Source organism: Methylobacterium currus, from assembly GCF_003058325.1.
Taxonomy (GTDB): domain Bacteria; phylum Pseudomonadota; class Alphaproteobacteria; order Rhizobiales; family Beijerinckiaceae; genus Methylobacterium; species Methylobacterium currus.
In genome coordinates this window covers 4,816,941-4,928,311 of the sequence record NZ_CP028843.1, presented here as the reverse complement: position 1 = coordinate 4,928,311, position 111,371 = coordinate 4,816,941, and the positions used below count along the sequence as shown (strand labels likewise).

General features: G+C 70.1%; 106 protein-coding genes, 2 tRNA genes, 3 pseudogenes and 1 other annotated feature (2 of these 112 cut by a window edge). Of the genes and pseudogenes, 47 read left to right on the top strand and 64 right to left on the bottom strand.

All coding sequences use genetic code 11. The features are described from left to right. The 9 genes from DA075_RS22850 to coxB all read right to left on the bottom strand — a co-directional run. A protein-coding gene (locus DA075_RS22850; RefSeq protein ID WP_099955175.1) for a penicillin-binding protein 1A crosses the window boundary here: on the bottom strand, positions 1–2,662 show its 5' portion. The gene continues 332 nt to the left of window position 1, outside the view; 2,662 of the gene's 2,994 nt are visible here — the first part of the coding sequence; the start codon lies at positions 2,660–2,662; its stop codon lies off the left edge, out of view. 93 nt (positions 2,663–2,755) lie between these two features. Beyond that, the gene (locus DA075_RS22845; protein WP_099955174.1) at positions 2,756–3,559 is read right to left on the bottom strand and encodes an SURF1 family protein; all 804 of its coding nucleotides are present in this window, start codon (positions 3,557–3,559) and stop codon (positions 2,756–2,758) included. Continuing rightward, on the bottom strand, positions 3,556–3,924 hold the full coding sequence (locus DA075_RS22840) for a DUF983 domain-containing protein (RefSeq protein WP_099955173.1): 369 nt from the start codon (positions 3,922–3,924) through the stop codon (positions 3,556–3,558). The genes DA075_RS22845 and DA075_RS22840 overlap by 4 nt, the downstream gene beginning before the upstream one ends. Before the next feature lie 200 nt (positions 3,925–4,124). Next, positions 4,125–4,985, bottom strand: coding sequence for a cytochrome c oxidase subunit 3 (locus tag DA075_RS22835; RefSeq protein ID WP_099955172.1), 861 nt, complete (start codon positions 4,983–4,985; stop codon positions 4,125–4,127). A gap of 158 nt (positions 4,986–5,143) precedes the next feature. Then, complete coding sequence (locus tag DA075_RS22830) at positions 5,144–5,764, bottom strand: cytochrome c oxidase assembly protein (protein WP_099955171.1); 621 nt, start codon at positions 5,762–5,764, stop codon at positions 5,144–5,146. Positions 5,765–5,786: 22 nt separating this feature from the next. Further along, positions 5,787–5,942, bottom strand: coding sequence for a hypothetical protein (locus tag DA075_RS36735; protein ID WP_164712460.1), 156 nt, complete (start codon positions 5,940–5,942; stop codon positions 5,787–5,789). A gap of 28 nt (positions 5,943–5,970) precedes the next feature. Further along, on the bottom strand, positions 5,971–6,921 hold the full coding sequence (locus tag DA075_RS22825; RefSeq protein WP_099955170.1) for a heme o synthase: 951 nt from the start codon (positions 6,919–6,921) through the stop codon (positions 5,971–5,973). A 120-nt stretch (positions 6,922–7,041) separates the two neighbouring features. Beyond that, positions 7,042–8,670 carry a cytochrome c oxidase subunit I gene (gene ctaD, locus DA075_RS22820; RefSeq protein WP_099955169.1) on the bottom strand — a complete coding sequence of 543 codons (1,629 nt, stop codon included), beginning with the start codon at positions 8,668–8,670 and terminating at the stop codon, positions 7,042–7,044. 126 nt (positions 8,671–8,796) lie between these two features. Then, complete coding sequence (gene coxB, locus DA075_RS22815) at positions 8,797–9,669, bottom strand: cytochrome c oxidase subunit II (protein ID WP_174800175.1); 873 nt, start codon at positions 9,667–9,669, stop codon at positions 8,797–8,799. Between the two features lie 301 nt (positions 9,670–9,970). Here coxB and DA075_RS22810 point away from each other — a divergent pair, with 301 nt between their 5' ends. The 6 genes from DA075_RS22810 (at position 9,971) to DA075_RS22785 (ending at position 17,096) form a co-directional block, all read left to right on the top strand. Next, the gene (locus DA075_RS22810) at positions 9,971–10,879 is read left to right on the top strand and encodes a LysR family transcriptional regulator (protein WP_099955167.1); all 909 of its coding nucleotides are present in this window, start codon (positions 9,971–9,973) and stop codon (positions 10,877–10,879) included. 178 nt (positions 10,880–11,057) lie between these two features. Continuing rightward, positions 11,058–11,555 (top strand): formate dehydrogenase subunit gamma, encoded by a 498-nt coding sequence (locus DA075_RS22805; protein WP_099955166.1) that lies wholly within the window; start codon positions 11,058–11,060, stop codon positions 11,553–11,555. Further along, positions 11,552–13,114: a formate dehydrogenase beta subunit gene (locus DA075_RS22800; protein WP_099955165.1), complete on the top strand. Its 1,563-nt coding sequence runs from the start codon at positions 11,552–11,554 to the stop codon at positions 13,112–13,114. Before DA075_RS22805 ends, DA075_RS22800 begins: the two co-directional genes overlap by 4 nt. 11 nt (positions 13,115–13,125) lie before the next feature. Further along, positions 13,126–15,987 (top strand): formate dehydrogenase subunit alpha, encoded by a 2,862-nt coding sequence (gene fdhF, locus DA075_RS22795; RefSeq protein WP_099955164.1) that lies wholly within the window; start codon positions 13,126–13,128, stop codon positions 15,985–15,987. Continuing rightward, on the top strand, positions 15,974–16,795 hold the full coding sequence (fdhD, locus tag DA075_RS22790; protein WP_244936292.1) for a formate dehydrogenase accessory sulfurtransferase FdhD: 822 nt from the start codon (positions 15,974–15,976) through the stop codon (positions 16,793–16,795). Before fdhF ends, fdhD begins: the two co-directional genes overlap by 14 nt. A 10-nt stretch (positions 16,796–16,805) precedes the next feature. Continuing rightward, a complete protein-coding gene (locus tag DA075_RS22785; protein WP_099955162.1) occupies positions 16,806–17,096 on the top strand; it encodes a formate dehydrogenase subunit delta in 291 nt (96 codons plus the stop codon). 347 nt (positions 17,097–17,443) lie between these two features. On the opposite strand, the gene DA075_RS22780 is transcribed toward DA075_RS22785, so the two are convergent. Beyond that, the gene (locus DA075_RS22780) at positions 17,444–19,192 is read right to left on the bottom strand and encodes an ATP-binding response regulator (protein ID WP_099955161.1); all 1,749 of its coding nucleotides are present in this window, start codon (positions 19,190–19,192) and stop codon (positions 17,444–17,446) included. Between the two features lie 341 nt (positions 19,193–19,533). Here DA075_RS22780 and DA075_RS22775 point away from each other — a divergent pair, with 341 nt between their 5' ends. From DA075_RS22775 to DA075_RS22760, 4 genes are all read left to right on the top strand, one after another. Beyond that, positions 19,534–19,779, top strand: coding sequence for a hypothetical protein (locus DA075_RS22775; protein WP_232387404.1), 246 nt, complete (start codon positions 19,534–19,536; stop codon positions 19,777–19,779). Between the two features lie 262 nt (positions 19,780–20,041). Then, positions 20,042–20,743 carry a winged helix-turn-helix domain-containing protein gene (locus tag DA075_RS22770; RefSeq protein WP_232388540.1) on the top strand — a complete coding sequence of 234 codons (702 nt, stop codon included), beginning with the start codon at positions 20,042–20,044 and terminating at the stop codon, positions 20,741–20,743. Between the two features lie 93 nt (positions 20,744–20,836). Further along, a complete protein-coding gene (gene cysE, locus DA075_RS22765; RefSeq protein WP_099955159.1) occupies positions 20,837–21,730 on the top strand; it encodes a serine O-acetyltransferase in 894 nt (297 codons plus the stop codon). A gap of 269 nt (positions 21,731–21,999) precedes the next feature. Beyond that, complete coding sequence (locus DA075_RS22760; protein ID WP_210344710.1) at positions 22,000–22,197, top strand: DUF3126 family protein; 198 nt, start codon at positions 22,000–22,002, stop codon at positions 22,195–22,197. 144 nt (positions 22,198–22,341) lie between these two features. On the opposite strand, the gene DA075_RS22755 is transcribed toward DA075_RS22760, so the two are convergent. After that, positions 22,342–23,049, bottom strand: a complete 708-nt coding sequence (locus tag DA075_RS22755; protein ID WP_099955158.1) for a hypothetical protein — start codon at positions 23,047–23,049, stop codon at positions 22,342–22,344. Positions 23,050–23,301: 252 nt separating this feature from the next. On the opposite strand from DA075_RS22755, the gene DA075_RS22750 reads away from it, so the two are divergent. Beyond that, positions 23,302–23,631 carry a DUF6949 family protein gene (locus tag DA075_RS22750; RefSeq protein ID WP_099955157.1) on the top strand — a complete coding sequence of 110 codons (330 nt, stop codon included), beginning with the start codon at positions 23,302–23,304 and terminating at the stop codon, positions 23,629–23,631. Positions 23,632–24,159: 528 nt separating this feature from the next. Here DA075_RS22750 and DA075_RS22745 read toward each other — a convergent pair. The 4 genes from DA075_RS22745 to DA075_RS22730 all read right to left on the bottom strand — a co-directional run bounded on the left by DA075_RS22745 (position 24,160) and on the right by DA075_RS22730 (position 27,108). Then, the gene (locus DA075_RS22745; RefSeq protein WP_099955156.1) at positions 24,160–24,867 is read right to left on the bottom strand and encodes a transglutaminase-like cysteine peptidase; all 708 of its coding nucleotides are present in this window, start codon (positions 24,865–24,867) and stop codon (positions 24,160–24,162) included. A 145-nt stretch (positions 24,868–25,012) separates the two neighbouring features. Next, positions 25,013–25,666: a transglutaminase-like cysteine peptidase gene (locus tag DA075_RS22740; protein ID WP_099956740.1), complete on the bottom strand. Its 654-nt coding sequence runs from the start codon at positions 25,664–25,666 to the stop codon at positions 25,013–25,015. Between the two features lie 176 nt (positions 25,667–25,842). Next, positions 25,843–26,349, bottom strand: a complete 507-nt coding sequence (gene gpt, locus DA075_RS22735) for a xanthine phosphoribosyltransferase (protein ID WP_099955155.1) — start codon at positions 26,347–26,349, stop codon at positions 25,843–25,845. Positions 26,350–26,355: 6 nt separating this feature from the next. Beyond that, on the bottom strand, positions 26,356–27,108 hold the full coding sequence (locus DA075_RS22730) for a competence/damage-inducible protein A (RefSeq protein ID WP_099955154.1): 753 nt from the start codon (positions 27,106–27,108) through the stop codon (positions 26,356–26,358). Between the two features lie 170 nt (positions 27,109–27,278). Here DA075_RS22730 and sfsA point away from each other — a divergent pair, with 170 nt between their 5' ends. Continuing rightward, entirely contained in the window at positions 27,279–27,986 is a 708-nt protein-coding gene (gene sfsA / locus DA075_RS22725) for a DNA/RNA nuclease SfsA (RefSeq protein ID WP_099955153.1), read from the top strand. 4 nt (positions 27,987–27,990) lie between these two features. On the opposite strand, the gene DA075_RS22720 is transcribed toward sfsA, so the two are convergent. Further along, positions 27,991–28,458 (bottom strand): hypothetical protein, encoded by a 468-nt coding sequence (locus tag DA075_RS22720; protein ID WP_099955152.1) that lies wholly within the window; start codon positions 28,456–28,458, stop codon positions 27,991–27,993. 261 nt (positions 28,459–28,719) lie between these two features. Between DA075_RS22720 and DA075_RS22715 the strand changes: the two genes are divergently transcribed. After that, positions 28,720–30,804, top strand: a complete 2,085-nt coding sequence (locus DA075_RS22715; RefSeq protein ID WP_244936290.1) for a methyl-accepting chemotaxis protein — start codon at positions 28,720–28,722, stop codon at positions 30,802–30,804. Between the two features lie 45 nt (positions 30,805–30,849). Here DA075_RS22715 and murJ read toward each other — a convergent pair whose 3' ends face one another. Both murJ and DA075_RS22705 read right to left on the bottom strand, forming a co-directional pair. Next, a complete protein-coding gene (murJ, locus tag DA075_RS22710; RefSeq protein WP_099955151.1) occupies positions 30,850–32,373 on the bottom strand; it encodes a murein biosynthesis integral membrane protein MurJ in 1,524 nt (507 codons plus the stop codon). Between the two features lie 49 nt (positions 32,374–32,422). Beyond that, positions 32,423–33,448 (bottom strand): glycosyltransferase family 2 protein, encoded by a 1,026-nt coding sequence (locus tag DA075_RS22705; protein ID WP_099955150.1) that lies wholly within the window; start codon positions 33,446–33,448, stop codon positions 32,423–32,425. A gap of 102 nt (positions 33,449–33,550) precedes the next feature. Here DA075_RS22705 and DA075_RS22700 point away from each other — a divergent pair, with 102 nt between their 5' ends. Beyond that, positions 33,551–34,393 (top strand): ChbG/HpnK family deacetylase, encoded by an 843-nt coding sequence (locus tag DA075_RS22700; RefSeq protein ID WP_099955149.1) that lies wholly within the window; start codon positions 33,551–33,553, stop codon positions 34,391–34,393. A 58-nt stretch (positions 34,394–34,451) separates the two neighbouring features. Here DA075_RS22700 and DA075_RS22695 read toward each other — a convergent pair whose 3' ends face one another. Continuing rightward, complete coding sequence (locus tag DA075_RS22695; protein ID WP_048429540.1) at positions 34,452–35,051, bottom strand: superoxide dismutase; 600 nt, start codon at positions 35,049–35,051, stop codon at positions 34,452–34,454. 304 nt (positions 35,052–35,355) lie between these two features. On the opposite strand from DA075_RS22695, the gene DA075_RS22690 reads away from it, so the two are divergent. Continuing rightward, positions 35,356–36,288 (top strand): hypothetical protein, encoded by a 933-nt coding sequence (locus DA075_RS22690; protein ID WP_174800109.1) that lies wholly within the window; start codon positions 35,356–35,358, stop codon positions 36,286–36,288. Between the two features lie 17 nt (positions 36,289–36,305). On the opposite strand, the gene DA075_RS22685 is transcribed toward DA075_RS22690, so the two are convergent. From DA075_RS22685 to DA075_RS22665, 5 genes are all read right to left on the bottom strand, one after another. Next, on the bottom strand, positions 36,306–38,075 hold the full coding sequence (locus tag DA075_RS22685; RefSeq protein ID WP_099955148.1) for a sensor histidine kinase: 1,770 nt from the start codon (positions 38,073–38,075) through the stop codon (positions 36,306–36,308). 210 nt (positions 38,076–38,285) lie between these two features. After that, positions 38,286–38,606 carry a hypothetical protein gene (locus tag DA075_RS22680; RefSeq protein ID WP_123834401.1) on the bottom strand — a complete coding sequence of 107 codons (321 nt, stop codon included), beginning with the start codon at positions 38,604–38,606 and terminating at the stop codon, positions 38,286–38,288. Between the two features lie 154 nt (positions 38,607–38,760). Continuing rightward, entirely contained in the window at positions 38,761–39,462 is a 702-nt protein-coding gene (gene trmB, locus DA075_RS22675) for a tRNA (guanine(46)-N(7))-methyltransferase TrmB (protein WP_099955146.1), read from the bottom strand. A 58-nt stretch (positions 39,463–39,520) separates the two neighbouring features. Next, complete coding sequence (gene metK, locus DA075_RS22670) at positions 39,521–40,699, bottom strand: methionine adenosyltransferase (protein ID WP_099955145.1); 1,179 nt, start codon at positions 40,697–40,699, stop codon at positions 39,521–39,523. Between the two features lie 97 nt (positions 40,700–40,796). After that, positions 40,797–41,363 (bottom strand): helix-turn-helix domain-containing protein, encoded by a 567-nt coding sequence (locus DA075_RS22665; RefSeq protein WP_232387415.1) that lies wholly within the window; start codon positions 41,361–41,363, stop codon positions 40,797–40,799. Positions 41,364–41,902: 539 nt separating this feature from the next. Here DA075_RS22665 and DA075_RS22660 point away from each other — a divergent pair. Next, positions 41,903–42,382 (top strand): MgtC/SapB family protein, encoded by a 480-nt coding sequence (locus DA075_RS22660; RefSeq protein ID WP_099955143.1) that lies wholly within the window; start codon positions 41,903–41,905, stop codon positions 42,380–42,382. Between the two features lie 23 nt (positions 42,383–42,405). Here DA075_RS22660 and DA075_RS22655 read toward each other — a convergent pair whose 3' ends face one another. After that, the gene (locus tag DA075_RS22655) at positions 42,406–42,654 is read right to left on the bottom strand and encodes a DUF6894 family protein (protein WP_099955142.1); all 249 of its coding nucleotides are present in this window, start codon (positions 42,652–42,654) and stop codon (positions 42,406–42,408) included. A 216-nt stretch (positions 42,655–42,870) separates the two neighbouring features. Further along, positions 42,871–43,146, bottom strand: coding sequence for a hypothetical protein (locus tag DA075_RS22650; RefSeq protein WP_099955141.1), 276 nt, complete (start codon positions 43,144–43,146; stop codon positions 42,871–42,873). Between the two features lie 420 nt (positions 43,147–43,566). Between DA075_RS22650 and DA075_RS36730 the strand changes: the two genes are divergently transcribed. Further along, entirely contained in the window at positions 43,567–43,713 is a 147-nt protein-coding gene (locus DA075_RS36730) for a hypothetical protein (protein ID WP_164712456.1), read from the top strand. A 279-nt stretch (positions 43,714–43,992) separates the two neighbouring features. Beyond that, a complete protein-coding gene (locus DA075_RS22645) occupies positions 43,993–44,376 on the top strand; it encodes a hypothetical protein (RefSeq protein WP_244936288.1) in 384 nt (127 codons plus the stop codon). 769 nt (positions 44,377–45,145) lie between these two features. Here DA075_RS22645 and DA075_RS22640 read toward each other — a convergent pair. Further along, a complete protein-coding gene (locus DA075_RS22640; RefSeq protein WP_099955140.1) occupies positions 45,146–45,409 on the bottom strand; it encodes a hypothetical protein in 264 nt (87 codons plus the stop codon). Positions 45,410–46,521: 1,112 nt separating this feature from the next. Here DA075_RS22640 and DA075_RS22635 point away from each other — a divergent pair. The 5 genes from DA075_RS22635 to DA075_RS22615 all read left to right on the top strand — a co-directional run bounded on the left by DA075_RS22635 (position 46,522) and on the right by DA075_RS22615 (position 50,341). Beyond that, positions 46,522–47,319, top strand: a complete 798-nt coding sequence (locus tag DA075_RS22635; protein ID WP_099955139.1) for a thermonuclease family protein — start codon at positions 46,522–46,524, stop codon at positions 47,317–47,319. A gap of 5 nt (positions 47,320–47,324) precedes the next feature. Continuing rightward, complete coding sequence (locus tag DA075_RS22630) at positions 47,325–48,839, top strand: M48 family metalloprotease (RefSeq protein WP_099955138.1); 1,515 nt, start codon at positions 47,325–47,327, stop codon at positions 48,837–48,839. A 71-nt stretch (positions 48,840–48,910) separates the two neighbouring features. Further along, a tRNA-Gly gene (locus tag DA075_RS22625) sits at positions 48,911–48,984 on the top strand. 462 nt (positions 48,985–49,446) lie between these two features. Next, positions 49,447–49,914, top strand: coding sequence for a cupin domain-containing protein (locus DA075_RS22620; RefSeq protein ID WP_099955137.1), 468 nt, complete (start codon positions 49,447–49,449; stop codon positions 49,912–49,914). A gap of 40 nt (positions 49,915–49,954) precedes the next feature. Then, positions 49,955–50,341, top strand: a complete 387-nt coding sequence (locus DA075_RS22615) for a RidA family protein (protein ID WP_099955136.1) — start codon at positions 49,955–49,957, stop codon at positions 50,339–50,341. A 46-nt stretch (positions 50,342–50,387) separates the two neighbouring features. Here DA075_RS22615 and DA075_RS22610 read toward each other — a convergent pair whose 3' ends face one another. Both DA075_RS22610 and DA075_RS22605 read right to left on the bottom strand, forming a co-directional pair. Continuing rightward, positions 50,388–50,792, bottom strand: a complete 405-nt coding sequence (locus DA075_RS22610; RefSeq protein WP_099955135.1) for a DUF4345 domain-containing protein — start codon at positions 50,790–50,792, stop codon at positions 50,388–50,390. A gap of 65 nt (positions 50,793–50,857) precedes the next feature. Then, positions 50,858–51,316 carry a MaoC family dehydratase gene (locus DA075_RS22605; protein ID WP_099955134.1) on the bottom strand — a complete coding sequence of 153 codons (459 nt, stop codon included), beginning with the start codon at positions 51,314–51,316 and terminating at the stop codon, positions 50,858–50,860. 145 nt (positions 51,317–51,461) lie between these two features. Here DA075_RS22605 and DA075_RS22600 point away from each other — a divergent pair. From DA075_RS22600 to DA075_RS36720, 3 genes and pseudogenes are all read left to right on the top strand, one after another. After that, positions 51,462–52,459, top strand: a pseudogene (locus DA075_RS22600) (inositol-3-phosphate synthase). Positions 52,460–52,778: 319 nt separating this feature from the next. Beyond that, positions 52,779–52,925, top strand: a complete 147-nt coding sequence (locus tag DA075_RS36725) for a hypothetical protein (RefSeq protein WP_164712454.1) — start codon at positions 52,779–52,781, stop codon at positions 52,923–52,925. A gap of 148 nt (positions 52,926–53,073) precedes the next feature. After that, entirely contained in the window at positions 53,074–53,211 is a 138-nt protein-coding gene (locus tag DA075_RS36720) for a hypothetical protein (RefSeq protein WP_164712452.1), read from the top strand. A gap of 62 nt (positions 53,212–53,273) precedes the next feature. Here the strand turns inward: DA075_RS36720 and DA075_RS22595 are convergent, their stop codons facing one another. Together DA075_RS22595 and DA075_RS22590 are read right to left on the bottom strand one after the other, a co-directional pair. Further along, the gene (locus DA075_RS22595; RefSeq protein ID WP_174800108.1) at positions 53,274–53,699 is read right to left on the bottom strand and encodes a hypothetical protein; all 426 of its coding nucleotides are present in this window, start codon (positions 53,697–53,699) and stop codon (positions 53,274–53,276) included. 10 nt (positions 53,700–53,709) lie between these two features. Further along, on the bottom strand, positions 53,710–55,038 hold the full coding sequence (locus tag DA075_RS22590; RefSeq protein WP_123834397.1) for an FAD-dependent oxidoreductase: 1,329 nt from the start codon (positions 55,036–55,038) through the stop codon (positions 53,710–53,712). Between DA075_RS22590 and DA075_RS22585 the strand changes: the two genes are divergently transcribed. From DA075_RS22585 to DA075_RS22575, 3 genes are all read left to right on the top strand, one after another. Beyond that, entirely contained in the window at positions 55,011–55,823 is an 813-nt protein-coding gene (locus DA075_RS22585) for an AraC family transcriptional regulator (protein ID WP_099955132.1), read from the top strand. The two genes, DA075_RS22590 and DA075_RS22585, sit on opposite strands and share 28 nt — an antisense overlap. 171 nt (positions 55,824–55,994) lie before the next feature. Continuing rightward, on the top strand, positions 55,995–56,519 hold the full coding sequence (locus DA075_RS22580) for a GNAT family N-acetyltransferase (RefSeq protein ID WP_164712554.1): 525 nt from the start codon (positions 55,995–55,997) through the stop codon (positions 56,517–56,519). A 130-nt stretch (positions 56,520–56,649) separates the two neighbouring features. Then, entirely contained in the window at positions 56,650–57,402 is a 753-nt protein-coding gene (locus tag DA075_RS22575) for a class I SAM-dependent methyltransferase (RefSeq protein ID WP_244936286.1), read from the top strand. A gap of 40 nt (positions 57,403–57,442) precedes the next feature. Here DA075_RS22575 and DA075_RS22570 read toward each other — a convergent pair whose 3' ends face one another. The 6 genes from DA075_RS22570 to DA075_RS22545 all read right to left on the bottom strand — a co-directional run bounded on the left by DA075_RS22570 (position 57,443) and on the right by DA075_RS22545 (position 65,348). Continuing rightward, a complete protein-coding gene (locus DA075_RS22570; RefSeq protein ID WP_099955129.1) occupies positions 57,443–58,741 on the bottom strand; it encodes an MFS transporter in 1,299 nt (432 codons plus the stop codon). Positions 58,742–58,825: 84 nt separating this feature from the next. Then, positions 58,826–60,379, bottom strand: a complete 1,554-nt coding sequence (locus DA075_RS22565) for a UxaA family hydrolase (RefSeq protein ID WP_099955128.1) — start codon at positions 60,377–60,379, stop codon at positions 58,826–58,828. Positions 60,380–60,618: 239 nt separating this feature from the next. Next, the gene (locus DA075_RS22560) at positions 60,619–61,362 is read right to left on the bottom strand and encodes an ABC transporter ATP-binding protein (RefSeq protein ID WP_099955127.1); all 744 of its coding nucleotides are present in this window, start codon (positions 61,360–61,362) and stop codon (positions 60,619–60,621) included. A gap of 14 nt (positions 61,363–61,376) precedes the next feature. Next, positions 61,377–63,206, bottom strand: a complete 1,830-nt coding sequence (locus DA075_RS22555) for a branched-chain amino acid ABC transporter ATP-binding protein/permease (RefSeq protein ID WP_099955126.1) — start codon at positions 63,204–63,206, stop codon at positions 61,377–61,379. Continuing rightward, positions 63,203–64,078, bottom strand: coding sequence for a branched-chain amino acid ABC transporter permease (locus tag DA075_RS22550; protein WP_099955125.1), 876 nt, complete (start codon positions 64,076–64,078; stop codon positions 63,203–63,205). The genes DA075_RS22555 and DA075_RS22550 overlap by 4 nt, the downstream gene beginning before the upstream one ends. Before the next feature lie 106 nt (positions 64,079–64,184). Then, the gene (locus DA075_RS22545) at positions 64,185–65,348 is read right to left on the bottom strand and encodes an ABC transporter substrate-binding protein (protein ID WP_099956736.1); all 1,164 of its coding nucleotides are present in this window, start codon (positions 65,346–65,348) and stop codon (positions 64,185–64,187) included. 193 nt (positions 65,349–65,541) lie between these two features. Here DA075_RS22545 and DA075_RS22540 point away from each other — a divergent pair, with 193 nt between their 5' ends. Further along, positions 65,542–66,612, top strand: a complete 1,071-nt coding sequence (locus tag DA075_RS22540; RefSeq protein ID WP_099955124.1) for a malate/lactate/ureidoglycolate dehydrogenase — start codon at positions 65,542–65,544, stop codon at positions 66,610–66,612. Between the two features lie 24 nt (positions 66,613–66,636). On the opposite strand, the gene DA075_RS22535 is transcribed toward DA075_RS22540, so the two are convergent. After that, positions 66,637–67,047: a type II toxin-antitoxin system VapC family toxin gene (locus DA075_RS22535; RefSeq protein WP_099955123.1), complete on the bottom strand. Its 411-nt coding sequence runs from the start codon at positions 67,045–67,047 to the stop codon at positions 66,637–66,639. Further along, positions 67,044–67,271 carry an antitoxin gene (locus DA075_RS22530; protein WP_099955122.1) on the bottom strand — a complete coding sequence of 76 codons (228 nt, stop codon included), beginning with the start codon at positions 67,269–67,271 and terminating at the stop codon, positions 67,044–67,046. Before DA075_RS22530 ends, DA075_RS22535 begins: the two co-directional genes overlap by 4 nt. A 149-nt stretch (positions 67,272–67,420) precedes the next feature. Between DA075_RS22530 and DA075_RS22525 the strand changes: the two genes are divergently transcribed. After that, positions 67,421–68,440: an SMP-30/gluconolactonase/LRE family protein gene (locus DA075_RS22525; RefSeq protein ID WP_099955121.1), complete on the top strand. Its 1,020-nt coding sequence runs from the start codon at positions 67,421–67,423 to the stop codon at positions 68,438–68,440. A gap of 265 nt (positions 68,441–68,705) precedes the next feature. On the opposite strand, the gene kce is transcribed toward DA075_RS22525, so the two are convergent. The 5 genes from kce to DA075_RS22500 all read right to left on the bottom strand — a co-directional run bounded on the left by kce (position 68,706) and on the right by DA075_RS22500 (position 75,446). Then, positions 68,706–69,635 (bottom strand): 3,5-dioxohexanoate:acetyl-CoA acetone transferase, encoded by a 930-nt coding sequence (gene kce / locus DA075_RS22520; protein WP_099955120.1) that lies wholly within the window; start codon positions 69,633–69,635, stop codon positions 68,706–68,708. Between the two features lie 11 nt (positions 69,636–69,646). Continuing rightward, positions 69,647–70,573, bottom strand: a complete 927-nt coding sequence (locus tag DA075_RS22515) for a 3-hydroxyacyl-CoA dehydrogenase (RefSeq protein WP_099955119.1) — start codon at positions 70,571–70,573, stop codon at positions 69,647–69,649. A gap of 40 nt (positions 70,574–70,613) precedes the next feature. Further along, entirely contained in the window at positions 70,614–73,139 is a 2,526-nt protein-coding gene (locus DA075_RS22510) for a branched-chain amino acid ABC transporter ATP-binding protein/permease (protein ID WP_099956735.1), read from the bottom strand. Positions 73,140–73,144: 5 nt separating this feature from the next. Further along, entirely contained in the window at positions 73,145–74,026 is an 882-nt protein-coding gene (locus DA075_RS22505; protein ID WP_420813158.1) for a branched-chain amino acid ABC transporter permease, read from the bottom strand. A gap of 142 nt (positions 74,027–74,168) precedes the next feature. Further along, positions 74,169–75,446 (bottom strand): ABC transporter substrate-binding protein, encoded by a 1,278-nt coding sequence (locus DA075_RS22500; protein ID WP_099955117.1) that lies wholly within the window; start codon positions 75,444–75,446, stop codon positions 74,169–74,171. 146 nt (positions 75,447–75,592) lie between these two features. Here DA075_RS22500 and DA075_RS22495 point away from each other — a divergent pair, with 146 nt between their 5' ends. Together DA075_RS22495 and DA075_RS22490 are read left to right on the top strand one after the other, a co-directional pair. Further along, positions 75,593–76,321 carry a GntR family transcriptional regulator gene (locus DA075_RS22495; protein WP_232387432.1) on the top strand — a complete coding sequence of 243 codons (729 nt, stop codon included), beginning with the start codon at positions 75,593–75,595 and terminating at the stop codon, positions 76,319–76,321. Positions 76,322–76,501: 180 nt separating this feature from the next. Beyond that, entirely contained in the window at positions 76,502–77,269 is a 768-nt protein-coding gene (locus DA075_RS22490) for an SDR family oxidoreductase (protein ID WP_099955115.1), read from the top strand. 132 nt (positions 77,270–77,401) lie between these two features. On the opposite strand, the gene DA075_RS38195 is transcribed toward DA075_RS22490, so the two are convergent. The 4 genes from DA075_RS38195 to purD all read right to left on the bottom strand — a co-directional run bounded on the left by DA075_RS38195 (position 77,402) and on the right by purD (position 80,906). Further along, on the bottom strand, positions 77,402–77,524 hold the full coding sequence (locus DA075_RS38195) for a hypothetical protein (RefSeq protein WP_269153926.1): 123 nt from the start codon (positions 77,522–77,524) through the stop codon (positions 77,402–77,404). A gap of 86 nt (positions 77,525–77,610) precedes the next feature. Next, positions 77,611–78,486: an EamA family transporter RarD gene (gene rarD, locus DA075_RS22485; RefSeq protein WP_099955114.1), complete on the bottom strand. Its 876-nt coding sequence runs from the start codon at positions 78,484–78,486 to the stop codon at positions 77,611–77,613. Between the two features lie 152 nt (positions 78,487–78,638). Continuing rightward, the gene (locus tag DA075_RS22480; protein ID WP_099955113.1) at positions 78,639–79,547 is read right to left on the bottom strand and encodes an alpha/beta fold hydrolase; all 909 of its coding nucleotides are present in this window, start codon (positions 79,545–79,547) and stop codon (positions 78,639–78,641) included. A 69-nt stretch (positions 79,548–79,616) separates the two neighbouring features. Continuing rightward, positions 79,617–80,906 carry a phosphoribosylamine--glycine ligase gene (purD, locus tag DA075_RS22475; RefSeq protein ID WP_099955112.1) on the bottom strand — a complete coding sequence of 430 codons (1,290 nt, stop codon included), beginning with the start codon at positions 80,904–80,906 and terminating at the stop codon, positions 79,617–79,619. Positions 80,907–81,073: 167 nt separating this feature from the next. Between purD and xseA the strand changes: the two genes are divergently transcribed. Next, positions 81,074–82,627 carry an exodeoxyribonuclease VII large subunit gene (xseA, locus tag DA075_RS22470; RefSeq protein WP_099955111.1) on the top strand — a complete coding sequence of 518 codons (1,554 nt, stop codon included), beginning with the start codon at positions 81,074–81,076 and terminating at the stop codon, positions 82,625–82,627. 91 nt (positions 82,628–82,718) lie between these two features. Here the strand turns inward: xseA and DA075_RS22465 are convergent, their stop codons facing one another. The 7 genes from DA075_RS22465 to DA075_RS22435 form a co-directional block, all read right to left on the bottom strand. Then, positions 82,719–83,438, bottom strand: coding sequence for a DUF1013 domain-containing protein (locus tag DA075_RS22465; protein ID WP_099955110.1), 720 nt, complete (start codon positions 83,436–83,438; stop codon positions 82,719–82,721). A gap of 364 nt (positions 83,439–83,802) precedes the next feature. After that, positions 83,803–84,747 carry a ribose-phosphate pyrophosphokinase gene (locus DA075_RS22460; protein ID WP_048463697.1) on the bottom strand — a complete coding sequence of 315 codons (945 nt, stop codon included), beginning with the start codon at positions 84,745–84,747 and terminating at the stop codon, positions 83,803–83,805. A 285-nt stretch (positions 84,748–85,032) separates the two neighbouring features. After that, positions 85,033–85,284 (bottom strand): DUF4170 domain-containing protein, encoded by a 252-nt coding sequence (locus DA075_RS22455; RefSeq protein ID WP_099955109.1) that lies wholly within the window; start codon positions 85,282–85,284, stop codon positions 85,033–85,035. Between the two features lie 155 nt (positions 85,285–85,439). Then, entirely contained in the window at positions 85,440–86,522 is a 1,083-nt protein-coding gene (locus DA075_RS22450; protein WP_099955108.1) for an alkene reductase, read from the bottom strand. Positions 86,523–86,676: 154 nt separating this feature from the next. Further along, positions 86,677–87,093, bottom strand: a complete 417-nt coding sequence (locus DA075_RS22445) for a hypothetical protein (protein WP_099955107.1) — start codon at positions 87,091–87,093, stop codon at positions 86,677–86,679. Between the two features lie 193 nt (positions 87,094–87,286). Beyond that, a complete protein-coding gene (locus tag DA075_RS22440; protein WP_099956734.1) occupies positions 87,287–89,572 on the bottom strand; it encodes a xanthine dehydrogenase family protein molybdopterin-binding subunit in 2,286 nt (761 codons plus the stop codon). A gap of 53 nt (positions 89,573–89,625) precedes the next feature. Next, a complete protein-coding gene (locus DA075_RS22435; RefSeq protein ID WP_099955106.1) occupies positions 89,626–90,105 on the bottom strand; it encodes a (2Fe-2S)-binding protein in 480 nt (159 codons plus the stop codon). 596 nt (positions 90,106–90,701) lie between these two features. Here DA075_RS22435 and rpsA point away from each other — a divergent pair. From rpsA to DA075_RS22390, 9 genes are all read left to right on the top strand, one after another. Beyond that, on the top strand, positions 90,702–92,414 hold the full coding sequence (gene rpsA / locus DA075_RS22430) for a 30S ribosomal protein S1 (RefSeq protein WP_099955105.1): 1,713 nt from the start codon (positions 90,702–90,704) through the stop codon (positions 92,412–92,414). Between the two features lie 251 nt (positions 92,415–92,665). Then, positions 92,666–93,622, top strand: coding sequence for a signal peptide peptidase SppA (gene sppA / locus DA075_RS22425; RefSeq protein ID WP_099955104.1), 957 nt, complete (start codon positions 92,666–92,668; stop codon positions 93,620–93,622). 67 nt (positions 93,623–93,689) lie between these two features. Continuing rightward, positions 93,690–94,016, top strand: coding sequence for an integration host factor subunit beta (gene ihfB, locus DA075_RS22420; RefSeq protein ID WP_048433052.1), 327 nt, complete (start codon positions 93,690–93,692; stop codon positions 94,014–94,016). Positions 94,017–94,139: 123 nt separating this feature from the next. Continuing rightward, positions 94,140–94,490, top strand: coding sequence for a lipopolysaccharide assembly protein LapA domain-containing protein (locus DA075_RS22415; RefSeq protein WP_099955103.1), 351 nt, complete (start codon positions 94,140–94,142; stop codon positions 94,488–94,490). 1 nt (position 94,491) lies between these two features. After that, a complete protein-coding gene (gene lhpI, locus DA075_RS22410; protein ID WP_099955102.1) occupies positions 94,492–95,430 on the top strand; it encodes a bifunctional Delta(1)-pyrroline-2-carboxylate/Delta(1)-piperideine-2-carboxylate reductase in 939 nt (312 codons plus the stop codon). Positions 95,431–95,478: 48 nt separating this feature from the next. Beyond that, on the top strand, positions 95,479–96,219 hold the full coding sequence (locus tag DA075_RS22405) for a phosphoribosylanthranilate isomerase (protein ID WP_099955101.1): 741 nt from the start codon (positions 95,479–95,481) through the stop codon (positions 96,217–96,219). A gap of 57 nt (positions 96,220–96,276) precedes the next feature. Then, positions 96,277–97,497 (top strand): tryptophan synthase subunit beta, encoded by a 1,221-nt coding sequence (trpB, locus tag DA075_RS22400; RefSeq protein ID WP_099955100.1) that lies wholly within the window; start codon positions 96,277–96,279, stop codon positions 97,495–97,497. Positions 97,498–97,621: 124 nt separating this feature from the next. After that, a tRNA-Met gene (locus tag DA075_RS22395) sits at positions 97,622–97,698 on the top strand. Positions 97,699–98,169: 471 nt separating this feature from the next. Next, positions 98,170–99,131, top strand: a protein-coding gene (locus DA075_RS22390) for an IS630 family transposase (RefSeq protein WP_099955099.1) whose coding sequence is annotated in 2 segments (ribosomal slippage) — positions 98,170–98,515 and positions 98,515–99,131 — 963 coding nt in all. Because the reading frame shifts where the segments join, the coding sequence is not laid out codon by codon here. A 25-nt stretch (positions 99,132–99,156) separates the two neighbouring features. Here the strand turns inward: DA075_RS22390 and DA075_RS22385 are convergent. The 4 genes and pseudogenes from DA075_RS22385 to DA075_RS22370 all read right to left on the bottom strand — a co-directional run. Continuing rightward, positions 99,157–99,408: pseudogene (locus DA075_RS22385) on the bottom strand (IS630 family transposase); the annotation flags it as partial. Positions 99,409–99,486: 78 nt separating this feature from the next. Next, positions 99,487–100,353 carry an IS21-like element ISMex13 family helper ATPase IstB gene (istB, locus tag DA075_RS22380; protein WP_099952836.1) on the bottom strand — a complete coding sequence of 289 codons (867 nt, stop codon included), beginning with the start codon at positions 100,351–100,353 and terminating at the stop codon, positions 99,487–99,489. Further along, the gene (istA, locus tag DA075_RS22375; protein ID WP_200602002.1) at positions 100,350–101,615 is read right to left on the bottom strand and encodes an IS21-like element ISMex13 family transposase; all 1,266 of its coding nucleotides are present in this window, start codon (positions 101,613–101,615) and stop codon (positions 100,350–100,352) included. Before istA ends, istB begins: the two co-directional genes overlap by 4 nt. Before the next feature lie 154 nt (positions 101,616–101,769). Continuing rightward, a pseudogene (locus tag DA075_RS22370) lies at positions 101,770–102,627 on the bottom strand (IS630 family transposase); the annotation flags it as partial. A gap of 171 nt (positions 102,628–102,798) precedes the next feature. On the opposite strand from DA075_RS22370, the gene DA075_RS22365 reads away from it, so the two are divergent. Beyond that, positions 102,799–102,978, top strand: a complete 180-nt coding sequence (locus DA075_RS22365) for a hypothetical protein (RefSeq protein ID WP_099955086.1) — start codon at positions 102,799–102,801, stop codon at positions 102,976–102,978. A 56-nt stretch (positions 102,979–103,034) separates the two neighbouring features. On the opposite strand, the gene DA075_RS22360 is transcribed toward DA075_RS22365, so the two are convergent. Next, positions 103,035–103,996 (bottom strand): IS630 family transposase gene (locus DA075_RS22360; protein WP_099955087.1). Its coding sequence is split into 2 segments (ribosomal slippage): positions 103,035–103,651 and positions 103,651–103,996, totalling 963 coding nucleotides; the frame shifts between segments, so codons are not numbered across the junction. A 328-nt stretch (positions 103,997–104,324) separates the two neighbouring features. Next, positions 104,325–104,813: a lipocalin-like domain-containing protein gene (locus DA075_RS22350; RefSeq protein WP_099955097.1), complete on the bottom strand. Its 489-nt coding sequence runs from the start codon at positions 104,811–104,813 to the stop codon at positions 104,325–104,327. A gap of 258 nt (positions 104,814–105,071) precedes the next feature. Here DA075_RS22350 and DA075_RS22345 point away from each other — a divergent pair. Further along, positions 105,072–106,300, top strand: a protein-coding gene (locus tag DA075_RS22345) for an IS3 family transposase (protein ID WP_099955096.1) whose coding sequence is annotated in 2 segments (ribosomal slippage) — positions 105,072–105,366 and positions 105,366–106,300 — 1,230 coding nt in all. Because the reading frame shifts where the segments join, the coding sequence is not laid out codon by codon here. Further along, positions 105,353–105,469 (top strand) — a sequence feature (AL1L pseudoknot). It overlaps the preceding gene by 117 nt. 677 nt (positions 106,301–106,977) lie before the next feature. Here DA075_RS22345 and DA075_RS22340 read toward each other — a convergent pair. Then, the gene (locus DA075_RS22340) at positions 106,978–107,247 is read right to left on the bottom strand and encodes a hypothetical protein (RefSeq protein WP_099955095.1); all 270 of its coding nucleotides are present in this window, start codon (positions 107,245–107,247) and stop codon (positions 106,978–106,980) included. Between the two features lie 488 nt (positions 107,248–107,735). Between DA075_RS22340 and DA075_RS22335 the strand changes: the two genes are divergently transcribed. Further along, positions 107,736–108,170, top strand: coding sequence for a GlcG/HbpS family heme-binding protein (locus DA075_RS22335; protein WP_099955094.1), 435 nt, complete (start codon positions 107,736–107,738; stop codon positions 108,168–108,170). A gap of 282 nt (positions 108,171–108,452) precedes the next feature. Here the strand turns inward: DA075_RS22335 and DA075_RS22330 are convergent, their stop codons facing one another. Next, on the bottom strand, positions 108,453–109,484 hold the full coding sequence (locus tag DA075_RS22330; protein WP_099955093.1) for an alpha/beta hydrolase: 1,032 nt from the start codon (positions 109,482–109,484) through the stop codon (positions 108,453–108,455). A gap of 149 nt (positions 109,485–109,633) precedes the next feature. Then, positions 109,634–110,581: a DMT family transporter gene (locus DA075_RS22325; protein WP_244936284.1), complete on the bottom strand. Its 948-nt coding sequence runs from the start codon at positions 110,579–110,581 to the stop codon at positions 109,634–109,636. 330 nt (positions 110,582–110,911) lie between these two features. On the opposite strand from DA075_RS22325, the gene DA075_RS22320 reads away from it, so the two are divergent. Beyond that, positions 110,912–111,371, top strand: the start of a protein-coding gene (locus DA075_RS22320) for an MFS transporter (RefSeq protein ID WP_164712450.1). Its footprint extends 989 nt past the window's final position; the window shows 460 of its 1,449 coding nt (coding positions 1–460); the start codon lies at positions 110,912–110,914; its stop codon lies off the right edge, out of view.

Here is a 111,371-nt window from a genome sequence, read left to right as displayed (position 1 = left end):
TCTCGGCGAGGCGCCCGTCCACCGAGAGGCGGAAATGCTCCATGAAGCCGCCGCCGGCGACCCGGCTGCCAGAGCGCAGGTCGATCGGCTCGTCGGCGATCAGGCGCTTCGCCTCGGGGCTCGGGCCGGCAAGCGGAGACTTTGCCACCCCGTTGGCCCAGGCGGCCTGAAGCACCTGGGAGAAGATCGGCACCGAGAGATGGCCGCCGGTCTGGCCGCGGCCGAGCGTGCGGCGCTTGCCGTCGGCATTGTCGTAGCCGACCCAGGCCACGATGGTGATCTCGTTGGTGAAGCCGGCGAACCAGGCGTCGTTCTCGTCCTCGGAGGTGCCGGTCTTGCCGGCGACGTAGGGCGAGAACCGGGCGAGCGCGGCGGCGGTGCCGCGCTGGGTCACGCCCTGGAGCAGGCTCTTCAGCTGGTAGAACGCCACCCGGTCGGCCGAGCCGATGCGGGCCATCGGCCGGTCGGCGTGCTGGTAGAGCACCTTGTCGCCCTGCACCACGCTCTCCAGGCCGTAGGGCGAGGGCCGCTCGCCCTCGTTGGCGACGGCGGCGTAGAAGGTCGCGAGGTCGATCATCCGCACCGGCTGGGCGCCGAGCACGAAGGGATAGTAGCGCTCGCACTCGGCGTAGAGCTGGGCTTCGAGGGCGATGTCGCAGACCTTCTGGAGGCTCGCCGGCGCCTTCTCGGCGATGCCGCCGCGCAGGAGCTGGGCGGTGACCAGGTTCTTCGAGTGCTCCAGGCCGCGGCGCAGGGTGGTGGGACCGGAGCCGCCGCCCTCGTAGTTCTTCGGCGACCAGGAATCGCCCACCCCGCCGATCGGCGGCAGGGTGACCCGGGCATCCATCACCAGGGTGTTGGGTTGCAGGCCGGCATTGAGCGCGGCGAGGTAGGTGAGGGGTTTCAGGGTCGAGCCGGGCTGGCGCACGCTCTGCGTCACCCGGTTGAGCTGGCTCAAGGGATAGGAGAAACCGCCCGTCATGGCGAGGATGCGCCCGGTGCGGTTTTCCATCACCAGCACCGCGCCCTGGACCTGCGGACGGATGCGCAGGTCCGCCCGGGGCGCGCCCTTGCCCTCCCACAGCTTCACCCGCACCACGTCGAACGGAGCGAGCCGCCCGCGGGCGGAGCCCGGGTTGAGGCTCGCGACCCGCCCGTCGGCGAGGCCGACCCGCGCGCCGCCCTGGCCGCCGGTGGAGAGCACCACGGCCGCCGGCCAGTGCACGTCGTAGAGCGGGAGGCGCGCGGTCTCCAGGGCCCGCTGCCAGGCCGGCTTCGGGCCGGCGGGCTTCGCCGCCTTGGGCGGCTTCTGCCCCTTCTTCCCCCTGGGCGCTGGCTCGGGCGACGGAGCGGGGACCGGCTCGGGCGCGGGCGCGGCGGCCTCGATCCTGCGCACGGCGTCGGCGAGGTTCGCTTCGGGCCCCTCGAAACGGGCGCGGCCGGTCGAGGCCTCGTAGCGCGACAGGCTTTCCTGAAGGATGCCCTCGGTCGCCGCCTGGAGGCCCGCATTGAGGGTCGAGCGCACCGTATAGGCGCCGGCGGTCAGTGATTCGAGGCCCGCCAGCGTGCGCGCCTCGCGGGTGAGATGGTCGACGAAGTGGAAGCCGGCATCCTGGCGCAGGCGCTCCAGCGGCGCGAGGCCGAGCGGCGCGGCAAGCGCGGCATTCATCTCGGCCTCGGTGATCGTGCCCTCCTCCTTCATGCGGGTGAGGACATAGGCGCGGCGCTCCCGCGCCCGGTCGGGGTAGCGGTCGGGATTGTAGAAGTTCGGGCCCTTCGGCATGCCGCCGAGCAGCGCGGCCTCGGCAACAGTCAGATCACGGACGGACTTCCCGAAATAGCTGCGCGCCGCCATCTCGACGCCGTAGGCGCCGCGGCCGAGATAGATCCCGTTGAGGTAGAGGCCGAGGATCTCGGGCTTCGTCATCACCCGCTCGGCTCGGGCCGCGACGATCATCTCGCGGATCTTGCGCTCGTAGGTGACGTCGTCGCCGACCGAGAGGTTCTTCACCACCTGCTGGGTGATGGTCGAGCCGCCCTGCGGCCGGCCCGGCGAGGCGAGATTGCCGATGAAGGCGCGGATCACCCCGCGCTCGTCGATGCCGTGATGGGCGAGGAAGCGCTTGTCCTCCGCGGCGATGAAGGCCTTCTGGACGAGGGGCGGGATCTCGCCGATCGGCACCGCGACGCGGCGCCCGTTCGGCTCGAAGGTCTCGGAGAACCGGCCGCCGCGCCCGTCGAGGATCGTGGTCGCGCCGGGCAGCCGCAGGGTCTTGAGGGCGTTGGCATCCGGCAGGTCGGTGACCGCCTTGTTGTAGAACTCGATCACGGCGCGCGCCTCGAAGGGCGAGTTCGCCGGGTTCTCGCCCTTGCAGAACTGCTTGTAGCTCGTATTGAGCTCACCGATGTCGAGGCCGTGCAGGAGCTTCGACTCGCCGGCGACGGCTTTCGGATCCTCCATCGCAGTCGAGATCAGGTCATCGAGGTTGATGTCCTCGATGTCGAAGGCCTTGCGCATATGGGCGCAGCCGTCGCGCAGGAGCTGAACCACCGCCGGCCCGTCCCTGTCCGGATCGAACTGCGTCCGGATCGCGTCGGGACGGGTGGTGACCTGGCTCAGCGTCAGGGCCGTGGCAAACAGCTTGATGAGGATCGCGTTCATCGATGACCAAGGGCCGGGACGAAGCCTGCGGCAGGAGGCGCCCGGCGGCCTGAACCGGACATGGACGGACCCGACATCGACAACGCGGCTGTTTTAAGGACGCGGCGGGGAGGCCGGTGACGGTGCGGCACTCTCCACCGCCTCACCCCGCAGGCGGCGCAGCGCGAAGGCCGTGAACACCCCGACGAGGCAGAGCGCGAGGCCGAACCACGTGAAGGCGTATTGCAGGTGGTTGTTCGGCAGGTCGACCCGGAGCTGCCCGCCCTTCGGCCAGCCGCCGGGATTGGGCGTCGCGTCGGCCTCGATCAGGTAGGGGGCGACATTCGTCAGGCCTTTCGCCGCCGCGATGCCCGGAACGTCGCGGTTGAACCACTCGCCGGTCTGCGGGTTCGGTGCCGGTACGAACAGGCCCCGCGCCTCGCTCTGGCGCAGCATGCCGGTCACGGTGGTCTCGCCCTCGACCTGGGCCGCGGCGCGGCGGGCCGGATCCTTGAGTTCCGTCGGCACGAAGCCGCGATTGACGAGCAAGATCCGGCCGTCGTCGAGGCGCAACGGCGTCACGACGTAGTAGCCCTGGAGCGCCCGGCCCGGCGTATCGCCCGGCGCGAGGCCGTGGACCAGCGTCTCCTTGTCGTTGAGCAGGCGGCCGGTGGCGCGCACCCGCTCGAACTCGTCTCTCGCCGGATCGAAGCCGTCGAAGGCGGGCAGCGGCGCCGGCGGCTCGATGCGCGAGCGGGCGACGATCCGGTCGATCAGCGCCTCCTTCCAGGCCTTGCGCTCGAGCTGCCAGACCCCGAGTCCGATCAGGATGCCTAAGCAGACCAGGCTCGCGAGGGCAGGGGCGACGAGGTCCCGCAGGGCCGCGCGCCGCTCCGCTGCCCGGGCCGGTGCCGTCACCGGAAACGCCCCTGCGCGGCCTTGTTGGAATATTGCAGGGCCGCCATCATGCCCTTGAGCGGGCGGACCAGGATCAGGCTCAAGCCGATCGAGAGCGGCACCCAGAGCGCGGCGTGGACCCACATCGGCGGCTCGTAGGTGAACTCGACCCACATCGCCAGCGCCACCACCACGATGCCGACGATCGACATCACGAAGAAGGCCGGGCCGTCGGCCGAATCGATGAAGCGGAAATCGAGCCCGCAGACCTCGCAGGACGGGCGGAAGCTGAGGAAGCCCTTGAACAGGTGCCCCTCGCCGCAGCGCGGGCAGCGGCCGCGCAGGCCCACGGTCGCCGGTGAGTCGACGGTGCGGTTGGTATCCACGGGCCTGCTCCTGAACGGGATGCGTGACGGCGATCTGGGGCTTCGTCGCCCCAAGAAAAAGGGCGGCTCTCGCCGCCCTCTCATGACCCTGGCGCGTGCGGCGCGGGCCCTGAACAGAGTGGCATGGCGCAACTCTGCCCAGGGTCTTGGTCTCGCATCGTTTTTGCCGCCGAACCGGTGACCGCTCCGGCGAACGATGCTTAGTGCGCGGCGGCGTGGCCGACGCCCGAGCCCCAGACGTAGATGGCGGCGAACAGGAACAGCCACACCACGTCGACGAAGTGCCAGTACCAGGCGGCGAACTCGAAGCCGAGGTGCTGCTTGGGGGTGAACTGGCCGAGATAGATCCGGTACAGGCAGACCGCGAGGAAGATCGTGCCGATCAGCACGTGGGCGCCGTGGAAGCCGGTCGCCATGAAGAAGGTGGCCGAGTAGATGCTGCCCGAGAACCCGAAATGGGCGTGGCCGTACTCGTAGGCCTGGACGCAGGAGAACAGCGCGCCGAGCGCGATGGTCAGCCACAGGCCGTACTTCACGCCCTTGCGGTCGTTGTGCAGCAGGGCGTGGTGGGCCCAGGTGATCGTGGTGCCCGAGGTGAGCAGGATCAGGGTGTTGAGCAGCGGCAGGTGCCAGGGGTCGAACGCCTCGACGCCCTTCGGCGGCCACAGGCCGCCGGTGAACTCGACCCGCGAGGCCTGGATCGGGTCGCCCGAATAGAGCGCCGCCTCGAAATAGGCCCAGAACCACGCGACGAAGAACATCACCTCGGAGGCGATGAACATCATCATGCCGTAGCGGTGCGACAGCTGCACCACCCGGGTGTGGTCGCCGGTATTGGCCTCGTGGACGACGTCCCGCCACCAGCTCAGCATGGTGTAGAGCACGCCGATGACGCCGGCGAAGAACACGTAGGGACCGACCGCGAGATTGGCGATGGTCAGGCTCTTCATCCACAGGACGGCGCCCGTCGTCATGGTGAAGCCGCTCATCGAGCCGACGAGCGGCCACGGGCTCGGATTGACGAGGTGGTAGTCGTGGTGCTTCCCGTGCGCCTCGGCCATCGTGTCGGGTCTCCTGCCTGGTCTTACGACCGGTCGCGCCCCGCGCCGGCCGTGGATCTCGTTTGACGCGGGGCGGCTCGCTCCCGGCGCCCCGGCCTTTTCGCCGCCGGCGCCTCACGGTCACGCTTTAATGCCGCCCCGGCGCGGTTGTCACCTCGTCAATTGGCCTTGGTCCCCACCGGCGTCGCGAGGGCCGCCTGCGGCTGCCCGTTCTTCGACGCGAAGTAGGTGTAGGACAAGGTCATCTCGGTGAGGTCGCGGGTGTTCGCATCGGCCTTGATGCCCGGCTCGAGGTAGAACACCACCGGGAAGTCCATGGTCTCGCCGGGCTGCAACGTCTGCTCGTTGAAGCAGAAGCACTGCACCTTGACGAAGTAGCCGCCGGTCAGCCCGGGCTGGACGTTGAAGGTGGCGATGCCGGTGCTCGGCACGGTCCCGGTATTGGTGACGCGGAAGAACACCGTCTTGGTGGCCCCCAGCTGCGCCTCGATCTGCGGCGTCTCCGCGACGAAGCGCCAGGGCAGCCCGGGCGCGACGTTGGTGTCGAAATGCACCACCATGCTACCTTGCGGGTCACCTTGGCTCGCCGGGCCGGCGGCGGCCGCGCCCCGCAGCGGCGTGCCGTCATAGCCGGTCGCCTTGCAGAACAGGTCGTAGAGCGGCACGAAGGCGAAGGCGAGCGCCGTCATCCCGACCACGATGCCGAGGCAGGCCAGCGCCGTGGAGCGGGCCCGCTTCTGCGCCTCTCTCGTCTGCGTCTCTCGGCGCGGATCTGTCATGACGGCATCGCCTCGCGGATCGTCACAGCGGCCGGTTGAGGACCTGGGGGCCGAGCTTGGCGATCGTCAGCACGTAGAAGATCAGGACCAGGGCGGCGAGCACCATCGCGATCGCGATGGAGCGCTTGCGCCGGCGCTGGATCTCTTCGGGGGTCAGTTGCTGGGGCACCGCACTCATCGCTGGATCAACCGGAGGGGAGGGGCGTTCAGCCGAAGACCGGCCGGAACAGCCCGAGGCCCTGTTCCGCCAGGAGGGCGGAGAAGAGCAGGAACAGGTAGAGGATCGAGAAGCCGAACAGGCTCATGGCCGCCTTGTTGGCCGCCTCGCCCTCGCGCCGGCGCAGCACCTGGACGCTCAGGCCCACCATGGCGAGGCCGCCGACGAGGCCGACGAGGCCGTAGATCAGGCCGCCGAAGCCGAGGAAGACCGGGGCGAGGCCGAGCGGCGCCAGCAGCACCGAATAGGCGAGGATCTGGCGGCGGGTCGAATCGGGCCCGGCGACGTTCGGCATCATCGGGATGCCGGCGCGGGCGTATTCGCCGGCCTTGACCAGGGCGAGCGCCCAGAAATGCGGCGGGGTCCAGACGAAGATGATGAGGAACAGGACCGTACCTTCGATCCCGATCGAGCCGGTGACCACCGCCTGGCCGATCATCGGCGGCAGGGCGCCGGCGGCGCCGCCGATCACGATGTTCTGCGCCGTCGAGCGCTTCAGCCACATCGAGTAGATCACGGCGTAGAACACGATGGTGAAGGCGAGCAGCCCCGCCGACAGCCAGTTCGCCGCGAGCCCGAGCACCAGCACCGAACCGACCGAGAGCGTGAGCCCGAAGGACAGGGCCTCGCCGGGCTGGATCCGCCCGGCCGGGATCGGCCGGGTCCGGGTGCGGGTCATCACCGCGTCGACGTCGGCGTCCCACCACATGTTGAGGCAGCCCGAGGCGCCGGCCCCGACCGCAATCATCAGGAGCGAGATCGCCCCGATGACCGGATTCACATGCGACGGCGTAACCGTCATCCCGACGAGGGCGGTGAAGATCACCAGCGCCATCACCCGGGGCTTCAGGAGCGCGAAGTAATCCGCGACCTCGCCGCCGGAGCTGCTCGCCTCGGCGAAGGGACGGTCGGAGATCGCGCTGTTCGACAGGGTGGTCATGCTGGATGTCGCGGCCATCGTGTGAAGGGAGTGAAGGTGTCGCGCTCCTCGCCGGAACGCCTGCTTGACGGCGCTCGGGGGAAGAGCGGGGGCCGCGTTCGGCGGCCCCCTCTCGATCGTTCAGTGGGCGTGGGACGGCTCGTCCACGATCACCGGCAGGGTCTCGTACTGGTGGAAGGGCGGGGGCGAGGACAGGGTCCACTCGAGGGTGGTGGCACCCTCGCCCCACGGGTTGTCCGCAGCCCGCTCCTTGGAGCGGAAGGCGAGCACCACGCCGATCACGAACACGACCATGCCGAGGGCGAAGATGTGGCCGCCCATGGTGGCGACGTAATGCCAGCCCGCGAAGGCCTCCGGATAGTCGGCATAGCGACGCGGCATGCCGGCCAGGCCCAGGAAGTGCATCGGGAAGAACAGCACGTTGGCGCCGATGAAGGCGAGCCAGAAGTGCAGCTTGCCGGCCCATTCGGGGATGATGCGGCCGGTCATCTTCGGGAACCAATAGTAGACACCGGCGAAGATGATGAACACCGCGCCGAGCGACAGCACGTAGTGGAAGTGCGCCACGACGTAGTAGGTGTCGTGCAGGTAGCGGTCGACGGCGGCGTTGGCCAGGATCACGCCCGTGACGCCGCCGACGGTGAACAGGAACACGAAGCCGACGGCCCAGTGCATGGCGGCGGTGAAGCGGATCGATCCGCCCCACATCGTGGCGATCCAGGAGAAGATCTTCACGCCGGTGGGGACCGCAATCACCATGGTGGCGAACACGAAGTAGGACTGGGTCTGGAGCGTGAGACCCACGGTGTACATGTGGTGGGCCCACACCACGAAGCCGACGACGCCGATCGCCACCATCGCGTAGGCCATCGCCAGGTAGCCGAAGACCGGCTTGCGGGAGAAGGTCGAGATGATGTGCGAGACGATCCCGAAGGCAGGCAGGATCATGATGTAGACTTCGGGATGGCCGAAGAACCAGAACAGGTGCTGGTACAGGATCGGGTCACCGCCGCCGGCCGGATCGAAGAAGGTCGTGCCGAAGTTGCGGTCGGTGAGCAGCATCGTGATCGCGCCGGCGAGAACCGGGAGCGACAGCAGCAGCAGGAACGCGGTCACCAGCATCGACCAGGCGAACAGCGGCATCTTGTGCAGGGTCATGCCCGGCGCGCGCATGTTCAGGATGGTGGTGATGAAGTTGATGGCGCCGAGGATCGAGCCCGCGCCCGACAGGTGCAGCGCGAAGATCGCGAAGTCGACGGCCGGGCCCGGATGGCCGGCGGTGGAGAGCGGCGGGTAGACGGTCCAGCCGGTGCCGGCGCCGACCGCGCCCGGGGCGCCCTCGACGAACAGCGAGCAGACGAGGCTCATGAAGCCCGCGACCGTCAGCCAGAACGAGATGTTGTTCATGCGCGGGAACGCCATGTCGGGCGCCCCGATCATCAGCGGCACGAACCAGTTGCCGAAGCCGCCGATGAGGGCCGGCATCACCATGAAGAACACCATGATGAGGCCGTGGCCGGTCACGAACACGTTGTAGGTCTGTGGATTGGAGAAGTACTGCAGGCCGGGGGCCTCCATCTCCATCCGGATGCCGAAGGACAGGAAGGCGCCGACGATGCCCGCCGAGAAGGCGAACAGCAGGTAGAGGGTGCCGATGTCCTTGTGGTTGGTCGAGTTGAACCAGCGCTGGAAGAACGGTGGAGTGTGGTCGTGGGCGTGGTCGTGCCCTGCCGTGACGGCTTGAGCCATGGGGTCAGCCTCTTCGAGGAATGTCTCGGTCGGTCTGTCGAAAGGGGCGGGGGGCGCTTGCCGCGCCGCCCCGCGTCATGAAATCAGTCGGCGTCCGCGGCCGGCCTTATTGCGCTTCCGCGAACCTTATTGCGCTTCCGCGAACTTGGCGCCGCCGTCGGTGCGGGCGAACTTGGTCTTGGCCTCCGCGGTCCAGGCCTGGAAGGCCTGCTCGCTCACCACCTTCACGGTGATCGGCATGTAGGCGTGGCGCTGGCCGCACAGCTCCGAGCACTGGCCGTGATAGGTGCCCTCGCGCTCGGCCTTGAACCAGAACTGGTTGAGGCGGCCGGGGATCGCGTCGATCTTGAAGCCGAAGGACGGCATCGCCCAGGAATGCATCACGTCGGCGGCGGTGACCTGGACCTTCACGATCTTGTTCACCGGCACCACCATCTCGTTGTCGGTGGCGAGCAGCTTGGGCTGGCCGGACTTCACCTGGTCGTCGCCCTCGAGCAGGTTGGCGTCGAACTTGAAGCCGCCGACATCCTGCGGGTACTCGTAGGACCAGTACCAGGCATGGCCGATGACCTTGACCATCAGGTCGGCCTTCGGATCCGACAGCTGCGTGCGCAGCACCCGGAACGACGGGATCGCGATCGCCACCAGGATCAGCACCGGAACGATCGTCCAGGCGACCTCCAGCATCGTGTTGTGGGTGGTGCGCGACGGGGTCGGGTTCTTCGTCTCGTTGAACTTGACGATCACCGCGATCAGCAGGGCGAGCACGAACAGGACGATGACGAGCATGATCCAGTTCAGGAGGTGGTGGAAATTGTAGATCTCCGTCGCCACCTCGGTCACGGGCCGCTGCAAGTCCATCTGCCACGGCACCGGCTGGCCCACGCCCGCCGCCGACACGGCCGTCGCGGTGCCGAGGATCCCGGTCGCTGCCAGCGCCGCGGCGCGTCCCCAGAACCCACGGCCCTTCAGCCGTCCTTGCGCCCTCGCCATCCCCATGGTGCCCTCGATGCTCCCCAACAGGCTGTCTGCCGGCAACGGCTGCCCGCGCGGCGGGAGCGCCGTCCTGTTTCGGCCGCACGGCGCCGGCCCGCCGCCCTGCGGCCGGAAGCCGGCCGAGACCCGGTCGGCGTCTCTCACCACAATGCCGCCGCAAGCGCAACGGCGTTGGCGTCGCATCGGCGTCCGGAATTCGCTTGTGGGCACTGGACATTCGTCGTGAGGCTCGAATGATTCCGCAAAAGCGCGCAGGGTCCCCCGGCGCCTCGTCGAGCGTGCCGGACGTGACCCTCACCCTTCGATGATCGACCGTCTCGAGTTCATCCTGGCGCTCGCCCGCGAGCAGCATTTCGGCCGCGCCGCCCAGGCCTGCGGGGTGTCGCAGCAGACCCTCTCGGCCGGCGTCAAGCAGCTCGAGGAGCGCCTGGGTGTGCTCCTGGTGCAACGCGGCTCGCGCTTCCAGGGCTTCACCCCGGAGGGCGAGCGGGTGCTCGACTGGGCGCGGCGCATCGTCGGCGACGCCCGCGCCATGCGCCAGGAGGTGGCGGCCCTGCGCCGCGGCCTCTCCGGCACGCTCCGGATGGCGGCGGTGCCGACCGCGACCCCGATGGTGGCGGCGCTCACCACGCCGTTCCGCGCCCGCCATCCGGCGGTGCGCTTCTCGGTGCAATCCTCGACCTCGCACGAGATCACCCGCCAGATCGCCAATCTCGAGCTCGATGCCGGGCTGACCTATATCGAGGACGAGCCGCTCGGCCGCGTCACCGCGCTGCCGCTCTACCGCGAGCATTACCGGCTGCTCACCGCCGCCGACGGCATCTACGGCGCGCGTGCGAGCGTGACCTGGGCCGAGGTCGGGCGCATCCCGCTCTGCCTGCTAACGCCGGCGATGCAGAACCGCCGCATCATCGACCGCCACCTGCGCGCCGCCGGGGCGGAGCCGGCGCCGTTGCTCGAATCGAACTCGATGATCGTGCTCGTCACCCATGTGCGGACCGCCAAGTGGGCGAGCATCATGCCGGCGGCGCTCGCCGAGACCTTCCGCCTCACCGAGCGGGTGCGGGCGGTGCCGATCACCGATCCGGACGTCAGCCACATGATCGGCCTCGTCGTGCCCGAGCGCGACCCGATGACCCCGCTCGTCGCCGCCTTCCTGGCCGAGGCGCGGGCGATCGCCCCCGGGCTGGCGGCGGAGGTGGCGGCGCTCTGAAACGCCCGCCCCCGCCTCGAACTTTCGTCGCGGGCGCACCGCTTGTTCGGCCTTTCTCCCTCGTACCAGCCCGGTTTAACAAAAAATCCTTGTCGCGCCACCGAACCCGGCGATTGATCCGACGGCCTAGACCGCCCAGGCTGCAGCCTAGAACGACAACGATCTGGGTTGGAAACCGATGCCGGGCCGAGACCTTGGCCAAGCGAGCGCATGTGAGCCCTGGGACGCCGAGCGGGCGGCCGGGATCATCGCCGGCCACGCCCGCCGCGAGGGCGCGACGCTGCCGATCCTGCATGCGCTGCAGGAGACGTTCGGATATGTCGATGCGGAGGCGGTGCCTCTGATCGCCGAGGCGCTGAACCTGTCGCGCGCCGAAATCCATGGCTGCCTCACCTTCTACCACGACTTCCGAAGCGAGCCGGCGGGCCGCCACATCGTGAAGCTGTGCCGGGCCGAGGCCTGCCAGGCGGTCGGGGCCGACGCGCTGCACGCCGAGGTGCTGGCGCGCTACGACGTCGCCTGGCACGGCACGAGCCGGGACGGGCAGGTGACGGTAGAGCCGGTCTTCTGCCTCGGGCTCTGCGCCTGCGGCCCCGCCGCCCTGGTCGACGGCGAGCCGGTCGGCCGCCTCGATCTCGACACCCTGGCGGATGCGCTGACGGAGCGGGCCGCGTGAGCATCACCCTCTATCTGCCGAAGGACGCCGCCAGCCTCGCCCTCGGCGCCGACCGGGTCGCCAAGGCGCTGGGCCGGGCCGCTGCCGCCCGCGGCCTCGACGTCACCCTGGTGCGCACCGGCTCGCGCGGCCTGCTGTGGCTGGAGCCGCTCCTCGAGGTCGCGACGCCCGCCGGGCGCATTGCTTACGGGCCGGTGCGCCCGGGCGACATCGAGTCCCTGCTCGATGCCGGGCTGGCCGAGGGCGGCGCCCATCGCCTGCGGATCGGCCGACCGGAGGAGCACCCGTATCTCGCCCGCCAGCAGCGCCTGACCTTCGGCCGCTGCGGGATCGTCGATCCGGCCTCGGTCGAGGATTACCGGGCCCATGGCGGCTACCGCGGCTTGGAGGCCGCGCTCGCGGCCGGTCCCGCCGGCATAGTCGAGGCGGTGAAGTCCTCCGGCTTGCGCGGCCGCGGCGGTGCCGGCTTCCCGACCGGCATCAAGTGGAACACGGTGATGCTGGCCGCGGCGGATCAGAAATACGTGGTCTGCAACGCGGACGAGGGCGATTCCGGCACCTTCGCCGACCGGATGCTGATGGAGGGCGATCCCCTCACGCTGATCGAGGGCATGACGATCGCCGCCGTCGCGGTCGGGGCGACGCGGGGCTACATCTATTGCCGCTCCGAGTATCCGCACGCCTTCGCGGCGCTCAACACCGCCATCGCGGCGGCGGAGAGGGCGGGCACTCTCGGCGCCGACGTGATGGGCTCAGGCCGCGCCTTCCACCTCGAGGCACGCCTCGGGGCCGGCGCCTATATCTGCGGCGAGGAAACCTCGCTCCTGGAGAGCCTGGAGGGCAAGCGCGGGATCGTGCGGGCCAAGCCCCCGATCCCGGCGCTGAAAGGCCTGTTCGGCCAGCCGACGCTCGTCAACAACGTGCTGTCCTTCGCGGCGGTGCCGTGGATCCTGGAGCATGGCGGTCCCGCCTATGCCGCCTACGGCATGGGGCGCTCGCTGGGCACCCTGCCGATCCAGCTCGCCGGCAACGTGAGGCGCGGCGGCCTGATCGAGACGGCCTTCGGGCTCACGCTCCGCGAGGTGATCGAGGAGATCGGCGGCGGCACCGCCTCCGGCCGTCCCGTGCGGGCGGTCCAGGTCGGCGGGCCGCTCGGCGCCTACTTCCCCGAGAGCCTGTTCGACACCCCCCTCGACTACGAGGCCTTCGCGGCGAAGAAGGGCCTGCTCGGCCATGGCGGCATCGTGGTGTTCGACGACACCGTCGATCTCGCGCGCCAGGCCCGCTTCGCCTTCGAGTTCTGCGCCGCGGAATCGTGCGGCAAGTGCACGCCGTGCCGGATCGGCGCCGTGCGCGGGCTGGAGACGATCGACAAGGTGATCGCCGGCGAGTCGCCGCGCGAAAACCTCGCCCTCGTCACCGACCTCTGCGAGGTGATGACCGACGGCTCGCTCTGCGCCATGGGCGGGCTGACGCCCGTGCCGGTGATGAGCGCGCTCACCCATTTCCCGGAAGATTTTTCCGGCCGCGGCGCCCGGTTGCCGCTGGCCGCCGAGTGAGGACGCGTCCGATGGCCCTCATCAAGGAAGTCGACTACGGCACCCCGATCCGCGTCTCGGACCAGACCGTGACGCTGACGATCGACGGCCAGAGCGTCACAGTTCCGGCCGGCACCTCGGTGATGGCGGCGGCGATGCAGGCCGGCACGCAGATCCCGAAGCTCTGCGCCACCGATTCGCTCGAACCCTTCGGCTCCTGCCGCCTCTGCCTCGTCGAGATCGACGGGCGGCGCGGCACGCCGGCCTCCTGCACCACGCCGGCCGAAGCGGGCATGGTGGTGCACACGCAGTCGGACAAGCTCGCGCGCCTGCGAAAAGGTGTGATGGAGCTCTACATCTCCGACCACCCCCTCGACTGCCTCACCTGCTCGGCCAACGGCGATTGCGAATTGCAGACGCAGGCCGGGACGGTCGGCCTGCGCGAGGTGCGCTACGGCTATGACGGCGCCAACCACGTCTCGAAGAATTCCGAGCTCTACCTGCCGAAGGACGAGTCGAACCCGTACTTCGCCTACGACCCGTCGAAGTGCATCGTCTGCAACCGCTGCGTCCGGGCCTGCGAGGAGGTGCAGGGCACCTTCGCGCTGACCATTGCCGGCCGCGGCTTCGATTCGCGGGTGGCGGCCGGGCCGACCGACTTCTTCAACTCCGAATGCGTCTCCTGCGGCGCCTGCGTGCAGGCCTGCCCGACGGCGACGTTGCAGGAGAAATCCGTCATCGCCATGGGGCAGCCCGAGCATTCCAAGGTGACGACCTGCGCCTATTGCGGCGTCGGCTGCTCGTTCAAGGCCGAGATGCAGGGAGACCGGATCGTCCGGATGGTGCCCTACAAGGAGGGCAAGGCCAACGAGGGCCATTCCTGCGTCAAGGGCCGCTTCGCCTACGGCTACGCCACCCACCAGGACCGCATCACCACGCCGATGGTGCGGGACAAGATCACCGATCCCTGGCGCGAGGTGTCCTGGGAGGAGGCGATCCAGCACGCGGCATCCGCCTTCAAGCGCATCCAGGCGCAGTACGGGCGCGATTCGATCGGCGGCATCACCTCGTCGCGCTGCACCAACGAGGAGGCCTACCTCGTCCAGAAGCTGGTGCGCGCCGGTTTCGGCAACAACAACGTCGATACCTGCGCCCGGGTCTGCCACTCGCCGACCGGCTACGGGCTGATGTCGACGCTCGGCACCTCCGCCGGCACCCAGGACTTCAAGTCGGTCGAGCAATCCGACGTGATCCTGGTGATCGGCGCCAACCCGACCGACGGTCACCCGGTCTTCGGCTCGCGGATGAAGAAGCGCCTGCGCCAGGGCGCCAAGCTGATCGTCATCGATCCGCGCCGGATCGACCTCGTCAAGTCGCCCCATATCCGGGCGACGCATCACCTTCCGGTCAAGCCGGGCGCCAACGTGGCGATGGTCAACGCGCTCGCCCATGTCGTGGTCACCGAGGGGCTGGTCGACGAGGCCTATGTCCGCGCCCGCTGCGACCTCAAGGATTTCGAGATCTGGGCCCGCTTCATTGCCGACGAGCGCCACGCGCCGGAGGCGGTGCAGGCGCTGACCGGCTGCGACCCGGCCGAGGTGCGGGCCGCCGCCCGGCTCTACGCCAAGGGCGGCGCGGCGGCGATCTATTACGGGCTCGGCGTCACCGAGCACAGCCAGGGCTCGACCATGGTGATGGGCATGGCGAACCTCGCCATGGCCACCGGCAATATCGGCAAGCCGGGCGCCGGCGTGAACCCGCTGCGGGGTCAGAACAACGTCCAGGGCTCCTGCGACATGGGCTCGTTCCCGCACGAGCTGACAGGCTACCGCCACGTCTCGGACGACGCGACCCGGGAGACCTTCGAGGCCCTGTGGGGCGCGCAGCTCTCGCCCGATCCGGGCCTGCGCATCACCAACATGCTCGACGAGGCCGTCGCCGGCACGTTCAAGGGGCTGTATATCCAGGGTGAGGACATCGCCCAGTCCGACCCCGACACGCACCACGTGACGGCCGGCCTGAAGGCGATGGAATGCATCGTCATCCAGGACCTGTTCCTGAACGAGACCGCGAAATACGCCCACGTCTTCCTGCCGGGCGCCTCGTTCCTGGAGAAGGACGGCACCTTCACCAATGCCGAGCGGCGGATCAGCCGGGTGCGCCAGGTGATGGCGCCGATGGGCGGATACGGCGACTGGGAGGGCACGATGCTGCTCTCCAATGCGCTGGGCTACCCGATGAACTACAGCCACCCGTCCGAGATCATGGACGAGATCGCCAGCCTGACCCCGAGCTTCGCCGGCGTCTCCTACGCCAAGCTGGAGGAACTCGGCTCGATCCAGTGGCCCTGCAACGACAAGGCGCCGCAGGGTACGCCGATGATGCATGTCGACCGCTTCGTGCGCGGCCTCGGCCGGTTCATGCTGACCGAGTTCGTGCCCTCCGACGAGCGCACGACGCGCAAGTTCCCGCTGATCCTGACCACGGGGCGGATCCTGTCGCAGTACAATGTCGGGGCGCAGACGCGGCGCACCGCCAATTCGCTGTGGCACCCGGAGGACGTGCTGGAGATCCATCCCTTCGACGCCGAGAGCCGCGGCATCGTCGACGGCGACCTCGTCAGCCTGGAGAGCCGGTCGGGCGACATCGCCCTCAAGGCCCGGGTCACCGAGCGGATGCAGCCCGGCGTCGTCTACACCACCTTCCACCACGCCAAGACCGGTGCCAACGTCATCACCACCGACTATTCGGACTGGGCCACCAACTGCCCCGAGTACAAGGTGACGGCGGTGCAGGTTCGGCGTACCAACCGGCCGTCCGATTGGCAGGCCCGGTTCTATGAGGAAGACATCTCCCTCACCCGCATCGCCCACAACCTCGATGCCGCCGAGTAGCGGCGTCGCGACGAGCGTCCCCGTCCCGACCCGGGTCGTCGCCTATGGGCGCGGCGAGGCGCGGGAGCGGACGCGCCCGCTCGCGGTCGAGATGCCGGTGAACGTGATCTACGGCGACGTGCCTTACGCCGTCATGATGACGACGCCCGCCGACCTCGAGGATTTCGCCTACGGCTTCAGCCTGACCGAAGGGATCGTGGCCGGCGCCGACGAGATCCGCGGCGCCGCGGTCGAGGCCGGGGAGGGGGGCTTGCGCCTCGTCGTCGACCTCGCGCCGGGGCGCCTGCGCGAGCATCTCGCCCGCAAGCGGGCGCTGTCGGGCCGCACCGGCTGCGGCGTCTGCGGCATCGACGACCTGAAGGACATTCCCCGGTCGGAGCGGCGCGCGGCGGACGGCGTCGCGATCTCCCTCTCGGCGGTCGAGCGGGCGCTGAAGGCCCTCGACGACCTCCAGGTGCTCGGCCGCGAGACCCGGGCGGTCCACGCCGCCGCCTGGGCCGACCGAGACGGCAACGTCGTGACGGTGCGCGAGGATGTCGGCCGGCACAACGCCCTCGACAAGCTGATCGGGGCGCTGCTGCGGGCGAGCATCCGGGCCGAGGACGGCTTCCTCGTCATCACCAGCCGCTGCTCGTTCGAGATGGTCGAGAAGGCCGCGAGCTTCGGCGCTGCCGTGCTGGTGGCGATCTCGGCTCCGACCTCGCTCGCGGTCGAGCGGGCCACCCTGCACGGCCTGACGCTGGCGGCGATCGCCCGCCACGATACCGTCACCCTGTTCACCGCCCCCGAGCGCCTGACCCTTCCGTGAGTGTTTCGCAATGAGCGCCGTCGATCCCCACGAGAAGCTCGTCCGCATGGCGAACCAGATCGCCGCCTTCTTCCGCTCCTACCCGCAGGACGAGGCGGTGGCGGGCATCCACAAGCACATCACGGCGTTCTGGACCCCGCGCATGCGCGACCAGCTCGTCACGTATTGCGAGGAGGCCGATCACGGCCTCGACCCGCTCGCCCTGACCGCCCTGAAGATCACTCCGAAGGCGAAGAGCCCGATCCCGGACGCGGTGGCGGACCCGCAGGAGCAGGGGCTCGGGGCGAGCGATGCGGGGTGAGGCAGGTCGCCAAGCCATCTTGCGACCAAAACTGACCTGTCGTCATCTGACGAGGTGATCGAGCGGAAACCGCCAAGGCACCACAGCCTCACACCCGGCAAGCGGCCGTGTGTCTTGGACGAGAGCATCGCCGGTCACGAACCCGGGAGGCGACGATGGTGTGGTTCCTGCCACGCTTTCGCGTTTCGATGGTCTATTAAGCGAGTGCGGAGGACCAGTGTAGTCCTGATGCTCCGCGTACAGCTCGGCTAAGCAAGCCCCATCGAAAGGAGCGAGGAGCGGAAGCTCCTCGCCCCGCTCCAGGGCCGAACTGTATGGCCCGCCGACCAACAGTCAACACGCCGCGCTCATACCACCTCCCCAACCCCGTTCGGCAGCCGGATCGCGAAGGTCGAGCCCGGCTCGTGCGCGTGAGTCTCGGCCGTCGCCCGGCCGCCATGCAGCTCGGCGATGCGCTTGACGATCGACAGCCCGAGCCCCGTCGAGCCCTCGCCGGCGGTCGGCTTGGCCGAGAGGCGCTGGAAGCGGCCGAACAGGCGGCCGGTATCCTCCGGCGACAGGCCGGGCCCGTGGTCGCGCACGGCGTAGACCGTCTCCGCCTCCTCCTGCGCCACCGTGACGACGATCTCGGCCCCGGCCGGCGAATACTTGATGGCGTTCGAGATCAGGTTGTCCATCGCCTCGCGCAGGCGCTCGGCGTCGCCGTGGAGCGTGAGGCTGTGGGGAATCGCCGAGCGCAGGGTCTGGCCCTTGGTCTCGGCGAGCGGCGCGTTGGCCTGCGACACTTCCCGGGCGAGCCCGGCGAAATCCACCGGCTCGCGCCGGAGCACGATGTCGAGGGCGTCGTTCATCGCGTCGGCGATCAGGGTCTCGATCATCCCGGTGAGGCGGCGCGCCGTCTCGCGGATATGGCCGATCTGGGCGTGCATCGCCTCGGTCGGCGGCGGGTTGGCGTCGATCATGTCGCCCAGCATCTCGGTCCGGCCGAGGATGACGGAGAGCGGGTTCTTCAGGTCGTGGGCGACCGTGCCCAGGATCTCGGTCTTGAGCTGGTTGGCGCGCCGCAGGTCCGAGCGCTGCATGGCCAGCCGGCGGTTCGCCCGCATCAGCTCGCCGGTGCGCTCCACCACCCGCTGCTCCAGGCCGATATTGGCCCGCTGCAATTGCTCGTAGAGGATCACGTTGTCGAAGGCGACCGACAGGCGCGAGGTGAACAGGCCGATCAGGGCGCGGTCGGTCTCCGAGAGCGAGCGGTCGGCCTTCAGGAGGGCGACGATCTCGCTGCCGCTCGCGGTGTGGACGTAGAGGGTCGACCAGCGGTCGCCGAAGGTGTGGCGCCGCTCGGAGAAGGCGCGGGCGACGATCGCCCGCACGTCGTCGTCGAGGGGCTGCTGCCGGTCCCCGCCGGCGAGGTGCTGGTAGCAGCCCGAGCCCGCGAGCACGCTCACCGCATCCTGCGGCCCGGATTGCTCGCGCAGGACCAGGATGCCCTCGCAGGCGACGTTGAGCAGCGACGACACCTGGGTCAGCACGCCCTCGGCCAGCCGCTGCATCGACTTGTAGTCGAGCAGCATCGGCGCGGCGTCGATGATGATCTCGAGCCCGCGCCGCGTCTCCTCCAGGCGCTTGAGCTGCTGGTAGGCGCGCAACGCCGCGGTCAGGCTGGTGAACAGCTTGTCGGCGGTGAGCTCCGTCTTCGCCTTGTAGTCGTTGATGTCGTAATCGACGATGACGCGCCGCTCCGGCGCCTGGCCGGGCTGGCCGGTGCGCAGGATGATGCGCACGGTCTCGTCCTTCAGCTCGCGCCGGACGAAGTCGACGAGCCTCAAGCCCGCGTCGTCGGTCTCCATCACCACGTCGAGCAGGATCACCGCCATGCCGCGCCGGCCCGACAGCATAGCCCTGGCCTCGGATGCCGAATAGGCCGAGATGAGCTCGAGACCCGCCCCGTCGAGGCGGTAGCCCGAGAGGGCGAAGCGCGTGCCCTCGTGCACCGCGGGATCGTCGTCCACCACCATCACCGGCCAGGCGGCGGCTTGCAGGTCCTCGCCGGGCTCGTCGTCCGGCAGCAGGAAGAGGATGTCGTCGTCGCTCATCGACCGTCCAAGTCTCGCTCCAAGCATCGATCATTTCGGCGTGCAGGCCCGGCCGCGCCGGCGGCCCGCAAGGCTTGGCGCCGGCATCCTGGCCGGGAGGACGCGGAACGACAAGGTCGCCGCAGACGAAGTGTCCCCCTCCTATTTGATTTGTCCTGCCTCGACCGATCGGTGGAGCGACGGCATCGCGGCGGATGACCGGATCATCGGGCCTCGCGCGGGACACGACACGGCCCGTCAGGTGCGCGAGAGCACATCCCGGACGGCGACATTCGCGACGTAATGATCGCGCAACAGAGCCCGCCTACAAGCGCCCCGCTTGCAGAACAGGGAGGCACGCCATGCTTCACGTGGTCCCGGGACATGTCGGCGCGACCGCCGCTCCGCTGCCGGGTGACGCGCCCTGGGGGCAGGAACAGCCCTGGCGGAACGATCTGGAAGCCCTGAACGCGCTGCTACAGGATTCCCGCCCGCGGCGCCTGAGCCGGGCGCAGATCGCCGCCCTGATCGAGGCCGAGGCGCCCGGCGCCCTCTCGGACGCCGCCCGTGCCCGGATCGCCGAGCGGCTCGCCCGCATTCTCGCCTGAGACGGCGGACCGGCCGCGGCGATCGGATGAGCTGAGGACAAATTTGGCGCCGCAGCCCGGCTACCGGCGCGGCACGTGGACGGAATGCGCCCAGCACGGCATTGTCGTCACTGGCGCTCCGGCCTCTCGGGGCCGCTGCGGCACGGGGGCGCAGGATGATGGCGAGGCGGGGACACGGGCCGGCGGCCCACCCGGGGGCGGCGTGAAGGCCGGTGCGGCGCCGCACGTCGTGGTGGTGGACGACGAGCCCGACGCCCGCGCCATGGTGGGCGACTACCTGCGGATGCACGGTTTCGAGGTCAGCCTGTGCGACGGCGGCCGCGCCCTGCGCCGGCGCCTCGTCGAGGTCGCACCCGACCTGATCGTCCTCGACCTCAACATGCCGGAGGAAGACGGGCTGTCGATCGTGCGCGACCTCAAGGGCCGCTCGACCATCCCGATCATCATGCTCACCGCCACCGCGAGCCCGATCGACCGGGTCGTCGGCCTCGAGCTCGGGGCGGACGATTACCTGCCCAAGCCCTGCGAGCTGCGCGAGCTCGTCGCCCGCATCCGCTCGGTGCTGCGCCGGGCCGCGCAGGCGCGCGGCACGTCCCCCGACCCGGCCCGACCGGGGACCCAGCAAGGGGTCCAGCCTTCGGCGAAGCCGGAGAGCGGCGTCCGCTTCGGCCGGATGATCGTCGACACCGAGACCCTGCGCCTGCGCGACGAGGCCGGCACCGAGCAGATCCTGACCCGCTCCGAATACGCGCTGCTCAAGGCCTTCCTCGACAATCCCAAGCGGGTGCTGACCCGGGAGCGCCTGCTCGATCTCGCCGATGCCCGCGATCCCGAGGCGTTCGATCGGGCGATCGACGTGCGGATCAACCGCATCCGCAAGAAGGTCGAGCCCGATCCGGCCAATCCCCGCTTCATCAAGACCGTCAGGGGCATGGGCTACGTGTTCCGGCCGGAGGGCGATTGAGGACCGGGCTGCGTTGCCGCAGACGGGCGTGATGGGGGGCTTGATGAACGGCGGGTGCGTCTCCACGCTATCCTGGGAGAATGCCGTCGCGCTATGAGCGGCGGGTGGCGATTCGTCCGCCCGCCGCCGCTGCCGAGGAGAAGGCCGTTGTCGCCCAGCCGCGCTCCCACCATCCCCGATGCCGATCCGGTCGCCGGCACCGTCGACCCGGTCTGGCGGCGGCTGCGCCAGGAGGCCGAGGCCGTGATGCGCGACGAGCCGCGCCTGGCCTCGTTCCTGTTCGCCAGCGTGCTCAACCACGCCACCCTCGAATCGGCGGTGGCGCACCGCGTCGCCTCGCGGCTCGGCCATCCGGCGCTGACCGCCGACCTGATCGCCCAGAGCTTCGGCGAGGCGGTGGCGGACGATCCCGGCATCGGCCAGGCCTTCCGGGCCGATATCGGCGCGGTGATCGACCGCGACCCGGCCGCCGGCCGGGCGATCGAGCCGGTCCTGTACTTCAAGGGCTTCCACGCCATCCAGGCCCACCGCCTGAGCCACTGGCTCTGGACCCGCGGCCGGCGCGACTTGGCGCTCTACCTCCAGAGCCGCTCCTCCGAGGTCTTCCAGACCGACATCCACCCGGCGGCCCGGATCGGCCGCGGCATCTTCCTCGACCACGCCACCGGCCTCGTCGTCGGCTCAACGGCGGTGATCGAGGACGAGGTGTCGATGCTGCACGACGTCACCCTCGGCGGCACCGGCAAGCATGGCGGCGACCGCCACCCGAAGATCCGTCAGGGCGTGATGATCGGCGCCGGCGCCAAGATCCTCGGCAATATCGAGGTCGGCGCCCGCGCCCGGGTCGCCGCCGGCTCGGTGGTGCTCCAGGCGGTGCCGCCCTGCACCACGGTGGTGGGCGTTCCGGCCCGGGTGGTCGGCTCGGCCGGCTGCTCCGACCCGGCGCGGGCGATGGACCAGTTCATCCACCTGATGGACGGCATCTGACGGAACGGGATCTGCCCTGAGAGGACGGGTGCTCCCGCCGAAGCCGCCTTGCCGACCCGGCCCTCCCGTGGCAAGGCGGAAGCCCTACCGACCCAAGCCCCCCGTGGGCCGCCCGCGCGGCGCGCCCGGAGGGGAGGGGGCGTTGTCGCATCCCGAGCCCGCCCGCGGCTCTCGGGGTCCTCAATGAAGGCGGTACGCGCCGCGCTCGCTCCGGGTGCGGTCGCTGCGACGCCCAAGCACGTGAAGAGGCCAGCGTGAACAAGACCGAGATGACGAAGGTGGAAGGCTACCTTCGCCGCACTTTCGCCAACCACAACATCCGGCTCGTCGCCCGTCCCAAGAAGACGGATTCGGCCGAGGTCTATATCGGCGAAGAGTTCGTCGGCGTGCTGTCGGTCGACGATGAGGACGGCGACCGTTCGTTCAATTTCTCGATGGCGATCCTCGACACCGACCTGGACGAGTAGTCTCAGGCATTACGGGCTGCTTGATCGGTTGCGCCGGTCGATTTGCTGCTCATGCCCACGTCCCTCTCCGTCATCCCGGGTTCCGCTGCGCGGCCCTCGGATGACGGAGAGGTTTGGAAGGGGTCGATCAGCTCAAACAGGCTGTCAGGGGCTTACGCCGAACAGCCGCTCCAGCCCGGCGAGGCCGGCGTTCCAGGAGGCGAGCCGGTCGGCCGAGAAGCGCAGGCGCAAGGCCAGGGTACCGACCCGGATCTCGCTGAGGCAGGCGGCGTCCGGCTCCGGCATCGGCCCGGTGGCGCAACGCGCCGCGAACCGGCTGCCCTCGCCTTCCGCCAGGTAGAGGTCCTCGCCCTCGAAGGGCGTGCCGGCCCGGAAGCGCCGGCGCATCAGGCCGTCAGTCAGCGGCTGCGCCTCGGCGGTCAGGAAGCGGGCGTAGCGCCGGGCCGGGCTCAAGGGGGCCTCCGTCTCGGGCGCGCGGGTCGCCGTCACCCGCATCAGGCCGGGCAGGGCGCTGCCCGTCAGGTCGCTCCACGGAATGGCCAGATCGATCCGCTCCGACACTGCCTCGGCGGCACCGGGCCGCACGATCCAGGCCGCGGGCAGCACGAGGGGACGGGGCGTCAGGGTGCTCACCACCACCGGCCCGGCGGGCGCCGGCGGGCGGGCGAGCCAGGCCGCGACGACGCCGGTGAGGGCGAGCGAGCCGGCGAGGCCGAGGGCCGCCGCCAGGATCAGGCGCCGGTCGGCCGGTTGACCGGCAACCGGCGGGACTGAGGACGGCCGGCCGATCCGGCTCGAGCGCACCACATCCCGTTCGAGACGCGCCGCGGCGGCGCTCAGTGCAGGCCCCATGGCGCCCGCCTCCGATTCGTTCGATCGATGCCCGGAAAGGGCATGTCCCTGAACGTTCGGCTCCGACCGTTAACGGCTCCTTACCAGAACCCGGTCAGGGGGCGAAAATCTGTGGCTCGGCTGCGTCATGCCGAGAGGATTCCCGCAATGGGACCCGCCTCAAAGATCTGTGGATAACGAAAAATTAACCATAACCCAAAATCGCGCCTGGCGCAGGGTGGGACGAACGCGCTTGCCGGAATTTAACCTCCCATGAACCTCTCGCCCTCCGCCCTCGAGAACATCCAGACCCTGGTGCTCGGCCTCGCCTTCGCGGGCCTGCTGGCAAGCGCCTTCGAATGGGCGACGGCGCGGCGGGCGAGTTTCGGTCTCCTGTCTGGGGGCGGCCTCGTGGCGCTCGCCTCCCTGCCGATCCTCGCCTTCGGGGCACCGTTCATCATCCTGCGCAACACCGTGCGCGGGCGGCGGATCGAGAGGCGCCCGATGCCCTTCGTGATGCTGGCGACGATGCTCGCCTGCGGCTGGAGCCTTGTCTCGGGCCGGGTCGTGCTCGATCTCGCTCATCTGGTCTCGGGCGCCTGAGGCACGCGGTCCGGGCCAAAGCCGTCGTCGTGTGCACGGCCTTGACCTTGCGGGAGCAACGCAGGTTCTCGCACGCATCCCTCCCGTCCGGGATGCGTGCCGGCCTGCCGATCACCCGTCTCTCCTGTGCCTGACGGTCGGCCGTGCCGTCCGCGCCGCCAAGACCGGGCGATCCTCGACCTGGGACTGGACCGACATCATGCCGGCCTTCGGCGGCCTCGCCGACATCCCTCGACGGAGTGCGGACCGGACCTTCTCGGTTCACCAAGCGACGGACGGCGCAGCGCGCGATCGTCTGGAGCGTGAACTCCAAGAGAAACCGACAGGCTTCTGTGCGACCGGCTCCTCGACGCCGATACGGTCGCGAACCGGGCGCGGCTGGCGGAGGAATGCGCCGCCCTGGGCAAATGGCAGGAAGCCTCAGTCCTGGGACCGGCTGCGCCTATGCGCAAGCTCCAGGCAATGCGGGGCCGTATCGCGGAGGACGTCCTGCGCCGGACCTGGCCGGCCCTCCGGCGACCCCGCGGATCAGCGATTCGCCGTGGTGACCGGCGAAGTGACGCCGTTGAGCGCGACCCAGGCGAGACCGTCCTGGCCTTCGCGCTTCACGTAGGTGTAGCCGGTGCGCTGCCAGGGCAGGATCGCGTTGGTCTTGTTGTCGAGGATGTAGTCGCCGCGGTCGGTGCGGACCATCAGGACGGCGTGGCCCTCGCCGATCTCGTCGATCACCACCGTCATCCGCAGGGCGCGGCGGGCGAGGCCGCGCTCCACCAGCATCCGGCGCTTGAGGAGCTGGTAATCCTCGCAATCGCCCATGCCGTCATCGGGAAAATCCCAGCGGTCGACGACGCCCCAATGGTCCTGGTCGATCACCGGGCGGATGCGGCTGTTGACGCGCCGGTTCACTGCCGTGAGCGTGCGCCAGAGGGACGGCGTCATCGTCAGCGTGGCCGGCTCGCGGGTGTCGACGGCGCATTCCGCGGGGTAGCGGGCACAGAAATCGGTCCAGGCGCTCACGGGCTTGGCCGCGCCGCCGCGCTCGATCGCCGCGCTGGCATCGGGCAGAGCCGCCAGGGTCTGGGTCTGTCCCTGCGCCGTGGCGCCACCGATGAGCAGCAGCGTCCCGAGAAGTCCCAGCTGCGCCGCCCGGGCGCCGCGCTTCAGGAGGCCCTGGCGATCGACATGCCGCGCATCGACATGGCTCGCCCGGCCGAGGCCGTCCATCACTGCCCGCATTGCCCCATCGACTCTAGCTTGGTTCTTGCATCCAAGCTGCCACGGGGCCGAGCGGCGCTCAACCGAAAAATTTAAACCCTGGTAAACGCCCCTGCCGCACTTTGGTTCCAATTCGATACGCAGATTTTCCGGCTGATTCGGCGTGTCACCGATTGGCGGTAACGGTCGGGGCGGTGGCGCCGCCGAGCGACACCCAGGCGGTGGCGTCCTGCGACTCGCGCTTGATGAAGGTGTATCCGGTCTTGTGCCAGGGCAGCACGGCGCTGGTCTTGTTGTCGAGGACCAGATCGCCGCGGTCGGTGCGCAGCATCAGCACCGCGTGGCCCTCGCCCTTCTCGTCGATCACCACCGTCATCCGCATCGCCCGTCGCGGCAGGCCGGCCTGCGCCAGGAGCTTGCGCTTGAGGAGCTGGTAATCCTCGCAATCGCCCGAGCCGTCCTCGGCCAGGTCCCAGCGGTCCGGCACGCCCCAATGCTCCTGGTCGGTGACCGCGCGCAGGGACGCGTTGACCTGGCGGTTGATGCCGGTGACCGTCTGCCACAGCCGCGGGGTGAGCGTCACCTGCGCCGGCTCGCTGGCATCCACCGCGCATTCCGACGCGTAGCGGGCGCAGAACTCGACCCAGCCGACGATCGGCCTGGCGTGGCCGAGATCCGGGGCGCCGACGCTCGGCACCGGCAGGGCGGCGAGGGTCTGGGCCGCCGCCTCGTTGCACCGGGCCGACACCACAGCCGCCGTGAGCATCGCCGTGCCGCCGACCAGAACCCGCTTCACCTGCTGCCCGAAACCCGTGGTCATCTGCGCCATCCCCTTCGTTACGAAGGAGAATGGCTCCCGACCTGCTCGGCCGCACTGAAATGGATCCGCGCAATTTTATCGATCGGCCTGCTCGGCGGGCGGCGCCGCGGACAGGGCCAAGACCTCGCTCAACTGGTCCGGCACATTCGCCGGACCGCGTTAGGGGATCGATGACCTTAACCGGACGTTCCGGGCTGGATCGGCGCCTGGTAGGTCAGGCCCATGTCCCATGGGAAGTAGATCCAGGTGTCCTGGCTGACTTCCGTCACGAAGGTGTCGATCAGCGGACGGCCGGCGGGCTTGGCGTAGACCGTGGCGAAGTGGGCCTCCGGCAGCATCGCCCGCACCACCTGGGCGGTCTTGCCGGTGTCGGTCAGGTCGTCGAGGACCAGCACGCCGCGGCCCTGGCCGTCGCCGATGGCCCGGATGCTCGGGGCCACGTCCTTGAGCACCGTGAGGGCGCCCTGCTCCTGGTAATCGTGGTAGCTCGCCACGCACACCGTCTCGATCAGCCGGATGCCGAGCTCGCGCGCCACGATCGCGGCCGGCACCAGGCCGCCGCGGGTGATGCAGACGATGGCCTCGAACGGGCCGGCGCCGGCGAGCCGCCAGGCCAGCGCCCGGGCGTCGCGGTGGAACTGGTCCCAGGAGACCGGGAAAGCCTTGTCGCTCGGAGCAGCCATGGCGGTTCAGTTCCGTTCGGCCTGGAGGCGCGAGACCAGCGCCTCGATCTCGGCGCGCGCCGCGGCCAGGGCCTCCGGCTCGCGCCCGCGCACGACGATCTGGTTGCGAAAACCCGCCGCGGTCATCGACGGGTAGGAGCCGATCGAGACGCCAGGATGCGCCTTGGCGATGAGCGCCAGCCCTTCGGCGTAGCCGCCCTCCGGCAGGTTGCCGGCCTCGATCGTCTCGGCGCTCACCCGCGCGCCGGTCTTCAGCCGCGGGGCGACCGAGTCGAGCATCGCCTGCATGATCGACGGCACGCCCGCCATCACGATCACGTTCTCGATCATGAAGCCCGGCGCCTTCGAGATCGGGTTCTCGATCAGCTCGGCCCCGAACGGGATGCGGGCCATGCGCAGGCGGGCCTCGTTGAGATCCTCCGGCTTGATCCGCTCGAGCAGCATCGCCTTCGCCTGCGGGTCGACGTCGATCCCGACGCCGACGGCTTCAGCCACGCAATCGGCCGTGATGTCGTCGTGGGTCGGCCCGATCCCGCCGGTGGTGAACAGGTAGGTGTAGCGGCCGCGGAGCGCGTTGACCGCCGCCACGATCTCCTCGGCCACGTCCGGCACCACCCGCACCTCGCGCAGGTCGATGCCGGAATTGGTCAGGTACTCGGCGATGTAGCCGATATTCTTGTCCTTGGTGCGTCCGGACAGGATCTCGTCACCGATGACCAGGATGGCGGCCGTGACCGGGGCGGGGCTGGCGTCAGGCATCTGGAGGGTCTTCTTCTGTGCTGCCCGCCGCCGCGGCGGCAGCAGGGGTGGTGCCCGCCTTATCGCGGCGCCACCCGGGGCTCAAGCGTGACACCCCGGCGCTCTCCGGGTTAAGCGCCGGGAATGCCCATCGCGTCCGTCGTCCCATTCGGCTTCCCATTCGGTTTCCCATGCGCTTTCCCGGCCCGCTGACCGAAGGGCGGCTGGTCCGCCGCTACAAGCGCTTCCTCGCCGATGTCGAAATGGCGGATGGCCGCCTCGTCACCGCGCATTGCGCCAATCCGGGAGCGATGCTGGGCCTCGTCGAGCCCGGCCGGCCGGTGCTGCTCTCGGCCTCGACCAACCCGGCCCGCAAGCTCGCCTGGTCCTGGGAGCTGGTCGAGGCCGACCTGCCCGGCGGGCCGCAATGGGTCGGCATCAACACCGCCCGGCCGAACGCCCTGGTGGCCGAGGCGTTTCACGAGGGGCGCCTGTCCCCGCTTTCCGGCGCCACGTCCTGGCGTGCGGAGGTCGCCTATGGCCGTGCGAGCCGCGTCGATTTCCTGGCCGGCGATGCGGCCGGGCCCATCCATGTCGAGGTGAAGAACTGCCACCTGATGCGCCGGCCCGGCCTCGCCGAGTTCCCGGATTGCGTCGCCGCCCGCAGCGCCCGCCACATGGACGAACTCGCCGAGGTGGTGCGCCTGGGCGGGCGCGCCGTGGTGATCTGGGTGGTGCAGATGCGGGCGGAGCGGTTCGCCGTCGCGGGCGACCTCGATCCGGGCTTCGACGCCGCGTTCCGGCGCGCCCGGGCGGCCGGGGTGGCGGCGCACGCCTTCACCTGCCGGATCGACCGGAACGCGGTGACGATCGGGACGGAGATCCCGATCGTCGAATGACATCCTACCAGCGTCCGGGGCCGGGCTCGTCGTCCCAGTGCCGGTGGCGGTGCCAGGGCGGCGGACCGCCCCACCGGGGGCCGTCGCGGTAGCCGCCCTCCCGGTCGCCGGGACCTTCGTCGCAGACCCGCACCCGCCGCACCACCTCGTCCCCGTCCGGGTCGATGCGGCGCTTGACGAAGACCCGGCAGGATTCGGGGCCATGGACGAAGCGCGGCGGGGGAGGAGGAGGCGCGCGCCACTCGCCCCGGCCCTCGAAGCGGGGCGGCGGATCCTCGTCGAGATCGGCCGCGGCGGCCGGACCGGCAAGCGCGAGGAGGGCGAGGGCGCCGAGGACGAGGCGGGCGGTCGGGCGCGGGGGGCGCACGGTCATGGCGGGCGACTCTTCGGTGGCGATCTTGGCTGGCGAAGCCGCCTCGGCCGTCAGGACTGGCCTGGCGGGCGGGACGGGGGCGGTGATGACCGCCGGCATGGGGGCATCCTCGTGCGCCCGCGTTGAACCGCGGCTGAAGCGGCCGTTGCCCGGCAGACAGGTTTTCGGCGAGCGGCGGGGCGGAGGACCGGGCGCGCCGGTCACGGCGGGATCGCCAGTCAAGCACACCAGCGATATATGCCGCAAGGACATGCGGGATCTCGCTCCAGAATGACGCAGAACCGATCGGTAACTCCCCTGCGGTAAGCATCGGTTAGAGACGCAGATCTCCCCTCGCGCCGATCCCGGGATACGCCATTCGTGACCATCAAGAGGCTTCTTTTCTCATCCATCGTGGCGATCGGCGCGATCGCCTGCGCCCTGGCGGCCACATTGGCGTTCCTCCACCGGTCCCGGATCACGGAGATCGACGGTGGCCTGCGCCGCGTCGACATCGTGCGGGCGATCGCGGCGATCCCGCAGGCCGTCAACATCGAGCGCGGCCTGACGGGCCTGATGCTGCCGACGGCGTCGCTCGACGAGGCCACGCGCCATGCCGGGCTCGCCGATCTGCGCCGCCGCTCGGACGAGACCGTGGCCGTCTTCCGCCAGGCGGTCGAGGCCAGCGCCGCGACGCTGCCGGAGGCGGCCTCGCTCCGGGCGAAGGCCGCGGAGATCGAGGCCGCCTTCGGGGCGGCCCGCCGGTTGGCCCAGGCCCGGTTCGCCCTGCCGCCGGAGCAGCGCGGCGATGCCATCGACGCCTTCACCAAGGCGATGGGGTCGGTCGGCGGCATCGCCGTGACGACGGCGGCCGACGTGACGCGCGATCTCGCCGCGATCGATGGCCGGGCCCATCGCTGGATGCAGATCGCCGCGGCGGCCGGCGAGCTGCGCGACATCGGCGGACGGCTGGCCGGCCTGCTCCAGAACTTCGTCGTCCTTCGCAAGCCGGTGACGCCCGCGCAGCGGATCGAGTTCTGGACCTTCCAGGGCCGCGTCGACCAGCTCCTCGCCGGGCTCGGGAAGGCGGCCGCCGACCCCACCGCCGACACGGAGGTGGCGGTCGCCATGGAGGGGATGCGCAGCGGCTACGTCCGGGTCTTCTCGGACCTGGAAAAGGAGCTGCTCCCCCATTTCGACACGGGCGCCTTCCCGCTCGACGGCGTGGGCTACCGCGACCGGGCCGTCCCGATGTGGCCGCCGATCCTGCGCCTGCGCGACGCCATCTTCGACCGGGCGGCCGCCATCCTGGCCGAGCGTCGCGCCGAGGCCGAAGGCGGGCTCCGCCAGGCGCTGGCCGGCTTCGCGGCGACCGTCGCGGTCGGCATCGGCGTGCTGGTCCTGGCGATGGTGCGGGTGATCCGGCCCCTGACCGGCATGGCCCAGGCGATCGGCCGCGTCGCCCAGGGCGATCTCGCCGTCGCGATCCCGGGCGCCGGGCGCCGCGACGAGATCGGCGCGATCGCGGGCGCCGTCGCGGTGTTCAAAGACAGCCTGATCCGCAACCGGGCCCTCGAAGCGGAGGCGTCCACCACGCGGGCCGGCGAGGAGTCGCGGCGGCGCTCCGACCTGCACCGGATCGCCGATCGGCTCGAAGGGGCGGTGAGCGCGGTCGTCGGCGGCGTGGCGCAGGCGGCCACCGAGATGCAGGAGACCGCCCACGCCATGGCGGCCTCCGCCGCGCGGACCGTCGACCAGAGCCACGCGGTCGCGGCGACGGCCGGCCAGACGGCCGCCAACGTGCACACCGTCGCGGCGGCGGCCGAGGAACTCGGATCGTCCATCGCCGAGATCAGCCGGCAGGTCGACGGGTCGGCCGACCTCGTCCGGGTCGCCGCGGCGGAAGCCGCCCAGACGGTGTCGCTGGTGCAGGATCTCAGCGGCGCGGCGGCCCGGGTCGGCGACGTGGTGGCGCTGATCTCCTCGATCGCCAGCCAGACCAACCTGCTGGCGCTCAACGCCACGATCGAGGCGGCCCGCGCCGGCCCCGCCGGACGCGGCTTCGCGGTGGTCGCCGCCGAGGTCAAGGAACTGGCCGGGCAGACGGCGAAGGCGACCGAGGAGATCACGAGCCAGATCTCGGCGATCCAGACCTCGACCGGACGGGCGGTCGGCGCGATCGACGGGATCACGGCGCGGATCGGGGAGATCTCCGGCGTGGCGAGCGCGATCGCCGCCTCCGTGCAGCAGCAGGGCGCGGCGACCCAGGAAATCGTCCGCAACGTCGCCGAGGCCGCCTCCGGCACCGGCGAGGTCACCAGCACCATCGGCACGGTCGCCCAGACCTCGGAGGAGACCGGGTCCGCCGCCGCCCAGGTGCTGGCCTCGGCCTCCGCGATGGCGCGGCGCACCGAGCAGCTGACCGGGGAGGTCGCGCAGTTCCTGGCGACGATCCGGGCCGCCTGATCCCGATCTGTCAGGTGCGTCCGGCTGCGACGACCGACGGGGCCGTCACACCCGCCGCAGCCGCACCCCGAACAGCCGCAGGGCCACGAGCAGCGTCGCCGCATAGGCGACGAGCCCGGCCATTCCCAGGGCCGTGAGCACCGCGAGATCGCGGAAGCGCGGCAGGGACGGCATCAGCCGCTCGATCAGGGGCAGGCCGCCGAGCGTGCAGGCAGCCAGCACCGCGCAGGCGGCCAGCACCCCACAGGCGGTGGCGATGAGCGTGCGGCTCGGGGCCGTCCAGCCGCGGCCATAGGCGAGGCAGAACAGGATCAGGACGTTGACCCAGACGCCCGCGGCGGTGGCGAGCGCCAGGCCCATCACCCCGAGCGGCCCGGTGAGCACGACCTTGAGCCCGACATTGACCGCGACCGCGGTGAGCGAGGCGACGACCGGCGTGCGGCTGTCCTGGCGGGCGTAGAAGCTCGCCACGACGCTGCGGATCAGCACCGCCGCCGGAAGCGCCAGGCCGTAGGCCGCCAGCACCGCGCCGGAGCGGGACGCCGCCTCGGCGTCGAAGGCGCCGCGCTGGAACAGCGCCGTCATGATCAGGTCCGGCACCAGCAGGAACGCGACCGCGAAGGGCGCCGAGAGGGCGAGGGAGAAGCCGGTGGCGCGGTTCTGCGCCGCGTGGGCGCCATCCGCGTCGTTCGCGGCGATGCGCCGGCTCATCTCCGGCAGGAGCACCGTGCCGGCCGCGATGCCGATGACCCCGAAGGGCAGCTGGTAGAGCCGGTCGGCGTAGTAGAGCGCCGAGACCGCGCCGGTCGGCAGGAACGAGGCGATGATCGTGTCGGCGAACATCGCGATCTGCACCCCCGCCGAGCCGATCACCGCCGGCCCCAGCATGGCGAAGAACCGTCGCATGCCGGAATCGCGCAAGGTCGGGCGCACGAGGGACGGCGCGAGGCCGGCCCGCCGGGCATCGGCCCAGACGAGGAGGAATTGCAGCACGCCCGACACCGCGACGCCCCAGGCGGCGGCGTAACCGGCATTCGGGAACAGGAAGGCGAGGGCGAGGGCGGCCAGCAGCGAGACGTTGAGCAGCACCGGCGCGGCCGCCGCCGCCGCGAAGCGCTTGCGGGCGTTGAGGATCCCGGAAAGCAGCGTCACCAGGGTGATGAACAGGAGATACGGGAAGGTGATGCGGGTGAGCGTCACGGCGAGCGCGAATTTCTCCGGCTCGTCGGCGAAGCCGGGGGCGAGCGCCCGCACGATCGCCGGCATCAGCGGCAGGGCGAGCGCCAGCAGCACCGCCTGGACCAGCAGCATCAGGGTGAAGACCCGGTCGGCGAAGGCGCGGGCCGCCCCGTCCTCCGCATCGAGGGCCGCATAGGTCGGCACGAAGGCGACGTTGAAGGCGCCCTCGCCGAAGATGGCGCGAAAGTGGTTCGGCAGCCGGAAGGCTACCACGAAGGCGTCGGCGACCGGGCCGGCGCCCATCACGGCGGCCATGACCACGTCGCGCAGGAAGCCGGTAGCCCGGGAGACCAGCGTCCAGCCGCCGACCGAGAGGATGCTGCGAATCATGCGGCGGTCATTAGCACAGGGTGAGTGCCGGAGGCGGGACGCAGAAGCCTCACGCGGCGCCGGAATAGCGCGCGCCCCGGTCCGCCCGGCGGTCGTCCCGCACCAGCCGGTCGTGGCCCGCAGCCGCCGGGCCGATCCGCTCGGCGACGACGTAGAGCGGGCGCCGTTTCACCTCGGCGAAGATGCGGCCGATATACTCGCCGATGATGCCGAGCGACATCAGCTGCACGCCGGAGAAGAACATCACCGAGACGATCAGCGAGGCGTAGCCCGGCACGTCGGGGCCGCGCAGCAGCGTATCGGCGACGAAGTAGAGCGCGGTCAGGAACGCGATGCCCGCGATCGCGCCGCCGAGATAGGTCCAGACCCGCAACGGCACGGTGGAGAACGAGGTGATGCCGTCGAAGGCGAAGCGGAAGAGCTTGCGGAAACTCCATTTCGAGCTGCCGTGCTGGCGCTCCTCGACCTGGTAGGGCACGCCGACCGAGCGGAAGCCGATCCAGGAATACAGCCCCTTCGAGAACCGGGCGCGCTCGGGGAGAGAGCGCAGCACCTCGACGCCCTTGCGGTCGATCAGGCGGAAATCGCCGGCGCCCTCGGGCAGCGGCATCTCGCCGAAGCGGGCGAAGAGCCGGTAGAACAGCCGCGCGAAGCCGCGCCGCATCGCGCTCTCGTCGTCGCGGTCGGTACGCTGGGCGTAGACCATCACGTTGCCCTCCTGCCAGCGCTCCCAGAAGGTCGCGATCAGCTCGGGCGGGTGCTGGAGGTCGGCATCCATGATCACCACGGCGCGGCCCTCGGCGTGGTCGAGGCCGGCCGCGATGGCGATCTCCTTGCCGAAGTTGCGGCTGAACGAGACCGCGCCAATGCGCGGCTCGGCCTGGTGATGGGCGGCCACCACCGCGGCGGTGTCGTCGCGGCTGCCGTCGTCGACGAACACCACCTCGTAAGACTGCGTCAGCCGCTCCAGCACCGGCAGCAGGCGGGCCAGCAGCGGGGCGACGTTGGCGCTCTCGTTGAAGACCGGTATGACGACGCTGAGGTCGACCGGCTCGGCTTGTCTGAACAGCTCCACGGCGCTGTCCCTCGTTTCGGTGTCGCGCCCCCGGCGCGGGCCGGCGGCTTTCGGTCATCAGGCCGGTGCAGGCACCGGTGGTTCGAGCGCGAGATCTAAGCCATGCTTCCTGAACGGCGCCCGGTCGTGCTCTGCGCCGACGATTACGGCCTGAGCCCGGGCGTCAGCCGGGGCATCCTCGCGCTGGCGCGGAGGAAGCGCATATCAGCCACCGGGTCGATGACCAACATCCCGGCCTTCCGGGACGCGGCACCGGCCCTGAGGGAGCTGCCCGGCACGGTCGGCCTCGGCCTCCACCTCACCCTGACCGCCGGCGCGCCCCTCGGGCCCCTGCCGCGCCTCGCCCCGGACGGGCGCCTGCCACCCCTCGGGCGCCTGCTGCGGCTCGCCCTGTCGGGTCGGCTGAGGCCTGCCGAGATCCGCCCCGAGATCGAGCGCCAGCTCGACGCCTTCGTGGCCGCGATGGGCCGCCTGCCGGACTTCGTCGACGGGCACCAGCACGTCCATGTCCTGCCCGGGGTGCGGGGAGCGCTGCTCGCGGCGCTGGCAGAGCGGGAGTGGCGCGGCTGGCTGCGCGATCCGGGCGACCGCCCGGGCGCCATCCGGGCGCGGCCGCACGCCGGCAAGGCAATGGTGGTCGCGGGGCTCGGCCTCGGCTTCGGGCCCGCGGCCCGGCGGGCGGGGTTCTCCACCAATCGCGGCTTCTCCGGCTTCTCCGATTTCGCGGAGGGGGCAGGGTTCGCGGACGCCTTCGAGCGGAGCTTCCGGGCGCTCGGCCCGGCTCCGGTGGTGATGTGCCATCCGGGGGAGATCGACGACGGCTTGCGCGCCCTCGACCCGGTGGTGGCGAGCCGGCCGCTGGAGCTGGCCTATCTCGGCTCGGCGCGGTTCGGGGAGTTCCTGGAGCGGGAGGGATTGCGGCTGGTGCCCGGGCCCGCCGCATAGAAAAGCCCCCTCGCCCGGGCGGGGAGGGGGCTCTTGCTGGACGATGCCGCGTCGCCGATCAGGCGATCGCCTCGCCGTACATCTTCTCGACGTGCTCCCAGTTCACCAGGTTCTCGATGAACGCCTTGAGGTAGTCGGGACGGCGGTTGCGGTAATCGATGTAGTAGGAGTGCTCCCACACGTCGACGCCGAGGATCGGCTTGGCGCCGTGCACCAGGGGGTTCTCGCCGTTCGGGGTCTTCATGATCTCGAGCTTGCCGTTCTTCACGGCGAGCCAGGCCCAGCCGGAGCCGAACTGCGACACGCCGGCCTGGATGAAGTCGGCCTTGAACTTGTCGGTGCCGCCGAGGTCCTCGGCGATCTTCTTCTCCAGCGCGCCCGGGATCGCGCCGCCGCCGTTCGGCTTCATCCACTGCCAGAAGTGGATGTGGTTGTAGTGCTGGCCGGCGTTGTTGAAGAGGGGCTGGTTCTGGCCGTAGGAGGCCTTCACCACCTCCTCGACGCTCTTGCCGGCGAGCTCCGAGCCCTCGAGGAGCTTGTTGCCGGTGTCGACATACGCCTTGTGATGCTTGTCGTGGTGGAACTCCAGGGTCTCCTTCGACATGTAGGGCTGCAGCGCGTCGTAGGCGTAGGGGAGTTCGGGCAGCGTGAAGGCCATCGGCGTGTCTCCGGATCGCTTGGGCTCGAAGCGCTTGGGCTCGAAGCATTCGGGCTTGCCGCGGCGAGACCCGAGGGGCGCCGCCGCGGCACCCGCGTCTACCTAAGTCGGCCGCCCGCCGGCGGCAACGCCGTCAGCCCACCGCGGCGCCGGCATCCCGGGCTTTGGCACATCTTCAAGCGCGGCGATTTTGCAAAAGCGGGCGCTGCCCCTAAATCTGGGCCGTAGCGGGCGGGGCGGTGGCCCCGGACCGCCCGTTCGGCTGCCCCATCAGCCCGCTTCCTGTCGCCAGCCCGAGAGTCCGATGATCGTCGCGTTGACCGTGCTTGCCCTCCTGATGCTGATCGGCGGCGTCGCCGCGATGGTGCAGGGCATCCCCTTCGTGCGGCTCGAGGTCGGCTGGACCATGGTGATCGCCGGCACCGTCGGGGCGAGCGGCGGCGCGATGCTGCTCGGGATCACCGCCGCGGTCGCGCGGCTCGCGCGCATCGAGCGCGCCCTCACCGAGCGCGCCCCGGCGGCGCGCGGCGTCGCCGAGCAAACCTTCGTCGATCCCGCTCCGGCCGAGGTCGGCGCGGCACCGGTCCGGGCGAGCCGCAGCGAGCCGGTCATGCCGCCCATCCTGCCGCCGATCGCATTCCCGCCCGCACCCGAGCCCCGCCCGGCCGGGCCGACAGGCTTCGACGGCGGCGCGGCACTGGCGGCCGGCACGACCGTCGCGGCGGCCGGGCTGGCCGCGAGCGAGCTGCGCCTGACCCGCGCGGAGGACCGGGACCTGCCGGCGAAGGGGCCAGAAGCCAGCCGGCATGAGCCGATGCCGCAAGAGCCGATCTCGCAGGAGCCCCTCTCGCAGGAGCCTCTGCTGCACGAGCCCGCGCATCACGAGCCGCTGCCACTGCCCGCGGAGGACCCCCGGTCCGACGCCGGCGGGATGCACGACGCGGCGGCGCCGCCACCTCCTCCTGCCCCTCCGGCCCCTGAGCCGGCGCCCCCGATGCCCGAGCCCGTCGCCGAGGCACCTCGTCCGGAGGAACCTCCTCACGAGGAGCTTCCCCTCGAGGAGCCGCCCGGCAAGACGGTGATCGGCACCTACGATTCCGGCGGCAACACCTACACGATGTATGCCGACGGCACGATCGACGCCGAGACCCCGGCCGGGCGCTTCCATTTCGCATCGATCGAGGAGCTGAAGGCGTTTCGCGGCGCCGGCGGCGAGGGGGCCGCCCGCGGCGCCTGACCGGCCGGACGGGTCCTCTACAGGGCCGCCAGGGGGTTGAGCGCGGCGTTGCGCGCCGGCAGCGGCGCCAGCATAGTCAGGGCGAGGCCGCCGGGCGCGTAGTCGGTGGCGACCTCGGCCTGGACCTGGGTCGTCAGCACCCGCTGCAGCAGGCGCGAGCCGAAGCCCTGGCGGGTCGGCGGCGCCACCGCCGGACCCCCGGATTCCTGCCAGTGGAAACGCAGGCGCGGCCGGTCCGCGCCGGGCTCGACGCTCCAGCGGATCCGCACCCGGCCGGCGCGATTCGAGAGCGCGCCGTACTTGGCGGCATTGGTGGTCAGTTCGTGGATCGCCATGCCGATCGGCACGGCGATCTCGGAGGGCAGGTCGACGGCCGGCCCGTCGAGTTCCACCCGCCCGCCGGTGCCGGGCCGCATCTCGCCGTCGGCATAGGGGCGCAGCTCGTTCTCCAGGAGGCTGTGGAGGGAAGCGGTCTGCCACACGTCCTCGGTCAGCACCGAGTGGGTGTGGGCGAGCGACATGATGCGGCCGACGAAGGCCTCGTAGAAGCTGTCGATGCTCGACGCCGTGCGGGCGGTGGAGCCGACGATGGCCTGCACCGTCGCCAGGGTGTTCTTGACCCGGTGGTGCAGCTCGCGGATCAGCAGCGACTGCCGCTCCTCGGCCAGCCGCCGGTCGGTGATGTCGGCGACGACGCCGATCAGGCGCCGCGGCAGGCCGGCCGGCCCGTCGCGCTCGAATCGGCCCGCCATCTCGATCGTGCGCCAAGTCTCGCCGCCGTCCCCCTCCGGCCGGCGGATGCGCGTCGTCGCGTGGAGCACGCCGTCGCCGTGGAGCGCCTGGGCGACGGCGCGGCGGAAGGATACCTTGTCCTCCGGGTGGACCACCGTGCGGAAGAACTCGCGCATGCTGATGGTGCCATCCTGCGGCCTGCGGCCGAAGATCTCCCACATGCGCTCGTTCTCCCAGAGCGACTGGTCGTCGAGCACGTGCCACTCGAAGATCCCGAGGGCCGCCACCGTGGTCGCGACCCGCAGCCGCTGCTCGCGGTCATGCAGGGCGCGCCGCGCCTCCTCCCGGGCGGTCACGTCCTGCAGCACGCCGACCATGCCGGCGAGCATCCCGTCGGGTGACAGGGTCGCCTGGCCGCGGGCGGAGATCCAGGCCTCCTGCCCGTCGCCGGCGCGGCGAAAGCGCATCTCGACCGCGTAGGGGATCGCCTTGGCGACGGCGTCCTGCACCGTGGCTCGGACCCGGTCGAGGTCGTCGCGGCCGACCGCATCCTGCAGGTCTCTCCAGGTCGGCGTCGCCCTGGCCGGATAGCCCAGGATCGCGGCGGCGCGGTCCGACAGGGTGACGCGACCGTCCGCCGGATTCCAGCTCCACTCGCCGAGGCCGGCGGAGGCGAGCGCCAGATGGGTCTGCTCCGCCCGGGCCGCGGCGGTTCCGTCCGCCACGGCCTCGGCCGCGACGATCCGGTACCCGTCCCGCTCCGGTCCGGTCCGGAGCCGTACCCGCACGGCCGACCCGTCGGCCCGGCGCCACCACACCTCGCCGGCGAGGCCGTGGCCGGTTCCGGGCCCCTGCGGGTGGTCGAGTTCGGCGAGCCGGCGGCCGGCCAGGGCACCCGGATCCGTGCCCAGCAGCGCGGCGAGGGCCGGGTTGGCGGCGAGGATGCGCCCGTCCGGCCCGCTCAGGCAGGCGAGGCCGACCGGCGCGCCCTCGAAGGCGAAGCGGGGGAAGAGTTCATCCGGCAGGCCGGGGGCGGCGTCGGGCCTCTGGTCCAAGGCGGCGCAATCCTGGTGAACGGCGTGACGGAGGCGGGGCGCCCCCGCTTCCCCGCGCGGCGTCCCGGGCCGACATGCCCCGCCCGGCCCGGCTTGGCGGTTTCGCGGCGGAAACCATGCCCCTCCGCGCGTCCGGCGGCAAGGTCGGCCGTCCGCGCCCTCCGCGCGGTGCGCCGGAGCACGCTTCGGTGCCGGGACACCGTGCCCGCGTCAGCGGGCCGGCATGTAGCGGATCGCCGCGAGCAAGATACCGACAGGGGCCGCCAGCATGGCGCCGAGCTTGATCGTCATCCGCTGCTCGAGGAGCTTCATATCCGATCGGGCGGACGCGAATTCGGTCGTCATTTCCTGCCGGACAGAGGCGAACTCGGTCTTCGTCTCCGACCGGACCGCAGCGAACTCGTTCCGGGCTTCGACCTTGAAAGCCGTCGACTCTGCCCGGACGGCCGCGAACTCGGCCTTCACCGAGCCTTCGAGGCTTTGTAGGTCCGCCCGGGTCGGCAGGCCACCCTGGACCGACTCGGCGAACACCTCGGACAGCCCCTCCACTGCCCGGCGGAAAGGTGAGCCCGCTCCCGGATTGCGCGGGCGGATTTCCGGGTGTCGGAGGCGACGGCAGTCATCGGCCCGGAGCCTAGCACGGGCCGGGATGACGCAACAGGAGCCCCACTTGTCCTATGCGGCCTTACACCCGCTCGAAGGTCAGGTAGGTGGGCTTTCGCCCCTCCGCCGTGGTCTTGGCCTCGTAGCGGGTGCCCGGCCATTCCGGCCAAGGCGTGGTCCAGTCGGCGCTGTGGGTGGCGGTCCAGCGCAGGGCGGGGCAGCTTGCGGCGCGGACCAGGGTCCAGCCGACGTAATCGTCGATGTCGGAGGCGAAGCGGAACTCGCCGCCGGGCTTCAGGACCCGGGCGATCTCGCGCAACGACTCGTCCGAGACGAAGCGGCGCTTGCGCTGCCGGCGCTTCGGCCACGGATCGGGATAGAGCAGGAAGACGCGCCCGATGCTCGCATCGGGCAGACGCGGCAGCAATTCCATCGCATCCCGGTCCCAGAGACGGACGGTGTCGATCGCCTCGTCGTCGAGGGTGCGCAACAGCTTCACCACGCCGTTGACGAAAGGCTCGCAGCCGATGATGCCGGTGCCGGGATTGAGCCGGGCCTGCGCGGCGAGGTGCTCGCCGCCGCCGAAGCCGATCTCGAGCCAGGCCTCGGAGACCGGGCGCGGAAACACGGCTGCGGGGTCGAGGGGGCCGCTCTCGGGCAGGCGCAGGCGGGGCAGGAGGGCGGCCAGGCGCTCCGCCTGGCCGGGACGCAGGCGCTTGCCCTTGCGCCGGCCGTAGAAGGCGCGGCTGCGCTCGAGCCCGTCGTCGGTGTCGTGGTCGTCCATGGTGTCCCGGTGCCGAGGTAGGGGCGTGTCGACGCCCCGTTAGCACCGGGGCGCCGGATCAGGCCAGGGCGCTCTTGAGCTGGCCGATGAGGTCGGTCCGCTCCCACGAGAAGCCGCCATCCGCGTCCGGCTCGCGGCCGAAATGGCCGTAGGCCGAGGTGCGGGCGTAGATCGGCTTGTTGAGGCCGAGATGGGTGCGGATGCCGCGGGGCGACAGGTCGACGAGCTGGCCCAGGACCGACTCGAGCTTCGCCTCGTCGACCTCGCCGGTGCCGTGCAGATCGACGTAGATCGACAGCGGCTTGGCGACGCCGATGGCGTAGGCGAGCTGGATCGTGGCCTTGCGGGCGAGGCCGGCGGCGACGACGTTCTTGGCGAGGTAGCGCGCCGCGTAGGCCGCCGAGCGGTCGACCTTGGTCGGGTCCTTGCCCGAGAAGGCGCCGCCACCATGCGGCGCCGCGCCGCCATAGGTGTCGACGATGATCTTGCGGCCGGTGAGGCCGCAATCGCCGTCCGGGCCGCCGATCACGAACTTCCCAGTCGGGTTGACGTGCCACACGGTCTGGTCGGTGACCCAGGACTCGGGCAGTGCCGCGCGGATATAGGGCTCAACGATCTCGCGCACGGCGCCTGAGTCGAGCGACTCGTCGAGGTGCTGGGTCGAGAGCACGATCTGGGTCGCCTCGACCGGGCGGCCGTCGGCGTAGCGCACGGTGACCTGGCTTTTGGCGTCCGGGCCGAGCTTGGCCGCGGCGCCGTGCTTGCCCTTGCGGGCATCGGCCAGATCCTTGAGGATCTTGTGGGCGTAGTAGATCGGCGCCGGCATCAGGGCCGGGGTCTCGTCGGTCGCGTAACCGAACATGATCCCCTGGTCGCCCGCGCCCTCGTCCTTGTTGCCAGCGGCATCGACACCGACGGCGATGTCGGCGGACTGGGCGTGCAGGTGGATGGCGACGTCGTTGTTCTTCCAGTGGAAGCCGGCCTGCTCGTAGCCGATGTCCTTGACGGCCGCGCGGGTCAGCTCCTCGAGGTCCTTGAAGGTCACCGAGTCGGGGCCGCGCACCTCGCCCGCGATCACGATGCGGTTGGTGGTCGCCAGGGTCTCGACGCCGAGGCGGGCCTCCGGCATCACCGCCAGATAGGCATCGACCACGGTGTCGGAGATGCGGTCGCAGACCTTGTCCGGATGGCCCTCGGAGACCGACTCGCTGGTGAACAGGTAGTTGGAACGCGGCATAGTGTGCGAAGCCCCAGAGTTCTGGTCGAGCGCGGCGCACACGCCGATGAAGCCCGACACTTCGATCGCGGGGTTCTGACAGCCGGAATACCGAACGTCAATCCGGCGCGCCGGAGTCGTTCGCTTTATCGAACGTTTTCTGCCCGGAGAGCGCATGGTCGACGGCGCGCACGAGGCTGCCCAGGGCTTGGCGGCGATCCTCGTCGAGATGGGCGTCGGCAGCCCGCGCCACGGCCTCGGCGAAGCCGGTCCATCCCTCCAGGGCCTCCAGCCGCGCCTGCGGCCGGTCGCTGAGACCCGCCTGCGCCGTTTCGCGACCCGGCATGCTCTCGAAGAAATATCCGACCGGGACGCCGAGCACCCGCGCCAGGATGTCGAGATCGGTGGCGCTCAGGCGGTTGGCGCCCTTGAGATATTTGCCGAGCTGCGAGAGCGAGACCTCGAGCGGGGCGGCCAGCGCCTCCCGGCTCAGGCCGGCGCGCAGACGCCGCTCCTCGATCAGGCCGCCGATATGGACGTCGCGGTAATCCGCAGGTTTCCCGGCCATCTCCCGGCTCGCAGGTCTGCCCGCGCGTCGCGCCGCGGCATGGAAGGCGACGGGGTGATTGTTGATTCCTGATGATTGAAATCGCGTAAATGCCGGCGCTTTCGGCGAACGCTTCATTCGTCATAGCGGATGGCGGAGCGTGCGTCGGACCGTGCGGTGGGTGGGCAACGACCTCCCGTGCGGGCCCATGCCGGATCTCCGGCAGGCCGGGAAGGGCAGGAAGCACGCCTCCCGGAGCCGACCTGCCCGCCGATGCCGTGACTGCCGGACCCGCTCAGCCGCGGCCATGCCGTCGGCGATGCGGTGCTCTCAACGCGCTCGTACCCGTCGTCACGGTCCGGCTGCCCTCGCCGCGCGACCTGACGGCCCGGCTCGGCGGTAACGCCTTCGCGATCGTGCTCCGCCGTACGACGCTGTCCGAGGCGCCGTCCCTCGCCGAGCAGGTAGGAACTGCATCGCGCGAGGGCCGCCCGGACGGTGAGCCTCGGCGCGGCCGCGGGCCGGTCCGACGGTCGAACGCTCGCGGAAACGATGGCGCAGGCGGACGGCGCCCTCTACCGTGGCCAGGCGACGAGCCGGGACAGGGCCGCGTGAGGATCGTCATGGTGCATCCCGTTTTCCTTTCCGGCCCGGCCGCGGCGCGGCGGTTCTGAGCGATGCTCTCGACCACCGAGATCTGCCTGCGCCTCGGCGCCGCCGTGCTCGCCGGGGGGCTGGTCGGCATCAACCGCGAGATGCATTCGAAGCCCGTCGGCGTGCGGACCCTGGGCCTGGTGGCCCTCGGCGCGGCCCTGGTGACCCTGGCCGGATCCGGCGTCTCCGGCGACGGGAGCAATGCGGATGCGAATGCCAGCCGGGCGATCCAGGGCATCATTACGGGCATCGGCTTTCTCGGCGCCGGCGTGATCGTGAAGCGCGAGGGCGGCGGCCGGGTGCACGGCCTCACCACCGCGGCGGCGATCTGGGTGACCGCGGCGCTCGGCATCGTGTGCGGCGTCGGCGCCTATCGTCTGCTGGCGCTCGGCACCGGCTTCCTCCTGGCGACCCTCATGGTCGGCGGCATCGTCGACCGGCTCATCGAAGGGTGGCGGAGGCAGACGAAAAGCGGCAGAGGCGGGAATGACGGCCCCGCGTGAGGCCGGCGCGGCGCAGTGGCGATTCAGGGGCGCATCTGCCGTGGTTCCGGCGACATCGTCAGGATGAGGGAGGCCTCCAGCACGGGCCGGCCCGACGCGTCCCGCACGTCGGCACGGCAGCGCGCGGCCCCGCCGGTCCATCTCTCGGCATTCATCATCTCCGTGAGAACAGATCGGACATGATCGCGCGCCGCATCCAGATCCGGCAGCTCGATCCCTACGTCGTCGATGACGGCGATGCCATCGAACCTGTTGACGTAGTAGAGAGGCATTGGGTCAACCTTCCGCGGATGTTCGATAGGAGACACTACCGATCACCCTGGGAAAGGTTCCCGGCATCGCCGGGTGCGGTCCGGTTCGCCGGCCAAGAGGCTTCGCCGGACAGGAGGCTTCGCCGGACAGGAGGCCAGGATCGCGTGACGCCGCGCGCGGACGGTCCCCGGCGTCGCAGCGGCTCGGGCCCGACGCCCCGGGCTCCGGGCCGGCGATCACCCGCGCGGCTGCTGCAGGTTGCGGCTCAGGTCGATCAATTCCCGCTGGACCTGCCGGTCGACGTCGTTCGGGGCATCGCCGGTGATCGCCAGCACGATGCGCTCGCGGGCCGCGTCCAGGAAAGCCGTCGCCTCCTCGCGGTCGCCCCTGAGATACAGTGATCCGAGCGTCTTCTCCCGCCAGGCAACAGAGATGATGAACTCGCCCGGCGCGACTTCCTCCAGCGCGACCTGGAGCGGGGTTCCCTGTTGGGACGGGCCTTCGTGCGCCATGATACCGGGAGCGTTCAAGGTGAGAGCATCGACCGGGGCTGGTCGGACGTCGCAGCCCATAGCGTGAAATCGAAGGGCGGGGTACCGCGATATAACGGCCCGATCACCGGAAGTCCCGCGCGCACGACGCCGCGCGGCTCGGCCAGCCCCCCGCCCAAAAAGAAGCCGCCCTTACGAGCGGCTTCAGTCGGGAGGAAACGCCCTGTGAGGGCAGCAGCACCGCAGGAAAACCGCTGTGCTGCAATGCAACAAGTCGTGCTGCATCGCATCGTTCCGCGACGTGCGCTTCGGCCGGGAGGGAAACGGCGCGTTCCTGCCCCCTTGCGAACTCGAACCGGCACGGGGCGAGACCCCGTGCCATGAACGCGTGCCATGAACGCGTGGGGAGTATCGTGCGTTGAGCCGTGAGCGCCGCAGGAGATGCATCACGGTCCCACCCACTCCCAAGCCCGGGAGCGGCTCGCCACCGTGGCGGCTTCGGGCGATCTCGTCCTCGCGGTCGCCGTCGGCCTGATGGTATTCGGCCCCGTTCTGCTCGCGCAGGGCTTCGGGTCCCTGCGCAGTTGAAAGAGGCCGGCTCGGGCCGGGAGCAGCCCGGTCCGATCCCGCCGCGCCCGGCGCGCGCATTCCCGGGGAGGATCTGCGCCCGCGGCAGGAGCGCCTTCTGGACGAGGCGATCGAGAGGACCTTCCGGGCCAGGGATTCGTTTTCCCCGCACCGGCCCATCCGCGAGGATCCGACTGGTCCTCGTGCCGCAGGTTGCAGTCGGACCTGCCCCCGAACTTCGCTCCGCGACGAGCGTAGTACCGGAGACCTTCCCAATTCTCGCCCCTCTCGGAAGCCACGATGATGAGCTACGACACCGACGTTCCCCCGCACCTGTCGGCCCAGCGCGCCACGCCGCCGGCTCCGGTCGATGACCCGAAACCCAACACGGCGATGCTCAAGGGTGACATCGATTCCGGCCGCAGCGGCGACAAGGTCGAGGTGTTCGATCCCGGGATGGCAATGCTTGGGACTTGCGAGGAAGCGGGCGGCAATGCCCTCTCGCCGAAGGACATCGCCCGGGCCCGCTTCGCCGAGATCAAGGAACGGTGGCGCCTGTCCCCCCGCAAGCCGGGCTACGCGCACGATCACCTCGATCCGACGCTGGCCCTGTATGTCGGCTTCATCGGCGTCGCAGGTGTCGGTCTCTCGGCGGCGATCTGGCTCGTCCGGGCCGGTGTGTGACACGGCGCGGGGATGCGCCGGGCCTCACTCGACGGCGACCCGCCCCGAGGGGCGAGGCCGCCCGAGCGCGGGGTTAGACCGCGCCGCGAGGCTGGGCAGCGGAATCAGGCCCGCCGGAACGCCAGGGCCGCCCGTACCGGCGCGGCCACCAGATTGAACAGGGCACCGACCGTCAGGACGAGGACGACGGAGAGGAGAGCGCCGAAGATGCCGATGAAACGCATGGTGCCGCCTCGCTGAAGGATGTCTGGCCGCATCGTCGGCGGCCGGGTCAGCGGGCAGGAAGCGCCGCAAACAAGGCGGGAGTGAGGACTCGGGGTCACGCTCAAGCTTGAACCGCCCGATGCGCCGGGATCACCGGGCATGCGGATGCCCGTCTTCCGTGCCGGCGGAGTGGACGCTCGCCCGCGTGCAACGTCAGGCAATTGCGCCGCCTTCGCTTTGGGCAGGATCCGGAGAAGGCAGTTCCGAGGGGGGTGCCTTGACGCAGAACGCCCGCCGAAGGGTTAGGACCTTGGCGGGCGGGCTGTCTTGGGGATTGGGGAATCCGCTGCTGGCCTACGAACGTGCGGCCGGGACCGCGGGTTCCGGAGTGGTCCTGGAAAAGGCGCGACCAGCCTCGACCAACCCGACGCTCACGCCAGGGCGCGTGGGACCGCCCGCCCGGGCAGGACGCCGAGCGGCAGACCGTCGATCGATCGAGGGGAACCCCGGAGGCAGACGCGGCCCTGGCACGGGGGGAGGCCTGGAGGCCAGGGGCGGTGGCGGCCTACCTGCGCGGGGGCCGGATCTCGTCCCGCAGCCGCGTGAGTTCCTCGGCCACCTTCTCGCGCGTATCGCCTGGCTCCTCCCCGGTAACGGTCAGAATGATCCGGCGCCGAACGACTTCAAGACATTCATTCGCGTACTGCCGATCTCCTCTGAGATACAGGCTCGCGATTTTTCTATCCCTCAGTCTGACGACGACGAAGAATTCATCGAGCGCGATTTCCTCAAGATCAATGCGCAGCTGGTTTTCGCTATCCGGAGTCATTGCTGGTCGCTGCCTCGGCGTATGACTTCGGCCATACTCCAAATGCCCAGAGTCAGATACGGGCACTTGGGCGGGTCCACCGTTACGACTACCGAGGTGGAATCTGACGCCGTGCCGGCAGCGATGAGGCGGCAGCCCGGCACCCGGAGGGGGCGGAACGCGGGCGCTAGGCTGCCGCCAGCCGGGGCAGGCCGGAGCCTGCGGGCGTGCTTGCGGTCTAGCTCCGGGCGGCGCGTCCGGGATGTGCGGGGGCGCACGAAGGCCGGTGGCGGCGGCCCGACCTTGCGATGCTGCGGACGCGAACCACCCCAAGCGCGTTGTTCCGCGTCGCCCCTCGGAAATTCCGGATCGGCCGTTCGCGTCGATGTCCGCGACCAGGGGCAGGGCGGCGCCTCACCGCGAGGCCGGCCTCGCAAGGCCAACTTGGCGGGTGCCTCGCGGCTCGCCCGCTCGGTGTCCGACGAATCTGCCCCACAGCGGGGTGACGGAAGGCAGGCTTCGTCGGCTCCATAGATCAAGGTGCACCTTCCCGTTGGCCTTCCGGGTCTAGGAAGCATGAAGGAGCGTCGCTCGGGCGGGATGACGCAGCGGCATCAAGAGATCCATGCCCGTCCCGGCGACAGGACGCTCATCGGGACCACGGCCCGCCTGCACTGGCCGCTCGATGACCGGAAGGCCCTGATTCGAGCGGACCATCCGCCCCGGCAAGGGCTTAAGGATGCGTGGCGTCCCCGGCAGGGCTCGAACCTGCGACCCCAGGTTTCGTACCACTTCGGCTTTCGCCGCCGCCGCGAGGCGTTCGTGGTCTGGACTATCCCTTCACCGTAGCCTCGCAGGAAGCCTGCGAGAGCCCTTAGGTGCCGCCCGTCTAGTCTCTACACCTTCCCGGCTGGGAGCCGGGCTTGGCTCGGGATCGGCGTGAGGCCCTGAAGAGCTCGACGCTTTCCCCGACTTTGAGCGGATCCGCCGCGTGGTTTCCCGTCGCGACGCCCAATTCGGTTTAGGAAACCTGTGCTCTGTCCAGCTGAGCTACGGAGACCCACGGCGAGCCTCTTACCATCTCGGCCGCTTTCCGCCAACCTCGCCGATGGCGACTGGGCGAGGCTTCCACCATGAGAGGACGGATCGCGGCCTGCCTCGGCCTCGCGCTCCTCGCCGGGGCGGCGGAGGCGGCGAGCCCGCGCGGCCGCGAGCCGCCGGCCTGCCGGGGCCGAATCAGCGGGCAGGACCGGATCGAGGCAATCGCCGCGCGGGGCGACCTCGTCCTCGCCTCCGGGCGGCGGGCGCGCCTCGACGGCCTGCGCTGGCCCGACGAGCCGGCGGCGGCCGAGGCGGCGCGGGCCTGGCTCGCCGGGCTCGCCGGCCGGCCGCTCGCCACCCGCGAGGCGCCGGAGCCGGACCGCTGGGGCCGCATCACCCTGGACGCCGTCACCCTGGACGAGGAGCCGGTCGACCTCGCCGGCAGGCTGGTGGCGGCCGGGCTGGTCCAGGTCGATGCCGGGGAGGGCGACAGCCTGTGCCGGCCGGGCCTCCTGGCGCTGGAGGACGCGGCCCGGCGCGCCGGGCATGGGCTCTGGGCCGGGACGCCGCCAGTGCCGACGGAGGACGTGGCGCGCCTCAAGGAAAGAGTGGGCCGATTCGTGGTGGTGGAGGGACGGGTGCGCAACGTGGGCGAGCGCGAGCGCCGGACCTACCTCAACTTCGCCCCTTTCGGCACGGAAGGTGTTACGGTCACGGTGTCGAAACGCACTTGGCGGATCATGCTCGAACGTGGTTTCTCTTCCGTCGCGCTTCGGGGGCGGCGCGTGCGGGCTCGCGGCTTCGTCGAGCTGTGGCGCGGGCCGACCCTGGATATCGGCGCGGCCGAGATGATCGAGTTGCTGGACGAGGAGCAGGCGCCGCGGCGCTGATCGCCATGGGGTGGTCTTTCACGCGAACACAGCCGGCCGCGCGCGGGGCTTCCGTCCGGCCTGCGGCGGCCTTCCTGCCGGCGGCGGCTCTCGTGCCGGTCGCGGCTCTCGCCTTGCTCGTCGCCGCCTGCACGGCCGACCAGACCGGCGCGCTGGCGCCGGTGGCGGCCGTCGTGCCTCCGGAGGCGCCGCGCACCACCGGCCGCGACCGGCCGGCCAACGACGCCGACCACGCCAAGCTCGTCGCCTCGTTCGGCGGCGAGTACCGGGCCGCGTCGGCGCTCCGCCTCGTCAGCGACGTCACCGACCGCCTGGTGAAGGCGACCGAGCGCCCGGACGAGACCTACGCGGTGACGCTGCTCGATTCGCCCGTGGTGAACGCCTTCGCGCTGCCGACCGGCCGTCTCTACGTCACCCGCGGACTCCTGGCGCTCGCCGACGACACCTCGGAACTTGCCGCGGTGCTGGCGCACGAGATCGCCCACGTGACCTTGCGTCATGCCAGCGCCCGCACCGAGATGGCGCTCCGCTCCGAGCTCGTCAGCAAGGTCGTGGCCGACGTGCTGAACGACCCGGCGACCGGCGCCCTGCTCCAGGACCAGTCCCGCTTCGTGCTGGCCCGCTTCTCGCGCACGCAGGAATTCGAGGCCGATCAGACCGGAGTGCGCACGCTCGCCCGCGCCGGCTACGACCCGTTCGGCGCGGCGCGCTTCCTCACCGCGCTCAACCGCACCACGGCGCTGCGCGCCGGGGCCGGGCTCAATTCGGAGCCCGACATGCTGGCGACCCATCCGAGCACGCCCGAGCGCATCACCCAGGTGACGCAGGCGGCGCGCCGCATCGGCGCCCCCGGCCTCGGCGTCGACGACCGCAACCGCTACCTCGCGGCGATCGACGGCATCGCCTACGGCGACAATCCCGCTGACGGGCTGATCCGCGGCCGCCGCTTCATCCATCCCCGCCTCGGCGTCGCCTTCGAGGCGCCGGAGGGTTTTGGGCTCGACAACACCGCCCGTGCGGTGCTCGGCACCACCCCGGACGGCAACCGCCGCCTGCTGTTCGACGCCGTCGAGACCAATGCCGGCCAGGGCCTCGAGGAGGTGCTGAAGGCGACTTGGAACGACGCCATCGAGACCGGCAGCTTCGAGAATCGGATGCTGAACGGCTTTCCGGCGGTCACCGCGGTCTCGAAGGGCAAGGAGTGGTTCTTCCGCCTCGCTGCCGTGCGGGTCGGCACCAACACCTTCCGGATGATCATGGCGGCCAAGGGCACGACCGATCCGGAGCCCGCCTTCGGCCGCTGGCTCGCCAGCATCGCCCTGGTGACGCCCGAGGAGGCGCGCAGCCTCAAGCCGCTGCACATCCAGGTCGTGACCGCCGCCCCCGGCGACACCGCCGAGAGCCTGGCCCAGCGCATGACCGCGGTGGACCGGCCGCTCGAGCGCTTCCAGGTCCTCAACGGCCTCGACAGGGGCGTGGCCGTGCGGGCGGGCCAGCCCTACAAGCTGGTGGTGGAGTAGGCGGAGCCGGCCGATTCCCCCGGCCGCCCCGCTTCTCAACCCGGACCGACCGTGCTATCTGGGCAGCCGCCGCGGGTGTAGCTCAATGGTAGAGCAGCAGCCTTCCAAGCTGAATACGAGGGTTCGATTCCCTTCACCCGCTCCAATGCCTTTCCCTTGATCCTTCAGTCGGTTTTAGCCCCCTCTTCGCGCGGCGGATCGGGCGTGGAGAGGTCGGGATCAGCCACCGGCTCGCGCGTCTGGCAATCTTCTTCGTCCCGGCGAACGGCGGCCTCGTCTCGGCGCTATCGCCCGGAGCGATTCGCGCTGTCCGCCCTGTCGTCGACGCGGTGATCCATCGGCGCCCGCTGCGGCGTTCCTCCGAGGTGGGTGAGCACGCCACGGCGAAACGGGTCGGGATCCGTCGTGGTCCCGCCGCGACCGGCACAACGCCTGCCGCTGAGGCCGCGACGGGTTATCGTGCTCGGGGGCATGCCCGAGACCATGCGACAGCAGGCGATCACGCCCCGCCGGCCGAAAGCCGCCGAGGCACCCGGCGTGGTTGACGGTCTCGCGCCCTGACAGGACTGTGTTCCTGGCGATCCACCGCCCCGCATGGAGCCCCATCATGAACACGGCCCCCGAGCCCGGCACCGGCGTCACGATCGGCGGGATGCAGGTGCGCTACCTTGCCCGCAGCGACGCCACGGGCGACGCGATCGGCATCTACGCCATGACGCTGGCACCGCATTCGCCCGGCGCCGGGCTTCACCGCCATGCCCGGCTCACCGAGGCGTTCGAGGTGCACGAGGGGGCGCTCACCCTTCGGCTCGGCGACCGCGACGTGACGGCGGGGCCGGGCGATTTCGTCCTGGTACGCCCAGGCGAGCCGCACGCCTTCGCCAATCGCGGCGACGCGCCTTTGCGCTTCACCCTCACCTTCGCCCCGGCCTTGCACCGCGAGGGCTTCTTCGAGGGGCTGGCGGCGCTCGCCGCCGAGGACCGCCTGCGGGACGAGGGCGCCATGCGGGCCCTGATGGCGGCCTACGACCAGGAGCCGCTCGCCGGCTTCGCGGGCTGGAGCGAGGTCGGCTGACGCGTCATGCTCGCCCGGCGACGAATCGGGAGGGCAGGGGATGCGGCGGCGGATCGACGGCGGCTCGAGCTTCGAGCGTGACTACGGCTATTCCCGCGCGGTGGTGCAGAACGGCTTCGTGTTCGTGGCCGGCACCACCGGCTACGATTACGCGACGATGACGATGCCGGAGGAGGCCGGTGCCCAGGCCGAGGCGTGCTGGCGCACCATTGCGGGCGTGCTGGATCAGGCCGGCTCGTCGCTGGAGCACGTGGTGCGGACCACCTACTACGTGACCGACCGGGCGGATGCCGAGGCGGTGCTGACGGTCTGCGGCCGGGTGCTGCGGGAGATCCGCCCGGCCGCGACCCTGGTGGTGGTGGCAGGGTTGCTGCGGCCGGAGATGAAAGTGGAGATCGAGGTGACGGCGTTGCTGCCGAAGGGCTGAGGCCGAGACCGCGTCCGCTCGGCCGGTCCGTCGAAGGGGCGGGCGCCTACAGGACGGGCGCCCCCGCCCGGTTCGCCACCCGGATCTGCCACAGGCACAGGAGCGGTGTGACCACCAGTTCCATGCCGAGCGCCGCCAGCATCGTGAGCGACGGCACCCCGGTAAGCCATAGGCCCATGAGCCGGGCGAGGCCGCCGAGCACCACCACCATCGTCAGGAAGCGGAACAGCGACGTCTTGGTCTCGATCCCCGGGATCGTCGACCAGAAGAGCAGGCCGATCCCGAGCAGCAGGCCCGACAGGTAGCGGAAATGGCTGTCGGTCGAGACGTCGTAGGCGCCGCTGAGCCCGGCCTGGCCGAACAGCACGCCGTAGAGCCCGCCCAGCACCGGAACGAGCCCCGCCACCGCCACCACGCGCTGAAGGGCGCGCCGCTCCGTCTCGAAGGTCATTCCGGGCCCCTTGCCTCACGGCCTCGCTGCGTCTCTCACCGACAATCCGTCAGGACGCGCAGGGTTCACCAGTGGTGCAGCACCACCGCCTCGGCGAGGCAGGCCGGCTTCTCGGCGCCCTCGATCTCCACCGTCACGCCGTAGGTGGTGCGCAGGCCCCGGGGTGGCACGTCGAGGGCCGACGCCACCCGCACGCGGCCGCGCAGGCGGGAACCGACCACCACGGGTGCCGGGAAGCGCACCCGGTCGAGACCGTAATTCAAGCTCAGGCGCAGGCCCTCCAGGCGGCGCACCCCGGCGATGAAGCGCGGCACCAGCGACAGGGTCAGGTAGCCGTGCGCCACCGTGGCGCCGTAGGGCGATTCGCGTGCCGCCCGATCCGGGTCGACATGGATCCATTGATGGTCGTCCGTCGCCTCGGCGAAGCGGTCGATCATCGCCTGGTCGACGGTGACCCAGTCGCCGACCCCGATCTCCTGCCCGATCGCCGCCTTCAGGGCCTCCGGCCCGTCGAAGATCTCCATGCGGTCTCCTCCCGTGTCCGGTCCACCTTAAGGCTCCTTCGCCGGCACGGCCACGCTCGTTCGGGCATCGATACTCCGGCCGAGTGTTCTGCTTGGAAGATGAGCGTGTCGGTGGTGAGGAGTGCGGGCGGTGGGCCAGAAGAGCATGCGGGTCGCGATTTCAGGAAGCGGCAACTGCGCCTCCTCCTTCGTGCAGGGCCTGACCTATTACCGGGAGGCCGGCCCCGGAGTGGCGTGGGGGCCTGATGAGCCCCGATCTCGGCGGCCACCGGGTAGCGGGCGTGACCGTGGTGGCGGCCTTCGACGTCGCCGAGGTCAAGGTCGGCCGCGACCTCGCCGCGGCGATCGTCGCTCCGCCCACCACCACCCTTTTCGCGAAAGTTGCCCCGACCGGCGTCACGGTGGAGCGCGGCCCGGCCGGCGGACGTCGCGGCGGCCTTGCGGCGTGCGGGCGCCGAGGTGCTGGTCTCCTGCCGGTCGGCTCGCAAGCCGCCACGGACTTCTACGCGGAAGCCGCGCCGGCGGCGGGCTGTGCCTTCGTGAATTGCATCCCGGTCTTCATCGCCTCGCATCCGGTGTGGCGCCAGCGCTTCGCGAAAGCCGGGCTGCCGCTCATCGCCGACGACATCAAGAGCCAGGTCGGTGCCACCATCGTGCCCCGGGCGCTGGCCCATCTCTTCCGCGGGCGCGGCGTCAAGCTGGAGCGAACCTACCCGCCCAATTTCGGCGGCAACGCCGATTTTCGCGTCACGCTGGAGCGCGAGCGGCTCGAATCGACGAAGATCTCGAAGACGCAATCCGTGCAGAGCCAGCTCGAGACCGCCCTGCCGCCGGACGACATCCATGTCGGCCCGAGCGACTACGTGCCGTGGCTGAGCGACCGCAAATGGGCGCATATCCGGCTGGAGGGCACCGCCTTCGGCGGCGTGCCCCTGAACCTCGAAATGAAGCTCGAAGTATGGGACTCGCCGAACTCCGCCGGCATCGTCATCGATGCGCTGCGCCGCGCTGGCGCGGGACCGCGGCATCGGCTGGGCGCTGACCGGCCCCTCCGCCTGGCTGATGAAGTCGCCGCCGGAACAGTTCACCGACGAGGAGGCGCACCGGCGGATGCTGGTCTTCGTGGCGACGCAGGAGAGGTAGGATCTGGTTCGTTCGGCGTGACCGGACCGATCTGTGGCGTCAGGCACGGAATCATGATCCGCGATCCAGGCCTCCCGGCCTGCACCCCGCGTCCCGGAGGGCCCGGGAACCGGTCACGCAGGGGCGCGGTGAGCGCGGCTCGCGTGAGGTGATCGCACACCGCATGAGCAACGTCAGGCGACGACGCATCTTTGAGCGTCAGCCCATGAGCGGTTTCGCGCCTTTCTGCTGCGGCTGACAGCGTCGTGCTGTACCTTGAGGCAGGGACGCCGGCGCGAGACGGGCGCCGGAAGGATGCGGAGCCGGGAGAGAGACGATCATGCGCGACATCGCACGGGCGCAGGACGCGCCGCTGCCGCACGCCGAGAGCACCGCCTGGTGGGCCGCGATGCCCCTCGACCTCTGGGGCGTGGTGCTGGCGGTGATCGCCGCGGGCGGGCTGAAGCTCGCCGGGATTCTCCCTTAGGCGATCCTGCCTCGAGCCCTCCACGCCGTCGTCGCACTCTCGCCAAAGCCTCGGACCAGGTTTCCCTGCAAGAGTTTCGCAAGGAAGAGCCGGCACGATCCGTGCGTGGCTCGACCGCGAGGCGATTCGCACGCAGGAGGACGGTTCCATGCTGATGGCTTTCGTCGGACGCCTCACCCAGCGCTGGCGGGATCTCATCGCGGAGATCACGGATCCCTACCGCCCCGAATTGCACTACATGCGCGGCCCCGGCCCGCGCTGGCGCGAGCGGCACCCGGAGAGGTGAAGGCTCCGCTCTCTGGAGTGTGAATGGCTGCGACGGCCCTGGCGCTGTCGCCAAGACCGGGGTCATTCCGCGCCATCGAGAACCGTCGAACACTGACCGGACAGCAAACGATTCGCGAGGCTGCCTGCGTCTTCGTGGGTCGCGACGACGTCCATCCGCGTGCCGAAAGCCTTCGCGGTGAGGGCCGCCTGCGCCGCGAGGGCGACGCGCGCCACCGCATCGGGTTCGACCACGATCAGGGAGAGGCAGCTCCGGGCGAGCGCGTCCTTGTTGTGCTTGAGCCAGAGGCCGCGACGCTTGCGGTCCTCGTGCCTCTCCTCCGGCCGCCTTTCCGTGAACAGAAGGACGAAGTCCTGCCCCTGGGCAAGGAGGGCGTCCATCTCGGCGATCCAGGCGGCAGCGTAGCCCGGCCGCACCGCCTCCGGGCGCGCCCGCACGAGCGGGAAGCACGACATGTCGTGGATCGTGAAGGTGCGGTCGTCGAGCATGTCGATCTCCTCAGACAGTCGTGAGCAGGGTCGGGGCCGAGGTGAAGAGGGCGGCTGCCGCATCCGCCGAGGCCCGCACCGCCGCGGCCGCCCGCCGATGCAGGTCATCGGCATAGGTCGCGAGGGCCTCGGACAGCGCGGCCTCGCCCGAAGCGGCCTCACCCAACCTGGAGGCGAGATGCGCGGCATCCGCCAGCGCCGTGTTGGCGCCGAGGCCGCCCGCGGGACTCATGACGTGGATCGCATCGCCGAGGAACGTCACGTCCCTCGGCCAGGCGCCTGGGTCGATCGCCGCGGCGCTCCGGATCGGCAGGACCGCCAGCGACGCGGGCTCGGTCGGCCCGAGCAGGGACCGAAGATCGGGATGCCACGCCCGAACGAGGGCGTGCAGCCGTTCGGCGAGCAGCGCGCTGCCCGGGGGAGGCAGCACCTCCCCGAAGCCGATCGTCCCGCGCGGGCCGATGAACGCGGCGTAGAGGTAATCTCCGACCGGCGTGATCCCGGCTGCGGCCGTGCCGACCGGGGGCGGCCGAAATGTCATCGGATCGAGGATCGCCGCGAATCCGTCGGCGAAGATCACGGCAGGCCCGGCGAGGAGCGCGCGTGCGCGTGTGACGCCGGCATTCGCCGTTACGCGGCCGTAGAGGCAGACCGCGCCCGTATCGGCGGGCTCCGCGTCGGTCAGCGTCTGCCGACGCACCGCCGACCCGGCACCATCGGCCGCGACCAGCAAGTCGGTCCGAACGGCGCCCCCGTCCACGAACTGGACGCACAGGCCGCCGCCGGGGTCGGGCTCGCAACGCGCGAAGGCGTGACCGAAGCGGACGCGATCCTCCAGACCGGTGAGCAGGATCTCCCGCAGGGTGACGCGATGGACGCTGAGATCGCCCTCCGCCTCGAAGCGATCGGCCGCCGCGTCGTGCCATGTCGCGACGCTTCGCCCGCGAACGGGAGCAAGCTGCGGGTCGAGGAAGCGGCCGGGCGATCCGGCGGCCGCGCAGGTCTGATGGAAGAGCGCGGCGAGGTTCGACGGCAGGCAAGCGGCCAGCGCCTCGCGACCGACCCGGTCGATGCGGATGCGGTAGCCCTGAGGCCGGGCGGTGAGCGCAGGATCGCGCTCGTGGATGTCGAACGCGATGCCGCGCCGTCGCAACGCCTGACCGAGGCAGAGGCCGCCGAGTCCGGCCCCGATGATCGTGACGTGAAACGAACCCTGTCCCATTCCATTGCCCGCCCGCTCGTGGTCGACGGCGATCCTGGCAAGAACGGCGAACATGGCGGTAACCGCATCTGGTCGATAAATAGTGAGGGATGGCCAATCCCGACCCGCGCCGCGCATTGGATTGGAGCGAGTGCCCCGACGGGCCCGATCTCGTGGCGCTTTGGGCGAGCGATGATGCGGACAGCGAGTTCCGCCTCGGGACGCAGGAATTCGACTGGCACCGGCACGTGCGTGGCCAGATCCTGTGCGTCGAGAACGGGCTGGTCCACGTGCGCACGCAGGCCGGATCGTGGCTGCTGCCGCCGGGCCGGGCCGGGTGGCTGCCGCCGGGTGAGGCGCACTGGGTCAGCGTGAGCGGTGTCACCGCCGGCTGGAGCGTCCTGATCGCGCCCGGGGCCTGCGCCGCCTTGTCCGCCCGACCCCGCATCATGGCGGTCGACGGCGTGATGCGGGCGCTGGTGCAGCGCGCCGCCGCCTGGGTCGACCCGGCGCATCTCAGCGCCGAGCAGGTGCGGATCGCCGCCGTGCTCCTCGACGAGGTGCGCCGTGCGCCGGAGGAAGCGCTGCACCTGCCGATGCCGCGCGATCCGCGCCTGCTGCGGATCGTCGCCATCGTGCTCCGTGCGCCCGGCGCGCGCCACCCGCTGGCGACCATGGCGGGGGGCGCGGGGCTCTCGGAGCGCACGGCGCGGCGTCTCTTCCAGGCCGAAACCGGCATGAGCTTCGGTCGCTGGCGCCAGCAGGCCGGCCTCGTCCACGCCCTGGAGCGGCTCGCCCACGGCGTGTCGGTGACGGAGGTCTCCGACGCATTGGGCTATGCCCATCCGAGCAACTTCATCGCGAGTTTCAAGCGTGCCTTCGGCGAGCCGCCCGGCCGCTACTTCGCGAGCCGCAGGCCCTGACGCGACTTGCGCGTCGGGCCGCAGACCGCGAGCATGCCGCAGGTCCCTGGCCCGTATGGCGCGAGCGGCAACCGGAAAGGTATTCTCCCAATCGACTCAGCTCGGGCGTCGGCGGACCGCCGGCGGCCATGGAGCCGCTGGTCCCCGACCCCGACAATCTTGGTGTCGCTGATGCTCGGCCCGACCCTGGAGACACCCCGCCTCATCCTTCGTCCCCCGTCAGCCGACGACCTCGAACCGTGGCTCGCGATGATGGGCGACGCCGAGGCCAATTGCTTTCTCGGCGGACCGAAGCCGCGACCGGTCGCGTGGCGCAGCCTCGCGACCCATTGCGGCGCCTGGACCCTGCAAGGGTTCGGGAATTTCTCGATCATCGAAAAGGCATCGGGCCTTTGGGTCGGCCGTGCCGGGCCGTGGCAACCCGAGGGCTGGCCGGGGCGGGAGATAGGCTGGTCCCTGGCCCGCGCCTCGTGGGGCAAGGGCTACGCGACGGAAGCGGCACGGGCCTGCCTCGACTGGACGTTCGACCGTCTCGGATGGCGAAAGGTCGTCCGCATCATCGATCCGGCCAACACGGCATCGATCGCCGTAGCGACGCGATTGGGATCGACGCGGATCGGGCCGGGCTCCCTGCCTGCCCCGTTCGAGCCCGATGGGGTGGACGTCTACGGCCAGAGTCTCGCCCGACGGACATAGCGCGCCGTCCAGCCACCGCAGGCTCGCATCGACCGCGCTGCGCCCCCGCCGCGCGACGGGTCGCGCCGGCTTGCGCCCCGGCACCGATCGGGTCCAACTCGCCGCCCGTTCCGCGACCGGAGCCCAACTCGTGACTGCCCCGCAAGACGCCGCCCCGCAAGACCCTGCCCCGCAAGACCCCGCCCGGAAATTCGACGCCTCCCGCGCCGGGGAATACGAGCAGCAGAGCCGCATCGCGCTCGCCGGCTACGAGGCCTGCCACGAGCTCGCCGCCTGCATGCTGGCCGCGGCCCTCGGACCGGGCCGCGCGGCGCGGATCCTGGTGGCCGGCGCCGGCGGCGGCGCCCGGGAGATCGTCACCGCGGCGGCCCTGGAGCCGCGATGGCGCTTCACCGCGGTCGATCCGTCCGAGCCGATGCTGGCGCTCGCGGTCGCACGCCTGAAGGAGAAGGACCTCGACGAGCGGACGGAGGTTCTGCGCGGCACCGTCGCCGACCTGCCGGAGGACGAGGCCTTCGACGCCGCCACCCTGATCGGCGTCCTCCACCACTTGGCCGGCGACGAGGCCAAGCGGGCGATCCTGCGGGACATCGCCCGGCGCCTGGCGCCGGATGCGCCGCTGATCCTCGCCGGCAACCATCAGGCTTACGCGAACCAGCCGCTGCTCCTCGCCGCCTGGGGCGAGCGCTGGCGCCAGCAGGGCGCCGGGCCCGACGAGGTCGAGGCCAAGCGGGCCAAGATCCTGCAGGGGGCGGACCCGCCGCCTTCGGAGCAGGCGGTGGCCGACCTGCTGCGCGAGGGCGGCTTCGGACCGCCGCTGCGGTTCTTCTCCAGCCTGTTCTGGGGCGCCTGGATCGCTCGCCGGGCTCCGGACGCTCCTTGAGGGCCGGACCGCCCGGTGCCCGGGCGGTTCGCCGGTTCAGCTAAGAGGCCGGCACCGCCTCGGCCAGGGTCACCGGCCGGTCGGAGAGCCGGCTCGCGACCACGAGCCCGATCAGCGCCGAGGCCGCGATGATGAGGCCCGGCGCCGCCGCCCAGCCGGTGGCGCCGATCAGCGCATTGGCGGCGAGCGGCCCGAGGCCGCTGAGCAGCGTGAAGCCGATATTGAGCGAGAGCGCGACGCCGCTGAACCGCACCCGGGTCGGGAAGAGCCCGGCGAGCAGGAAGGCGAAGCTGCCATTGGCCCCGGCGACCGCCATGGTGAGGAGCGGCAGCACCACGAACAGGTTCGCGCCGCCCCGCGCCAGCACCTGGTAGACGGGGATCACCCCGATCAGGACGATGAGGGCCGAGGCCTGCATCAGGCGGCGCGGCGGCACCCGGTCGGCGAAGAAGGAGGCGAAGAGCAGCGAGGCCGACATGGCGAAGAGCGCCACGTTCATCGCCAGCGCCACCTCGCGGGGCGGATACTTCAGCACCTGGATCAGGTAGGCCGGCATGTGGGCGAACAGGATGCCGTTGAAGCCGGCGGTGAGCGCCACGACGCCGATGCCGAGCAGCACCGGGCCGCGATGATCGCGAAGAACCTCGCCGATCGGCCGGCGGGCGGCGCGGTGCTGGAGGCGCAGGAATTCGGGCGTCTCCTCCAGCGAGCGCCGCAGCACGAAGCTGACGAGCCCGACGACTCCGCCGAACAGGAAGGCGATGCGCCAGCCATACTCGGCCATGGCCGAGGGGGGCAGCCAGGATTGCAGGACGAGGTTGACGAGGGCCGCGAGCAGAACGCCGCCATTGACCAGGCAGAAGACGATGCCGCAGGCCAGCCCCGGCCGGCGCGAGGCAGTCTCGACCACGAATGTGATGGCGCCGGGCAATTCGCCGCCGATGCAGAGCCCCTGCACGAAGCGCAAGGTGACGAGGAGGAGCGTCGCCCAGACGCCCCACGTGGCGTAAGCCGGAACGAGGCCCATGCCGAGCGTGCAGGCCGACATGGTGAAGACAGTGACCACGAACACGGTCTTGCGGCCGTAGCGGTCGCCGAAATGGCTGAGCACCAGGCCGCCGAGGGGCCGGGCGAGGTAGCCGACCGCGAACACCGCCAGCGACAGGGTCAGGGCCGCGACGGGATCGCTCGCCGGGAAGAAGGCGGCGGCGATGTCCTTGGCGAAGATCCCGTAGACGATGAAGTCGTAATATTCGAGACCGCCGCCCAGGCTCGCGAGCAGCGTCATCTTCCACTGGCGGCGGGTGAGATCGCTCCCGCTGCTCACGTCAGGTGTCATCGTGGTGTCCTCCGGGGCCTTATCGTTCTTGTGCCCCGGAGCGCCCCATAAAGCGGTTCGGTCCGCTTCGCTACATCGTGGTGGCTACATCACCGCGCCGATCTGCCAGGGCACGAATTCCGCATCGCCGTAGCCGAAGCCCTCGGACTTGGTGCGCTCGCCGGAGGCGACACGCAGGATGGTCTCGAAGATCTGGCGGCCCTTCTCCTCGATCGAGACGCCGTCGAGCACGTCGCCGCAATCGATGTCCATGTCGTCCTGCATCCGCCGGTACATCTCGCTGTTGGTGGCGAGCTTGATCGACGGGGTCGGCTTGCAGCCGTAGGCCGAGCCGCGGCCGGTGGTGAAGCAGAGCACGTTGGCGCCGCCTGCGACCTGGCCGGTGGCCGCCACGGGATCGAAGCCGGGCGTGTCCATGTAGACGAAGCCCTTGGCCGTCACCGGCTCGGCGTAGCGGTAGACGCCTTGCAGCGTCGTGGTGCCGCCCTTGGCGGTGGCGCCGAGCGACTTCTCCAGGATGGTGGTGAGGCCGCCGGCCTTGTTGCCGGGGGAGGGGTTGTTGTTCATCTCGCCGCCGTTGCGGGCGGTATAGGCCTCCCACCAGTGGATCATCTCGACGAGCTTGTGGCCGATCTCCGGGGTCGCGGCCCGGGCGGTCAGCAGGTGCTCGGCGCCGTAGATCTCCGGCGTCTCGGACAGGATCGCGGTGCCGCCCTCAGAGACCAGCCGGTCGACCGCGGCGCCGAGCGCCGGGTTGGCGGTGATGCCCGAATACCCGTCCGAGCCGCCGCATTGCAGCGCCAGCATCAGCTCGGAGGCGGGCACGGTCTCGCGCTTCGCCTTGGCGACGGCCGGCAGCATCTCGCGGAGCGCCGCGACGCCGGCCTCGATCGTGCGCCGCGTGCCGCCGGTATCCTGGATGGTGAAGCTGCGGAAGGTCTCGCTCTCCTCGATGCCGTAGGCGCGCTTCCAGCGGTCGATCTGCAGGCCCTCGCAGCCGAGGCCCACCATGATGACGCCGCCCATGTTCGGGTTGGCGGCGTAGCCCCAGAGGGTGCGCTTGAGGATGTCGGCGCCCTCGCCCTGGATGTCGTAGCCGCAGCCGGTGCCGTGGGTGAGGGGGATGATGCCGTCGATGCCCGGGAACTCGTCGAGGAGGCCTGAGCGGCGCGCCTCCTCGGCGATGAAGCGGGCGACGGTGGCCGAGCAGTTCACCGAGGTGAGCACGCCGACATAGTTGCGGGTGCCGACCCGGCCGTCCGCCCGGCGATAGCCCTCGAAGGTGGCGCGCTGGGTCTCAGGCACCATCGCGACGGGCTTCGCCTCCTCGCAGAAGCGGTAGTCGCGGGCGAAGTCGCCCTTGTCCTCGCCGAGGCCGACATTGTGCTCGTGCACCCACTCGCCCGGGGCGATGGCGCGGCTGGCGAAGCCGATGATCTGGCCGAACTTCCGGATCGGCGCACCTTCGGGAATCGTCACCACCGCGAATTTGTGGCCCCGGGGCACGCGCGCCGAGGCCGTCACGCCCTCGACGGTGGCGCCGGGCACGATCGGGTCCACCGCCACCACGACGTTGTCCTCGGGGCTGAGGCGGACGGTGCGGGGGCTGGTGGGGTGGAGGGGCGTGGGGGTGGACATGGGTGGGACCTTACTGATTGAGGCCCATCATACGGCCGGCGGCGACCGTCGAGCCATCATGGATTTCGTCGGTCACGCCGGAGACTTGTGCGGGCCTCCCGAGTGATCGTCATCGCTTGGTTGGACTGGCGGGCGCGGCGGACGCGGATTCCGCACGAACATCCCAGGAACGGCACAGCGCGGGATCCCCTCTCCCGCACGGGAGAGGGGAGGCGCGCCATGTCCTTCACCGACCAGGATCAGTGCGCCAGTGCCTCCGCCTTGGCCCGCCCGCCGAGATACACCGCCCGGATGTCGTCATTGGCCCAGAGCGCCTGCGGCTCGCCGCTGAGCACGAGCTTCCCGGTCTCCAGCACGTAGCCGCGATCGGCGACCGAGAGGCCCATGCGGGCGTTCTGCTCGACGAGGAGCACGGTGGTGCCGCGGCGGCGCACCTCGGCGATGATCGCGAACACCGCCTGCACGATCACCGGGGCGAGGCCGAGCGACGGCTCGTCGAGCAGGAGGATGCGCGGCTTCGCCATCAGCCCGCGGGCGAGCGCCACCATCTGGAGCTGGCCGCCCGAGAGCGTCCAGCCGAGCGCGTCGCCGAAGCGCCGGATGTCGGGGAAGAGCTCGAACATGCTCTCCGCCTCGTCGCGGATCTGGCGCGACGAGAGTCCTTTCCGGTTCGAGGCGCCGAGCATGATGTTCTCGCGCACCGTGAGGCCCGGGAAGACCCGGCGCCCCTCCGGCACGTGCGCCACGCCGCGGCGCACGATCTCCTCGGGCTTGAGGCCGAGGAGGGACTGGCCCTCGAACAGCACCTCGCCGCCGGCCGGCTTCACCAGCCCCGAGATGGTCTTGAGCGTCGTCGACTTGCCGGCCCCGTTCGAGCCGAGCAGGGTCACGACCTCGCCGGCCTCGACCGAGAACGAGATGCCGCGCACGGCCTCGATCTCGCCGTAGCGCACGGTCAGGTCGCGGATTTCCAGGAGTGCCATCGTGTGTCTCCTGCTCAGGCCGGGGCGAGGTCGGTCTTGAGGCCGACGCCGGGCCCCTCCGTGGCTTCCTGGCCCAGATAGGCCTCGATCACGGCGGGCTCGCGCAACACCGTGGCGGTGACCCCGTCGGCGATGCGCCGGCCGAAATTCAGCACCGTGATGTGGCTCGCCACGTCGCTCACCAGCGTCATGTCGTGGTCGATGATGAGGATGGTCAGGCCCTTGGCGGCCATCCGGCGCAGCAGCACGGTGAGCGCGTTCTTCTCGGTCGAGTTGAGGCCCGCGGCCGGCTCGTCGAGGAGGAGCAGCACCGGGTTGCCGGCGAGCGCCCGCGCGATCTCGACCAGGCGCTGGTGGCCGTAGGAGAACGATGAGATTGGCTCGTCCGCCCGGGCCTCCAGCCCGACGAAGGCAAGCGCCGCCCGCGCCCGGGCTTCGAGGGAGGCGCGGTCATGGGCGACGATGCCGTTGCCCGGCCGCTCGGCGCCGATCACCACGTTCTCGAGCGCGCTCATCGAGCGGAACAGGCGGATGTTCTGGAACGTCCGCCCGAGCCCGGCCGCCGCGCGCTGGTGCGGCGCGAAGCGGGTGATGTCCTGGCCGTTGAGGCGCACCCTCCCGCCGGTCGGGGTGTAGAGGCCCGACAGCACGTTGAGGGTCGTGGTCTTGCCCGATCCGTTCGGGCCGATCAGGGCGTGGATGCCGCCGCGGGCGACCGTGAAGCTGACCTCGTCCACGGCCTTCAGGCCGCCGAAATGCTTCGACAGGCCCTCGACCTCGAGCACGGGGGCGGCGGAGGCCGCATCCTGCGTCAGCGTCAGCTCCTGGGCCCGGGGCGGGGTGCCTTTGCGCGGCCGCAGGCGCTTCACCTGGTCGCCGAGGAAGCCCCAGATGCCCTCCGGCATGAACACCACGATCAGGATGACGGCGAGGCCGTAGATCGCCAGGTACAGGCCCGGGATCTCCTTCAGGAACCGCAGCCATTCGGGAATCAGGATCAGGAGCCCGGTGCCGATCACCGCGCCGACCGGCGAGCCGACGCCGCCGAGGAGCGCCATGGTGAGGAACACCACCGACTCGGCGAAGGAGAACTGGTCCGGGCTGATATAGGTGAAGCTGCCGGCAAACAGCCCGCCGCCGAGGCCTGCGAGCAGGGCGCCGATGGCGAAGGCCGCCACCTTGGTGCGGTAGATGTCGATGCCGGTGACGCCCGCCGCCAGCTCGTTGTCGCGCACCGCCCGCATGGCGCGGCCGAGCCGGGTCTTGGGCATCCGCCAGATCGCGTAGGCGACCGCCCCCAGGACGAGGACGCAGAGCGCGAGGTAGCTCTGGCCATCGGTGAAGAGCCCGGGGCGCTTGATGTTCGGCACGCCGTCCGGCCCGTGGGTGACCGGAATCCAGTTGATCATGATCAGCGTCAGGATCTGCTGGAACGAGATCGTCACCATCGCGAGGTAGTGGCCGCCGAGACGCAGCGTCGAGGCGCCCAAGCCCGCACCGAGGATGAGGGCGAGCACGAGGCCGATCGGCAGGCAGAGCCAGAAGCTGAGCCCGAGATCGACGGTGCCGAGGCCGACCGCGTAGGCACCGATGCCGAAGAAGGCGGCCTGGGCGAGGTTGATCTGCCCGCACAGGCCGAGCACGACGGTGAGCCCGATGACCGCGATGGCGTAGGTCGCGGCCTGCATCAGGATGTTGAGCACGTAGCCGCTGAACGGGGTCGTGGCGGCGAGGAACACCGCGGCCGCGACCAAAGCCGCGTAGGCGAGGCTGCCGACGGGAAAGCGGCGGGCGGGAGCGACGGACGCCGGGGCCGCCGCGACGGGGCGAGGGGAGCCGGTCATGCTTTCTCCGCGATGCGTTCACCGAAGATGCCCTGCGGGCGGAAGGCCAGGAAGGCGACGAGGACGATGAAGGCGAAGGCGTCCTTGTAGGGCACCGAGATGTAGGCGGCGCCGAAGGTCTCGATGATGCCGAGCGCCAGCCCGCCGATGATCGCCCCCGTCACGTCGCCGAAGCCGCCGATGATGGTGGCCGCGAAGGCCTTGAGCGCGATGGTGGCTCCCATCTGGATCGACACGAACAGCACCGGCGCCACCAGGATGCCGGCGATGCCGCCCAGGACCGCGCTGTACACGAAGGTCAGCATGATCATCCCGGCGACCGGAATGCCCAGCAGCGCCGCCATCTCCTTGTCCTGCGAGGTCGCCTGCAGCTTCTTGCCGATCAGGGTGTGCTCGAAGAACCAGTACTGGAACGCCACCAGCACCGCGGTCACGGCGATGATGAGCAGGTACTGGGTGTCGAGGAAGACCGGGCCGACCAGGAAGCCTTGCGTCTCGAAGACCGGCGGCAGCACCTGCGGCTGCGGCCCGTAGAGGGCGAGGGTGGTGTTGGCGAGGAAGATCGAGGCGCCGATCGTCGAGATGATCACCGGCAGGTAGGTGCGGTGGCGCAGCGGATAGTAGACGCCGAGGTTGAACAGCGCGCCGAGCAGCGCCATGCCGCCGATGGCGAGCAGGAACGACAGCCAGTACGGCCATTCCAGGTCGACGGCGAAGACCACCATCAGAAAGGCGGCCACCATCGAGAACTCGCCTTGCGCGAAGTTCACCACGTTGGTGGCGCGGAAGATCAGCACGAAGCCGAGCGCGACGAGCGCGTAGACGGCGCCGATGCCGACTCCTGTGAAGAGGAGCTGGAGGATGAGGTCCATCAGGGCCCGTCCCGGATCGGATGAAAGGGGTCGTGCCGCCGGTCACGCGGCGGCCGAGACGGCGTCGGGACGGCTCGTCGCCGTCCCGCATGAAATGTCCGGAAGATCAGGCCTTGTAGAAGTCGATGCGCTTGTCGAAGACGATGTTGCCCTTGTCGTTGCGCACCACGTTGTAGCCGTGCAGGCCGTCGCCGTTCTGGTCGAAGTTGTAGGTGCCCTCGGCGCCCTCGTGGCCGCGGATGGCGAGCAAAGCCTCGCGGATCGCCTTCGGATCGGTCTTGCCGGCGGCGTTGATGGCCTTCGCCAGCACCGTCACGGCGTCGAAGGTCCAGGAGGACTGGTTGTCGGGGGCGAGCTTCATCACCGCCCGGTAGGCCTTGCCGAAATTGCGCGCCGCGTCGCTCGATTCCTCGGCGTAATCCGCCACCCCGTAGGTGTTGTAGAGCGACGGGCCGGCGAGCTTGAGCGCCGTGACGTTGACGATCGAGGCCGAGCCGACCCAGGGCGCCTGGACGCCGAGCTGGCGCAATTGCCGGGCGAAGATGCCGAGGTCGTTCTCGAAGGTGAAGTAGGAGCCGATCACGTCGGCGCCGGATTGGCGGATCGCCAGCACGACGGGCGTGAAGTCCTGGCTCTGGTTGGTGTAGCCCTGGTCGAGGGCGACCGTCGCCCCGGCCTTGCCCAGGGCTTCCGTCAGCGCCTTCGCGCCGCTGGTGCCGAAGGCATCGGTCGAGTGGATGATCGCCCACTTCTTCTTGTTGAGCGTGCTCACGCCGTACTCGGCGATCACCCGGGCCGAGAAGCTGTCGTTCGGGCGGAAGCGGAACAGCCACGGATTGCCGAGCTGGGTCAGCACCGGGTCGGTGCCGCCGAAGGCCACGGGCTTTCCGGTCTTCAGGATGTCCGGCGCCATGGCGTGGTTCTGGGTCGAGCGGATCGAGCCGAGGAACGCCACGAGATCGGGCTGGGATGCGAGCTTGGAGAAGGCCAGAACCGCGCCCGGATTGGTGGTCTGGTCGTCCTCGGTGACGAGCTCCATCGGCTTGCCGAGGACGCCGCCGGCCTTGTTGACCGCCTCCAGCGCGATCTTGGCGCCATTGAGGGCGAAGCGGCCGGCATCGGCGCCGGGTCCGGTGACCGGCAGCACCATGCCGATGCGGATCGTGCCGCCCTGCTGGGCGCTCGCGGGTCGAATGATCGACGGCGCAACGAGGCCCGTGGCCGCGACCGTGGCCGCACTCTTCAGGAAAACGCGGCGCGTCGTCCTCATCAGCATGTTCCTCCCATGGGGATAGCCGGTGCTGCGAGGCCCGGCCTTGGCCCGAATGAGACACCGGCAGCGCTGCCATGTCCACCCCCGGGATTAAAAATGCCTGGTCAGACCTGCGCCGGACGCCCTCGACCTGCGGCGCCGGCGCGGCCATTCTCTGGCCGCCAGAATCAAGAAACCGGGAGGATTTTTCATGCAGATCGCCGCGGCGGGCCTGACCGCCTACGTCCGGGACATCTTTTCGCGCGAAGGCTGCTCGGACGCGGAGGCCGAGCGGATCGGCCGCTACCTCGTCGCCGCCAACCTGACGGGGCACGACAGCCACGGGGTGATCCGGGTGCCGCGCTACGTCGCCTGGCTGCAGGAGGGCGAGGTCGAGGCCGACCGCACGCCGGAGGTGGTGAGCGACGGCCCGGCCTTCGCCCTCGTCGACGCCCATTTCGGCTTCGGCCAGACCGCCGGTCCCTTCGCGACCGAACTCGGCATCCGCAAGGCGCGCGAGACCGGCGTCGCCATCGTGGCCCTGCGCCATGCCGGTCATCTCGGCCGCATCGGCGAATGGGCCGAGCAGGCCGCCGCCGCCGGCCTCGTCTCGGTGCATTTCGTCAACGTGGCGGGCAGCCTCCTCGTCGCGCCCTTCGGCTCGGTCGACCGGCGCTTCTCGACCGCGCCCTTCGCGGCGGGCTTCCCGGTTCAGGGCGCCGAGCCGGTGATCCTCGACTTCGCCACCTCCGCGGTCGCCGAGGGTAAGGTGCTCGTCGCCTCGCAGGGCGGCAAGCCGCTCCCCGAGGGCGTGCTGATCGAGCCCGACGGGCGGCTCTCGGCCGATCCCGCGACCCTGTACGGCCCCCTCGACGGCCTGGAGCGCGACAACCGCAATGGCGCCGGCGCGATCCGGGCCTTCGGCGAGCACAAGGGCTCGGGGCTGGCGCTGATGTGCGAATTGCTCGCCGGTGCGCTCACCGGCTCGGGCACCGCCGGGCCGGGCGCGCGGCGCTTCTGCAACGGGATGCTGTCGCTGTATATGACGCCGGAGGCCTTCGGCTCCGAGGATGCGATGGTGCGCGAGACCCGCGCCTATCTCGATTTCTTCAAGAGCGCCCGCCCGGTGCCCGGCGGCGAGGTGCTGCTGCCGGGCGAGCCGGAGCGGCGGACCCGGGCCAAGCGCCTGGCCGAGGGCGTGCCGCTGCCCGATCCGGTCTGGGAGACGCTGCTGGCGGCGGGGCGGCCGCATGGGCTGGATGGGAACGCGTATCGGGGGTGAGCCGACCAATCCGGACGGCCCTCGTCAGGCCGTCCAATCCTCGATCGTGAGGCCGGGCACGTGGCTGAACTCGCCCACGTTCCCGGTCACGAGCGTCAGCCCGGCCGCGAGGGCGTGAGCGGCGATCCAGAGTTCGTTGCCGCCGATGATCTGACCTTGACGCCCGAGTTTGGCTCGGATGGCGCCATAGCGGCGGCCGGTCTCGTCGGGCTCGGCAATCGCGATTGGCACGACCGCAACCAGTCGGGCGAGAGCCGCGAAAGCGGCATCACGATCCACGCTCTTCTCCGCCCCGAAACACAGCTCTCCGTAGGTCACCGGCGACATGACCGCTTCGCCGATGCCGAGCGTCGTCAGTCGGGCGACGACCGAGCGTGGCCGCTTGCGTCGAAGCGCTATGATGATGTTCCTATCGAGCAGGTAGCGAGGCGTCACAGGCCCTCGCGTTCCTCCGGTAGGCCATCATGCAGATCGGTCAGCATGTCGGCGGGCATACTGTCGATGATGTCGAGGAGAACGGAGAGATGGGTTGGGCGCTCGCGCAGGACGACCTCGTCGCCGCGGCGAAAAATCTCGACCGCGCTGCCGTCGAAGCGAAATTCCCGCGGCAGTCTGACGGCTTGGCTCCCGCCGGACATGAAGAGCTTCGCGACGGCCATGAGGCCTCCGTATCTACACGCCATATCTACATCGACCGTCCGATCGCCACAACGGCAGTCGGCCCGTAGAAAACCACGAGACATGGCGCCCGGCTTCCGTACAATCCCCTTAGTCCGGCGCGGAGACACCGGACGGGAGGAGACGAGTGATGAACCGACGTGACGTCCTCGCGGGCGCCGCCGCCCTGACGGCGACAACGGTCGCGGCGCGGGCCGAGCGCCTGCCCCTCGGCGACCTGCCGGGCACCCGCTATCCCGACCCGCGGGTCGAGGTGCTGGACAAGCGCTTCCGCTACAAGGTCGGCAATGCCGCGATCGAGCGCATCGCCACCGGCTTCCGCTGGGCCGAAGGCCCGGTCTATTTCCGGGACGGCGGCTATCTCCTGTGGAGCGACATCCCCAACAACCGGATCATGCGCTGGCTCGAGAACGGCCATGTCAGCGTGTTCCGGACGAACGCGAACTACTCGAACGGCAACACCCGCGACCGGCAGGGCCGGCTGATCACCTGCGAGCACGACACCCGAAGGGTGACCCGCACCGAGCCGGACGGAAAGATCACCGTGCTGATCGACAAGTTCGACGGCAAGCCGCTCAACGCCCCCAACGACGTGGTGGTGGCTTCCGACAACGCGGTCTGGTTCACCGATCCGGGCTACGGCATCGACGGGTTCTACGAGGGCCACAAGGACAAGGCGGAGCTGCCGACCCGGGTCTACCGGCTCGATCCCTCGACCGGCCAGGCCAAGGTCGTGGCGGAAGGCATCGACCGGCCGAACGGGCTCGCCTTCTCGCCCGACGAGAAGATCCTCTACGTGGTCGATTCCGGCGCGACCCATGGCGGGCGCTCGAACATCCGCGCATTCAACGTCGAGGGCGACCGGCTCACCGGCGACCGGGTCTTCGCCGAAGGCTTCGCGCCGGGCTTCACCGATGGCTTGCGCACCGACGTCGAGGGCAACGTCTGGTGCTCGATGGGCTGGGCCGACCCGAAGGAGGACGGGGTGCGCTGCTACACGCCGTCCGGCGACCTCATCGGCAAGATCCATCTGCCGGAGACCTGCGCCAACCTCTGCTTCGGCGGTCCGAAGAAGAACCGGCTGTTCATGACCGCGAGCACGTCGGTCTACGCGGTGTACGTGGAAACGCAGGGCGCGATGGTGCCGTAGGCCGAGGTTGCGGCACGCGCAGGACGGCCGCCGCGCATGAACCCTCCCCCTTCGGTGGGGGAGGGTGGCGAGCGTGAGCGAGCCGGGAGAGGGGACGCCGCTTCCGGAGAGACCGCGACCCACCATGACGGGCGCCACGTCCGGAAGCGTCGCGTTCCCCTCTTGCGGGACTTCGTCCCGGCCCGCCCCGCTCCGTGGGGCACCCTCCCCCGCAGGGGGGGAGGGTTGGGCGTCGGCCTTCTCTCAGTATCGCTCGAACAGACCGCTAGAACTCCACCCGGTCCCCGCCCTTCAGCGCCAGGATCTCGCGCGCGTCGTCCGGGGTCGCCACGTCAAGCCCCAGCCCTTCGATGATCTGGCGCGCCTTCAAGACCTGCTGCGCATTGGACTCGGCCATCTGGCCGGGCCCGATCCACAGCGAATCCTCCAGCCCCACCCGGACGTTGCCGCCGAGGGCGATCGCCTGCGCGGCGATGGTCATCTGGTTGCGGCCCGCCCCCAGCACCGACCAGCGGTAATCGGCGCCGAACAGCCGGTCGGCGGTGCGCTTCATGTGCTGGACGTCTTCCGGATGCTGGCCGATGCCGCCGAGGATGCCGAACACGCTCTGGACGAAGAAGGGCGGCTTGATCACGCCGCGATCGGCGAAGTGGGCGAGCGTGTAGAGGTGGCCGATATCGTAGCACTCGACCTCGAACCGGGTGCCGTTCTCGGCGCAGGTCGTGAGGATGTGTTCGATGTCGGCGAAGGTGTTCTTGAAGATCCGGTCGCGCGAGCCCTCCAGGTAGGGCTGCTCCCAGTCGTGCTGGAAGGTCTTGAAGCGCTCCAGCATCGGGTAGAGGCCGAAATTCATCGACCCCATGTTGAGCGAGGCGACCTCCGGCTTGAAGTGGGCTGCCGGGCCGAGACGCTCGTCGATCCCCATGGTCGGGGCGCCGCCGGTGGTGAGGTTCACCACGCAGTTCGAGCGCTGCTTGATGACCTTCAGGAACGGCTCGAAGGCCTGGGGCGACTGGTCGGGCTTGCCGGTCTTCGGGTCGCGGGCATGCAGGTGGACGATGGCCGCGCCGGCCTCCGCCGCGCCGATCGCGGCCTCGGCGATCTGGTCGGGGGTCACCGGCAGGTGCGGGGACATCGAGGGGGTGTGAATCGCGCCGGTGACGGCGCAGGTGATGACGACTTTTCTCTTGGCCATGGGATTTCCTCCTAAGATTGGGCGCGCTTATGCGCCATGAGGGCGGCGAGGCGCGCGTCGCGCCGGCGGCTGCGCTCCGCCGGCGGGGCGGGATCGGGGCCGCATTCCCAGGCGGCGACGATGCGGGCGGTGCTCTCGGGGGACCACACCGAGGCGGGAGCCGGATCGGCGGCGAGCCGGCCGTAGAAGCCGCCGTAGCGGGCGGCGTAATCGGCCACGCCGCCCGGCGCGTTGAGATCGATGGTGGCGAAGGGACCGAGGAAGGACCAGCGCAGGCCCAGGCCCTCGGCCACCGTCTTGTCGAGGTCGGCCGGGCTCACCACGCCCTCGGCGACGAGGCGGAACGCCTCCGAGAGCAGCGCCCCTTGCAGGCGGTTGAGCACGAAGCCCTCGACCTCGCGGTTCACGGTCACCGGCGCCTGGCCGGCGGCCTCGTAGAGGGCGCGGGCACGGTCCACCACCGCCGGATCGGTCCAGGGCGCGCCGCAGAGTTCGACCACCGGCACCAGGTGGGGCGGGTTGACCGGGTGGCCGACGAGGCAGCGGGCGCGCCCCGCGAGGCCTTCGGTGAACAGCGAGGCGACGATGGCCGAGGTCGAGGAGGCGAGGATCGTCTCCGGACCGCAGAGGGAATCGAGCTCGGCGAAGAGTGCGCGCTTGGCCTCGACCGTCTCGGGGCCGTTCTCCTGCACGAGGTCGGCCCCGGCCACCGCCTCGGCGAGGGTTGGGCAGGTGCGGATCCGGGCGAGGATCGCCGGGATATCCGCCACGAGGCCGTGGGTCTCGAGCTGGCGCAGGGCCTCTTCGATATGCCCGGGCGCGGCGTCGAGCGCCGCTTCGTGGATGTCGGTCAGGCGGACGGCAAACCCGGACCGGGCGAAGACCACGGCCCAGGACCGGCCGATCAGCCCGGCCCCGACGACGGCAACGGTTGGCATCGGCGACGAATCTCCCTCGGAGCGGATCATAATCAGGAACTCACAGCCACAGCACCTGCCGGCGAAGCACGAGGTCGTCGCGCAGGGCCTGCGAGGGGCCGACATGCATCACCCGGCCGCGCTCCAGCGCCACGGTGCGGTCGGAGAGGGCGAGGGCGAGGTCGAGGTTATGGTCGACGATGACGATCGAGACCTCCCGGCGTAGGGCGTCGAAGGTCTCGAACAGGCTCTCGACCACCGCGGGCGCCAGCCCCTCGAACGGCTCGTCGAGGAGCAGCACCCGCACGTCGCCGGACAGGGCGCGGGCCACCGCCACCATCTGCTGCTCGCCGCCCGACAGGTAGTCGGCCGGGGTGCGCCAGCGCTCGCGCAGGCGCGGGAAGTAGGACAGGACCCGCTCCTCGTCCCAGTGCACGCCGTTGCCGGTGCGGCGCTTGAGCCGGCCGAGCTCCAGGTTCTCGGCGACGCTCATCCCGGCAAAGAGGCCGCGACCCTGCGGCACGTAGCCGATGCCGGCCCGGGCGATCGCCGCCGCCGAGCGGCCGTCGAGGACCTCCTGCCCGAGGCGGATCTGGCCGGCAGCGTGGGGGCTGAGCCCCGTGATGGTCTTGAGGCAGGTCGACTTGCCGGCGCCGTTGCGGCCGAGGAGCGCCACGATCTCGTGGGCGTGGACGTCGAAGGTGACGCCCGCCAGGATGTGGCTCTTGCCGTAGAAGGTATCGACGCCCTCGAGCGACAGCAGCACGCGCGGCTCGGCGGCGCTCGGGCGGGCTTTGGCGGCCATCGCGGCGGTGCCGGAGCCGATATAGACCTCCTGCACCCTGGGGCTGGTGCGGGCATCCTCCACCGTCCCGTCGACCAGCACCGTGCCCTCGTTCATCACCGTGACCGCATCGGCGATCTGGAAGACGCGGTCGATGTCGTGCTCGACCATCAGCACCGGCACCTCGGTCGAGACCCGCTTGATGATGTCGCCGATGCGGGTGCGCTCCGCCGCCGCCAGGCCGGCCAGCGGCTCGTCGAGGAGCAGCACCCGGGGCTTGGTCGCGAGCGCCACCCCCATGTCGAGGAGGCGCTGGCCGCCATAGGAGAGCGAGCCGGCCTCGGCCCGCTCCAGCCCGGCGAGGCCGAGCCAGCGCAGGATCTCGGCGGTCTCGGCCGCCGCCTCCCGGTCGGCGCGGGCGTCGCGCCAGGGGTTGAAGCGGCCGGGGCGGCGCCCCTGCACCGCGAGCCGAATGTTGTCCGCGACGGTCAGCGCCGGGAAGAGGTTGGTGATCTGGAACGAGCGGCCGATGCCGGCCGCGCAGATCCGCTCCGGCGCAAAGCCGGCGATCGAGCGGTCGGCGAGGGTCACGGTGCCGGCATCGGGGCGATACATGCCGGAGATGAGGTTGAAGGCGGTGGTCTTGCCGGCGCCGTTGGGACCGATCAGCGCGTGGAGCGTCCGGTCGCGGACCGCGATGGTGACGCCGTCGACCGCCTTCAGCCCGCCGAAGCGCTTGGCGATGCCGCGGGCGGCCAGGATCACCCCCTCGACGATCCCGTCGGGCCGCAGGAAGGGCGGCAGGTTCTCAGGCATGCCGGCCTTGCGGCCCGCCATCGCGGCGTCCTCGGTGGCGGGCGGGCGCACCATCCGCCATACGCGCCGGCCGATGCCGACGAGCCCGTCGGGCGAGAACAGGATGAAGCCGACGAACAGGAGGCCGAACCAGAACAGCCAGTCGGCGGTCCAGATCGACAGCATCTCCCGGAACAGGATGAAGAACAGAGCCCCGATCGCCGGCCCGGCGAAGCTCCGCATGCCGCCGATCACCACCATGGCGAGCAATTCGCCCGAGAAGGCGGAGCCCAAGGGCTCGGCCGAGGCGAAGCGGTGGGTGAAGACGCTCAAAACGCCGGCCAGGCCCGTCACGGTGGCGGAGACCGTGAAGGCGAGGAGCTTGTAGCGGTTGGTCGGATAGCCGAGGAAGCGCGCCCGCTGCTCGTTCTCGCGGATCGCCTCCAGCACCGTGCCGACGGCCGAGCGCCGGAAGCGCCCGAGCCCGAAGGCGGCTGCGAAGCCGGCGACGGCCACGAGACCGTACCAGGTCCAGGCCGCATCCAGATCGAGCCCGAGGAAACGCGTCCGCTCGACGCCGCCATAGCCGCTCTCGCCGCCGGTGAGCGCCGTCCAGCGGAAGGCGATCGTGAAGGACAGGGCCGACAGCGCCAGCGTCAGGAGCGAGAAGTAGACGCCGCGCCGGCGCAGGATCAGCAGGCCGAGGGGCAGGGACGAAGCGGCCACGAAGACGAGGGCGAACAGGACCGGCGGCAGCAGGGTGCCGGGGAAGAGGGTGCGCTGGCTGATCGCCGCCGCATAGGCGCCGAGGCCGAAGAAGGCGCCGTGGCCGAAGGAGACGAGCCCGGTCTGTCCGACCAGGATGTTGAGCCCCATGCAGGCCACCGCGAACACCACCACGTCGGCGGCCGAGGTGAGGGTGAGACCCAAGCCCTCCAGGCAGAAGGGCAGGGCCACGAGGGCAAAGGCCAGGAGCGGCAGGGTGAATCTCTCGCTGCGGTCGGTCATGATCGTCACTCGAACCGCAGGATGCGCTCGCCCAGCAGGCCGCGCGGCCGGACGAGCAGGATGACCGCCATCAGGGCGTAGATCGCGGCTTCGGCGAAACCCGGATAGACCAGCACCATCAGGCCGCGGACGATTCCGACGATGAGTGCGGCCAGCACCACGCCCCAGAACGAGCCGAGGCCGCCGATCACCACCACCACGAAGGCGCCGGTGAGCACCTCCGCGCCCATCGCCGGGTGCACGCCGGAGATCGGCGCCAGCATCACCCCGGCGAGCGCCGCGAGGCCGACGCTCAACCCCACCACCGTCGCCATGTAGGGTTTGAGCGAGATGCCGAGCGCCGCGACCATGTCGGGGTTCTGGACGCCGGCCCGGACCACCCGCCCGAAGGTGGTGCGCTGGAGCAGGAACCAGACGCAGGCCACCGCTACGATGACCGCCGCCAGGATGGCGAGCCGGTAGCGCGACAGCACGAAGTCGCCGACGAAGATCTGCCCGCGCAGGGCCTGCGGGATCGCGTAGGGCAGGGGCGGCGCGCCGAAGATCATCCGCAGGGCCTGCTCGGCCACCATCGCAAGGCCGAAGGTAAGAAGCAGCGAGAGGATCGGGTCGGCGCGGTAGAAGCGGCGGAAGAGGAACCGCTCGACCAGAAGGCCGATCACCGCGACGAGGACCGGCGCGGCGACGAGGGAGCCGCCGAAGCCGAGGGCGGGGGACAGCACGATCGTCAGGTAGGCGCCGATCGCGTAGAACGCGCCGTGGGCCAGATTGACGATGCCGCCCAAGCTGAAGATCAGCGACAGGCCGAGCGCGATCAGGAGGTAGATCGCACCCAGGAACAGGCCGTTGACGACCTGCTCGACGGCGAGGGTGAGGAGGAGCACGATCTCGCTTCCTTCGGAATTCCGCGAATATCAGTCAGGCTGCGCCACTTCGATTACGTTCAACAAGGAAGGCGCCGGATCCCCTCTCCCATACGGGGGAGGGGAGACGCGCTTCATCTTGACCGCGTCGATGAGCCGGCGACGCCTACCCCTCCATCCGGCACGCCGCCTCCTCCGCCGTCGGCGCCAGCACCTCCATGTCCTCGTTGGGCCCGGGGATCGCCGGGGTCGAGGTGAACAGGTCCCACTTGTCCTTCACCTTGTCGGCGGGCAGCGCCGTGATCGCGTACATCTCGCTGATGAGCTGATGGTCGCGGGCGCGGAAATAAGCCGGGCGGGGCTTCTGAACGTCGAACTTGGCGCCGCCCTCGAGATAGGAGACCAGCTTCGGCCCCTCGGTCGACCCTGTATCGGCCATCGCCTTCGCGACGATCTTGACCGCGTTGTAGTCGCCCCAGGCCTGGTTCTCGGGCGGCTTGCCGTACTTCTTCGTGAAGGCCGCCACGAAGGCCTTGGCGGAGGGCGTGTCGACCTTGTGGTGCCACAGGCAGGGCCAGGTGCCGGCGAAGTTGCCGGAGCCGGCGCCCCAGGCCAAAGCCGTGTCGAAGCCGAACCCGGCGACCGGGAAGGGCAGGCCGTACTCGGCATATTGCTTGAGGAAGTTGGTGATCTGGTTGCCGGCGAGGTTCGAGATCACGAGGTCGGGCTTCGCCTGCCGGATCTTGATCAGGTAGGCGGAGAAGTCGGTGGCGTCGGTCGGAACCAGCTCGTCGGCCGCGAAGGTTCCGCCATTGCCCTGCATGAACACCTTGGCGACCCGCAGGAGGTCGTGGCCGAAGGCGTAGTCGGCGGTGAGCGAGTACCAGCGCTTGCCCTTGACGAGCCCGCCCTCGGTCAAGGAGCGGCCGACCGCCTTGACGTACATCGAGTTCGCGCCCTCGACGTGGAACATGTAGCGCTTGCAATCCTGCCCGCGCAAAGCATCAGAATTGGCGCCGGTATTGAGGAAGATCGTCTTCCCCCGCTGCGCAACCTGGCCGATGGCCAGCGCCGAGGCCGAGGAAATCTCGCCGACGATCGCCGCGACCTTGTCGCGCTCGACGTAGCGCTCGGCCTTGCCGGAGGCGGTCTGCGGATTGACCGAATCCTCGGTGAGGAGCTCGATCCTGCGGCCGTTGATGCCGCCGGCGGCGTTGATCTCCTCGGCGGCGAGCTGGGCCGCCATCACGGCGTATTCGCCGAGCGGGCCCAGGAAGCCGGTGCGCGGCGTGAGGTGGCCGATGCGGATCGGCGCGCCTTGTGCGCGCACGAGGCCCGGCATCGCGAGCGCGGCGCCGGCGGCGAGGCCACCCTGCACGAGACGGCGGCGCGTGATGAGGGAGCGCGTGATGAGGGGGCGCTTGGGAGTGGAGCCCTGCGTCATGGTGCGTGTCCTGCCCGGGATCGCATCACGGTCGTTCGGGTTGCCGTGATCTGTGATCACACTTAGGCTGGCATCAAACGGCGCGCCTGTCGAGACGGGAGACACCGTCCGCATGCGCCGGCAGGAGGAACGCAGGGGAGGTCCGCTTGGAAAGGCGGGACTTGCATGGAGGGGAGGCGCGCGAGCGCCCCGACCGGGACGGCGTCGCGCCGCCGGCGCGGATCACCCTGGGCACGCAGGTCTACGACGCCCTGCGCGACCTGCTGATCGCCGGCGAGCTCGCGCCCGGCGAGCGGCTATCCCTGCGGACGGTCGCCGAGCGGCTCGGCACCTCGATGATGCCGGCGCGGGAGGCGGTGTCGCGGCTCGTCGCCGACGAGGCCCTGGAGGTGCTGCCGAACCGCGCAGTCCGGGTGCCGGTGATCACGCTGCACAAATTCCGCGAGCTGACCCGCGTGAGGATCGCCGTCGAGGGTTTCGCCGCGGCGGAGGCTGCGCTGGCCGTCACGCCCCGCGACCTCGCGGCGATCCGGGAGCACGACGCGGTGTTCCGGCACGAGGTGCGGGCGCCCGAGCCCGACCTGGAGCGGGCGATGCGGGCCAATCGCGACCTGCATTTCGCCGTCTACGAGGCCGCCGGCCTGCCCTCCTTGATCGCGATCATCGAAGGCCTGTGGCTGCGCATCGGGCCGGTGCTCAACCTCGACATGCGCTCCTCGCCCCGCCGCCTCGCCGAGGGCGGGGCGCAGGCGCATCACGCGAACCTCGTGGCGGCGTTGGCCGCCGGCGATGCCGAGGGCGCCCGCGCGGCGCTCGCCGCCGACATCGCCGGAAGCGCCGCCTTCATCGAGACCACGGGGCGCCTCGCGCCCTAGTGCACTGACACCGACGAACGAGCCACATGCTCATTCGCCAAACAGCTGTAATCACAGCGGAAATCGTGCTGAGCGGTGTACCTTCTGAAGGCGTCAGTGCACTAGCATCGAGACCACGGGGCGCCTCGCGCCCTCGCATCGAGACCATGGGGCGGCCGCCCCTCGAGCACGGAGGACATCATGGACATGGGATTGAACGGCCTGAAGGTGCTGGTCACCGCGGGCGCCGGCGGCATCGGGCTCGACGTGGCCCGGGCCTTCGTGGAGGAGGGCGCGCGGGTCCATGTCTGCGACGTCGACCGCGACGCCCTGGCGGCCCTGCCCGCCGGCATCACCGGCACCTATGCCGATGTCGCCTCGCGCGACGACGTCGCCCGGCTGTTCGCGGAGGCGCAAGACGCGCTCGGCGGGCTCGATTCGCTGATCAACAATGCGGGCATCGCCGGGCCGACGGGACGCGTGGAGGAGATCAACCCGGAGGATTGGGACCGCACCCTCGACATCTGCATCACCGGGCAGTTCAACTGCGTGCGCCTGGCGGTGCCGCATCTGCGCAAGAGCGCGAACCCGTCGATCGTCAACCTGTCCTCGGTGGCGGGCCGCTTCGGCTTCCCGCTGCGCACGCCCTACGCGGCGGCGAAGTGGGCGGTGATCGGCTTCACCAAGTCGCTGTCGCGCGAGCTCGGGCCCGACGGCGTCCGGGTCAACGCGGTGCTCCCCGGCATCGTCGCCGGCGACCGCCAGCGCCGGGTGCTGGAGGCCAAGGCGCAGCAGCGCGGCATCAGCTTTTCCGAGATGGAGCAGGCGGCCTTCGCGGCGGCCTCGATCAAGGACTACGTCACCGCCCGCCAGATCGCCGACCAGATCCTGTTCCTGGCCTCAGAGCGGGGCAAGACCATCTCCGGCCAGGCGCTGGCGGTGGACGGCGACTTGCAGATGCTGACGTAAGGGATTTGCCGGGTCGGCTCGACAGTGCCTCCGCCCTCCGCGTCATCCCGGGTTCCGCTTCGCTGCCCCGGGACGACGTCGAGGGTCGAGTCTATTCCGATCTTGACGCGATGGAGGGCGGTCGAAAGACCGTCACGGCAGCCAGCGCGCCAGAAATCCACCGACCGCCACGGCGAACACCGCCCACGGGCCGAGCACCAGCCAGATCGGGTGCGGCCCGTCCTCGTCCCTCGCCTTTACCTCGTTCAGGATCATTCCGGGCCCCCGCCGATTCGTCGCGTGAGGCGAGAGAGCCCGGCGATTATGGTTGGACGGGGGAAGCTTGACCGGTGGAGCTTGCCTCAGCCTGTGCAATCCTCGGGCTGGCGCGCCACGACGGGGCGCGGACGCGCCGCGTCGAGGGCGTAGAGCGCCAGTCCCGCCCAGATCAGCCCGAAGACCAGGGCCCGGGAAGGCGGCAGCGATTCGCCGTAGACGAGCACGCTCAAGAGCAGCAGGCAGGACGGCGAGAGGTATTGCAGCAGCCCGATGGTCGAGAGCTTGAGGCGGGAGGCGGCGGCGGCGAACCACATCAGCGGGACCGCGGTGGTGATGCCGGTGAGCATCAGCAGCAGCCACTGGCCGGTGCCCTGGCCGGGGGGCGCCGGTGCGACGACGAGGTAGGCGAGCGCGAGCGGCAGGAGCGCGAAGGTCTCGGCGCCGAGGCCCAGGATCGGGTCGATCGGCACCAGCTTGCGGATCAGGCCGTAGATCGCGAAGCTGACGGCGAGCGCGAGCGCGATCCACGGCAGGGTGCCGGCCGCCACCACGGCCGCGACCACGCCGACGCCGGCGAGGGCCACTGCGGCGAGCTGGAGCGGGCGCAAGGTCTCGCGCAGCACCAGGGCGCCGAGCGCCACGTTGACGAGCGGGTTGATGAAGTAGCCGAGGCTCGCCTCCAGCATCCGCCCGTTCTGCACCGCCCACAGGTAGAGCGACCAATTGCCCGCGATGATGAGCGCGGAGAGCAGCAGGAAGGCGTGACGGCGCTCCAGCGTGAACCGGGGTGCCCGGCGCATCACCCGCAGGGCGAGGAGCAGCAGCGCGATGAACAGGCTCGACCAGACGATGCGGTGGGCGAGGATGCCCCAGGCCGGCACCCCGTCGAGCAGGCGGAAGTGAACCGGGACGACGAGGCCCCAGCTCAGGAAGGCGCCGAGCGCGTAGATCAGACCCACGGATGTTTCCCCCAGGTGCCTACGGCACGAGAGGCGCCTGCGGCGTGAGAAACCTCGCCGCGCGCCCGCAGGGCTTGTGCCGCAGGCGGCCCGCCCGGGCTACGGGCCGGGGCGGGGAGCGGTCCCCCGCTCCGCGCGGGTCTGTGGCGGAATCAGGCCGCGAGGAAGCGTTCCAGGATCGGAAGCGTCGCCCCCGGGTTCTCCTCGGCCACGAAATGGCCCGAGGAGACGATCTCGAAGGTGGTATCCCCCGGTGCGAAGGTGCCGGTCCAGGCCTGCCGCACCGGATCGAGCCCGTCGCGGCCGACGAAGCGGTCGGCGACCAGCACCAGGACCGGGCCGGCGAGGCGGCGCCCCTTGGCGAGGTCGGCCTCGTCGGCGGCCCGGTCGGGGCCGGCCCCGGCGCGGTAATCCTCGCAAGAGGCGTGGATCCGCTCGGGCACGTTCCAGCTCTGGCGGTAGAGGTCGAGGGCACCGGGAGAGAAGGCGTCGAGGGTGCCGTCGCCGGTCCAGAGCCGCAGCAGATCCTCGTAGTACGGGATCGGAGCCTTGCCGATCGCCTTCTCGGGGATCGGGGCGGCTTGCGCCAGGAAGCGCCAATGCGGATAGGCGTCCGGCTCCCGGTCCATCTTCCGCCACTGCGACACCGTCGGCAGGATGTCCAGGAGGGCGAGACGGTCGATCCGGCCCGGCTCGTCGAGGGCGAGGCGGTAGCCGACCCGGGCGCCGCGGTCGTGGCCGATCAGGCCGAAGCGGACATGGCCCAGCCGCTCCATCACGGCGACGACCTCCCGGCCCATCTGCCGCTTGGAATAGGCCTCGTGGCCGGGGTCTCCGGCCGGCGCGGCCGACCAGCCGTAGCCCTTGAGATCGAGGCAGATCACCCGGTGGGTGCGGGCGAGCGCCGGGGCGATCCTGTGCCAGCAGGCATGGGTCTGGGGAAAGCCGTGCAGCAGCACCAGGGGCGGGGCCTCCTCGGGGCCGCCGGCCCGGGCGAAGAAGCGCCCGTCGGGCAGGTCGATCCAGTGCGAGGTGAAACCGGGAAACAGGTCGGCGGGCATCGGGCGCTCCCCACGGTATCTGGCCCGCGCCAGCGCGCGGACCTGCCGAGGTTAACGCAGCAGCCCGGCTCAGGTCTCGCGGGCGACCGCGCGCCAGCCGATGTCGCGGCGGCAGAAGCCCTCCGGCCAGTCGATCCGGTCGAGGGCGGCGTAGGCGCGGGCCTGCGCCTCCCGCACGTCGCGGCCGAGCGCCGTCACGGCCAGGACCCGGCCGCCATCGGCCACCAGCCGCTCGCCGTCGCGCCGGGTCCCGGCCTGGAACACCAGGGCGCCGGCCCTTTGCGCCTCCGACAGACCGCGGATCTCCGAACCCTTGGCGACGGTGCCCGGATAGCCGGGCGCCGCCATGATGACAGTCAGGGCAACCTCGTCGCGCCACTCCGGCGTCACGCCCGAGAGGTCGCCCTCGCTGGCCGCGAGCAGCAGCGGCACCAGATCCGAGGCGAGGCGCGGCATCAGCACCTCGCATTCGGGGTCGCCGAAGCGGGTGTTGTACTCGATCAGCATCGGGCCCTCGGCGGTCAGCATCAGCCCGGCATAGAGGATGCCCGAGAAGGGGGTGCCCCGCGCCCGCATCCCGTCGAGGGTCGGGCGGATGATCCGCTCCATCACCTCGGCCTCCAGCGCGGGGGTCAGGACGGGAGCGGGGGAATAGGCGCCCATGCCGCCGGTATTCGGCCCCTTGTCGCCGTCATGGACGCGCTTGTGGTCCTGGGCGGTGCCGAGCAGCACGGCGTTCGTGCCGTCGCAGAGCGCGAACAGGCTCGCCTCCTCGCCAACCATGCATTCCTCGATCACCACCTCGGCCCCGGCGGCGCCCATCCCGCCGCCGAGCATGGTCTCCACCGCGGCTTCCGCCTGTTCCAAGGTCTCGGCCACCACCACGCCCTTGCCGGCGGCGAGCCCGTCCGCCTTGACGACGACCGGGATGCGGCCGGCGCGCAGGTAGGCGAGCGCCGGCTCGACCGCGCGGAACCGCGCGAAGGCGGCGGTCGGGATCGAGAACTCCCGGCACAGTTCCTTGGTGAAGGCCTTCGAGCCTTCGAGCTGGGCAGCCGCCGCGTTCGGCCCGAAGGCCCGGATGCCGGCCTCGGCGAGCGCGTCGACCAGGCCCGCCACCAGCGGGGCCTCGGGGCCGACCACGACGAAATCGACGCCCTCGCGCCGGCAGGCGGCGACCACGGCCGCGTGGTCGGTCACGTCGAGGGGCAGGTTAGTGCCGTGGGCGGCGGTGCCGGGATTGCCGGGGGCGATCAGCAGGCGCCGGCAGAGCGGGCTCTGCGCCAGCTTCCAGGCGAGGGCATGCTCGCGCCCGCCGGAGCCGATCAGCAGGAGGGTGAGGGGGTGCTGGTCGCGCATCGCCGGTCCCGAAAGGATCTCTGTGTCTCGCGCGAGGGTTTAGGGAAGGCGCGCCCGGCCGGCAACCGGCCGGGCGACACCTGCGACTGATGCGCGGGGGACACTCGCTCGCTCAAGCGGCGGACCGGCCTTCCGCGGCCCGGCCGGAGCCGGTAGCCTTTGTGGCGATGTCGGCTTCCGCTCTCTCCGCCCCGATCGCCAACGTGCCCGAATGGTCGGTCACCGAATTGGCGAGTGCCCTCAAGCGCACCCTGGAGGATGCGTTCGGACATGTGCGCCTGAAGGGCGAGATCTCGGGCTATCGCGGCCCGCACGGCTCCGGCCACGCCTATTTCAGCCTCAAGGACGGCGGCGCCAAGATCGACGCCGTGATCTGGAAGGGCACGATGCTGCGGCTGCGCCACAAGCCCAAGGAGGGGCTCGAGGTCGTGGTCACCGGGCGGATCACGACCTATCCGGGCAAGTCCGCCTACCAGATCGTGGTCGATTCGCTCGAGCCTGCCGGGGCCGGCGCCTGGATGGCGCTCCTGGAGGAGCGCCGCCGCCTGCTCGCGGCCGAGGGCCTGTTCGATGCCGCCCGCAAGCGGCCGGTGCCGTACCTGCCCGTGGTCGTCGGCGTCGTCACCTCGCCGACCGGCGCGGTGATCCGCGACATCCTGCATCGCCTCGCCGACCGGTTCCCGCGCCACGTCCTGGTCTGGCCGGTGCGGGTGCAGGGGGAGGGGGCGGCCGAAGAGATCGCGGCGGCGATCCACGGCTTCAACGCGCTGGAGCCCGGCGGCGCGATCCCGCGGCCGGACGTGCTGATCGTCGCCCGCGGCGGAGGCTCGATCGAGGACCTGTGGTGCTTCAACGAGGAGATCGTGGTGCGGGCCGCCGCCGCGAGCGCGATCCCGCTGATCTCCGCCGTCGGCCACGAGACCGACGTCACGCTGATCGATCACGCCGCCGACCGGCGCGCCCCGACCCCGACGGGCGCCGCCGAGATGGCGGTGCCGGTGCTGCACGAGCTGCTGGTCGACCTCGAATCCCTCAGCCGACGCCATGCCGGCGCATTGCTGCGCCTCGTCGACCAGCGCCGGGGCGAGCTGCGCGGTCTGACGCGGGCGCTGCCGGGCCCGGAGGCGTTGCTCGCCCAGAAGCGCCAGCGCCTCGACCTCGCGGAGGCCCGCCTCGCCCCGGCTCTGGCGGCCAATGCCCGGGATGCGCAGGCGCGCCTCAACCGGGCGCTCCAGGGGCTGGCCCGCAACGCTCCCTCCTTGCGCCTCGCCCGTGCGCGCGAGCGGCTGGCGGCGATCGACCACCGCCCGCGCCATGCCCTGGAGCGGGTGCTGGCGGTGCAGGGCGAGCGCCTGAACGGGCTGTCGCGCCGGCTGGAACAGGCGCCGGGCCACGGTCTGGAGCGCTTGGCCGGGCGCCTGTCGCGGGCGACCGCCCTGTTCTCCAGCCTCAACTACCGGGCCGTGCTGGCCCGCGGCTACGCGCTGGTGCTCGACGAGGCCGGCACGCCGGTCGGATCGGCCGCGGGGGCACGGGCGGCGGGACGTGTGACGGTCGAGTTCGCCGACGGGCGGGTGGCGGCGACGGTGGAGGGCGCACCGGCTCCCGAAACCCCGCCGAAACCGGCTCCGCGCCGGGCGGCCCGCCGCAGGGAGACCGGGGCGGAGACGAAGAAGGCGCCCGAGGAGGGCGCCTTGCAGGGGTCTCTGTTCGAGACGTGAAGCTCGCGGCCCCAACCCTCCCCCACTTGCAGGGGAGGGTTAAGCGTCGGCCATCGAAGCGTTGACTCGACGTCGCCGGGTCTGGAAGACCTCAATACTCGTCGTCGTCCTCGTCCGCCTCGCCCTTCCGCATCGGCTTGAGGCGGGCGAAGACCGAATCGGCGTCCAGGCGCTCGTCACCGCGGCCGGGGCGACGGTCTTCGTCGCGGTCCTCGGGCTCGGGCAGGACCGAAAGCTCGGGCGGCATCAGGGTGGCGCCGCCCTCGGCGGATTCCACCAGCGGCCGGTCCTTGGCGGCGCGCTGCACCTCGAAATCGAGGTCGATCTGCGAGCACAGGCCGAGGGTCACCGGGTCCATCGGCTGCAGCGAGCCGGAATTCCAGTGGGTGCGCTCGCGGATCTGCTGGATCGTCGACTTGGTGGTGCCGACGAGGCGCATCACCTGCGCGTCCTTCAGCTCCGGGTGGTTGCGCAGCAGCCACAAGATGGCGTTCGGCCGGTCCTGGCGGCGGGACAGGGGAGTGTAGCGCGGACCCTTGGTGCGCTTCACCTCGGGCAGCTTCACCTTCGACACCGCCACCTTCATCCGGTGGTTCGGGTTTCCTTGCGCCCGCTCGATCTCCTCGCGGGTGAGCTGGCCGGTCGAGACCGGATCGAGACCCTTGATGCCGGCCGCCACCTCGCCGTCGGCGATGCCCTTCACCTCGAGGGGGTGGAGCTTGCAGAAATCGGCGATCTGATCGAAGGACAGCGACGTGTTCTCGACGAGCCAGACGGCCGTCGCCTTCGGCATCAACGGTCCCTGGGACATACCATACCTCCTCGGGGCGCTCCTTGAGCGGGAGCGCGGCGGCCGCCCATCCGGGGAGCGGCCAGTACAAACACGGGCCCCTCGACGGCGACAGGGCGCCCGGGGCGGAGCCGGGAGGCCCCGCCGGCGTCCCGGAAGTTCAGGACGGCCTGTCTCACGCTGTGAGGGAATCGTCCGATATATAGGCGCGTCTCAGGCCCGGCGCAAACCGGTTTCGCAGGTCGGGCGATCAGGTCAGGGGATTTCGCGGGGTCGGAGCGACGCCCGGAGATTGCGCGAAGCCGAGTGCTGCTGCGGGCCGGGTGTCGTCCCTTCGCGCCGAAAGGGCCGCCCGCCGCCGGTCGGGCGGCGGGCGAAGGGCCGATCAGACGAACAGGCTCGAGACGCTCGACTCGTCGGCAGTGCGCCCGATCGCCTCGCCGAGCAGCGGCGCGATGGTGACGACCCGGATGTTGCGGGCGAGCTTGACCGCCGCGGTCGGCTGGATCGAGTCGGTGATCACCAGCTCCTTGAGCTTCGAGGAGGCGATCCGCGACACCGCACCACCCGAGAGCACGCCGTGGGTGATGTAGGCCGAGACGTCCTTGGCGCCCTTGGCGAGCAAGGCCTCGGCGGCATTGACCAGGGTGCCGCCGGAATCGACGATGTCGTCGACGAGGATGCAGGAGCGGCCTTCGACCTCGCCGATGATGTTCATCACTTCCGATTCGCCGGGCCGCTCGCGGCGCTTGTCGACGATGGCGAGCGGCGCGTCGATGCGCTTGGCGAGCGCGCGGGCCCGCACCACGCCGCCGACATCGGGCGACACCACCATCATGTCGGCGGGGTCGAGCCGCTCCTTGATGTCGCGCACCATCACGGGGGCGGCGAACAGGTTGTCGGTCGGGATGTCGAAGAAGCCCTGGATCTGGCCGGCATGCAGGTCGAGGGTCATCACCCGGTCGGCGCCGGCCTCGGTGATGAGGTTGGCCACCAGCTTGGCCGAGATCGGGGTGCGGCCCGAGGTGCGCCGGTCCTGCCGGGCATAGCCGAAATAGGGCAGCACGGCGGTGATCCGCCGCGCCGAGGAGCGCCGCGCGGCATCGATCATGATGAGCAGTTCCATCAGGTGATCGTTGGCCGGGAACGACGTCGACTGGACGATGAACACGTCCTCGCCGCGCACGTTCTCCTGGAGCTCGACGAAGATTTCCATGTCGGCGAAGCGACGGACCGAGCAGACCGCCAGGGGCTGCTCGAGATAGGCCGCGATCGCCTCGGCCAGCGGGCGGCTCGCATTGCCGGCGACGATCTTGATCGAGGATTTCATCGTGCTTCCATCGTGGCCCGCGCGAAGATCCCCGGCGCTGCCGCGCGGTGCCTCGCCATGAGGCCCGCGCGCGCCGGGGTGAGGGGAGGATCGCATCGAGCTTCGCGCAATTGCGGGCCCCTCGCGCGACGATGCTCTCGTGTGACGGGCGAGGCTCTTACCAGTGCCGGGATACCGTCACAATGCCTTCATGCATGCGCGATGGCGCGGCACCCCTGCGTTCCTGTGCAAGGATCCTTGGGGGATCCTTAACGAAAACGCTGCGGGTGCGCGCCGCCCGCCCGCTCAGGGCTGCAGCAGCCGATGGAGATGCACGATGAAGTAGCGGGTCTGGGCGCTGTCGACCGTCTGCTGCGCCTTCGCCTTCCAGGCCATGGCGGCGCTGGCATAATCGGGGAAGATGCCGACCACGTCGAGCTTCGAGAGGTCGCGGAAGGTGACGCTGTCGAGGTCGGTCAGCTCGCCCCCGAACACCAGGTGGAGGAGCTGCTTGGGTTCCTGCGAGGTCGCCGGCTTGGTGGTGTCCGGGCTGCTCATGCGCGTCGTCTCCGCGTGCCGCGACGATGCCGTCCGGCGGGACGGCGCCTGCCCGTCGGGCAGGCGCCGAGCGGCGTCGCAAACGTTGGCCCGCGCGTCAAGCCGGATCGTGCTGCACCGCACGCGGAGGGACGATCACCCCGGGGGCCGTTGCCTCAGGCGGCGTCGAGGGTCGGATAGTCGGTGTAGCCCTCCGGACCCTGGCTGTACCAGGTCTTGTAATCGTCCTTGTTGAGGGGCGCGCCCTTGGCGATCCGTTCCGGCAGGTCGGGATTGGCGAGGTAGGGGCGGCCGAACGCGATGGCGTCGGCCCGGCCCTCGTCGAGGGCGGCCTGTGCCCGCGGACCGTCATAGTCGGAGTTCAGCACCAGCGGGCCCCGGAAGGCGGCCTTGATGGCGGGCGCCACCGGCGGACGGGCCGGCTTGCCGAAGGTGCCGTCGGGGGCGGGCTCGCGCAGCTCGAGGAAGGCGACGCCGATCTCCGACAGGGCGGCGGCCGCCGCCGGGAACAGGGTCTCGGGCTCAGGGTCGTCGACGCCCTGGATCGGCTCGTTCGGCGACAGGCGCACGCCGGTTCGGTCGGCCCCGACCGTCTCAGCGACGGCGCGGGCGACCTCGGACAGCAGGCGGATACGATTCTCGACGGAGCCGCCGTAGCGGTCCTGGCGCAGGTTGGTGCCCGCGCGCAGGAACTGGTCGATCAGGTAGCCGTTCGCGGCGTGGATCTGTACCCCGTCGAAGCCGGCCTCGACCGCGTTGCGGGCCGCCTTGGCGTAGTCCGCGAGGAGCCGCGGGATCTCGTCCTCGCGCAACGCCCGCGCCTGGGCGTAGGGCTTCTTGCCCTCGTAGGTATGGGCCTGGTCGGGCGCCGTGGTGGCCGAGGCCGAGACTGGCGCCTGACCGCCGAGGAAGTCGGGATGGACCACCCGGCCCATGTGCCAGAGCTGCGCGACGATGCGCCCGCCGGCCTCGTGCACCGCCGCTACCACGGGCTTCCAGGCCTCGACCTGCTCACGCGACCACAGGCCCGGCGCGAAGGGCCAGCCGGTGCCCTCCTGCGAGATGCCGGTAGCCTCGCTGATGATCAGCCCGGCCCCGGCGCGCTGGCGGTAATACTCGGCCATGATCGGGGTCGGCACGTGGGTGCGGGAGGCACGGCCGCGGGTCAGGGGCGCCATCAGGATGCGGTTCGGCGCCGCGATGGCGCCGAGCTGAATCGGATCGAACAGGGAAGGCACTGGCGGAAGTCTCCGGATCGAGCCCGGCTTCAAGGGCCGGGCGATGCGCGGGTGATGTGGGTGCTGCAGCGCAGCAGACCAGGGCCTGAGCCGGCGGCCCGGACCGCGATGTGCGCTGCCTCACCTCGCAAGACGGATCAAACCGGGCCGGGGATCACGACCTGCCCATCTGCTCCTTGGCATCGGACACCGCCTTCATGCAGCCGGCCTCGTCGCCCTTCTTGTCGAGCTCGCGGGCGCGGTTGAGGCTGGCGCGGGCCTCCATCACCCCGGTGCCGCCGCCGCTGGCCTTGGCGACGTCGGCGGTGGCCTGAGTCTCGGCCGAGCCGGGAGCAGGTCCCTTCGGCAGGGCGGAGGGGCTGGTGCCCTTCTCGGTCGCCGCCTCGGCCTGAGCCTCCCGCCGGGAAGCCACCTCCTTGCCGCCGCTCGAGGCCGCGATGGTCTCGCGGCCCTGCTCGGTCAGGCGCGGCTCCAGCGCCGAGATCTCGGTGCTGCACGCGCCCGCCAGGGCGGGGCCGGCGAGGCCGGCGAAGGAACCGAGCACGAGGCCGGCGGCGAGCATGAGCTTCATGGCGTGTCTCTCCCGTCGTTGCAGGGGGCAGGCGCCGAACCTTGGCGTCTTAGAGCCTTGGTCGCGAACACCGGCCCGGGGGCGGGGGTTCCGCGCTACGGGAATCATCGCAGAAAAAAGGGGCCGCCCCCCGGCGGGAGGCGGCCCCTCGTCTCGCAAGTCCCGCGGAGCGCGAGGCCCCGCGGGAACATCCTCACGCGCTCAGCTTGTCGCGCATCGGCAGCTGGCGGATGCGCCGGCCGGTCGCCGCGAAGATCGCGTTGGCGATGGCGGGCGCCACCGGCGGCACGCCGGGCTCGCCGACGCCGCCCAGCGGCTTGTCCCAGGACCCGCCCTGCACGAGGTGCACGTTGATGATCTTGGGCGCCGCGTCGATGCGGGTGAGCTCGTAGGTGTCGTAGTTGTCCTGGACGGCGCGGCCGTTCTTGAAGGTGATCTGGGCGGTGAGCGCCAGGCCCATGCCCATCACCACCGCGCCCTCGAGCTGCGAGCGCACCCGCTCCGGGTTGACCTGCTGGCCGCTGTCGATGGCGATGTCGACCCGCTGGACGCTGACCTCGCCCTTCGGCGACACCTCGACTTCGGCGACGGCCGCCGTGTAGGTCACGAAGCTGTAATGCGCCGCGATGCCGAGGCCGCGGCCCTTCTCCACCTTGCGGCCCCAGCCGGCCCCTTGCGCCACCGCCTCGATCACGTTGCGCAGGCGCCCGGTATCGAAGGGATAGCGCGAGGGATCCTCGCCGTAGTTCCAGGCGTCGCCGATCTTGACCGGATCGATGATCCGCGCCGGGCCGATCACGTCGAGGAGGTAGTCCTTCGGATCGCGGCCGGCGAGTTGCGCCAGCTCGCAGATGAAGGACTGCACCGCGAAGGCCCGCGGGATGTTCGACACCGAGCGGAACCAGCCGATGCGGACATGGGCGTCGGCCGGCGGGTTCTCCATCCGCATGTTGGGGATGTTGAACGGCACGTTGACGAGGCCCATCCCGAGCTCGATCGGGATCTGCTCGTTGGCCCCGGCCACGAAGGTCGAGCCGATGGTCGGGGCCGCGCTGCGGTGCAGCCAGGCGATCGGCATGCCCTTGTCGTCGAGGCCGGCCTCCAGCCGCTCCACCGAGACGGTGTGGTAGTAGCCGTGATGGAGGTCGTCCTCGCGGGTCCAGGTCATCTTGACCGGGGCGCCGTCGACCGCCTTGGAGCAGAGCGCCGCCTCGACGAAGTAGTCGGGCTTCGACTTGCGGCCGAAGCCGCCGCCGAGCAGCGTGACGTTGACGGTCACGTCCTTGGGGTCGATCGAGAGGCGCTTGGCGATGCGGTCGCGGGCGGCCTGCGGCGACTGCACGCAGCCCCAGGCCTCGATCTTGCCGTCCTTGGCGATCCGCACCGTGGCGGCCGGCGGCTCCATCGGGGCCTGGACGAGGTGGGGGATGTAGTACTCGGCCTCGAGGCGCTTGGCCGCCTTCTTCATCGCCGCGTCGACGTCGCCCTCCCGGCGCACCACCTTGCCGGGCTTGCGCACGGCCTCCTCCAGGGTGGCCCGGTAGGCGTCGGAATCGTAAGCAGCGTTCGGGCCGTCGTCGAAGGTGGGCTTCAGTGCCTCGCGGCCCTTGATCGCCGCCCAGGTGTTGCGGGCGATGACCGCGACGCCGCCGGTCGGCATGAACTCGTAGGGCGGGGCCGGCGGATCGATGGTCACGACCTTGACGACGCCCGGCACCTTCATGGCCGCCGCCTCGTCGAAGCTCTTGACCTTGCCGCCGAAGACCGGCGGGCGGGCGACCACGGCGTAGAGCATGCCCTCGACGCGGGTATCGAGGCCGTACTGCGCCTTGCCGGTGGTGATGCCGACATTGTCGATCAGGCCGACGCGGCCCTTGCCGATGTAGCGGAAGGCCGAGGGATCCTTGAGCTTGACCGACGCGCGGTCCGGCACCGGCACGCTCGCCGCCGCCTGCGCCACGTCGCCGAAGCCGATCCGGCGCCCGGACTTGGCGTGGACGAGGGCGTGGTTCTCCGCATTCACCTCGGAGGCCGGCACGCCCCACTGCTTGGCGGCGGCCTCGATCAGCATCGTGCGGGCGGCCGCACCGGCGCGGCGCAGCGGCATGAAGAAGTGCCGGAGCGAGCGCGAGCCGTCGGTGTCCTGGTTGCCGAAGCGCTCCTCGTCGCCATGCGCCTGGGCGACCTTGACCTTGGCCCAGTCGGCCTCGAGCTCGTCGGCGACGACGAACGCCACCGAGGTGCGCACGCCCTGGCCCATCTCCGAGCGGGTGCAGGTCACCGTCACGGTGCCGTCGGGGGCGATCGCCACGAACAGGGTCGGGTCGTCGCGCCAGCCATGCGGCATGCCGTCGGCGCCGAATTTCGGCGGATCGGCGGCGAGCACGTCCTTCGGCTTCAGCGACAAGGCCAGCACCAGGGCGCCGGCACCCGCCAGCAGGCCACGACGGCTGAGCTGGCCGGGAGACGCCTTGACGATCGCGGAATCCGGCTCCTCGGCCGGCGCGGCGGTGAAGAAGGAGAGGTCTTGGATCACAGGCGATCTCCCTGGCCGGCCTTCGGGGTCAGCCCCGCCGCCTGCTTGATGGCGGCGCGGATGCGCGGATAGGTGCCGCAGCGGCAGAGATTGCCGCTCATCTGGGCGTCGATGTCGGCGTCGGTCGGCTTCGGGGTGTCCTTGAGCAGCGCGGCCGCCTGCATGATCTGCCCGGTCTGGCAGTAGCCGCACTGCGCCACGTTGAGGTCGCGCCAGGCGGCCTGGACCGGGTGGTTGCCGTCCGGGGACAGGCCCTCGATCGTCACCACCGGCTGGCCGTCGGCGGCCGAGACCGGAGTCTGGCAGGCCCGCATCGCGGTGCCGCCGACATGGATGGTGCAGGCGCCGCAGGCCGCGACGCCGCAGCCGAACTTGGTGCCCGTCAGGCCGAGCTCGTCCCGCAGGTACCACAGCAGCGGCATGTCGGGATCGCCGTCGAAGCGGCGCTCCTCACCGTTCACGTTGAGCTTGATCATCGTCGCCCTCCGGCTTCGGGAGGCAGTGTCGGGGCGCCCCGCGGACATGGCTCCGGTCGCGGCGCCTCGCCTCCCTGTCGATTCACGTTCCGTCTCGCGGCGCGAGGGCCATCCAGGCCCGCGCCTCGTTCCTCCCGGATCACGCCTGGACCGGCGTGCTCTTGCTTCCTTGGGCGGCCCGGCCCATGGGCCGGGCCGCCGGCACCCGGAACATCAGAATTGTTTCAGGTTAGGGATGGGTAACCCAGAGTCGCGCGTATCGGCAAGCCGGGCCCGCGCCGCCGAAATGCCGCGTCCGGTCGGCGGCAACGCCTTGCCGGGGGAATGCTTTTCGTGTATCGGCCCAACTTCCGGTGGTCCGATGCCGGGATGCCGACCGCGGAGCGACGAGCTTCCGCGGCGCGCCGGCCGGATCTCCGAAAAACACGTTTTCGCCCGTCGATCATGCGCCGGCCCGCGCCCCTTCACGTTTCGGGGAGCGGCGGTTCCGATGGCCCCCTCGGGGGTCTCCCGGGACTCCGGCGGGCGGAAGCGGCCCGTTCATACGAGCCGCCGGCGCCGTCCCCCCGGATAGGGCGGGACGATAAGGAGCATCAATGTCCGCAGGTTTGCAAGGCGCCGCGTCGAGCCGCGAGGATTTCGCCGCCCTCCTGGAAGAGTCGTTCCGGGAGCACGAGATCACGGAAGGCTCCGTGGTCAAGGGTCGGGTGGTGGCGATCGAGAAGGACGTCGCCGTCATCGACATCGGGGCCAAGACCGAGGGCCGCGTCGCCCTCAAGGAATTCACGGGCCCCGGCCGTGACCAGCCGATCGGAGTCGGCGACGAGGTCGAGGTCTACGTCGACCGCATCGAGAACGCGCTGGGCGAGGCCGTCATCTCGCGCGACAAGGCGCGCCGCGAGGAGAGCTGGGTCAAGCTCGAGAAGGCGTTCGAGAACAACGAGCGCGTCACCGGCACGATCTTCAACCAGGTCAAGGGCGGCTACACCGTCGACCTCGACGGCGCCGTGGCGTTCCTGCCGCGCTCGCAGGTCGATATCCGTCCGGTCCGCGACGTCACCCCGCTGATGGGCACGCCGCAGCCGTTCCAGATCCTCAAGATGGACCGCCGCCGCGGCAACATCGTGGTGTCGCGCCGCACCGTGCTCGAGGAGAGCCGGGCCGAGCAGCGCTCCGAGCTGGTGGCAAACCTCGAAGAGGGTCAGGTCATCGACGGCGTGGTCAAGAACATCACCGAGTACGGTGCGTTCGTCGACCTCGGCGGCATCGACGGCCTGCTGCACGTCACCGACATGGCGTGGCGCCGCGTCAACCACCCGTCCGAGGTGGTCAACATCGGCCAGACCGTCAAGGTCAAGATCATCAAGATCAACCACGAGACGCACCGCATCTCGCTCGGCATCAAGCAGCTCCTGGCCGATCCGTGGGAGGGCATCGCCGCCCGCTACCCGGTCAACGCCAAGCTCAAGGGCCGCGTGACCAACATCACCGATTACGGCGCCTTCGTGGAGCTGGAGCCGGGGATCGAGGGCCTGATCCACGTCTCGGAGATGAGCTGGACCAAGAAGAACGTCCATCCGGGCAAGATCGTCTCCACCTCCCAGGAGGTCGAGGTTCAGATCCTGGAGGTCGATCCGGTCAAGCGCCGCATCTCGCTCGGCCTGAAGCAGACCCTGCAGAACCCGTGGGAGGCCTTCTCCGAGAAGCACCCGCCGGGCACCGAGGTCGAGGGCGAGGTCAAGAACAAGACCGAGTTCGGTCTGTTCATCGGTCTCGAGGGCGACGTCGACGGCATGGTCCACCTCTCGGACCTCGACTGGAACCGTCCGGGCGAGCAGGTCATCGACGAGTTCAAGAAGGGCGACGTGGTGCGCGCCCAGGTTCTCGACGTCGACGTCGAGAAGGAGCGCATCTCGCTCGGCATCAAGCAGCTCGCCGGCGATCCCTTCGCCGATGCGGGTGAGGGCATCCGCAAGGGCCAGGTGGTCACCTGCGAGGTGCTCGAGGTCAAGGACTCCGGCATCGAGGTCAAGATCGTCGATTCCGACCTCCAGGCCTTCATCCGCCGGGCCGACCTCGCCCGCGAGCGCAACGACCAGCGCCCCGAGCGCTTCGCCGCCGGCGAGAAGGTCGATGCGCGCGTGACGCAGTTCGACCGCAAGGCCCGCCGCGTCCAGCTCTCCATCAAGGCCCTCGAGATGGCCGAGGAGAAGGAGGCGATCGCCCAGTACGGCTCCGCCGATTCGGGCGCCTCGCTCGGCGACATCCTCGGCGCGGCCCTCAAGGCTCGGGCCGGCGACAAGAAGTAAGGGACGTCCCGGGTCCTACGGGCCCGGGAACCCCCCATGGAGATCGAGCGCCCGCGCGGGAAAGCCTCCCGCGCGGGCGTTCTCATGTCCGAATTACCGCGATCGGGGAGGGGGATGCCGCCATTCCCGCTCTTGCCGCTGCGCGACGGCCGGGGGTAGAACACGCCGGGAGCGAGGCGCGCCAAGGACTTGCGGGAAACGACCCGCGGCCGTGCCGCCTTCCGGAGTTCTGACCAGGATACGGGCGCCGCATGGCCATCGATGCCGAACTTCTCCTCGACCGGCGCTCCTTGCGCCGGAAGCTGTCTGTCTGGCGCGCGATCGGGGTCGGGGCGCTGATCGTCGCCGCCGGCGCCGTCGGCTGGCGGGCGGCCGGGGGCAGGGGGCTCTCCGCCGTCACGCCGCAGATCGCCCGCATCAGCATCGACGGCTTCATCGCCGGCAGCGAGAAGACCCGCGAGCTGATGAAGCGCGTCGGCGACTCGAGCGCCGTCTCGGGCGTCGTCGTGTCGATCAACTCGCCGGGCGGCACCACCACCGGCTCGGAAGAGCTTTTTCGCAACCTGAGGCAGCTCGCCGAGAAGAAGCCGGTCGTCGCCTTCGTCGACGGCACGGCGGCTTCGGGCGCCTACATCACGGCGATCGCCGCCGACCACATCGTGGCGCGCGAGACCGCGCTGGTCGGCTCGATCGGCGTGCTGTTCCAATATCCTGACCTCTCCGGCCTCCTCGACAAGGCCGGGGTGAAGGTGGAGGAGATCAAGTCCTCGCCGCTCAAGGCCGAGCCGAGCGGCTTCCACCCGACCCCGCCGGAGGCCCGCGCCGCCCTGCAGGCGATCGTCGGCGACACCTTCGGCTGGTTCAAGGACCTGGTGGCCGAGCGCCGCAAGATGAATCCGGACCAGATCAAGGCGGTGGCCGACGGACGGGTGTTCAGCGGCCGCCAGAGCGTACCCCTCGGCCTGATCGACGAGACCGGCAGCGAACGCCAGGCCGTCGCGTGGCTCGAGCGCGAGAAGGGCGTGGCCAAGGACCTGCCGGTGCGGGACTGGAAGCCGCGCTCCGACAACCGCTTCGGCCTGTTCTCGGCCGCGGCCTTCAGTGCCGGGCTCCTCGGCTACGACGACCTCGCCGCGCGGCTGCGGCAGGCCGGCGCCGAGACGGAGAGCCTGACCCAGGGCGGCCTGCTGGCGGTCTGGCGGCCGTAAAAGCTCGGAAAAAGCCTCTCGCGCCTCCCCCCCGGCCGGCCCCGCCTCAGTCGAGACCATACCGCCCATGATCAAGTCCGAGCTGGTGCTCAAGATCGCCGAGCAGAACCCGCACCTGTATCAGCGCGACGTCGAGAACATCGTCAACGCCATCCTGGACACGATCGCGGACGCCCTCGCCCGGGGCGACCGGGTCGAGCTGCGCGGCTTCGGCGCCTTCTCGGTCAAGCGCCGGGAGGCACGGCGCGGCCGCAACCCGCGCACCGGCGCCGCCGTGGCGGTGGCCGAGAAGGCGATCCCGGTCTTCAAGACCGGCAAGGAGATGCGCCTGCGCCTGAACGCCGCCGGGATCGGCGCCGACGAGCCGAGCCGGGCCGAGGCTGCGGCGAGCTGACGGATCGCCCCTGGCCCCGGGGCCGGCGCGCGTTACACTTGCCACACGACATTTGCCGCACGGGTCTTCCGTCCGGCGGTCCCGCTCCCCTTCCGCATCACCGACGAAAGACCGGGTTTCCCGATGATCCGCTTCCTCAAGGGCCTGATCCTGCTGCCCATCGCGATCGTGGTCGTGCTGCTGGCGGTGGCCAACCGCCAGCCGGTGATGCTGTCCTTCGATCCGTTCTCCAACGGCACGCCGGCCTTCAGCATGCCGATGCCGCTCTACGCGCTGATCTTCGCCGCGGTGGCCGTCGGCATCGTGGTCGGCGGCATCGGCTCCTGGCTCGGCCAGGGCGACACCCGCCGCGACCGGCGCGCCAAGGGCCGCGAGCTCGCCCGGCTGCGCAACGAGGCCGAGCGCCTGCGCCAGACCGCCTCGGCCAACGCCCCGGGCCGCACCGCGCTGCCGGCTCCGGTCAGCCGCGCCTGAGATGCGCCTGATCGGCGAGGCCGAGATCGACGCGGCGCTGACCCCGCTCCGGATGATCGATGCCCTCGCGGCGGCCTTCCGGGCCGGCGCGACGGCGCCGACGCGCCATCACCACGCGATCGAGACCGCCCCCGACGGGGCCTCGCTGCTGCTGATGCCGGCCTGGACGGCCGACTATGTCGGGGTCAAGATCCTGACCCTCTTCCCGGGCAACCCGGCCAGGGGCCTCGACACGATCCAGGGCGGGGTCCTGCTCTGCGACGGGCGCGACGGCCGGCCGCTGGCCCTCCTCGACGGCGCCCGCCTGACCCTGTGGCGCACCGCGGCCGCCTCGGCCCTCGCCGCCCGCCACCTCGCCCGGGCCGATGCCGCCCGGATGGTGATGGTGGGGTCCGGTGCGCTCGCCCCCTTCCTCGTGCGGGCGCATGCCGCGGTGCGGCCGATCCGCGACGTCGCGGTGTGGAATCGCCGGCCGGAAGGCGCCGAGCGCCTGGCGGCGATCCTCGTCGCGGAGGGCATCGACGCTCACCCCGTCACCGACCTCGCGGCGGCGGTGGGGGAAGCGGATCTCGTCTCCTGCGCCACCCTCTCGACCGAGCCGCTGGTGCGCGGTGCCTGGCTGCGGCCCGGCGCCCATCTCGACCTCGTCGGTGCCTTCACGCCCACGATGCGCGAGGCCGACGACGAGGCCCTCCAGCGCGGGCCGGTCTATGTCGACACGCCCGACGCCCTCAGGAAGGGCGGTGACGTGGCCGTGGCGATCGCGTCCGGAGCGCTGACGCCGGAGGCGGTGGCGGGCGACCTCGCGTCCCTGTGCCGCGGTGAGGCGCCCGGGCGGCCGAGCCCAGAGGCGATCACGGTGTTCAAGTCGGTCGGCGCCGCGATCGAGGACCTCGCCGCCGCCGCCGCAGTGTGGGAGAGCCTGACGCGGAACCCTTGAGACTCCGCGGCACGTGCGGGCGCGGGCGGATCGGCGTATAGGGAGCGGATGTCGTTTGCTCCCACACTCGTCAAGATCTGCGGCCTCAGCACGCCGGAGACGCTGGAGGCGTCGCTGGCCGCTGGCGCCGACATGATCGGCCTCGTGCATTTCCCGAAGAGCCCGCGCCATGTCGACCTGACCCTCGGCGCGGCCCTGTCGCGGCAGGCCCGCGGCCGGGCCGAGCGCGTCGCCCTGCTGGTCGATCCCGACGATGCCCTCGTCGAGGCGGTGCTCGCGGCCCTCGACCCGGACTGGCTGCAACTCCACGGCACGGAGAGCCCGGAGCGCGTGGCGGCCGTGAAGGCCCGCACCGGCCGCCCGGTGATGAAGGCGCTCGGCATCGCCACCGCCGACGACCTCGCCCGCGCCGCCCGTTACGCCGGAATCGCCGACCGGCTGCTCTTCGACGCCAAGCCCGCCCCCGGCGCGGTCCTGCCCGGCGGCAACGGCCACGCCTTCGACTGGTCCCTGCTCGCAGGCCGTGGCCGCGACCACCCGTTCATGCTCTCCGGCGGACTGACCCCTGAGACCGTCGCCGAGGCCCTGGCGGTGACGGCGGCGCAGGCGGTCGACGTCTCGTCGGGCGTCGAAGCCGGCCCCGGCCGCAAGGACCCGGACCGCATCGCCGCCTTCGTGGCGGCAGCCAAGGCTGCCGCGGGCGCAGACAAGGCTGCCGCAGGCGCAGACAAAGCCGCCGCAGGGGCTGCGTCCGAACCGCAAATTGCTCGCGTGGCCCGAAGGGCGTAAGCCCCGCCGCCGAGGACGTGACCCCCCTAAACCTCTCAGACACGAAGAGTTCCAGCCGTGACCGCTCTCCAGACCCCGAACTCGTTCCGCACCGGCCCCGACGAGCGCGGCCGCTTCGGCATTTTCGGCGGCCGCTTCGTGGCCGAGACGCTGATGCCGAACATCCTCGCCCTGGAGGAGGCCTATGCTGCGGCCAAGGCCGATCCCGCCTTCCAGGCCGAGATGACCGGCTACCTCACCCATTATGTCGGCCGGCCGAGCCCGCTCTACTTCGCCGAGCGGCTGTCCGAGTACCTCGGCGGCGCGAAGATCTACTTCAAGCGCGAGGAGCTGAACCACACCGGCTCGCACAAGGTGAACAACGTGCTCGGCCAGATCCTGCTCGCCCGGCGCATGGGCAAGCCGCGGATCATCGCCGAGACGGGGGCGGGCCAGCACGGCGTCGCCACCGCGACGCTCTGCGCCCGCTTCGGCCTCAAATGCGTCGTCTACATGGGCGCGGTCGATGTCGAGCGGCAGAAGCCGAACGTGTTCCGGATGAAGATGCTCGGCGCCGAGGTGGTGCCGGTCGAATCCGGCACCCGCACCCTCAAGGACGCGATGAACGAGGCCCTGCGCGACTGGGTCACCAACGTCGCCGACACCTTCTACTGCATCGGCACGGTGGCGGGTCCGCATCCCTACCCGGCGATGGTGCGCGACTTCCAGTCCATCATCGGCGTCGAGACCAAGGCGCAGATGCTGGAGCAGGAGGGCCGCCTGCCGGACTCGCTCATCGCCTGCATCGGCGGCGGCTCGAACGCCATGGGGCTGTTCCACCCCTTCCTCGACGACCGCGAGGTGGCGATCTACGGCGTCGAGGCGGCCGGCCACGGCGTGTCGAGCGGCCTGCACGCCGCCTCGCTCACCGGCGGCAAGCCCGGCGTTCTGCACGGCAACCGCACCTACCTGCTGATGGACGGCGACGGCCAGATCGCCGACGCGCACTCGATCTCCGCCGGCCTCGACTATCCGGGGATCGGCCCGGAGCACGCCTGGTTGCACGAGATGGGCCGCGTCACCTACCTGTCGGCCACGGATACGGAGACCCTGGAGGCATTCCGGCTCTGCTCGCTGATGGAGGGCATCATCCCGGCCCTCGAGCCCGCCCACGCGCTGGCCAAGGTCACGGAGCTCGCCCCCCGCCTGCCGCGCGACCACCTGATGGTCGTGAACCTCTCCGGCCGCGGCGACAAGGACATCCCCCAGGTCGCCGAGATCCTGGGCGACACGCTCTGAGTCCGCTCGCGCCTCGCTGTGACCAACGGGGCGCGAAAAGACCTGCGACGGTTCCTTGACAGGGCCCGCCGCCTCCCCCTATATCCGCGCCACCGCAGAGCCGGACACGAACCGGCCACCGCGCGGCGGAGTAGCTCAGTTGGTCAGAGCAGAGGAATCATAATCCTTGTGTCGGGGGTTCAAATCCCTCCTCCGCTACCACCCGTTTAGCCCGCTCGGTCAATGATTTAGCGGGCTTTTTCGTGTCCGCTAGTCTGTCGAAACGTGTTGCAATTGCCTGTAACACGGGTGCAGCTTTTACAACGAGTTACGCCGGGCCGTCGACGGCTCCACGCAACACGGGCGCAACACGGATCTGAGCTACTCCGGTTGATGAGCTTGCAGCGGTCATGGGGTGCTCGAACCCGAGGCGGGTCGCGATCTTCCCCTTACGGGGCGCCGGGCTCACCTTCATCGTTTTGTCCCGTGACGCCGCCCTGACGATCAAGGGCTGATCCCGCTCTCCTCCGCGAACAGCTTCTTCCGGCGCTTGCCCAGCAGCTTGTCGACAGCCTCGATCAGCAACGAGTGGATGCTGCGGTTGTGCTCGTCGGAAAGGGCCACTAGAGCGCTGTGCGATCGGCCTGCAACGGCCAAGTTGGTTAGGGCGTTGGCTGGGTGAAGGAGCCAGCGATGACCTCACCCTTGTCCGTCGATCTGCGTGAGCGTGTGGTGTCCGCTGTCATAGCGGGTGCGTCCTGCCGCCAAGCTGGCGAGCGGTTCGGTGTCAGCGCCGCCAGCGTCAGTCGCTGGCATGCCCGTCATCTCCGGGACGGCCACGTCCGGCCCAAGCCGATGGGCGGCGACCAGCGCTCGCACGTCATCGAGGCTCACGCCTCGCGGATCCTGAGGCTGTGCGAGAAGCGCGGCAACATCGTGCTGTCGGAACTGCGCGACGCCTTGGCCGAGCAGGGCGTCACCTCCAGCACCAGCAGCCTGTCGCGCTTCCTGGCCCGCCATCGCATCACCCGTAAAAAGGGGCGCTCCACGCCGCCGAGCAGGACCGTCCGGACGTAGCGGAGGCCCGCCAGGCGTGGTTCGAGGGCCAACTCGATCTCGATCCGGACCATCTGGTGTTCATCGACGAGACGGCGGCCTCAACCCGGATGGCGCGCCGCTATGGCTGGGCCCCGCGCGGCCAGCGCTGTCGCCTGCCGATGCCGTGCGGGCACTACACGACCACCACTATCACGGCGGCTCTGCGCACGAGCGGCCTGACGGCGACGGCGATCTTCGAGGGGGCCACCAACGGCCGGCGCTTCCTGGACTACGTCACCGACACTCTGGTCCCGGCGCTCCGGCCAGGCGACACGGTGATCCTCGACAACCTCCAGGCCCACAAGGTGGCGGGCGTGCGCGAGGCCATCGCGGCGGCCGGCGCGCGGGTGGTGTACCTGCCGCCCTACAGCCCGGAGTTCAATCCGATCGAGCAGGCCTTCGCCAAGCTCAAGACGTTGCTGCGCACCGCGGCCGCGCGCACGGTAAAAGCGCTGCAGGACGCGATCCAGCAAGCCTTCGCCGCCTTCGCGCCGCAGGAGTGCCGCAACTACATCAATGCAGCCGGATACCAGAATGACTGCTACGTTTCAGACTGATCGGGCGACGCTCTAGTGCACTGACTCATTCGGATGGTGCAGCGTTGCCGTTGACGGCATTGAGGATGGCGGCGGCCGGCTTGGTCCAGACGAAGGGCTTTGGCCTGTCGTTGTGCTCGGTGATGTAGCGGTTGATCGCAGCCTGAAGGTCGACGATCCCGCTGAAGCTGCCACGTTTCAGCCTGCGCCGGGTCAAGGCCGAGAAGAAGCCCTCGACCGCGTTCATCCACGAGGCCGAGGTCGGAGTGAAGTGGAAGATCCAGCGCGGATGCCGGGCCTGTCAACGGGCACCGAAGTCTCCGCAATTGTGGGCTTTCAAAATTCCCTGGCCGGCGGGTTCGGTGCGGATCGGTGATCAGCCGGCCGTGTGATCGGAGGCAGCCTTTCCGGGTGGACGACCGCGACGCCTGGGTGCGGGCGGCGGAACGATCAGGGCCTTGGAGCGGACGTGCTCGGGGACGAGGTCGGCGTGCTGGCGCAGGCGGTAGCTCGCCCCCTCGATCTGGATCACCACGGCATGGTGGAGGAGTCGGTCGAGCAGGGCTGTCGCCACGACCGGATCACCGAACACCTCGCCCCACTCGGCGAAGCCGCGGTTCGAAGTCAGGATCATCGCCCCGCGCTCGTAGCGCGCGTTGACGAGTTGGAAGAACAGGTTGCCGCCACCGGGGACGACGGGGAGGTAGCCGATCTCGTCCACGACCAGCAGCGAGGCCCGGCAGAGATAGCGGATGCGCTCGCGCAGGGAGCCGTCGCGCTCGGCCTTGGCCAGCGAGGTCACGAGGTCGGCCAGCGTCGAGAACACGACGCTGCGCCCGGCCTTGACCGCCTCGACGGCGAGCGCGATCGCCAGATGGCTCTTGCCGGTGCCGGGTGGTCCGAGCAGATGGACGACCTCGGCCCGGTCGATGAAGGTCAGTTCCGCCAGCGCCAGGACGCGCTCGCGGTCGAGCGAGGGCTGGAAGGCAAAGTCGAACCCGGACAGCGTCTTGATCGTGGTCAGGCGCGCGACCAGCAGGGCGGTCTTCACGCGGCGGTTCTCGCGCAGCGTCAGTTCCTCGGTCAGGATCACGTCGAGGGCGGCCAAGCCGTCGATCTCGCCCTGCTCGATGCGCCGGACCGTCGCGTCGAGCACCTCCAGGGCGCGCGGCATGCGCAGGCCGACCAAGCTGCGCTTGATGCTGTCGAGGGTCGTGATGGCACAGGATGCGGTGCGGCTCATCGCTGGCCTCCGATCCCGCCGGCGAGCCGTTCGCCGACTGCCTGGTAGACAGCCAGCGAGCGCCGGGCGACGTGATCGCCATGGCGGCCGATCGGCAGACTGTCGGGATGGCCGTGGCGCATGGCCCGAGCGGCCGTGCCTTGCCGATGGTCGGGGTCGATGCGGTACTGCCGTCGTCCCTCCAGGATCGGATGGCTCGCGACGAGCCGGCCACCATCGAGGATGCGGATCGTGTCGGGCAACTGATGCACCTCGACGACGCGCCGGGTCCGATCCGGTACGCTGTAATAGTTGCCACCGATCGAGACGAGGCCATCGTGGCTGACGCGCCGCTCCAGCGTGAGCAGAGCGTCGAAGGGCAGAGCCGGCAAGGGCTGCAACTCGGGCCGCTCGGCGGCGAAGGCTTCCGAGACGATCCGCTGCGTGGTGCCGTGCAAGCGGACGTTGGCGACGGTATCGAGCCAGCTCCGAAGCTGGCGGTTGAGGTCGTCGAGGTCGCGGAAGGAACGTGCGAGGAAGAAGTCCTGGCGGATGTAGGAGAACGGTCGCTCGACCTTCCCCTTGGTCTTGGCCCGGTACGGGCGGCAGGCGCGCGGCAGGAATCCGTAGTGCTGGGCGAGTGCCAGCAGGGATCGGTTGTAGACGATGTGGCCGTCCGCATCCTCGCCGGTGACCGCCGTCTTCATGCGATCGTAGAGGATCTCGATCGGCACGCCGCCGATCGCGGTGAAGGCCTGCATGTGACAGCGCAGCAGCGTTTGCAGGTCCTGATGCAGGACGAAGCGCGCCTCGATGTGCCGGGAATGGCCGAGCACCAGCGAGAACAGCCAGACGATGCAGGTCGTGTCCGGCGCATCCGTGAAGGTGACGAGGAAGCGGGCGAAGTCGACCTGCGCCTGCTGGCCGGCCGGGGTCTCGAAGCGGACCTCGTAGGGCTTGGCCTCGGGCGGCCGGATCGCGGCGGCGAACCGCTTCACCGCGGTGTAGGCACCGGTGTAGCCGCGCTCGCGCAACTCGCGGGTCAGGCGCACGGCACTCAGGTCGGGGAAGGCGGTGATCCGCTCGCGCAGATAATCGAGATAGGGCGCGAGCTTGCTCGGGCGGCCGGGCTGACGCGGGCCGTAGGCCGGCGGCTCGAGGCCGCGCTCGATGTACTTGCGGATCGTCTTCGGATCGCGGCCGGTCCGGCGGGCGATGGCGGAGACGGACAGGCCCTGTCGGTGCAGGTCCAAGATCATGACGAGTTCTCCCAGCAGAACCATCCTCGTCGCTCCCAGCCGATCGGTATCGGCAGGCATGGTGGCTGAGGATGGAAAAGCCCGAGAGGGCGCGGGGCGTCGCGACCCTACGGGCCAGGGCACCGACCAGGGAATTTTCGATGCCCACAATCAGGGAGTATTCAACGCCCGCTGACAGGGCCAGCCAGGCTCGCACTTTCGGGTGCTTGTGGGTGGCGTAGTTGTCCAGGATCACATGGATCAGTTTGCCGGCCGGCACCGCGGCCTCGATAGTGTTGAGGAAGCGCAGGAACTCGTCGTGGCGATGACGCTGCATGCAGCGACCGATCACGGTGCCCTCCAGCACGTCGAGCGCGGCAAACAGCGTCGTGGTACCGTGACGGACGTAGTCGTGGGTCTGGGTTTCGGGACGACCTGGCGTGACGGGACGACCTGGCGTGACGGGACGACCTGGCGTGACGGGTCGGCTCGGACGGGTGCGTTCCAGGGCCTGGATCTGGCTCTTCTCGTCGAGCGAGAGCACGACGGCATGACGCGGCGGATCCATGGAGAGGCCGACGATGTCCTCGACCTTCTCGGCGAAGGCTGGATCGTTCGAGCGCTTGAAGCTGCGGACCCGATGTGGCTGGAGGCGGTGTGCGTCCCAGATGCGCTGGACCGATCGTAAGGAGATCCCGACGGCCTGCGCCAGGGCGCGGCCGGTCCAGTGGGTGACCTCACCGGGCGGTTCGGAGCAGGTCAGCGCCAGCACCTCGGCGACGGTGTCGGTGGAGTGGGGCGGCTTGCCAGGCGGACGGGTCTTGTCGCGCAGCAGTCCCTCGACGCCTTCTTCGGCGTAGCGCTGTTGCCAGCGCCAGACGGCTGGCCGGCTGACGCCGGCCTGGCGGGCGACGTCGAGGACGGAGAGGCGTTCGGCCGAGAGCAGAACGATGCGGGCGCGCTGGATGTGCTTGAGGGGCTGCGCCCGATCGGCGACGATGGCGGACAGGTGCGCCAGGTCGGCGGCGCTGGGAATCACGCAGACAGTCTGAGCCATGCCTCAGACTCGCATGCCTCACGCCTGACGTGAATCATCTGAATGCGTCAATGCACTAGCGCCGAGGTCTACCGCCGGACGGTTGGATAAATACTCCAGTTGCTCTCATATTTACTATTGACAATTAATATAACCGAGGCTAATACGAGACATCAGCGACGGGTACGCCAAATGGATTTCGATATAGTTGAAGAGTTCAACAACTTCCTCTACGACGCCGGCTGCATCTGGGACGTGCTCGACCGGGACGCCGGATGGAGATTGGCAGCCTACACGGTGATCGAGCGGGAGGCCCGGACCCTGACGGAGCTCTGGAACGAGCGAGAGGGCCGGGAGCGGTCAAGACGGTGACGCGGGTGGACTGAGTGTCGACCTCCTCGTTCTGAGCCTCCTAGAGCGTCGCCCGATCAGTCTGAAACGTAGCAGTCATTCTGGTATCCGGCTGCATTGATGTAGTTGCGGCACTCCTGCGGGGTGAAGGCGGCGAAGGCTTGCTGGATCGCGTCCTGCAGCGCTTTTACCGTGCGCGCGGCCGCGGTGCGCAGCAACGTCTTGAGCTTGGCGAAGGCCTGCTCGATCGGATTGAACTCCGGGCTGTAGGGCGGCAGGTACACCACCCGCGCGCCGGCCGCCGCGATGGCCTCGCGCACGCCCGCCACCTTGTGGGCCTGGAGGTTGTCGAGGATCACCGTGTCGCCTGGCCGGAGCGCCGGGACCAGAGTGTCGGTGACGTAGTCCAGGAAGCGCCGGCCGTTGGTGGCCCCCTCGAAGATCGCCGTCGCCGTCAGGCCGCTCGTGCGCAGAGCCGCCGTGATAGTGGTGGTCGTGTAGTGCCCGCACGGCATCGGCAGGCGGCAGCGCTGGCCGCGCGGGGCCCAGCCATAGCGGCGCGCCATCCGGGTTGAGGCCGCCGTCTCGTCGATGAACACCAGATGGTCCGGATCGAGATCGAGTTGGCCCTCGAACCACGCCTGGCGGGCCTCCGCTACGTCCGGACGGTCCTGCTCGGCGGCGTGGAGCGCCCCTTTTTACGGGTGATGCGATGGCGGGCCAGGAAGCGCGACAGGCTGCTGGTGCTGGAGGTGACGCCCTGCTCGGCCAAGGCGTCGCGCAGTTCCGACAGCACGATGTTGCCGCGCTTCTCGCACAGCCTCAGGATCCGCGAGGCGTGAGCCTCGATGACGTGCGAGCGCTGGTCGCCGCCCATCGGCTTGGGCCGGACGTGGCCGTCCCGGAAATGGCGGGCATGCCAGCGACTGACGCTGGCGGCGCTGACACCGAACCGCTCGCCAGCTTGGCGGCAGGACGCACCCGCTATGACAGCGGACACCACACGCTCACGCAGATCGACGGACAAGGGTGAGGTCATCGCTGGCTCCTTCACCCAGCCAACGCCCTAACCAACTTGGCCGTTGCAGGCCGATCGCACAGCGCTCTAGCCGAGGCAAGGTCCTCCCGCGGTACCCGGCCGCCCGCGCGAGCGCCTGATATCGCGAACGGGCTGCGCCAGCAGGATTGCGGTTCTCACCGCCATACGCATCTGTGCCTGGGACACATTCGGATCGGCCACGACCTCGCGAGCGTAAGGGTTGGCCAGCATGATCGCCGAGACATCGATCACGCCGCCCTCTGTAAGCTGGTACACCCGGCCGCCCCTCCCTGGTTGATGACACCACGAACTGAGCGATTTCAGCAGCTTACCGCGCCTTTTCCCAAATCAAAGTCACTACGCTCATTCGCCCATCCCCACTGAATGGCGCCGGTCTAGTGGTATAAATCAGACGATCGCCCTGCCGCTCTATATCTCTTATTTGTGTAGTTCCAGTCCAAATTTCGTTCCATGATGTATCTATTTTGTGAGATATACTTTTGCCGTCGAAAGAGTATGAGCCACTATATGCAAGCACGCTCTTGAATAATTTTATACGCTCGGCGTCAGTCATTTTCTCAATAGTTTCGGGCTTCGGCCGATCATCATTGACGATCAGGGCCATCACGCGCCCACCCCGATCATAATTGATCCAACCGGTCGGGTGAGCGCCGTATGTGTTTATTTCCTCACCTGTGTCAATTATTTTGCGCTTACTACTTACTAGCTTCCAAGTTCCAATGATATCTTCTTTTTCTAAGGCTTGAACTGCACTTGCGCTCACGGACAAAGCCAATGCGATTGCAAGAAATTTCATTCTCTTCCTCCCAATAAAATCTCAATCCTGTTTGTTGCAGCAAGCTAAGCTCGGTTTGGACCGCTTGGCAATCCAGCTTGACCAATTGCCAGATTAGAACCCCGCCGACACTGCCGCGCGGGCCGCAAGCCTCCGCTTTATGCAGGCAGCGTGCCGTCCCGGCAGCCTTCATGGCGCTTCTGCTGGCCTCCACGCATCAGGCACCGACTGAACCGCTCCGGGTTTTTCGGAGGCTCCAACTTCTGAGAGGATGGAGCCATGACGAAACGAACAGCCCCGTTTTCCCCTGAGGTGCGTGAACGTGCCGTGCGGATGGTGCGCGAGCACGAGGGCGAGCACGGCTCGCAGTGGTCGGCAATCCAGTCGATTGCCGCCAAGATCGGCTGCTCGGGCGAGACGCTGAGGAACTGGGTGCGCCAGTCCGAGCGGGATCAGGGCGTGCGACCCGGGCAGACGACGGACGAGCGCGAGCGGATCAAGGCGCTGGAGCGAGAGAACCGCGAGCTGCGCCAGGCCAACGAGATCCTGCGCAAAGCGTCGGCGTATTTCGCCATGGCGGAGCTCGACCGCCGGTCACGGCCATGATCAGCTTCATCGACGATCACCGGGAGGTCTACGGGGTCGAGCCGATCTGCAGGGTGCTGCCGATCGCCCCGTCGACCTACTACCTGCATGCGGCCCGACGTGCCGATCCCGAGAAGCAGCCGGTTCGTGCGCGCAGCGACGCCGCGTTGATGATCGAGATCCAGCGCGTGTTCGAGGCCAACTTCTGCGTCTACGGCGTGAGGAAGGTCTGGCGGCAACTGGCCCGGGAGGGGATCGTGACCGCGCGATGCACGGTGGCGCGGCTGATGCGCCGATTGGGCTTGGCGGGGGTGGTGCGTGGCAGGACCGTACGCACCACGATCCCCGACCCGGCCGCTGCCTGCGCTCTCGACCGCGTCAACCGCCACTTCAAGGCTCCCCGGCCGAATGCCTTGTGGGTCAGCGACTTCACCTACGTGCCGACGTGGTCGGGCTTCGTCTATGTGGCCTTCGTCATCGATGTGTTCGCCCGGCGCATCGTCGGTTGGCGGGCCTCACGCAGCGCTCACGCGTACTTCGTCCTGGATGCTCTGGAACAGGCGCTGCACGAGCGTCGCCCTGGTCAGGGCAGCGGGCTGGTGCATCACTCGGACCGCGGCTCGCAATACTTGGCTCTACGCTATACCGAGCGCCTGGCTGGAGCAGGCATCGAGCCGTCGGTCGGCAGCGTCGGCGACAGCTACGACAATGCCTTGGCGGAGACGATCAACGGCCTGTTCAAGGCAGAGGTCATCCACCGACGCGGACCCTGGCGCTCCTTCGAGGCCGTCGAGTACGCCACCCTGGAGTGGGTCGACTGGTACAACCACCGTCGCCTCCTCGCGCCAATCGGCAACGTCCCTCCCGCCGAGGCCGAAGCGCGCTACTATGCTCACGTCGGCGACCAGGCCTCGGCCGCCTGACCCAAGCCAACAAGCCTCCGAAAAACCCGGAGCGGTTCAGACCCCCCTTCGCAGCCTTTCTATGGCAGCTTCCAAGAGCGAAGCAGGATCCGCCTGTCGGTCCTCGCCCACAAACAGAAGGCTCCCGCCTAGGCTTTGCTTTTGTGCGAGTTGAGCCGGCGCCCCGGCGGCCCCAGGCGCAGCAAGCGGTGCGCGGCCTACAGGACGGCTCAGGACGGGCGGGAGCGGCTCCGGACGGTAAAAACTGGGGCGGACGGGCTGGCGCCGGGGCTCCGCGGGCCACCTGAGCCCGCGCATTGGCCTTGTTGGGTAACCCTGGCAGGGGTCTCTCGATACCCACGCTTGACCCTTCGTTAACCGCGATGGTCGACCTTGCCGCTGAGCCGAATAGGGTCCCCCCGAGCCGGCGAGAGCGGCGGCCGGGTCCTGACCTGCTGCGGCCGCCGCTCCCTTCCGCGATGCGGCTTGGCCGGTCCGAGCCAGGGCCGAACCATGCATGAGCGCTGAGACCGACCTGCTCGCCCTCCTGTCGAGAACGCCGAACTGCGTCTCGCACTGGCCGAGGCGCAGGAGCAGTGTGTTGAGTTGGCAGTCGATGCCGGTGAGCTGCACGTCACGAGCAAGGAGTTTCAGGCTCGCCTTACCGCTCTCGAGGCTGAGCGCGACGCATTGCGGGCTCAGGGCCGATAGCCACCTTGAGCGACGGCGAGTTCAAGGATTTCATCCACTGCGACGGGGACGTGCCGGGCGCTCTGCATCAGGATGGTGCGGACACGATCAAGCATGCTCCGGGCCAGCCCCTGGGTAATTACATTAAGCATCACATACCGCGGGTCTGCCTCGTGGAGCCTGTCGGGGGCGTACTCCGCCGCAACCTCGTTTGCGACTTCGGTAGCGAGTTGCGCGATTAGGTCAAGTTGATCGTCGGTGCTCGGGTTCGTGCTCATGCCGTTTTCCATGCTCGCACCACGATGCCTGCGCCCCTGCATCTCGGCAAATATTGCAACGTTTATACAGCCATTATGGCTACAGTTTCGGCAAGTTGCGCAACGCCGAGGTCATGACACCCGGCGTGCGCAAGGTGTTCGACAGCCTGACCGACCCGCGGCTGCGGGCGCTTCTTAAGGCGCTCGACGAAGTGCTAATCGCCGAGCGCCCCCGCCATGCGGCGTCCCGCGAGCCGGAGGCGCGGGCGCACCAACGGCCGGGCCGACCAGTTCGCCCGGATCGGTGACGACCAGTGACACCGTCACCGCCGGCGCGAGCCTTCCGAGAAGCCCTGGCGAGCCGAAGCTTTCGATCATGTCCGACAGCATCGTCACAGTCCTGCGGACGAAGGTCCGGGCTGACAACGGCGGGCCTGTCATCGCAAGCATGCGTCGAACGAGTGCGAAATCCGTCCCGGTCCAGACGGAATGCCTGGGGAGACACGCGCATGCATGTGACGATCGAACAGGCTGAGACCGCGATCCGTGCCGCTCGGGAGAAGGCGGTCGCGCTCGGCACGCAGATGTGCATCGCCGTCGTCGATTCGGGCGGCAACCTGAAGGCGTTCCACCGGATGGACGGCGCCTGGGTCGGCTCGATCGACATCGCGCAGAAGAAGGCGAAGACCGCGGTGTTCTTCGGCATGAAGACTGGCGCGATCGGCAGCCTGTCGCAGCCCGGCGGTCCGCTCTACGGCATCGAGCACTCGAATGACGGGCTGATCACCTTCCCGGGCGGCATCCCGATTGTCGATGCCAGCGGCGAGATGTCCGGCGCGATCGGCGTGTCCGGCTCGTCGGTCGAGAACGACGATGCGGTGGCGCTCGCCGGTGCCCAGGTGATCGGCGACACCGAATTGCCGGCGCATCCCTGGCGCACCTGAGCAGCGTTCCGCCGGACGCGGATGCCGCACGATCGGCCTGCCGGCGACCGCCGGAGAAGCCTTGTGCGCGTAACGCGGCCTTTCCCGCCGTTCATCTGGCCCTGGGCGAAGTCGAACGGCAGGTGCGGCTAGCTCGTGACGCGCGCCGAGCCGCGCCGCCGGCCTCGACCCGAAGCACCGGTGGCCGGCGCCGGAAGGCTCCTGAGAAGACCGCCGAGCAGCGGCACGCGAAGACGGCTGCGGACCCGCGAGCCGCCGATTCGCTGCGAAGGCGCGGCATCGTCACCGCGTCAGCTTCTGCTGGCCGAGCCAATCGGAGACGCGCGCGGCGATCGCGTCCGAGTTCCGATCCATCATCAGCATGTGCGTGTTGCCGTGAAGGCCGGCCTTGGGCAGTTCGAGCCACTCGACGTGTCCCCCCGCCTTGTTCACCGCGTCGCGCCACGCGGCGTTCGCCTTCATCAGCGGCGTCCAGAATGGCACCCGATCGAGGTAGTCGCCCCACACCACGAGGTGCGGGATGCCCTTCACCGCGCTAGCGTCCGCCTTCGCGGGGTCGGGCGCGCCGGATGGCTCGACGAGCACGAGAGCCTTAACCAAGTCCGGGTTGTGAAGCGCGGCGGTGTAGCCGAAGTTGCCGCCCTGGCTGTGCACCACGATCACGCAGGGGCAGACCTTGCGCACGTAGGCGTCGTAGGCGGCTTGCGTCGCCGCGTCGTTCGTCGCCCAGCGCGGCACCGCCTGCTTGGCGAACTGATCGTAGTCTGAGATCGGGAACTGCGTGCCTTCAAACGCGTGGCGTGCGCTCGGCTCCTGCGCCCAGCCGTCAGCGGGGCCGATGCGGAAGATGTCCCAGCCCTCGCGTTTGGTGCGGAAGAGCGGGGGAGAGGTGTAGATCTCCGGGTAGCGCGACCACGAGGCTCGCCCTCGCTCGACGGCGTCCGAGACGTAGGTGTCGTAGCCGCGTTCGAGGAAGAACTGCTGCCAGCCCGGCTTGCCGTCGGGCTTCGTCTCCCAAGTTACCCCTGACAGCCCGCCCCCATGCCATAGCAGGATCGGCAGCGGCGCGGAGGGCTCTGCAAGCTTGACGTACTGCACGTACATCTGTCCGGTCTCGAACTGGCCATTCGGATCGACAGTGATCGGTGCCATGCCCGCAGTGAAGCTGATCTGCGACGTTGGCAGCCCTTCGAGCACGACCTCGTGCCCGCCAATGTGGAAGCTGCCGACCTCACGCACGCGGTACTCGGCCCGAGCTGCCAAGGGGATGGTACAGAGGGCGACGGCCGCAAGCGCGCGCATCATTCCCTGCATCGACCAGTTCCTCCCATTCGCGTGACGTTGGCCGCCATCGCCGATGAACGTGTACTTGACTACCCGCACCCCTGTCATCACGGACGTGCACGGCGCCGCGCGCGGTTCGGACACTGGTCACGCGGGCAGAGGCAATGAGCTGCTTTCACTCAGTCGAGATCGTGCAACTTCGCGATTGCTGGATCAGATGGCGCACAATTAACCTTCGATCTCCGCCCCAACTGCTGCTCGCGCAAGAAGATAAAGAGGCCGCTAGCAACGATGGTGCCGGCGCCAACCGTTGTGAGTGGGCCGATCATTTCCCCGAAGAACGCGTAACCGAACAGCATCCCCCACAGGATCAACGTGTATTGATACGGCACGACCGTCGTTGCGGGCGCCAGCCGGAGGGACTGGTTCACACAGAGATTGCCCAGCAGCGATCCGATGCCGAGCAGGAGCATCAGCGCGAAGTCCGTGGGTCCGGTCGAGGTCCAGCCATGGGCAAGCACGAGAGCCGCCCCGAAGATCAGGGACGACACGAGTTGGCCTGTCATCAGAACGGCGCCGGGAACGGCCGCCAGCTTGCGCGTGGTGACGAGGAACAGCGCGTAGAAGAAGCTGCCCGCGAGGGCGCAGACCGCTCCTACGGACAACGATCCCAGTGAGGGGCGTAGAGCGAGAGCGACCCCGCAGAAGCCCACCGCGATGGCTGCCCAACGACGCCAGCCCACCTGCTCGCCGAGCAACAGGGGCGAGAGAGCGGTCACATAGATCGGGCCGGCCATGTAGTAGGTCATGACCTCGGCCAGCGGCAACGTGCTGACGCCCCAGAAGAAAAGGGATGCTTCGAGCGTCGAGAAGCCCGCGCGCACGAGCTGCAACCCCGGGCGCGGTGCATCGCGGAACCCGCCGAGCCCAACCCGGTGGATAGCAGGCACCATCACGCACAGGCCGGAGATGCTGCGCACGAGCATGAGCTGACCGACCGCGTAGGTGCCGAGCAGCCATTTGCCCATCGTGTCGTTCAAGGCGAAGAACAGCACGCCGAGCAGCATCATCACGATGCCGCCGATGGCGCCCACGGGCACGACGGCACGCCCCACACTCACAGCCACGGTTTCCTACCCTTCGTCTTTTTGGAGCAGTGGGGTGCGGTCGTAGTTCGGCGACCGATCCGCCGTGGTCGTGCGACCTAACAGTTCGCATCACGCCGACCCGGTTACTCCCGGGATGCATCCTGGCGGCCCGCTCGTTCCCATACCTGGCCAAAGCCACCCACTCCACCGTGATGATCGGGGACGGCATCGGCGGACGATCTGGCCTTGATGTGCGTGCAACCGCGGCGAGCAGCTGGGCCATATCTCCGCCTGCCACATCCGTGTACCGCTTTCTCCAACCGCCACCGCCAGTCCCGTCGCAGCTGGTCCGATCTGAGAATGGCACCGATGAATTTGCCGCTCCGGCGAGTGTTTCCGCCCATCCTGCTCCCGACATTCGTAGCTGTGGTTGACGGCACCATCATCACGGCGGCGCTGCCTGCAATGGCGAGCGAGTTCGGCGACGTGGAGCGGGTCTCCTGGGTGGTCGCCTCCTACTTGGTTGCCAGTACCGTGGCGGCACCCGTCTACGGCCGGCTGGGGGATGCTCTCGGGCGGCGACGCATGCTGCTGCTGGCTTTGGCGCTGTTCGTCACGGCGTCCGTGCTGTGCGCCTTAGCCCATAGCCTCCTGACGCTGGTCGGCGCGCGCATTCTGCAGGGCTTCGGCGGCGGCGGCTTGATGGTACTGAGCCAGGCGGTGCTGGCCGAGAACATCGCGCGCCACCAGCTCGGCCGAGCCCAAGGGTTTATGGCCGCGGTGATCGTGGCCTCCTCGACATTCGGGCCGGTGGCAGGCGGGGTGCTCA

Bases quoted from the DNA above. Each gene is read 5' to 3' on its own strand.
- DA075_RS22835 (WP_099955172.1), bottom strand. From the start codon at position 4,985: ATGGCCGAGGCGCACGGGAAGCACCACGACTACCACCTCGTCAATCCG.
- DA075_RS22830 (WP_099955171.1), bottom strand. From the start codon at position 5,764: ATGACAGATCCGCGCCGAGAGACGCAGACGAGAGAGGCGCAGAAGCGG.
- DA075_RS36735 (WP_164712460.1), bottom strand. From the start codon at position 5,942: ATGAGTGCGGTGCCCCAGCAACTGACCCCCGAAGAGATCCAGCGCCGG.
- DA075_RS22825 (WP_099955170.1), bottom strand. From the start codon at position 6,921: ATGACCACCCTGTCGAACAGCGCGATCTCCGACCGTCCCTTCGCCGAG.
- ctaD (WP_099955169.1), bottom strand. From the start codon at position 8,670: ATGGCTCAAGCCGTCACGGCAGGGCACGACCACGCCCACGACCACACT.
- coxB (WP_174800175.1), bottom strand. From the start codon at position 9,669: ATGGGGATGGCGAGGGCGCAAGGACGGCTGAAGGGCCGTGGGTTCTGG.
- DA075_RS22810 (WP_099955167.1), top strand. From the start codon at position 9,971: ATGATCGACCGTCTCGAGTTCATCCTGGCGCTCGCCCGCGAGCAGCAT.
- DA075_RS22805 (WP_099955166.1), top strand. From the start codon at position 11,058: ATGCCGGGCCGAGACCTTGGCCAAGCGAGCGCATGTGAGCCCTGGGAC.
- fdhF (WP_099955164.1), top strand. From the start codon at position 13,126: ATGGCCCTCATCAAGGAAGTCGACTACGGCACCCCGATCCGCGTCTCG.
- fdhD (WP_244936292.1), top strand. From the start codon at position 15,974: ATGCCGCCGAGTAGCGGCGTCGCGACGAGCGTCCCCGTCCCGACCCGG.
- DA075_RS22785 (WP_099955162.1), top strand. From the start codon at position 16,806: ATGAGCGCCGTCGATCCCCACGAGAAGCTCGTCCGCATGGCGAACCAG.
- DA075_RS22780 (WP_099955161.1), bottom strand. From the start codon at position 19,192: ATGAGCGACGACGACATCCTCTTCCTGCTGCCGGACGACGAGCCCGGC.
- DA075_RS22775 (WP_232387404.1), top strand. From the start codon at position 19,534: ATGCTTCACGTGGTCCCGGGACATGTCGGCGCGACCGCCGCTCCGCTG.
- DA075_RS22770 (WP_232388540.1), top strand. From the start codon at position 20,042: ATGGTGGGCGACTACCTGCGGATGCACGGTTTCGAGGTCAGCCTGTGC.
- cysE (WP_099955159.1), top strand. From the start codon at position 20,837: ATGAGCGGCGGGTGGCGATTCGTCCGCCCGCCGCCGCTGCCGAGGAGA.
- DA075_RS22760 (WP_210344710.1), top strand. From the start codon at position 22,000: ATGACGAAGGTGGAAGGCTACCTTCGCCGCACTTTCGCCAACCACAAC.
- DA075_RS22755 (WP_099955158.1), bottom strand. From the start codon at position 23,049: ATGGGGCCTGCACTGAGCGCCGCCGCGGCGCGTCTCGAACGGGATGTG.
- DA075_RS22750 (WP_099955157.1), top strand. From the start codon at position 23,302: ATGAACCTCTCGCCCTCCGCCCTCGAGAACATCCAGACCCTGGTGCTC.
- DA075_RS22745 (WP_099955156.1), bottom strand. From the start codon at position 24,867: ATGCGGGCAGTGATGGACGGCCTCGGCCGGGCGAGCCATGTCGATGCG.
- DA075_RS22740 (WP_099956740.1), bottom strand. From the start codon at position 25,666: ATGACCACGGGTTTCGGGCAGCAGGTGAAGCGGGTTCTGGTCGGCGGC.
- gpt (WP_099955155.1), bottom strand. From the start codon at position 26,349: ATGGCTGCTCCGAGCGACAAGGCTTTCCCGGTCTCCTGGGACCAGTTC.
- DA075_RS22730 (WP_099955154.1), bottom strand. From the start codon at position 27,108: ATGCCTGACGCCAGCCCCGCCCCGGTCACGGCCGCCATCCTGGTCATC.
- sfsA (WP_099955153.1), top strand. From the start codon at position 27,279: ATGCGCTTTCCCGGCCCGCTGACCGAAGGGCGGCTGGTCCGCCGCTAC.
- DA075_RS22720 (WP_099955152.1), bottom strand. From the start codon at position 28,458: ATGCCGGCGGTCATCACCGCCCCCGTCCCGCCCGCCAGGCCAGTCCTG.
- murJ (WP_099955151.1), bottom strand. From the start codon at position 32,373: ATGATTCGCAGCATCCTCTCGGTCGGCGGCTGGACGCTGGTCTCCCGG.
- DA075_RS22700 (WP_099955149.1), top strand. From the start codon at position 33,551: ATGCTTCCTGAACGGCGCCCGGTCGTGCTCTGCGCCGACGATTACGGC.
- DA075_RS22695 (WP_048429540.1), bottom strand. From the start codon at position 35,051: ATGGCCTTCACGCTGCCCGAACTCCCCTACGCCTACGACGCGCTGCAG.
- DA075_RS22690 (WP_174800109.1), top strand. From the start codon at position 35,356: ATGATCGTCGCGTTGACCGTGCTTGCCCTCCTGATGCTGATCGGCGGC.
- trmB (WP_099955146.1), bottom strand. From the start codon at position 39,462: ATGGACGACCACGACACCGACGACGGGCTCGAGCGCAGCCGCGCCTTC.
- metK (WP_099955145.1), bottom strand. From the start codon at position 40,699: ATGCCGCGTTCCAACTACCTGTTCACCAGCGAGTCGGTCTCCGAGGGC.
- DA075_RS22665 (WP_232387415.1), bottom strand. From the start codon at position 41,363: ATGAAGCGTTCGCCGAAAGCGCCGGCATTTACGCGATTTCAATCATCA.
- DA075_RS22660 (WP_099955143.1), top strand. From the start codon at position 41,903: ATGCTCTCGACCACCGAGATCTGCCTGCGCCTCGGCGCCGCCGTGCTC.
- DA075_RS22655 (WP_099955142.1), bottom strand. From the start codon at position 42,654: ATGCCTCTCTACTACGTCAACAGGTTCGATGGCATCGCCGTCATCGAC.
- DA075_RS22650 (WP_099955141.1), bottom strand. From the start codon at position 43,146: ATGGCGCACGAAGGCCCGTCCCAACAGGGAACCCCGCTCCAGGTCGCG.
- DA075_RS36730 (WP_164712456.1), top strand. From the start codon at position 43,567: ATGCATCACGGTCCCACCCACTCCCAAGCCCGGGAGCGGCTCGCCACC.
- DA075_RS22645 (WP_244936288.1), top strand. From the start codon at position 43,993: ATGATGAGCTACGACACCGACGTTCCCCCGCACCTGTCGGCCCAGCGC.
- DA075_RS22640 (WP_099955140.1), bottom strand. From the start codon at position 45,409: ATGACTCCGGATAGCGAAAACCAGCTGCGCATTGATCTTGAGGAAATC.
- DA075_RS22635 (WP_099955139.1), top strand. From the start codon at position 46,522: ATGAGAGGACGGATCGCGGCCTGCCTCGGCCTCGCGCTCCTCGCCGGG.
- DA075_RS22630 (WP_099955138.1), top strand. From the start codon at position 47,325: ATGGGGTGGTCTTTCACGCGAACACAGCCGGCCGCGCGCGGGGCTTCC.
- DA075_RS22620 (WP_099955137.1), top strand. From the start codon at position 49,447: ATGAACACGGCCCCCGAGCCCGGCACCGGCGTCACGATCGGCGGGATG.
- DA075_RS22615 (WP_099955136.1), top strand. From the start codon at position 49,955: ATGCGGCGGCGGATCGACGGCGGCTCGAGCTTCGAGCGTGACTACGGC.
- DA075_RS22610 (WP_099955135.1), bottom strand. From the start codon at position 50,792: ATGACCTTCGAGACGGAGCGGCGCGCCCTTCAGCGCGTGGTGGCGGTG.
- DA075_RS22605 (WP_099955134.1), bottom strand. From the start codon at position 51,316: ATGGAGATCTTCGACGGGCCGGAGGCCCTGAAGGCGGCGATCGGGCAG.
- DA075_RS36725 (WP_164712454.1), top strand. From the start codon at position 52,779: ATGCGCGACATCGCACGGGCGCAGGACGCGCCGCTGCCGCACGCCGAG.
- DA075_RS36720 (WP_164712452.1), top strand. From the start codon at position 53,074: ATGCTGATGGCTTTCGTCGGACGCCTCACCCAGCGCTGGCGGGATCTC.
- DA075_RS22595 (WP_174800108.1), bottom strand. From the start codon at position 53,699: ATGCTCGACGACCGCACCTTCACGATCCACGACATGTCGTGCTTCCCG.
- DA075_RS22585 (WP_099955132.1), top strand. From the start codon at position 55,011: ATGGCCAATCCCGACCCGCGCCGCGCATTGGATTGGAGCGAGTGCCCC.
- DA075_RS22590 (WP_123834397.1), bottom strand. From the start codon at position 55,038: ATGCGCGGCGCGGGTCGGGATTGGCCATCCCTCACTATTTATCGACCA.
- DA075_RS22580 (WP_164712554.1), top strand. From the start codon at position 55,995: ATGCTCGGCCCGACCCTGGAGACACCCCGCCTCATCCTTCGTCCCCCG.
- DA075_RS22570 (WP_099955129.1), bottom strand. From the start codon at position 58,741: ATGACACCTGACGTGAGCAGCGGGAGCGATCTCACCCGCCGCCAGTGG.
- DA075_RS22565 (WP_099955128.1), bottom strand. From the start codon at position 60,379: ATGTCCACCCCCACGCCCCTCCACCCCACCAGCCCCCGCACCGTCCGC.
- DA075_RS22560 (WP_099955127.1), bottom strand. From the start codon at position 61,362: ATGGCACTCCTGGAAATCCGCGACCTGACCGTGCGCTACGGCGAGATC.
- DA075_RS22555 (WP_099955126.1), bottom strand. From the start codon at position 63,206: ATGACCGGCTCCCCTCGCCCCGTCGCGGCGGCCCCGGCGTCCGTCGCT.
- DA075_RS22550 (WP_099955125.1), bottom strand. From the start codon at position 64,078: ATGGACCTCATCCTCCAGCTCCTCTTCACAGGAGTCGGCATCGGCGCC.
- DA075_RS22545 (WP_099956736.1), bottom strand. From the start codon at position 65,348: ATGAGGACGACGCGCCGCGTTTTCCTGAAGAGTGCGGCCACGGTCGCG.
- DA075_RS22540 (WP_099955124.1), top strand. From the start codon at position 65,542: ATGCAGATCGCCGCGGCGGGCCTGACCGCCTACGTCCGGGACATCTTT.
- DA075_RS22530 (WP_099955122.1), bottom strand. From the start codon at position 67,271: ATGGCCGTCGCGAAGCTCTTCATGTCCGGCGGGAGCCAAGCCGTCAGA.
- DA075_RS22525 (WP_099955121.1), top strand. From the start codon at position 67,421: ATGAACCGACGTGACGTCCTCGCGGGCGCCGCCGCCCTGACGGCGACA.
- kce (WP_099955120.1), bottom strand. From the start codon at position 69,635: ATGGCCAAGAGAAAAGTCGTCATCACCTGCGCCGTCACCGGCGCGATT.
- DA075_RS22515 (WP_099955119.1), bottom strand. From the start codon at position 70,573: ATGCCAACCGTTGCCGTCGTCGGGGCCGGGCTGATCGGCCGGTCCTGG.
- DA075_RS22510 (WP_099956735.1), bottom strand. From the start codon at position 73,139: ATGACCGACCGCAGCGAGAGATTCACCCTGCCGCTCCTGGCCTTTGCC.
- DA075_RS22500 (WP_099955117.1), bottom strand. From the start codon at position 75,446: ATGACGCAGGGCTCCACTCCCAAGCGCCCCCTCATCACGCGCTCCCTC.
- DA075_RS22490 (WP_099955115.1), top strand. From the start codon at position 76,502: ATGGACATGGGATTGAACGGCCTGAAGGTGCTGGTCACCGCGGGCGCC.
- DA075_RS38195 (WP_269153926.1), bottom strand. From the start codon at position 77,524: ATGATCCTGAACGAGGTAAAGGCGAGGGACGAGGACGGGCCGCACCCG.
- DA075_RS22480 (WP_099955113.1), bottom strand. From the start codon at position 79,547: ATGCCCGCCGACCTGTTTCCCGGTTTCACCTCGCACTGGATCGACCTG.
- purD (WP_099955112.1), bottom strand. From the start codon at position 80,906: ATGCGCGACCAGCACCCCCTCACCCTCCTGCTGATCGGCTCCGGCGGG.
- xseA (WP_099955111.1), top strand. From the start codon at position 81,074: ATGTCGGCTTCCGCTCTCTCCGCCCCGATCGCCAACGTGCCCGAATGG.
- DA075_RS22465 (WP_099955110.1), bottom strand. From the start codon at position 83,438: ATGTCCCAGGGACCGTTGATGCCGAAGGCGACGGCCGTCTGGCTCGTC.
- DA075_RS22460 (WP_048463697.1), bottom strand. From the start codon at position 84,747: ATGAAATCCTCGATCAAGATCGTCGCCGGCAATGCGAGCCGCCCGCTG.
- DA075_RS22455 (WP_099955109.1), bottom strand. From the start codon at position 85,284: ATGAGCAGCCCGGACACCACCAAGCCGGCGACCTCGCAGGAACCCAAG.
- DA075_RS22445 (WP_099955107.1), bottom strand. From the start codon at position 87,093: ATGAAGCTCATGCTCGCCGCCGGCCTCGTGCTCGGTTCCTTCGCCGGC.
- DA075_RS22435 (WP_099955106.1), bottom strand. From the start codon at position 90,105: ATGATCAAGCTCAACGTGAACGGTGAGGAGCGCCGCTTCGACGGCGAT.
- rpsA (WP_099955105.1), top strand. From the start codon at position 90,702: ATGTCCGCAGGTTTGCAAGGCGCCGCGTCGAGCCGCGAGGATTTCGCC.
- sppA (WP_099955104.1), top strand. From the start codon at position 92,666: ATGGCCATCGATGCCGAACTTCTCCTCGACCGGCGCTCCTTGCGCCGG.
- ihfB (WP_048433052.1), top strand. From the start codon at position 93,690: ATGATCAAGTCCGAGCTGGTGCTCAAGATCGCCGAGCAGAACCCGCAC.
- DA075_RS22415 (WP_099955103.1), top strand. From the start codon at position 94,140: ATGATCCGCTTCCTCAAGGGCCTGATCCTGCTGCCCATCGCGATCGTG.
- lhpI (WP_099955102.1), top strand. From the start codon at position 94,492: ATGCGCCTGATCGGCGAGGCCGAGATCGACGCGGCGCTGACCCCGCTC.
- DA075_RS22405 (WP_099955101.1), top strand. From the start codon at position 95,479: ATGTCGTTTGCTCCCACACTCGTCAAGATCTGCGGCCTCAGCACGCCG.
- istB (WP_099952836.1), bottom strand. From the start codon at position 100,353: ATGAGCCGCACCGCATCCTGTGCCATCACGACCCTCGACAGCATCAAG.
- istA (WP_200602002.1), bottom strand. From the start codon at position 101,615: ATGGTTCTGCTGGGAGAACTCGTCATGATCTTGGACCTGCACCGACAG.
- DA075_RS22365 (WP_099955086.1), top strand. From the start codon at position 102,799: ATGGATTTCGATATAGTTGAAGAGTTCAACAACTTCCTCTACGACGCC.
- DA075_RS22350 (WP_099955097.1), bottom strand. From the start codon at position 104,813: ATGAAATTTCTTGCAATCGCATTGGCTTTGTCCGTGAGCGCAAGTGCA.
- DA075_RS22340 (WP_099955095.1), bottom strand. From the start codon at position 107,247: ATGAGCACGAACCCGAGCACCGACGATCAACTTGACCTAATCGCGCAA.
- DA075_RS22335 (WP_099955094.1), top strand. From the start codon at position 107,736: ATGCATGTGACGATCGAACAGGCTGAGACCGCGATCCGTGCCGCTCGG.
- DA075_RS22330 (WP_099955093.1), bottom strand. From the start codon at position 109,484: ATGCAGGGAATGATGCGCGCGCTTGCGGCCGTCGCCCTCTGTACCATC.